The 115,343-nt window shown below is 46.6% G+C and carries 88 protein-coding genes and 1 tRNA gene (2 of these 89 cut by a window edge); 38 read left to right on the top strand and 51 right to left on the bottom strand.

Features of this window, described 5'->3' with window-relative positions; all coding sequences use genetic code 11:
* Positions 1-840: the 5' end (the start) of a hypothetical protein gene (locus BW972_RS01985; RefSeq protein ID WP_234986267.1), read on the bottom strand. It extends 1,284 nt beyond the left edge of the window; only the first 840 of its 2,124 coding nucleotides appear in the window; the start codon lies at positions 838-840; its stop codon lies off the left edge, out of view.
* A 386-nt stretch (positions 841-1,226) separates the two neighbouring features.
* Here BW972_RS01985 and BW972_RS01975 point away from each other — a divergent pair, with 386 nt between their 5' ends.
* Positions 1,227-1,418: a cold-shock protein gene (locus BW972_RS01975; protein ID WP_007654403.1), complete on the top strand. Its 192-nt coding sequence runs from the start codon at positions 1,227-1,229 to the stop codon at positions 1,416-1,418.
* A 72-nt stretch (positions 1,419-1,490) separates the two neighbouring features.
* On the opposite strand, the gene BW972_RS01970 is transcribed toward BW972_RS01975, so the two are convergent.
* The 3 genes from BW972_RS01970 to ricT form a co-directional block, all read right to left on the bottom strand.
* Positions 1,491-2,591 (bottom strand): endonuclease/exonuclease/phosphatase family protein, encoded by a 1,101-nt coding sequence (locus BW972_RS01970; RefSeq protein WP_076420742.1) that lies wholly within the window; start codon positions 2,589-2,591, stop codon positions 1,491-1,493.
* Between the two features lie 196 nt (positions 2,592-2,787).
* Positions 2,788-3,264, bottom strand: a complete 477-nt coding sequence (locus BW972_RS01965; protein WP_007654401.1) for a gliding motility lipoprotein GldH — start codon at positions 3,262-3,264, stop codon at positions 2,788-2,790.
* Positions 3,257-4,768, bottom strand: coding sequence for a regulatory iron-sulfur-containing complex subunit RicT (ricT, locus tag BW972_RS01960; protein ID WP_234986266.1), 1,512 nt, complete (start codon positions 4,766-4,768; stop codon positions 3,257-3,259). The genes BW972_RS01965 and ricT overlap by 8 nt, the downstream gene beginning before the upstream one ends.
* 358 nt (positions 4,769-5,126) lie before the next feature.
* Between ricT and BW972_RS01955 the strand changes: the two genes are divergently transcribed.
* Positions 5,127-6,542, top strand: a complete 1,416-nt coding sequence (locus BW972_RS01955; protein ID WP_076420738.1) for a lipopolysaccharide biosynthesis protein — start codon at positions 5,127-5,129, stop codon at positions 6,540-6,542.
* A 64-nt stretch (positions 6,543-6,606) separates the two neighbouring features.
* On the opposite strand, the gene BW972_RS01950 is transcribed toward BW972_RS01955, so the two are convergent.
* Complete coding sequence (locus tag BW972_RS01950; protein ID WP_076420735.1) at positions 6,607-7,770, bottom strand: zinc-dependent alcohol dehydrogenase; 1,164 nt, start codon at positions 7,768-7,770, stop codon at positions 6,607-6,609.
* 162 nt (positions 7,771-7,932) lie between these two features.
* Between BW972_RS01950 and BW972_RS01945 the strand changes: the two genes are divergently transcribed.
* The gene (locus BW972_RS01945; RefSeq protein WP_234986265.1) at positions 7,933-8,811 is read left to right on the top strand and encodes a GNAT family N-acetyltransferase; all 879 of its coding nucleotides are present in this window, start codon (positions 7,933-7,935) and stop codon (positions 8,809-8,811) included.
* 83 nt (positions 8,812-8,894) lie between these two features.
* Positions 8,895-9,224: a DMT family transporter gene (locus BW972_RS01940; protein WP_007654386.1), complete on the top strand. Its 330-nt coding sequence runs from the start codon at positions 8,895-8,897 to the stop codon at positions 9,222-9,224.
* Here BW972_RS01940 and BW972_RS01935 read toward each other — a convergent pair.
* From BW972_RS01935 to rsfS, 5 genes are all read right to left on the bottom strand, one after another.
* Entirely contained in the window at positions 9,221-10,060 is an 840-nt protein-coding gene (locus BW972_RS01935) for a hypothetical protein (RefSeq protein WP_007654385.1), read from the bottom strand. The genes BW972_RS01940 and BW972_RS01935 overlap by 4 nt on opposite strands.
* A complete protein-coding gene (locus tag BW972_RS01930; protein WP_076420733.1) occupies positions 10,050-10,820 on the bottom strand; it encodes a UDP-2,3-diacylglucosamine diphosphatase in 771 nt (256 codons plus the stop codon). The genes BW972_RS01935 and BW972_RS01930 overlap by 11 nt, the downstream gene beginning before the upstream one ends.
* Entirely contained in the window at positions 10,804-11,454 is a 651-nt protein-coding gene (locus BW972_RS01925) for a LutC/YkgG family protein (RefSeq protein WP_076420731.1), read from the bottom strand. The genes BW972_RS01930 and BW972_RS01925 overlap by 17 nt, the downstream gene beginning before the upstream one ends.
* A gap of 10 nt (positions 11,455-11,464) precedes the next feature.
* Positions 11,465-13,600, bottom strand: a complete 2,136-nt coding sequence (gene ftsH, locus BW972_RS01920; RefSeq protein ID WP_007654379.1) for an ATP-dependent zinc metalloprotease FtsH — start codon at positions 13,598-13,600, stop codon at positions 11,465-11,467.
* A gap of 71 nt (positions 13,601-13,671) precedes the next feature.
* Positions 13,672-14,046: a ribosome silencing factor gene (gene rsfS / locus BW972_RS01915; protein WP_076420729.1), complete on the bottom strand. Its 375-nt coding sequence runs from the start codon at positions 14,044-14,046 to the stop codon at positions 13,672-13,674.
* 49 nt (positions 14,047-14,095) lie between these two features.
* Between rsfS and BW972_RS01910 the strand changes: the two genes are divergently transcribed.
* Entirely contained in the window at positions 14,096-14,845 is a 750-nt protein-coding gene (locus tag BW972_RS01910) for a biotin--[acetyl-CoA-carboxylase] ligase (RefSeq protein WP_076420726.1), read from the top strand.
* Here BW972_RS01910 and BW972_RS01905 read toward each other — a convergent pair.
* On the bottom strand, positions 14,838-15,431 hold the full coding sequence (locus tag BW972_RS01905; protein WP_076420724.1) for a YceI family protein: 594 nt from the start codon (positions 15,429-15,431) through the stop codon (positions 14,838-14,840). The genes BW972_RS01910 and BW972_RS01905 overlap by 8 nt on opposite strands.
* A gap of 815 nt (positions 15,432-16,246) precedes the next feature.
* On the opposite strand from BW972_RS01905, the gene BW972_RS01900 reads away from it, so the two are divergent.
* The 4 genes from BW972_RS01900 (at position 16,247) to rlmB (ending at position 22,056) form a co-directional block, all read left to right on the top strand.
* Complete coding sequence (locus BW972_RS01900; RefSeq protein ID WP_234986264.1) at positions 16,247-16,798, top strand: T9SS type A sorting domain-containing protein; 552 nt, start codon at positions 16,247-16,249, stop codon at positions 16,796-16,798.
* A gap of 129 nt (positions 16,799-16,927) precedes the next feature.
* Positions 16,928-19,885, top strand: coding sequence for a glycosyltransferase family 117 protein (locus BW972_RS01895; protein ID WP_076420720.1), 2,958 nt, complete (start codon positions 16,928-16,930; stop codon positions 19,883-19,885).
* A gap of 90 nt (positions 19,886-19,975) precedes the next feature.
* On the top strand, positions 19,976-21,238 hold the full coding sequence (locus BW972_RS01890; protein WP_234986263.1) for a GWxTD domain-containing protein: 1,263 nt from the start codon (positions 19,976-19,978) through the stop codon (positions 21,236-21,238).
* Positions 21,211-22,056 carry a 23S rRNA (guanosine(2251)-2'-O)-methyltransferase RlmB gene (gene rlmB, locus BW972_RS01885; RefSeq protein ID WP_076420718.1) on the top strand — a complete coding sequence of 282 codons (846 nt, stop codon included), beginning with the start codon at positions 21,211-21,213 and terminating at the stop codon, positions 22,054-22,056. The genes BW972_RS01890 and rlmB overlap by 28 nt, the downstream gene beginning before the upstream one ends.
* A gap of 100 nt (positions 22,057-22,156) precedes the next feature.
* Here the strand turns inward: rlmB and BW972_RS01880 are convergent, their stop codons facing one another.
* Both BW972_RS01880 and BW972_RS01875 read right to left on the bottom strand, forming a co-directional pair.
* Positions 22,157-23,233 carry a mannose-1-phosphate guanylyltransferase gene (locus tag BW972_RS01880; protein ID WP_076420716.1) on the bottom strand — a complete coding sequence of 359 codons (1,077 nt, stop codon included), beginning with the start codon at positions 23,231-23,233 and terminating at the stop codon, positions 22,157-22,159.
* Positions 23,234-23,235: 2 nt separating this feature from the next.
* Positions 23,236-24,207, bottom strand: coding sequence for a KpsF/GutQ family sugar-phosphate isomerase (locus BW972_RS01875; RefSeq protein WP_076420715.1), 972 nt, complete (start codon positions 24,205-24,207; stop codon positions 23,236-23,238).
* Positions 24,208-24,274: 67 nt separating this feature from the next.
* On the opposite strand from BW972_RS01875, the gene recQ reads away from it, so the two are divergent.
* Positions 24,275-26,455 carry a DNA helicase RecQ gene (recQ, locus tag BW972_RS01870; protein ID WP_076420713.1) on the top strand — a complete coding sequence of 727 codons (2,181 nt, stop codon included), beginning with the start codon at positions 24,275-24,277 and terminating at the stop codon, positions 26,453-26,455.
* Positions 26,456-26,690: 235 nt separating this feature from the next.
* The gene (purD, locus tag BW972_RS01865) at positions 26,691-27,983 is read left to right on the top strand and encodes a phosphoribosylamine--glycine ligase (protein WP_076420712.1); all 1,293 of its coding nucleotides are present in this window, start codon (positions 26,691-26,693) and stop codon (positions 27,981-27,983) included.
* Between the two features lie 77 nt (positions 27,984-28,060).
* Here the strand turns inward: purD and BW972_RS01860 are convergent, their stop codons facing one another.
* Positions 28,061-28,477 (bottom strand): BrxA/BrxB family bacilliredoxin, encoded by a 417-nt coding sequence (locus BW972_RS01860; protein ID WP_007654354.1) that lies wholly within the window; start codon positions 28,475-28,477, stop codon positions 28,061-28,063.
* Positions 28,478-28,744: 267 nt separating this feature from the next.
* Between BW972_RS01860 and BW972_RS01855 the strand changes: the two genes are divergently transcribed.
* Both BW972_RS01855 and BW972_RS01850 read left to right on the top strand, forming a co-directional pair.
* Positions 28,745-29,101, top strand: coding sequence for a hypothetical protein (locus BW972_RS01855; protein ID WP_007654352.1), 357 nt, complete (start codon positions 28,745-28,747; stop codon positions 29,099-29,101).
* 314 nt (positions 29,102-29,415) lie between these two features.
* Complete coding sequence (locus BW972_RS01850) at positions 29,416-30,684, top strand: tyrosine-type recombinase/integrase (RefSeq protein ID WP_076420710.1); 1,269 nt, start codon at positions 29,416-29,418, stop codon at positions 30,682-30,684.
* A gap of 319 nt (positions 30,685-31,003) precedes the next feature.
* On the opposite strand, the gene BW972_RS01845 is transcribed toward BW972_RS01850, so the two are convergent.
* From BW972_RS01845 to BW972_RS01835, 3 genes are all read right to left on the bottom strand, one after another.
* The gene (locus BW972_RS01845; protein WP_076420708.1) at positions 31,004-31,822 is read right to left on the bottom strand and encodes a DUF2971 domain-containing protein; all 819 of its coding nucleotides are present in this window, start codon (positions 31,820-31,822) and stop codon (positions 31,004-31,006) included.
* 63 nt (positions 31,823-31,885) lie between these two features.
* Positions 31,886-33,775 (bottom strand): YecA family protein, encoded by a 1,890-nt coding sequence (locus BW972_RS01840; protein ID WP_076420706.1) that lies wholly within the window; start codon positions 33,773-33,775, stop codon positions 31,886-31,888.
* Positions 33,776-33,891: 116 nt separating this feature from the next.
* The gene (locus BW972_RS01835; protein WP_076420704.1) at positions 33,892-34,884 is read right to left on the bottom strand and encodes a phage exclusion protein Lit family protein; all 993 of its coding nucleotides are present in this window, start codon (positions 34,882-34,884) and stop codon (positions 33,892-33,894) included.
* A 1,152-nt stretch (positions 34,885-36,036) separates the two neighbouring features.
* Here BW972_RS01835 and BW972_RS01830 point away from each other — a divergent pair.
* On the top strand, positions 36,037-36,654 hold the full coding sequence (locus BW972_RS01830) for a recombinase family protein (RefSeq protein WP_076420701.1): 618 nt from the start codon (positions 36,037-36,039) through the stop codon (positions 36,652-36,654).
* Between the two features lie 53 nt (positions 36,655-36,707).
* Here the strand turns inward: BW972_RS01830 and BW972_RS19795 are convergent, their stop codons facing one another.
* Positions 36,708-37,331: an antitoxin Xre/MbcA/ParS toxin-binding domain-containing protein gene (locus tag BW972_RS19795; RefSeq protein ID WP_159439836.1), complete on the bottom strand. Its 624-nt coding sequence runs from the start codon at positions 37,329-37,331 to the stop codon at positions 36,708-36,710.
* Positions 37,332-38,181: 850 nt separating this feature from the next.
* Here BW972_RS19795 and ltrA point away from each other — a divergent pair.
* Positions 38,182-39,309 carry a group II intron reverse transcriptase/maturase gene (gene ltrA / locus BW972_RS01820; protein ID WP_076420697.1) on the top strand — a complete coding sequence of 376 codons (1,128 nt, stop codon included), beginning with the start codon at positions 38,182-38,184 and terminating at the stop codon, positions 39,307-39,309.
* Positions 39,310-40,866: 1,557 nt separating this feature from the next.
* Here ltrA and BW972_RS01805 read toward each other — a convergent pair.
* The 5 genes from BW972_RS01805 to BW972_RS01780 form a co-directional block, all read right to left on the bottom strand.
* Positions 40,867-41,070 carry a hypothetical protein gene (locus BW972_RS01805; protein ID WP_076420691.1) on the bottom strand — a complete coding sequence of 68 codons (204 nt, stop codon included), beginning with the start codon at positions 41,068-41,070 and terminating at the stop codon, positions 40,867-40,869.
* Between the two features lie 991 nt (positions 41,071-42,061).
* Positions 42,062-42,952 carry a hypothetical protein gene (locus BW972_RS01800; protein WP_076420689.1) on the bottom strand — a complete coding sequence of 297 codons (891 nt, stop codon included), beginning with the start codon at positions 42,950-42,952 and terminating at the stop codon, positions 42,062-42,064.
* 92 nt (positions 42,953-43,044) lie between these two features.
* On the bottom strand, positions 43,045-44,031 hold the full coding sequence (locus BW972_RS01795; RefSeq protein ID WP_076420687.1) for a DUF4407 domain-containing protein: 987 nt from the start codon (positions 44,029-44,031) through the stop codon (positions 43,045-43,047).
* Positions 44,032-44,042: 11 nt separating this feature from the next.
* Complete coding sequence (locus BW972_RS01790) at positions 44,043-44,612, bottom strand: hypothetical protein (RefSeq protein WP_076420685.1); 570 nt, start codon at positions 44,610-44,612, stop codon at positions 44,043-44,045.
* A 295-nt stretch (positions 44,613-44,907) separates the two neighbouring features.
* Positions 44,908-45,303: a DUF4258 domain-containing protein gene (locus BW972_RS01780; protein ID WP_076420681.1), complete on the bottom strand. Its 396-nt coding sequence runs from the start codon at positions 45,301-45,303 to the stop codon at positions 44,908-44,910.
* A 439-nt stretch (positions 45,304-45,742) separates the two neighbouring features.
* Between BW972_RS01780 and BW972_RS01775 the strand changes: the two genes are divergently transcribed.
* The 10 genes from BW972_RS01775 to BW972_RS01730 all read left to right on the top strand — a co-directional run bounded on the left by BW972_RS01775 (position 45,743) and on the right by BW972_RS01730 (position 65,802).
* Entirely contained in the window at positions 45,743-46,297 is a 555-nt protein-coding gene (locus BW972_RS01775) for an RNA polymerase sigma factor (protein WP_262502633.1), read from the top strand.
* Complete coding sequence (locus BW972_RS01770) at positions 46,297-47,229, top strand: hypothetical protein (protein ID WP_076420677.1); 933 nt, start codon at positions 46,297-46,299, stop codon at positions 47,227-47,229. The genes BW972_RS01775 and BW972_RS01770 overlap by 1 nt, the downstream gene beginning before the upstream one ends.
* A gap of 54 nt (positions 47,230-47,283) precedes the next feature.
* The gene (locus BW972_RS01765) at positions 47,284-50,373 is read left to right on the top strand and encodes a CHAT domain-containing protein (RefSeq protein ID WP_076420675.1); all 3,090 of its coding nucleotides are present in this window, start codon (positions 47,284-47,286) and stop codon (positions 50,371-50,373) included.
* Positions 50,374-50,589: 216 nt separating this feature from the next.
* Positions 50,590-50,979, top strand: a complete 390-nt coding sequence (locus tag BW972_RS01760; RefSeq protein WP_076420672.1) for a hypothetical protein — start codon at positions 50,590-50,592, stop codon at positions 50,977-50,979.
* Positions 50,969-54,628 (top strand): DUF6079 family protein, encoded by a 3,660-nt coding sequence (locus BW972_RS01755; RefSeq protein WP_076420670.1) that lies wholly within the window; start codon positions 50,969-50,971, stop codon positions 54,626-54,628. Before BW972_RS01760 ends, BW972_RS01755 begins: the two co-directional genes overlap by 11 nt.
* Complete coding sequence (locus BW972_RS01750; protein ID WP_143731803.1) at positions 54,598-58,296, top strand: AAA family ATPase; 3,699 nt, start codon at positions 54,598-54,600, stop codon at positions 58,294-58,296. The genes BW972_RS01755 and BW972_RS01750 overlap by 31 nt, the downstream gene beginning before the upstream one ends.
* An 8-nt stretch (positions 58,297-58,304) precedes the next feature.
* Entirely contained in the window at positions 58,305-60,950 is a 2,646-nt protein-coding gene (locus tag BW972_RS01745) for a DNA methyltransferase (protein WP_083674046.1), read from the top strand.
* A 2-nt stretch (positions 60,951-60,952) separates the two neighbouring features.
* Positions 60,953-63,733, top strand: a complete 2,781-nt coding sequence (locus BW972_RS01740) for a helicase-related protein (RefSeq protein ID WP_076420666.1) — start codon at positions 60,953-60,955, stop codon at positions 63,731-63,733.
* On the top strand, positions 63,726-65,189 hold the full coding sequence (locus tag BW972_RS01735; protein WP_076420664.1) for a PglZ domain-containing protein: 1,464 nt from the start codon (positions 63,726-63,728) through the stop codon (positions 65,187-65,189). Before BW972_RS01740 ends, BW972_RS01735 begins: the two co-directional genes overlap by 8 nt.
* A complete protein-coding gene (locus BW972_RS01730; RefSeq protein WP_076420662.1) occupies positions 65,182-65,802 on the top strand; it encodes a hypothetical protein in 621 nt (206 codons plus the stop codon). The genes BW972_RS01735 and BW972_RS01730 overlap by 8 nt, the downstream gene beginning before the upstream one ends.
* Before the next feature lie 78 nt (positions 65,803-65,880).
* Here BW972_RS01730 and BW972_RS01725 read toward each other — a convergent pair whose 3' ends face one another.
* The 3 genes from BW972_RS01725 to BW972_RS01715 form a co-directional block, all read right to left on the bottom strand.
* Entirely contained in the window at positions 65,881-72,822 is a 6,942-nt protein-coding gene (locus BW972_RS01725) for an AAA domain-containing protein (protein WP_076420660.1), read from the bottom strand.
* 138 nt (positions 72,823-72,960) lie between these two features.
* Positions 72,961-73,209, bottom strand: coding sequence for a hypothetical protein (locus BW972_RS01720; protein WP_076420659.1), 249 nt, complete (start codon positions 73,207-73,209; stop codon positions 72,961-72,963).
* Positions 73,210-73,349: 140 nt separating this feature from the next.
* The gene (locus BW972_RS01715) at positions 73,350-73,802 is read right to left on the bottom strand and encodes a DUF3293 domain-containing protein (RefSeq protein ID WP_076420657.1); all 453 of its coding nucleotides are present in this window, start codon (positions 73,800-73,802) and stop codon (positions 73,350-73,352) included.
* 1,166 nt (positions 73,803-74,968) lie between these two features.
* On the opposite strand from BW972_RS01715, the gene BW972_RS19790 reads away from it, so the two are divergent.
* Complete coding sequence (locus BW972_RS19790; protein ID WP_159439835.1) at positions 74,969-75,121, top strand: hypothetical protein; 153 nt, start codon at positions 74,969-74,971, stop codon at positions 75,119-75,121.
* A gap of 299 nt (positions 75,122-75,420) precedes the next feature.
* Here the strand turns inward: BW972_RS19790 and BW972_RS19785 are convergent, their stop codons facing one another.
* The 3 genes from BW972_RS19785 to BW972_RS01690 form a co-directional block, all read right to left on the bottom strand.
* Positions 75,421-76,137: a KilA-N domain-containing protein gene (locus BW972_RS19785; RefSeq protein WP_076420654.1), complete on the bottom strand. Its 717-nt coding sequence runs from the start codon at positions 76,135-76,137 to the stop codon at positions 75,421-75,423.
* A gap of 268 nt (positions 76,138-76,405) precedes the next feature.
* Entirely contained in the window at positions 76,406-76,747 is a 342-nt protein-coding gene (locus BW972_RS01695) for a helix-turn-helix domain-containing protein (protein ID WP_083674045.1), read from the bottom strand.
* Between the two features lie 86 nt (positions 76,748-76,833).
* Positions 76,834-77,673 carry a hypothetical protein gene (locus tag BW972_RS01690; RefSeq protein WP_076420652.1) on the bottom strand — a complete coding sequence of 280 codons (840 nt, stop codon included), beginning with the start codon at positions 77,671-77,673 and terminating at the stop codon, positions 76,834-76,836.
* Between the two features lie 206 nt (positions 77,674-77,879).
* Between BW972_RS01690 and BW972_RS01685 the strand changes: the two genes are divergently transcribed.
* Complete coding sequence (locus BW972_RS01685) at positions 77,880-78,641, top strand: endonuclease NucS domain-containing protein (RefSeq protein ID WP_076420651.1); 762 nt, start codon at positions 77,880-77,882, stop codon at positions 78,639-78,641.
* 86 nt (positions 78,642-78,727) lie between these two features.
* Here the strand turns inward: BW972_RS01685 and BW972_RS01680 are convergent.
* A tRNA-Arg gene (locus BW972_RS01680) sits at positions 78,728-78,801 on the bottom strand.
* 67 nt (positions 78,802-78,868) lie between these two features.
* Positions 78,869-79,588: a TVP38/TMEM64 family protein gene (locus BW972_RS01675; protein WP_007656191.1), complete on the bottom strand. Its 720-nt coding sequence runs from the start codon at positions 79,586-79,588 to the stop codon at positions 78,869-78,871.
* Positions 79,589-79,772: 184 nt separating this feature from the next.
* On the opposite strand from BW972_RS01675, the gene BW972_RS01670 reads away from it, so the two are divergent.
* Positions 79,773-80,912 carry a cystathionine gamma-synthase gene (locus BW972_RS01670; protein WP_007656192.1) on the top strand — a complete coding sequence of 380 codons (1,140 nt, stop codon included), beginning with the start codon at positions 79,773-79,775 and terminating at the stop codon, positions 80,910-80,912.
* A gap of 70 nt (positions 80,913-80,982) precedes the next feature.
* On the top strand, positions 80,983-81,507 hold the full coding sequence (locus BW972_RS01665) for a DUF6141 family protein (protein ID WP_007656194.1): 525 nt from the start codon (positions 80,983-80,985) through the stop codon (positions 81,505-81,507).
* A gap of 71 nt (positions 81,508-81,578) precedes the next feature.
* Here the strand turns inward: BW972_RS01665 and BW972_RS01660 are convergent, their stop codons facing one another.
* The 3 genes from BW972_RS01660 to BW972_RS01650 all read right to left on the bottom strand — a co-directional run bounded on the left by BW972_RS01660 (position 81,579) and on the right by BW972_RS01650 (position 83,489).
* Positions 81,579-82,295: an OmpA family protein gene (locus tag BW972_RS01660; protein ID WP_007656195.1), complete on the bottom strand. Its 717-nt coding sequence runs from the start codon at positions 82,293-82,295 to the stop codon at positions 81,579-81,581.
* 329 nt (positions 82,296-82,624) lie between these two features.
* Positions 82,625-82,993, bottom strand: a complete 369-nt coding sequence (locus tag BW972_RS01655) for a SpoIIAA family protein (protein WP_007656197.1) — start codon at positions 82,991-82,993, stop codon at positions 82,625-82,627.
* A 103-nt stretch (positions 82,994-83,096) separates the two neighbouring features.
* A complete protein-coding gene (locus BW972_RS01650; RefSeq protein WP_234986262.1) occupies positions 83,097-83,489 on the bottom strand; it encodes a DUF5329 family protein in 393 nt (130 codons plus the stop codon).
* 146 nt (positions 83,490-83,635) lie between these two features.
* Here BW972_RS01650 and BW972_RS01645 point away from each other — a divergent pair, with 146 nt between their 5' ends.
* Positions 83,636-85,564, top strand: a complete 1,929-nt coding sequence (locus tag BW972_RS01645; protein WP_076420648.1) for a hypothetical protein — start codon at positions 83,636-83,638, stop codon at positions 85,562-85,564.
* 101 nt (positions 85,565-85,665) lie between these two features.
* Positions 85,666-86,103 (top strand): DUF421 domain-containing protein, encoded by a 438-nt coding sequence (locus BW972_RS01640; protein WP_007656204.1) that lies wholly within the window; start codon positions 85,666-85,668, stop codon positions 86,101-86,103.
* 79 nt (positions 86,104-86,182) lie between these two features.
* On the opposite strand, the gene trxA is transcribed toward BW972_RS01640, so the two are convergent.
* Positions 86,183-86,509: a thioredoxin gene (gene trxA, locus BW972_RS01635; RefSeq protein WP_007656205.1), complete on the bottom strand. Its 327-nt coding sequence runs from the start codon at positions 86,507-86,509 to the stop codon at positions 86,183-86,185.
* A gap of 370 nt (positions 86,510-86,879) precedes the next feature.
* On the opposite strand from trxA, the gene BW972_RS01630 reads away from it, so the two are divergent.
* Complete coding sequence (locus BW972_RS01630) at positions 86,880-87,470, top strand: DUF3575 domain-containing protein (RefSeq protein WP_159439834.1); 591 nt, start codon at positions 86,880-86,882, stop codon at positions 87,468-87,470.
* A gap of 99 nt (positions 87,471-87,569) precedes the next feature.
* Here the strand turns inward: BW972_RS01630 and dnaE are convergent, their stop codons facing one another.
* Together dnaE and BW972_RS01615 are read right to left on the bottom strand one after the other, a co-directional pair.
* Positions 87,570-91,193 carry a DNA polymerase III subunit alpha gene (gene dnaE, locus BW972_RS01625; protein ID WP_076420644.1) on the bottom strand — a complete coding sequence of 1,208 codons (3,624 nt, stop codon included), beginning with the start codon at positions 91,191-91,193 and terminating at the stop codon, positions 87,570-87,572.
* Positions 91,194-91,407: 214 nt separating this feature from the next.
* Positions 91,408-92,493: a mechanosensitive ion channel family protein gene (locus BW972_RS01615; RefSeq protein ID WP_076420640.1), complete on the bottom strand. Its 1,086-nt coding sequence runs from the start codon at positions 92,491-92,493 to the stop codon at positions 91,408-91,410.
* 213 nt (positions 92,494-92,706) lie between these two features.
* Between BW972_RS01615 and BW972_RS01610 the strand changes: the two genes are divergently transcribed.
* Entirely contained in the window at positions 92,707-94,035 is a 1,329-nt protein-coding gene (locus tag BW972_RS01610) for an MFS transporter (protein ID WP_076420639.1), read from the top strand.
* A 73-nt stretch (positions 94,036-94,108) separates the two neighbouring features.
* Here BW972_RS01610 and BW972_RS01605 read toward each other — a convergent pair whose 3' ends face one another.
* The 4 genes from BW972_RS01605 to BW972_RS01590 form a co-directional block, all read right to left on the bottom strand.
* A complete protein-coding gene (locus BW972_RS01605; protein WP_076420637.1) occupies positions 94,109-96,688 on the bottom strand; it encodes a LysM peptidoglycan-binding domain-containing protein in 2,580 nt (859 codons plus the stop codon).
* Between the two features lie 336 nt (positions 96,689-97,024).
* Entirely contained in the window at positions 97,025-97,669 is a 645-nt protein-coding gene (locus BW972_RS01600) for an O-methyltransferase (protein WP_076420635.1), read from the bottom strand.
* 152 nt (positions 97,670-97,821) lie between these two features.
* Complete coding sequence (locus BW972_RS01595) at positions 97,822-99,054, bottom strand: M16 family metallopeptidase (RefSeq protein ID WP_076420634.1); 1,233 nt, start codon at positions 99,052-99,054, stop codon at positions 97,822-97,824.
* Positions 99,055-99,119: 65 nt separating this feature from the next.
* Positions 99,120-99,872: a hypothetical protein gene (locus tag BW972_RS01590; protein WP_007656215.1), complete on the bottom strand. Its 753-nt coding sequence runs from the start codon at positions 99,870-99,872 to the stop codon at positions 99,120-99,122.
* Between the two features lie 162 nt (positions 99,873-100,034).
* Here BW972_RS01590 and BW972_RS01585 point away from each other — a divergent pair, with 162 nt between their 5' ends.
* The 3 genes from BW972_RS01585 to BW972_RS01575 all read left to right on the top strand — a co-directional run bounded on the left by BW972_RS01585 (position 100,035) and on the right by BW972_RS01575 (position 104,356).
* Positions 100,035-101,033: a glycosyltransferase family 9 protein gene (locus BW972_RS01585; protein ID WP_007656217.1), complete on the top strand. Its 999-nt coding sequence runs from the start codon at positions 100,035-100,037 to the stop codon at positions 101,031-101,033.
* Between the two features lie 188 nt (positions 101,034-101,221).
* Positions 101,222-102,514, top strand: coding sequence for an aminopeptidase P N-terminal domain-containing protein (locus BW972_RS01580; RefSeq protein WP_076420632.1), 1,293 nt, complete (start codon positions 101,222-101,224; stop codon positions 102,512-102,514).
* Positions 102,515-102,901: 387 nt separating this feature from the next.
* Complete coding sequence (locus BW972_RS01575; protein WP_076420630.1) at positions 102,902-104,356, top strand: OmpA family protein; 1,455 nt, start codon at positions 102,902-102,904, stop codon at positions 104,354-104,356.
* Positions 104,357-104,559: 203 nt separating this feature from the next.
* On the opposite strand, the gene BW972_RS01570 is transcribed toward BW972_RS01575, so the two are convergent.
* The 7 genes from BW972_RS01570 to BW972_RS01540 form a co-directional block, all read right to left on the bottom strand.
* Positions 104,560-105,483, bottom strand: a complete 924-nt coding sequence (locus BW972_RS01570) for an aspartate carbamoyltransferase catalytic subunit (RefSeq protein WP_007656225.1) — start codon at positions 105,481-105,483, stop codon at positions 104,560-104,562.
* 7 nt (positions 105,484-105,490) lie between these two features.
* Entirely contained in the window at positions 105,491-106,039 is a 549-nt protein-coding gene (pyrR, locus tag BW972_RS01565; protein ID WP_007656227.1) for a bifunctional pyr operon transcriptional regulator/uracil phosphoribosyltransferase PyrR, read from the bottom strand.
* Between the two features lie 77 nt (positions 106,040-106,116).
* Positions 106,117-107,595 (bottom strand): hypothetical protein, encoded by a 1,479-nt coding sequence (locus BW972_RS01560; RefSeq protein WP_076420628.1) that lies wholly within the window; start codon positions 107,593-107,595, stop codon positions 106,117-106,119.
* Positions 107,596-107,700: 105 nt separating this feature from the next.
* Positions 107,701-108,105, bottom strand: coding sequence for an EVE domain-containing protein (locus BW972_RS01555; protein WP_076420626.1), 405 nt, complete (start codon positions 108,103-108,105; stop codon positions 107,701-107,703).
* 47 nt (positions 108,106-108,152) lie between these two features.
* The gene (locus tag BW972_RS01550) at positions 108,153-108,347 is read right to left on the bottom strand and encodes a hypothetical protein (protein WP_076420624.1); all 195 of its coding nucleotides are present in this window, start codon (positions 108,345-108,347) and stop codon (positions 108,153-108,155) included.
* A 9-nt stretch (positions 108,348-108,356) separates the two neighbouring features.
* Positions 108,357-108,581, bottom strand: coding sequence for a hypothetical protein (locus tag BW972_RS01545; RefSeq protein WP_076420622.1), 225 nt, complete (start codon positions 108,579-108,581; stop codon positions 108,357-108,359).
* A 20-nt stretch (positions 108,582-108,601) separates the two neighbouring features.
* Entirely contained in the window at positions 108,602-109,000 is a 399-nt protein-coding gene (locus tag BW972_RS01540) for a hypothetical protein (protein ID WP_040574118.1), read from the bottom strand.
* Positions 109,001-109,117: 117 nt separating this feature from the next.
* Between BW972_RS01540 and polX the strand changes: the two genes are divergently transcribed.
* Positions 109,118-110,863: a DNA polymerase/3'-5' exonuclease PolX gene (polX, locus tag BW972_RS01535; RefSeq protein ID WP_007656240.1), complete on the top strand. Its 1,746-nt coding sequence runs from the start codon at positions 109,118-109,120 to the stop codon at positions 110,861-110,863.
* A 3-nt stretch (positions 110,864-110,866) separates the two neighbouring features.
* Positions 110,867-111,865, top strand: coding sequence for a glycosyltransferase family 9 protein (locus tag BW972_RS01530; protein WP_076420620.1), 999 nt, complete (start codon positions 110,867-110,869; stop codon positions 111,863-111,865).
* A gap of 108 nt (positions 111,866-111,973) precedes the next feature.
* On the opposite strand, the gene BW972_RS01525 is transcribed toward BW972_RS01530, so the two are convergent.
* The 3 genes in view from BW972_RS01525 to BW972_RS01515 are tightly spaced (at most 46 nt apart) and all read right to left on the bottom strand, a layout consistent with a single transcriptional unit that may run on beyond the window.
* A complete protein-coding gene (locus BW972_RS01525; RefSeq protein ID WP_076420618.1) occupies positions 111,974-112,924 on the bottom strand; it encodes a TraB/GumN family protein in 951 nt (316 codons plus the stop codon).
* Positions 112,925-112,970: 46 nt separating this feature from the next.
* Positions 112,971-114,680, bottom strand: coding sequence for an IPT/TIG domain-containing protein (locus BW972_RS01520; RefSeq protein ID WP_076420616.1), 1,710 nt, complete (start codon positions 114,678-114,680; stop codon positions 112,971-112,973).
* A protein-coding gene (locus BW972_RS01515) for a porin family protein (protein WP_143731799.1) crosses the window boundary here: on the bottom strand, positions 114,677-115,343 show its 3' portion. 446 nt of this gene lie beyond the right edge of the window; 667 of the gene's 1,113 nt are visible here — the last part of the coding sequence; the start codon falls outside the window, past its right edge; it ends in the stop codon at positions 114,677-114,679. The genes BW972_RS01520 and BW972_RS01515 overlap by 4 nt, the downstream gene beginning before the upstream one ends.

The following is a 115,343-nucleotide window of genomic DNA, read 5'->3' as shown; positions in this document are numbered from 1 at the left end:
GATGTTATCACCTTCTCTGTCCTGCATGCCACCTTGCATACCTCCTCTCGATGCACCAAAATCCTGGTCCTGGTAGCGGGCGCGATTGCCTTCCATACCACCTTGGTTGCCATAGTTGAAGCCACCTTGTGAACCCCAGTCAGACTGAGAGGAAGAGCCGTAGCCACCGCTCATGCCGCCGCCGCCGGAACCACCACGGTTCATAGAACCATAGCCGCTGCTGTCGCCGTAGCCGCGCTGCATGCCACCGCCTTGCTGTGATGAGCCGTAGTCGCCCTGATAGCCGTAGCCACTCTGGCCGCCATAGCCGCCACTGTGCTGCGAGCCATAGCCATAGCCACCTTGTGAGCCGTAGCCCTGCTGGTCGCCGGAGCTCTGACCTCCCTGCTGCGAACCATAGCCGCCCATGCCGCCTTGCTGACCACCCATGCTGCCTGAGCCCTGGTTGCTTTGCTGCGAACCACTCAGACTGCCATAGTTCTGGTCGCTGCTACCCATAGATGAGCTACTGCCCATTGAGCTGCTGCTACCTGAGTCGCTGCTTTTGCCGCTTTTAGAAGTAGAAGATTTAGCTGATTTAGAATCGGAAGACTTGGCAGAAGTTTTAGAGCCTGACTTGGCTTTGGTGCCTGATGCTGTCTTGCTTTCAGAAGAGGACGACTTGCTGCTGCTGCTCTTGGAAGTAGGATTAGAGCCTGAAGAGGATGATGCGCTTGTGCCGGAACTTCCTTGGTTTGATGATCCCATATTGGAGCCGCTTTGGCTGGAGCTACCCGATGACATGCCACTCGACATGCTTCCAGACTGGCTGGATGATTGATTTTTTTCGTTTTCTTTCATAGTTCTGATCTCCTCAGTTTATAGTTATAGATTAATTTGGAATGGTAAAAACCCATTAGTACATCTCATTGCCACAGCCTGGCACCAGGTGTCAGGGAAGTGGCAATTCGCTTGTTCAGTGTGAAGCAAAAAAATGGTAATTAGACCTTTTTACTTAGTGTAACTGAACGTTTTAGCTATACGAACCTCGTGTAGGAGGGTTATTGGGCATGATAGCAGAGAGTATCCGAAAAGACTCACCGCATGCACATGCGCCGATGGGGCATGTGGGACCAGGAAGATCAGCTATGTTTCTGATTCAGATTGGCTTATTATATTTTTCTGAATTTGGTTATTTATAAGAACTTATTTTTTACCTTTGCTTCCATTATTAACAATTATTTATCATGCAAACAGGTAAAGTAAAATTCTACAACGTATCGAAAGGCTTCGGATTCATCATTGCTGACGATACAAACCAAGACATCTTCGTTCACCAGACTGGTCTTGTTCACGAAATCCGTGAGAACGACCGTGTTTCTTTCGAAGTGAAAGATGGCAAAAAAGGATTGAATGCAATTAACGTAGAGCGTATCTAAGTTAAAGATCATATAGCCCTTTAGGCAGGGCATTCATCTATTTTGACCCGCTCAGTTTACTGAGCGGGTTTTTTATTTTATCCCGTTTTCGGCTTCTTTTTCCTCGCTGCGCTCCTCACCTTTTTCCAGGCCTTCCTGTATCAATTCGTTAGCCTCTTCATGGTCTTCGGCATCTGCTTTGGGAGGCTGCTGTTCCTCTTCATGTTTCGGTTCATAGTTTAGCGTGATCAGAATGGGGAAGTGATCGGAGCCGAACTTTGGCAGGCGCTCCATATGCACGAGCCGGAACGAGGGATCATAAAAGACATGGTCCAGGGGGTAGCGGAATAGTGGTACGTAAGCATTGTACGTGTTATAAAAGCCACGGCCGACCCGGGGGTCCAGCATGCCGCTGATCTGCTTGAACAGCTTGGTGGTGCTTGACCAGGCCACATCATTCAGATCACCGGCTACAATAGAAGGACGCGGTGATTTCTTAACAGCCTTGGCAGCAATCAGGAGTTCTGCTTCCCGGGTATCGGTGTTTTGCATAAGCCGCGGCGGCTGAGGATGCACCGTGTATAAGTCGAACTTCAGACCGCTCGGCAGTTCCACGACTGTATAGAAAGAAGGAATATCGTCTTCCACCATGAAGCGGATCTCACTATCCAGCAGCTTGAACTTGCTGTAGAGCAGCATGCCGTAGGTATTCTCCAGTGGCTTTTTGATCGCATAGGGGAATCGCTTGTCTAACTCAGGCTGAAGGTGTTCATGCCAGGCGTGGTTCGGTTCGTTGATCAGCACAATGTCAGGGTCGGTCCGCAGTACGAGCTGCAAGAACTGCTCATACTTTTTATTGGTCATGCGCACATTCGAAATCATCAGGCTAATAGTGTTGGCGGGCTTTTGCACTTCCGTGCGCAGTGCTTCTCTGGGAGCGAGTGGCGTAAAGTAATAGACAAAGCGCATCTCGTTGATAATAGCCAGGCCCCATAGCACGAGCATAGCAGTCTCACCGGCGCTACCTGTCACACCATACAGTGCGATGTAGCCCACTAGCACACCTGTCAGCAGTATGGCCACGTGAAAGCGCGGAAAATCAAGCACTCTAATCCACCACAAGGGGGACTTAATGAGCGGCAGAAAAGAAAATAGCGTCAGAACGAATCCGGCTATTTGGAGGGTGAGCTTCATATAAGTGCAAGCTAATAGGGGTGGTACAGTAAGATATACTGCATACTTTCAACTGTAATGTTTTGTTGTAAGTACCTTCGGTTTCTTACTAGGATATAAAGTAATCGCTGTAAAGTATAGGGAGCTAACCGGTGCAAAAGAAAAGGGCCGAAGCTATAAATTAGCCTCGGCCCTTTTACAGAAAACATACCTGTTTCTAATTGGCAACTTCTTCTACACGCACGCCCACTGCCAGTATGTTAGGAAGCGGATCACGACGCATGTATTGCGTCAGCTGCAGGCGGTAGGTACCTACCTGTGGGAAGGCAACCTCCTTTAGCACAAGTGACTGCATATCGTAGATGTCGCTCGAACCTTTTCCTTCAGGTTTGCCTGTTTTGGCATCCATCAGATGCAGCTCGTGCAGCGCTGCCGATACCTCACTGCTATCAGGCGCCGTCAGGCGGTGCTGTAGGTATAGGTTATAGTAGTCATAAGCCAGTGAGTAGCGCACATTAAAGTACACGTTATACCTTTTGGTCGTGTCATTAATGGCAAACTCGAAAACCGGCGCATTGTCCACTGTCCAGTTTTTATCAGGCAGTTCTATATTCTGCTCATATACCCGTGAGGGGTCGCAAGCTGTCAGTAGAAAGGTGATTGCTACTGCCAGCATTAGCATGATGTTACGCATCAGACGAAGGTGTTTTTGGTTGGTTTGGTTTTGGACCACGGTTTGGTCTGCGTGATTTCTGACGTCTGGGCTGCTGTGATGCGCCATCGCCCTGAGGCGGCTGGCCATCCGGTCTGCCTTCGCCACGCGGTTGTCTGGGCTCTCCACCATCCCGGGCGGCTTTGGGCTCACGAGGCTGCTTTTCGTCTCCTCTTGGCTGTCTTTCCTCCCTGTTTTCACGTCCTTCGCGATTGCCACGGTTGCGTGGCGGGCGCTGCTTTTTAGGCCGCTGTCCCTGTTCAGATGGCTGTGCTTCGGTGACTCCTGTTTGAGGAGCTGTAGTAGCTTTAGCCTGCTGGTCAGCCACCTTGGCCTCACGTGGACCTCTGTCACGGCCACGGCCTTCACGAGGGCCTTTGCCTTCGCGCTGTCCTTTATCCTCACGTGGGGTACGCTGCTCTTTAGGTTCACGTGCGTCACCCTGATTACGTGGCTGGCCTTGTTTGACCTCTGCACCTTCAGCGGCAGGTTTTTTCTTCTTTTTCTTCTTTTTCTTATTCTTAAACTTATCGTCGAGTCGCTCAAGGCTGCCTTCTACTTGGGCCACAAACTCATTCTGCTTCGGCTCGTTTACAGGCTCCTCTACCAGCATTTCAGGCACTATACCCTGGCTGTTCATCTTCAGTATTTCCTGCACACGCTCCACCGGTACCGGGTACCAATTGTTGTCGCCTCTGTAGCCAAACCACATCATCTTTTTGAAGATATCGGTTTTCTGCAGCATGGCATCGCCTTGCTTGGTCTGCAACGGACGCGATACGGTAGGTATATCCTTAAGCGCCGCCATGTACGTTTCCAGCTCGTAGTTGAGGCAGCACTTCAGGCGCCCGCACTGACCAGAGAGCTTGCTTGGGTTGAGCGAAAGGTTCTGGTAACGGGCCGCTGTGGTGGATACACTTTTGAAATCGGTAAGCCAGGTCGAGCAGCACAATTCGCGTCCGCATGAGCCTATACCTCCCAGGCGGCCTGCCTCGTGACGCAGACTGATCTGGCGCATCTCGATGCGCACCTTAAATTCCTCAGCCAGCTTCTTGATCAGGTCACGGAAGTCAACGCGGTCATCGGCAGAGTAGTAGAACGTCGCTTTAGAGCGGTCGGCCTGATACTCCACATCCGAAAGCTTCATCTTGAGGCCTGTCTGCTGGATGATCTCGCGGGAGCGGTACATAGTGGCTGCCTCCTGCTCCTGCACTTCGCGTAGCTTTTCCAGGTCGCGCTCATTGGCAATGCGGTAGATAGTACGGATTTCCTCGTTGTTATCTACCTTCTTTTTGAGCATCTGCAGGCGCACAAGTTCACCTTTCAGCGACACAGTGCCGATGTGATGCCCGTTGGGCACGTCTACTACTACCGGGTCTCCGGTTGTCAGGTCGAGTCTGTTTATATTGCGGAAGAAATCTTTGCGTCCTCCCTTGAATCTTATTTCTACGATGTCGAACTCCTCAAACGCGGTTGGAATTTCCATATCGCTGAGCCAGTCGAACACATTTAAACGGTTGCAGCCTCCAGTGCTACAGCCGCCGTTGCTTTTGCAGCCACCCGGTTTTTCGCTGGTGCCGCATCCGCCACTAGAACATGAACTACATCCCACTATTTATATCTCCTATATAGCCGTGAGGCTTCTTGTTTTCTTATTGTCTGAATTAACAAATATACTAATTTTTTGAGCTTATGCTCAATTAGCGGTAATTGTACCTGCGCACTGAAACAGTGCAGAGCACAATTTAGTGCTTTTACCGCGAAATTTTGATCTGGAGTTGCCTATTTCTGAAAATGCGAATACCCATTGCGGCTGTGTACAATTTATACCCTAATTTTAGGGAATGCTACGCAAACTCCTGTCACATGCTGCGATCTACGGCCTGTCTGCCCAACTGCCCCGACTGGCAGGCGTGCTGGCCCTGCCACTGATCACGCAGTACCTGACACCAACCGATTATGGTGTGGCGGGGGTGATAACAGCTTACTACAGTGCTCTTCTGGTCATGATGTCACTGGGATTTACCGTGGTCATGGACAGTAGCTTTGCGCGTCACCCCACTCGATTCCAATGGATCTGGCGCCAGCTCTATGGTTTTCTGACATATTGGTCACTCCTGTACGGGCTGCTTTGTATGGGGATAATCTACATGGCGGTACCTGCCGATGCGCAGGACAACCGGTTGCTGATCACCCTGCTTACCGGGGCCCCTCTGCTCTTTTTTGTAGTGACCGATTTGTTTGGGGGCATGTACTGCCTTCACTCGCAGCGTCCATTGCCTATTGCACTGCGCTCTTTCCTGATGGGAGGAGTGAACGTTATCCTGACTATTTACTTTATCGCAGGCCTCAAAATGGGGTACATGGGCTGGTTTTATGCCAGTTTGCTGTCCTCTGTAGTCGGTTTTGTGGTGAGTGTTTATGTTATCGCGAAGCAGGGCCTTTGGCCAATCTTCAACTTTAAGTGGTACCGGATCAAGCACAGTCTCAAGGTGTCACTACCGGCCGTGCCGCATGGCTTTTCCTTTTTTATGCTTGATACATCTGACCGCCTGGTGCTGGATGTGTTAAACGTACCTGTCGGTCGGATTGGTCTTTACAACGTAGCCTCAAATTTCGGCATCTATTTCTCGTCGGCCAGTTTTGCAGTGGTGCAGGCAGCGACACCCCTGTATATGAAACTCTATGCGCAGACGAAAAGTATAGAAGCCGCACTGCAGGCCCGTTACATGACCTATACCTTGCAGCTAATCTTTTTCGCAGCCACATTTGTCGGGAGCCTTTGGATGAAGGAAGTCTTTGGTTTTCTGATCCGCAACGAAGAGCTGCAACAGGCTTATCCCTTGGCAATCGTGATCCTGATGGGGTATAACTTCCGGCCGATGTATATGGCGGCGATTAACCTGCTTACTTTCCACGAAAAAACGGCTAAGCTCTGGCGTATTTCCACCGTGGCAGGTATAGGCAATATTGTGCTCAACCTGATCCTGGTGCCACTTTACGGATTTCAGATGGCAGCTTACACGACCTTTGCAGCGCTGATGTACATGGGCTACTCAGGATATTACCTGAGAGCATACCGGGAACTGGCTTTAGTGAAGTTTTATTCTATCTGGTGGTTGCTGGCTACCATTGTGCTGCTGGTGCTGGCCTATCAGCTCCGTGAAGTAGACGTGATGGTAAAGGTCGCTGTTACGACTGTAATGGCAGTGACAGGTATAGCGGCAGCTTACAGGTACAAAAAACTGGCTCAGGTATAAGCTAAAAAAAACAGGAAGCCAGCATGGCGCTAACTTCCTGTTCCTGCTTTTATATTAGTCCCTGCTACGGCTTCAGCACCACCTTCACGCAATTGTCTTCTTTTTTGTTGAAGATGTCGTACATGCGGGAGGCTTCTGCAAGCGGGACGGTATGTGTGATAATGTCGTCGAGCTTCACTTTGCCATCCTGTACTATTGAAATGAGGTTGTCAATGTAACGGTGTACCCAGGCCTGACCGCCACGTAGAGTGAGACCTTTGTCAAACCATTTGTAAAGCGGGAAGTTGTTATAAGGCGAACCGTATACACCAACCACCGTCACAGTACCGGCACGTCGCACAGAGTCCATGCAGTTTTCGAGCACCTTCATGGTGCCTTTCTCCATTTGGACTACGTTCATGGCTTTTTCCAGTACGGTACGGTCTGCTTCCATACCTACCGCATCTACGCACACATCGGCACCATAGCCACCGGTCATCTCACGGATCACCTGCACCGCATCAACTTCCGAAGCATTGATCACTTCTACATTAGCTGATTTGCGGGCCATTTCCAATCGGTATGGCTGTATGTCGATACCAATCACACGTTTAGCGCCCTGTAGCCAGGCCGATTTCATGGCCATGATACCAACTGGGCCACATCCCCATACGGCTACTGTTTCACCGCCTTTCAACTGTGCCCAGTCAATGGCAGCCCAGCCAGTCGGAAAAATATCAGTCAGGAAAAGCACCTGCTCGTCTGTGAGGTTGTCCGGCACTTTGCGAGGTCCGTAGTCGGCATAAGGGACGCGCACGTATTCTGCCTGTCCGCCATTATAGCCGCCGTAGATATCGGTATAGCCAAACAAAGCTGCACCGGCGCCTTTGGCCATTACAATTTCGCCTTCAGGGCCATAATGATCCGGATTGGAGTTTTCGCAGTGCGTGGGCAGCTGCATGTTGCAGAAGTGGCAGGTGCCGCAGGAGATGGGAAATGGCACGACCACGCGATCACCTTTTTTGAGGTTCTTTACGCCTGTTCCGACTTCTTCTACAATGCCCATAAACTCATGCCCCATAACCATATCGCGGAGTTGAGGCACCATGCCGTTGTATATGTGTAGGTCGGAGCCGCATATGGCTGTGGATGTTACACGAAGGATACAGTCGCGGGCATCTTCAAGTCGCGGATCGTCGATGGTCTCTACCTGTATGTCCTTCATTTTGTGGAATACTGCTGCTTTCATAGTTTATTTAGTAAATGTGTTACAAGTGTTGTGTAGCCGTTTGTACTTTACAGTACTCAAGTTTAACGGTTAGCTGTTGCAGTGGGTTTTTGCAGGTATAAGTCAGCTACCCATCTGATGCGTATGCCGTATAGTCTTGCAAGTTGTATCTTAGGTGAAAAAATGGAGATGTTTGATCGCTATACCTTCTCGTTTCTGCGTGAGCAGGATATTCCGATGCTGTACGACACGTTTGTGGCGGCCTTTGCCGATTATATTGTGCCGATCAAAATAACACGCAAAGAGTTTGTCATGAAGTTTAAACGGGAAGGTATAGAAGCAACCTTCTGCGTAGGGGCTTTCTATGGTGAACAACTGGTGGGCTTTATACTGACGGGACTGGGAGAGTGGCAGGGCAAACCAACCGCCTACAATGCGGGCACGGGCGTTATACCTGCGCACCGGGGGCATCAGCTAACAAAACAGCTTTATGATTTTCTATTTCCCAAGCTGCGCGAAAGTGGCATAGAGCAGTGCCTGCTGGAAGTGATTGACGGGAATACAGCTGCTTTTAAGGTATATCAGTCCATTGGTTTTGGAGTAACCCGTGCGCTGGACTGTTTTCGAAGACCTGTAGGTGAGTTGTTGCTTTCAAGCGAAGAGCCAATGCCTGTTGTTGAGTTAAAACAAGCAGCGAAGCCAAACTGGAGAGCCTATACTGCACTATATGAAAGCAGACCAAGCTGGCAAAATACCATGGAGGCTTTCCGCAGAAGTCCTGATGAAAAACTGGTGATAGAAGCTTATTCAGAAGAACTGCTAATAGGTTATGTGGCTTTCTTCCCCCGCACAGGTGCTATTGCCCAACTGGCAGTGCAGCAGGGCTACCGCGATCAAGGAATAGCGAAGGCTCTTGTGAGAGAAACGGTGAAGCGGACTATAGCGCCAGCGCTTTTGTTTCTAAACGTAGACAAATCCTGCTCCACCCTGGCTGCTTTCTTGGAACGGATTCATCTCAAGCGCTTCCTTACACAGCACGAGATGCTGCTGTCTCTGCAATAGGTATGGCTATCCCCTTTAATCTGGCTAATTTGCATCTGATTTTTCACTGATAGGGGGGCAAAGCCCTTTCAAAACAAAACGATATGAGTACTGCTTGGTTTTACCTGATTCTGGCTGGTATATGCGAAATTGGATGGGCCTTTGGCTTAAAGTATAGTGAAGGCTTCACGAAGCCCATGGTGAGCGTTGTGACGGTCATCGTCATGATCCTGAGCTTTGTGCTACTGGCGCAGGCCATGAAAACGCTGCCGCTCGGTACGGCTTATGCCATCTGGACAGGTATAGGTGCGGCAGGAACGGCCATTTTAGGTATGTTTTTCCTGAACGAGCCCAAAGACCTGATGCGGATTCTGTGCCTGTTGATGATCGTTGCCGGTGTGGTGGGGCTAAAGTACTTTGCTGAGAGCAATTAACGACTTATGCGGTACACATCAGCCTGCTCTTTGGTGAACAGGTATAGCGTGTTGTCACTGATCAAGGCAGAGAGATAATTCTTGCCTTCGGGAAGAGACAGCATCCGCTCCTGCATTTTGTAAAGGTCGAAAAAGTGCAGAGCCTTGTCTTTTACGAAGTATAGCTCGTTGCCTTTGAAGGCAATGTAGGAAACACCCGTAAAAGGCAGTTTCTTTTTGTAATTCCCCAGGTTGTCGAACACATACACACCGCCGTTGTAGTCGAGCAGGTATACCATGTTCTGGTACTCCCGGATGAAGCGCACATCAAAGCGGGCCTTGTCCAGGATCAGGTCAAGCGGGGTTTCGATGATGGGCTTCTGGTAGCGCAGGTCCAGTTTGCTGAGCGTAAAGTCTGACTCGTTGAAGAGCCAGAAACTGTCATCGGAGGTAAGGGTGGCTGCCTGCACATTTCCCATATAGCCTAAGTCTGTCAGGCGGGTGTTAGCAATAGGGCGCATAAAGCGGTCGAGCAGCATCAGCTCCTGGCGATCTTCGTAAAAAAGAAAAACCTTCATCGGGTTCCAGGCTTCCACAGCGGTGATGCGTCCGCGGCTCGGTGGCGAAAAGGTATTGACCGGCTTGCCGGTGGAGTCGAGCATGAACAGGCTGCGGCCGGTGTCCATCAGGTATACGCTGCCATTGCGGTCAACTGACACGGTAGCGGGCGAGGAGATGGCAAGGCTGTGGCTAAAGTTGAGCATAACGGATGAGTCTGGCTGCTGTGCCAGTACAGGTATAGCCAGTACTGCCAAAAGCAGGTATAGCGTTGCGCTCAGGTATAGCCTATTTTTCAAAATACTCGAGTTTAAGGTCTTTGCCGTCATATACGCCGTAAGAGCAAAAATTGACCCATTCTCCCAGGTTTACATACCTGCTGCCGCCGTTGATAGGCATGTCGAGTGGCAGGTGGCGGTGACCGAATACGTAAAAGTCGTGATGCTGCTTATTTTCGACTTCTTTGCAGTATTGCACCAGCCATTCATCTTCTCCAAAAAACTTTTCGTCGTCCTTGGTATTGCTGATGCGACTCCTGCGTGACCACATGTTGGCGATGCCTATACCTGCGTTGGGATGCAGCCGGGCAAACATCCACTGACAGGCCTTGTTATTGAACACTTTCTTGAGCACTTTGTAAGTATGATCGCCCGGACCAAGTCCGTCGCCGTGCCCGATGTAGAATTTATGTCCGCCTAAATTAGTTGAAATAGGCTCCCGGATGATGGGAATGTTGAGCTCTTCCGGAAAGTAGTCGAACATCCACATGTCGTGGTTCCCCGTGAAAAAAAGCACTGGTATACCTGCATCAGTCAGTTCGGCCAGTTTGCCTTGTAGCCTGATAAAACCCTTCGGTATAGCATGGCGGTACTCAAACCAGAAGTCAAATATATCGCCTAGTAGCAGGATAGCCGCGGCGTCGTGCTTTACAGAGTCGAGCCAGCGCACGATCTTTTTCTCGCGGTCGCGACTACGCTTGGCGTCGGGCACACCCAGGTGAAAATCAGAGGCGAAATATACTTTCTGGCCGGGAGCCAGTTCGTCAATGCGGAAGGTCATCTATCAGGAAAAGTACGAGCTGTTTTGGGCCGTGTGCACCCATTACCAATGTTTTTTCGATATCGGCGGTGCGGCTCGGGCCACTCACCAGCGATACCATCGAAGGGAAGTTCTCCTTATACTTGTCGCGTACCCGCTGCAGGCCGTCTTTTATGTCGGGCACCAGCTGGCTGGCCTTGGCCACTACCATGTGCGTTTCCGGGTATATGCTCAGGCGTCTGCCACCGGCATTACCTGAACTCACCAGGATGCTACCTGTGCGGGTAATCAATGCCTCACAGGTGGTCAGGCTGGCCTGGGCTTTTTGTATAAAATCCTCTTCGGTCGAAGTAAAATCTATACCTGCCTGGTAAAGGATGTTCTGTAGATTAGGCTCCCAAACGTGCAGGTACTCGATCTGCTGTTCTCTTTTCAAATTGAAAAGCTGATCGAAAAAGTCCTCCTCGTCCTCGCAGTATACAAAAAGGCCACTGTTTACAATGAAAGCCTGCGCGAAGGCAATGGAGTGGTCTTCTGCCAGTGGCTGGTGCAGCGGTGAGCTGAAGTCTGGGGTAGGAGGCAGAAAAGGCGCCGACTTAGCCAGCGCCTCTCTTACTCTTCTCAATACAATTTCTTTCGATTTTGCTTCGTACATGCCTGTGTTATCAAGCTGTTCTGGAATTGATGTTGTCGTTCGGGTCAGAAGAAGCATCGTTCTGGATCGGGGTTCCGGGTACACTTCCCTGTCCGTTCTGCTCAGGGTGCTCCGTCTGTCCCACTTCGATTGGATGCTGCTCCTGGTTCACTTCGCTCTTCGTCTTGCTACGATCGGTACCGGCCGTGTGTGCCTGGTAGGTAGTCAGCGCATCAAAAGGACGCTTGCCAACCAGTCGCTCCAGATCGCTCTGGAACAGGATCTCTTTCTGCAACAGCTCCTGCGCTACTATCTCCAGTTCTCGTGCCTTGTCCGTCAGCAATTGCTTGGTGCGGATATAAGCCGACTCGATGATATTGCGTACTTCGTTGTCAATGGTTTCGGCAGTAGCTTCAGAGTATGGTTTGTTGAAGGCCATATCTGTCTGCTTCGAATCGTAGAAAGAAACGTTACCGATCTTACTGTTCATGCCATACATCGTCACGATGCTGTAAGCCATCTTGGTGATACGCTCCAGGTCACTTAAAGCCCCTGTCGAGATCTTGCCAAATACCAGCTCTTCCGCGGCACGTCCACCCAGGGCCATGCACATCTCGTCGATGAGCTGCTCAGTCGTGTACAAGAATTGCTCTTTTGGTAAGTACTGCGCATAACCCAGTGCAGCTACACCACGTGGAACAATACTCACTTTTACCAACGGATCGGCGTGCTCCAGGAACCAGCCTGCAATCGCGTGACCCGCTTCGTGATAGGCAACAATCTTCTTCTCCTCAGGAGAGATGATTTTGTTCTTCTTCTCCAAACCACCGATCACACGGTCAATGGCGTCGTTGAAATCTGCCTGGTCAACTGCTTTTTTGTTGCGACGGGCAGCGATCAAGGCAGCCTCATTACACACGTTGGCAATTTCGGCACCGGCAAAACCTGGCGTCTGAGCAGCCAGCTTACGGGCATCTACATCAGCAGACAGGGTAAGCGGCTTCAAGTGCACGTCAAAGATCTCGGTACGGCCGTTGATATCCGGCTTGTCGATGCTGATCTGACGGTCAAAACGTCCGGGACGAAGCAGGGCCGAATCCAGGGTGTCAGGGCGGTTGGTTGCTGCCAGGATGATTACACCTGAGTCAGTCGCGAAGCCATCCATCTCAACCAGCAGGGAGTTCAGTGTATTCTCACGTTCGTCGTTGCCACCCGGTGTAGCGCCACGGCTACGGTGACGACCAATCGCGTCAATCTCGTCAATGAAGATGATACAAGGTGCTTTGGCTTTGGCCTGCTTGAACAGGTCACGCACACGGGCTGCACCCACACCTACGAACATCTCCACAAAGTCAGAACCTGACAGCGAGAAGAAAGGCACGTCGGCTTCACCAGCCACCGCCTTCGCAAGCAATGTTTTACCTGTACCTGGAGGGCCTACAAGTAGAGCACCTTTCGGGATCTTACCACCCAGGATCGTGAACTTGCTTGGATTCTTAAGGAACTCCACGATCTCCTGGATCTCTTCTTTTGCCTCTTCCAGGCCAGCCACGTCCTTGAACGTGATCTTTACCTTGTTCTCCGCGTCAAACAGCGCAGCTTTGGACTTGCCAATGTTGAAGATCTGACCACCTGCGCCACCCGCTGTTACACGGCGCATCAGGAACCAGAAACCAAACAGCAACAGGATCAGGAAGCCCCATTGGAAGAAGAAGTCAGCAAAGCCGGTGCGTGTCTCAATGGTATAAGGCACACGGTTCTCGCGCGGGATGTTAGCCTGCAGCTTCTCGTAATCTTCCTTGAAAGACTCTGCTGTGATGATGGTGAAGTGGTAATGCGGACCCTGGTCCATACTGCCTAAGGTGCCACGACTGGACAGCTCACGGCTGTACTTTTCGTTCTGAAGGGCATCATCCTTCAGGTATACCTCTACTACTTTGCCGTTCACGATGGTCAGTTTCTTCACATCGTTGCTCAGCAGCATCTCCTCAAAGTTCTGCTGCGTAGTTTCTACAGAGGCGTTGCTCTTGTTGAGCCAGGTGAGTCCGAAAATAAGCAGGATTAGTACCGCCAGCATCCACAGCTGCATTGTAGGCCGTGGAGGGGTTGGAGGTATCATCGGCTTCTTCTTCTTATTGTTATTTCCTTTATTATTCTTTTCAGCCATGAATATGTTGTTTCAGGATACATGAAATACAGAGAGCTGCCCGGTTTTGTTTTAGGGAGCCCCTGCTAAGCTTAGGCATCTTCAATACGGCGGATGCCTGCGTCGCCCCACAGCTCTTCTAAAGCGTAAAACTCGCGTTTGTCTTTCAAAAATACATGTACTACCACGTCCACGTAGTCAAGCAGGACCCACTCTTTGTTGGTGCGCCCCTCACTTTGCCACGGGTTCTGGCGTGTTGCTTTGTATATTTCTTCTTCGATAGACGATGCGATCGCGTCCAGCTGTGTGTCTGATGAAGCAGATGCGATTACAAAGTAATCAGATACGGCATTTTTGAGTGACTTCAGGTTAAGAACGACGATATCGCTTGCTTTCTTTTCCTGCATGCCTTTTACTACAAGCTCTGCCAATATGTCTGAATTGGCCTCAGCCTTGGTTTCTTTCATTTGTACTACTTAAATTTGATTTACAAAAGTACTAAATTCTGTTTAATCTATGTTGCCTAATACGCTGTTTATGGGCCAGCAGCTGTTTTTTCTGCCGGTTTGTAAATCCACCAACTCAGAGGCCCAGCAGCTACTCCTCAAAAATGAAGCCACAGAGGGCTGTGTGGTGCTTACTGACGAGCAGACGCATGGTCGCGGTCAGCGGGGCAATACCTGGGAGGCAGCTCCCGGTAAAAATATCACACTTTCTGTAATTCTGTCACCTGTTTTTCTGGCTGTCAGGCACCAGTTTTACCTCAATATGGCTGTATCGCTGGCAGTGCTTGACCTGTTGCGCGAACAGGGACTGGGGCATGCCCGGGTCAAGTGGCCCAACGACCTTTACTTTGAGGACAGGAAGCTTGGCGGGATTCTGATTGAAAATACAGTTACTAGTCAATCCATACAACACAGTATTGTCGGGATTGGTTTAAACGTAAACCAGCTTCATTTCGGAATCAGCACGGCCACTTCGCTGGCAGCCGAGGTAGGTACGCAACTTGATGTGAAAAGATTGGTGAACAGGCTGCTCGAGCTGCTCGAAAAACGGTACCTGGAGCTTCGCAGTGGAAGAACAGACAAGTTGAAGTATGAGTACCTGCAGGCTTTGTACCGCTATCAGGAGGAGCATGGCTACCAAATTGGTGCTGAGCAGGTACAGGGGCGGATCATGGGCGTGGATGAGGATGGTCGTCTGGCCTTGCAGATCGACGGTGAACTTCATTACTTTGGTTTCAAAGAAGTCGCTTACATTATTTGATGCTGAGCTTTTTAGCGGCTGCGATCTGCTGCGGATCAGGGGTAGTGGGCGAGAGGGGCATCTTGAGCGAAACATTCATGGTGCTGGCGCCATAGCCTGAGCTTAGCTTTGGCGCTTGTATGTGGTGGTCAGCTAGTTTGACCGGAAAGTCGGTCAGCAGTTGCCAGGTGTTACCGCTCTGAACGAGTGTGCCGGTGATGGTTCTCTTCTTTGCAACACCGTGGATGGTCAGAGTGCCTGTAGCGGTTACTTTAGCCTCCCCCTTGGCTGAAATGGGGCCTTTATCTATAATTCTACCTACAAATGTAGCTTTCTGGTAGCGACTGCTCTGCATGTACTTGTCATTGAAGCGCTCCTGCATAAGGGAGTTGAGAAACCTGAAAGAAGTGATGGGAACGTCAAATCTGAATTTGCCTGTCTCAAGATCAATCAGGCCATTGGCGGACTCTGATGTGCCCTTGATCAGGCTAAGTGGTGCACCAGCCTCAAACACGATAGTGCCGATGCCTTTATAGGTGCCTGTCTGGGCTTGTGTCTGTGGGACTATCCCATACAGGATGCATACAAGTAGGAGTAGCTTTTTCATACATGTCTTGTCCTCTCTTCGGTTAAGCTTTCCTTATATTTATTTAACTAATCTGAGCAGAGATGGTTGAGCTCATTCACTAAAAATAGTGGTCCATTTCTTAATGTTTTTTTCAGTTTAATCTGCCATATTTCTCACCGACTTTATTTTTTAAATCAGTGCCGTTAGGTATAGTTGTTCAATCAGGTCCAAGGCGCATGTAGCGTCTTCACAAACTATTTTTGTTAAAAATATAGGGCTAGTTAATGCCATGCTGGGCATGGGGATTAGTCCAAAATATTGTTTGTTTTTAATGTAACGGGATGGTGGTTGCTGAGTTGCACATTTTGTAGATATATTCATATTGTTCAATCAGATTCCTTTTATCGTTATAGATTCACTTTGAGTTTGTGAGGTTGGTATTTAGGCGTCAATTATCAAGCAATGCATTACCGAAATGTATTGGTTAATATAGCATAATTGTAATATCGCTATCGGGGTTTATGATGAAGCCAGATATTGTTTATTGTTCAATTCAGCCCATCCTAACACAAGGCGTTTGGAAACTAAGTAGCAGGATGGGATGCAACCCCTGGCCCTGATGTAGGGTCATGGTTGTGCAAATAGTATGGTAAGGCATGGTTCTTGATATTGAATGTGTAGAGCCAAAACAGAGAAAAACGGAGGTATAGCTTTTTCTATAGTATGCTGTATTTTTAATTAGATTTTTTCTATTTACTATATTTTGGTATATCTTTGACATCCTGCCAGCTAGTGGCCAGGACCTTTAGAAAAGCGAGGTGTGATATATGAGAACTTTTACAAAAATGATAATAATGGCTGTTTTTGCGGTAACGCATTTAGCAGCATACAGTGTAATGGCCGACGGTCGCTTGAAGGAGGCGGGCGTGTTGCCCGTGAATACCGGGGGTGCCTCGGCCTGGAAAGCCATACCTGAGAAGAAAGCTGAAGCGAATGTGCGTGCTGAAAATGCCAGGACTGCTTCGTGGGTTAAGAACTATACTGCAAACAAGAACAGGGGATTATTCCTGACTGAAACGGCTTATGCTGGTTCTTCACAGTTTGTGATCAGCTCTTACATGGCTTTTATGCCAGCGCCGGAGCGTCAGACTCCTTCTATCAACGCTTACCCGAACCCCTCACGTGGTATCACCCGTGTGTCGCTGTCGCAGGCAGGTATGGCCGAGAACTATAAGCTGAAGATATCGAATACGATTGGTAAGGTAATGGAAACACATGAGTTGCCGGTGACGCACTCCAATGTGTTCATTCTCGATATGACAGGATACCCGGCCGGTGTTTATTTTTACAGCCTGCTCGTGAACGATAAAACGGTAGAAACGAAGCGTTTGATCCTCCAGAAATAAAAGGGAGCTATACCCGTTATAATAGCAAAAGCCAGTTGAGAGACTGGCTTTTTTTTATTGCTGACTCGCCAAAGGTGCGCAGGCACCAATTTATTTAGTATTTTCGACGCTGAATATTTTAGAATTGCTATGACGGATTATCGCAAGATAAACAACCTCGTTGGCTGGCTCGTGTTTCTGATCGCGACAGCCGTTTATGTATTGACGCTGGAACCTACTGCCAGTTTCTGGGATGCGGGCGAATTCATCGCCTGTTCTTACAAACTCTTAGTACCGCACCCTCCGGGGGCACCTTTCTACCTGCTGGTAGGCCGCATCTTCTCCATGTTTGCCAGTGACCCAACACAGGTGGCCTGGTGGGTAAACCTGCTATCCGCACTGAGTAGCTCATTCACAGTACTGTTCCTGTTCTGGTCCATCACTATCCTGTCACGTCGCTTGCTGGTGAAGCAGGAGGGAGTAACGCCTACCAAAGGCCAGACGGTGCTGATCATGGGTGCTGGTGCCGTTGGCGCACTCGCCTATACTTTCACCGATTCAGCCTGGTTTTCAGCAGTTGAGGCAGAGGTATACGCCATGTCGTCATTCTTCACGGCCATTGTGTTCTGGGCTATGCTGCGTTGGGAATCCAAGGTGGGTGAGTCCCTGTCAGACAAGTGGTTGATCCTGATTGCCTACCTGATAGGACTCTCGATTGGTGCCCACTTGCTGAACCTGGTGGCTATACCTGCGCTGGCTTTTATTTATTACTTCCGCTTGTACAGACCGACCTGGAAGGGTGGCCTGATCGCTTTCCTCATCAGTGCCGTGATCGTGATCGCCATTCTGTGGGGCATTATACCTGGCCTGCCTTCGCTGGCCGGTAATGTAGAGGTGTTCTTCGTAAATTCACTGGGCCTGCCTTTCGGTTCAGGCATCATTTTCTTTGTGATCCTGCTGGTAGCAGCCATCATCTATGGTATACGCTACTCTATTAAGCATAACATTCGGGTGCTGAACACAGCCATTCTGTGCTTCACTTTCATCCTGATCGGTTACTCTTCATACATGATGATTCCGATCCGCTCTTCTTACAACCCAACCATCGACGAAAACGACCCGCAGGATATCCTGAGCTTTGTATCATACCTGAAGCGTGAGCAGTACGGTGACCGTCCGTTGCTTTACGGGCCGCAGTACAATGCGCAGCCGGTTTCACAGGAAGAGGGAGCGCCACGTTACGTGAAGGGCAAAGACAAATATGTGGTAACCGGCCGCAAGTTGGAAACTGTATATGACAGCAAAGACAAGACACTCCTGCCGCGTATCTACAGCGACAATCCGCAGCACCTGCAGGAGTATAAGAAGTGGGTAGACCTTCGGGAGGGGCAGGCGCCGACCTTTGGCCAGAACCTGAGCTTCCTGCTGCGCTACCAGTTGGGCCACATGTACTGGCGCTATTTCCTATGGAACTTCGTAGGGCGTGAAAGTGATGTGCAGCAGGCCGGCGTACTGTGGTTTGGCAAGCCAACAGATGGCGTGCCTGACCGGGTAGCCAACAGCAAGGCGCGTAACACCTTCTATTTGCTGCCACTTGTTTTCGGTATCATCGGTTTGATCTTCCAGATACGCAAGAATGAGCGCGATGCCTTTATCGTAGGCTTGCTCTTCTTCTTTACAGGTATAGCCATTGCCCTATACCTGAACCAGCCGCCAATAGAGCCGCGTGAACGTGACTATACCTTCGCTGGTTCGTTCTATGCCTTCTCAATCTGGATCGGCTTGGGTGTGCTGGGTATAGCCGAGCTGCTTAACCGTGGCCTGCGCAATGTGACGACTAGTGGAGCCATTGCCACCGTCATCGGCCTGGCAGTGCCAGGTATACTGGCCGCCGAAGGCTGGGACGACCATGACCGCTCTAACCGTTACCACTCTGTGGACTCTGCTAAAAACCTGCTGGATTCAGTGGCGCCTAACGGCATCCTGTTTACTAACGGCGACAACGATACCTTCCCGCTGTGGTATGCACAGGAAGTGGAAGGTTACCGTACCGATGTGCGTGTGGCCGTACTCAGCTACCTTAACACCGACTGGTACATCGACCAGATGAAGCGCCAGGCTTACGAGTCGGATCCGTGGCCGCTGACACTTGAGAACGAAAACTACCGCCAGGGAACGAACGACTACCTGCCTTACGTAGAGCGGCAGCAGGTAGCGGCAGGTATAGACCTGAAGCAGTTTGTGAGCCTGATCCGCCAGAACCACCCGGCGCTACAGGTGCAGGCAGGAAGCGGCAGTACGCTGCTGAGCTTCCCTACTAAAAACTTCTTCCTGAATGTTGATACCGATAAGGTTGCACAGGCAGGCTTTGTGGCAGACGATTACCAGGATCAGATCTCGGACCGTATGCAGTGGACCATCAACAAATCACTGCTCGAGAAGAAGCACATGATCATACTGGACCTGCTGGCCACAAACGAGTGGAACCGCCCTGTATACTTCTCCACTACGGTGAACAGCGCTGACTTCATGGGGCTTTCCGAATACTTCCAGCTGGAGGGTCTCGCTTACCGCGTGGTGCCAGTTAAAGTGAGCAGTGAAGACATGCCGGGCTTCCTGAACAAGGAGCTCATGTATGAGAACATGATGAAGAAGTTCCGCTTCCGCAACTTCAACGATCCGAGCATCTTCTACGACGAGAATTACTTCCGCTTCGCAGCCAATGCCCGCGATAAGTTCGGTAAGCTGGCCGCAGAATATCTGATGAGCGGTGACAATGCCCGTGCCAAGGAGATTGTGGACTACTGCTTCGAGCAGCTGCCGCCAAGCACAATCCCTTACGACTACTATACACCGCAGTTTATCTCTATCATGGCCGATCTGGGTGAAGAGGAGCGTGCAAGGAGTCTGTGGGAGGACATGGCCAAAAATTCACGCGAGTCAGTGGATTATTACCTTGAAAAAGGTGCTCTGTTTGACATGGAGATACAGACGAACCTGTTTATCATGCAGCAGCTTATAGGCGAGGCGCAGGCCATCGGCGAAGAGCAGAAGGCAAAAGAACTGCAGGATGTGTTTGTGCAATATTTGCAACGCATGCGCCGTTAAACAAAATAGAGAGTTAAACAGTACAAAAGCCGAACCCGTTTCTGTGTTCGGCTTTTGCTATTTTCGGGTGCCTGCTTTATCTTCAAGCTAATGAAACAGATAAGTCTTCTTACCTGCCTGTCAGTCCTGCTGCTCCTCTCTTCTTGCGGCAGCTCCGACATTGCCTATGCGCCTATGTACCGTGATACCGCACCTGTTGCCCCAAGAGCTGAGCAGCCCGAGGTGGTATTGCAGCACGGCTACTACAGCACTCCTGATAGTCTGCACCTGATCCTTCGGTTTGATGAGCTTCGGCAGCTGCTCGACCTGACACAGGCAGCTGACCGCGTGGACTTCACCATTCGCTCGGGCAGTACCGAACGGGATATGCTTCTGCTACGAGACACCGTGCAGGTGCTGCCGCAGCACAAGGTGTTGTCAAACGGAACACTGGAGGTGCCTATAACCGTGCCTGCCCGTTATGTGGCGGCAGGCAATACGATGCAGGTGCGGCTCTGGATGAAACTAGCCGGGCAGGAGCGCCTCGGTATATCTCACCGACTGGCACTGCGACCCGACATGCTGCGAAAAGATTTTATGCTGCTGCACGTGCGCACAAATGCTCCGGTATTACGAGGTTTTGCCACCACTTCTGACAGCCTATACCTATGGCAGCACAGTGATACCAGCGGCACGGCCACGTTTACGGTACAACAGACAAATTACACGCTACAGCCTGCTCTGCCTCCAATGTCAACACGGGCAGAGAGCTTACCTGAAGTGCCTCAGGTGACGGGAGGTGCGCAGCCATTGGCTGTGTTGGATACCTTTCAATTAGATCAGGAAGGGCTATACCTGTTGCGCACTGCGTCAGGTGCTACACAGGGGCTAGTGGTGCAGGGAGGCACTTACCCGCTGGTCACCCGGGTACAGGACATGATCACCCCGCTTATTTACCTGACCACATCAACTGAGCGGGAAGCGCTTTACAGCACCCAGGATCAGAAAGCCGCTGTGGATGGCTTCTGGTTGAAAATAGCCAAGGACAAGAAGCTGGCCCGTGAGCTGATACGCGCCTACTATACCCGCGTCGAGACAGCCAACAAGCTCTATACCTCATTTAAGCCTGGCTGGGCCACTGATCGTGGTATGATCTACATCATTTATGGTAAGCCCCATAACGTGAGCACCAGCCCCGATGCAGAAACCTGGATCTACCGTGAATCAGAGGCGACACCATATGTCAAGTTCGTATTTACGAAAAAAGAGAATAACTTTACCGAAAATCACTTTGAGCTGGTACGGAATCGTGAATACGAGGAGAACTGGTACAGCACTGTAGCAAGATGGAGAGCAGGAATAATAAATTTGTAGGTGGAAACCGCTATAGCGGCCCCAGAACTCCGAAGGAGGATAAAATGGAAATGATCTTTGGCCTCAGACCAATCATCGAGGCCATGCTGGCCGGAAAGGTGCTGGAGAAGATCTTCGTACAGAAGGGCGCCCGCAATGCCAATGTGGATGAACTGCTTGACCTGGCCAAAAAGCATGACATACCTGTTGCCAGCGTCCCGATTGAGAAACTGAACAACCTGACCCGCAAAAATCACCAGGGAGCAGTTGCCTTGATTTCAGCGATCACGTATATGCCGCTGGATGAGATCGTGACCTCGCTTTTCGAGAAAGGCAAAAGCCCGCTGCTGCTTATACTTGACCGCATCACGGACGTGCGTAACTTCGGTTCAATAGCCCGTAACGCGGAGTGTATGGGTGTGGATGCGATCGTTATACCTAGCAGGGGAGGCGCCCAGATCAATGCCGATGCAATCAAAACCTCGGCCGGAGCCCTGCACCTGGTCCCTGTATGCCGTGAGCAGAATCTGAAAAATACGATTGATTACCTGAAGGACTATGGGGTGCAGATCGTAGCCTGCACAGAAAAGACAGAGCATAACCTGAACGATAATACAGTTGACTTTGTAGGCCCGACTGCCATTATCATGGGCAGTGAGGAAGACGGTATATCGCCTGAGTATCTCAAGCGTGCTGATGCCAAGCTGCGCATTCCATTACTGGGGCAGATCGGCTCGCTGAATGTGTCAGTTGCGACTGGCATTATTCTATACGAAGCCATGAGCCACCGACTGCGTGAAAGCGGTTACTCTAGTCTGAATACATTTGAGCCGAGATAAGCTATCATTTAGCAGAAGTCAATAAAGAAGGGGAACGCTATAGCAGCGTTCCCCTTCTTGTTGTTATACCTATACCACAGCAGGTATAGAAGTAGGTCTATTAGATATATTCGGCGCCTTTCTTGGATTTGGCATCCGACATAAACTCCTTTACTTTTTGCTCTTCGTCCAGGCGGCAGATCATCAACACATTGTCGTGCTCAGCCACAATGTAGCCTTCCAGCCCCTGTAGCACCACCAGGCGTTCCTTAGGAGTTTTGATGATGCAGTTTTGGGTATCGTACAGCATCACATCACCATCCACTACGTTACCGTCCTCGTCTTTCTCGTTAATGGTGTAGAGCGAGTTCCAGGTGCCCAGGTCCGACCAGCCGATGTCGGCCAGTACCACATACACATTGTCCACCTTCTCCATGATGCCGTAGTCGATCGAGATGTTGCGGCAGTGAGAGTAAGCTTTCACAATGAAATTAGCTTCTTCCGGGGTATGCATACAAGAAGCGCCTTCTTCAAATATTTCGCTTATCTCAGGCAAATATTGTTTGAAGGCCTTCATAATACTCTGCACATTCCAGATAAAAATACCGGAATTCCATACGAAGTCGCCGCTGTTGAGGAACATCTGTGCCAGCTCCAGGTTTGGCTTTTCTGTGAAGGTTTTTACCTTTTTGATAGCCTGTGATTCACCGTCGATGTACTGAATATAGCCGTAGCCTGTGTCAGGGCGGCTTGGCGTGATGCCGAGCGTGATGAGTACGTCTTTGCTGTCGGCGGCTTCCACGGCCTCTTTGATGACCTTGGTAAAGGCGTCCTGCTTCAGCACCACGTGGTCCGAAGGCGTCACGATGAGGTTGGCATTCGGGTTGATCTGTGCTATTTTGTACGAAGCGTAAGCGATACAGGGAGCCGTGTTACGCCCGATCGGCTCGAGCAGGATCTGGTTGTCGCTCAGCTGTGGTAGCTGCTCTTTTACCAGGTTTTCGTAGTCGCGGTTGGTCACCACGTATACATTTTCGGGTGGGCAGATGTCCTTGAAACGGTTCATGGTCATCTGGAGCATGCTTTCGCCTACGCCAAGTACATCATGAAACTGCTTTGGGAAATCGGTACGGCTGAATGGCCAGAAGCGGCTTCCGATGCCGCCTGCCATGATAACCACGTAAGTGTTTTCGTTCATGTCTATATGAGTCCTTCTTTCAGCAAATCGTGGAGGTGCACAAAGCCCTCGAACTTGCCTGATTTAGTGACAATAAGTTGCGTGATGTTTTTTTGCTGCATGATAGCCAGCGCTTCAGCAGCATAGGTTTCGGGCTCTATGGAGAGGGGAGATGCCGTCATGATATCTGAAGCGCGTATACCGTCTATTGAATCATATTTGTTCAGCATACGGCGTAAATCGCCATCAGTTATAATTCCCACTAATTCTTCTGTTCCTTCTTTCACCACGGCAGTGGCACCCAGCCTTTTAGAGGAAATTTCGATGATGATTTCCGTCAGTGCGGCGTGCTCTGAAACGTGTGGCGCCATGTTCTGGCGGAAGATATCATCTACCTTCAGGTATAGGCGCTTGCCCAGCGAGCCGCCCGGATGAAGGGTGGCAAAGTCGGCACTGCTGAAGCCACGTGCCTCCAGCAGGCTCACCGCCAGGGCATCGCCAAGTGCCAGCGCAGCCGTGGTGCTGGTCGTAGGAGCCAGGTTGTGCGGGCAGGCTTCGCGCTCTATAGAGGCGTTCAGCACGAAGTCAGCGCTCTGGGCCAGGTATGAGTCGGTGCTCGAAACAAGAGCCGCCAGTTGGGCACCTTTGCGTTTGAGCAACGGAACAAGTACCTTTATCTCAGGTGTGTTGCCGCTCTTGGAGATACAGATCACAAAATCATCGGGCTGGATCATGCCAAGGTCGCCATGGATGGCATCGGCCGCGTGCATAAAAAGCGCAGGGGTTCCGGTCGAGTTGAGGGTGGCCACAATTTTGGTGGCGATGTTGGCACTCTTGCCTATACCTGTCACCACGACACGCCCTTTGATGTTCAGGATAGCTTTGACGCAATTTTCAAAGCCTTCGTCGATAAAATCCGCCAGTCTGGCGATAGCTTCAGCCTCATCGGCCAATACTTTTTTTGCTGTAAGGGCTATATTATTAAGAAGATTCAATTTAAATTTGTGTTAAAGGTATCCTAAGGGGATACGTTGCTTTACAGTTAAATTTCTGATTTATTACATGTCTACCAAACAGGAGATCAATCTCAAAAACAAATTAAAGGAAGTTTTTGGGTATAATCAATTTAGGGGGAATCAGGAGTTGATAATAAACAATATTATCAACGGAAAGAACACCTTTGTGATTATGCCGACCGGTGCTGGCAAGTCGTTGTGCTACCAACTGCCTGCCCTATCATTGCCGGGAACTGCCATCGTTATTTCGCCGCTGATCGCCCTGATGAAAAATCAGGTGGATCAACTGAATGCTTTTGGGGTGAATGCCCATTTCCTGAACTCCACACTATCAAAGTCGGAGATCAACAGAGTGAAGAAGGAAACCCTGGCCGGTGAAGTAAAGCTGCTCTATGTAGCGCCGGAATCACTGACCAAAGAAGAAACGGTTGAGTTTCTGCGTGCTTCCAATATCTCCTTTGTAGCCATCGACGAGGCACACTGTATTTCGGAGTGGGGACACGACTTCCGTCCGGAGTACCGTCGCATCCGGGGCATCATCGACCAGATCGGTAACCTGCCGATCATCGCCCTGACGGCTACGGCTACGCCTAAGGTACAGCTCGATATCCAGCGCAACCTGCAGATGGACGAGGCCTCGGTGTTCAAATCGTCATTTAACCGTACAAACCTGTACTACGAGGTGCGCCCGAAGCACAACACTAAGAAGCAGGTAATCCAGTATGTAAAGAAGCACAAAGGCAAAAGCGGTGTAATTTACTGCCTGAGCCGCAAGAAAGTAGAAGAGATCGCGGAACTGCTCCGCGTGAACGATATCAAAGCACTGCCTTATCACGCCGGTCTGGACTCCAACATACGCATGGCCAACCAGGATGCTTTCCTGAACGAGGAGGCCGACGTGATCGTGGCGACCATCGCCTTTGGTATGGGCATCGACAAACCGGATGTGCGTTTTGTGATCCACTACGACACGCCGAAATCCATTGAAGGCTACTACCAGGAGACAGGCCGTGCGGGTCGTGACGGTCTGGAAGGTAACTGCATCATGTTCTATAGCTACGATGACATCATCAAGCTGGAGAAATTCAACAAAGACAAGCCGGTAACGGAGCGCGACAACTCCAAGCTTTTACTTCAGGAGATGGCCGCTTACGCCGATTCAGCCGTGTGCCGCCGTAAGCAATTGCTGCATTACTTTGGAGAGGCTTACGAAAAAGACTGTGGCTTCTGCGACAACTGTCTGCATCCGAAGGAACGCTTTGAGGCACAGAATGAAGTGCTTCTGGCCCTGAAGACGATACAGCAGACGGGAGAGCGCTTTAGCATCGATCATAACACAGCAGTGCTCACAGGCCTGCGCAACCAGCACGTGACGAGCTACGAGCACGATCAACTGGAAGTGTTTGGCGCGGGCAAAGAGCACGACGCACAATTCTGGAGCTCTGTGCTGCGCCAGGTGTTGCTGTCAGAGTACCTGGAGAAGGACATCGAGCAGTTTGGTATTGTAAAGCTCACGCAAAAGGGCCTGAACTTTATCTCAAATCCGCACCCGATCCAGCTGACCAAAGATCATGATTATGAGCAGGAGGTAAAGGCCGACGAAGAGAAAGAGGAGACACAAGCCTCAGCCGGGCACGACGAAGTGCTGTTCGACATGCTGAAGAACCTGCGCAAGAAGCTGGCAAAAGAGAAAGGTCTGCCGCCGTACGTGCTGTTCCAGGACCCATCCATTAAAGAGATGGCAACCGTGTACCCAACCACCAAAGAGGACCTGGCGCACATTGCGGGCGTAGGTATGGGCAAGGTACAGAAGTTCGGTAAGCCGTTCCTGGACATGATCACCAAGTATGTAGAGGATAACGATATTGTGACGGCTGCTGACGTAGTAGTGAAGACCACCGTGAACAAGTCGAAGATCAAGATCTATATCATCCAGCAGATAGACAAGAAAGTGGATCTGGAGGAGATCGCCTCTTCCAAAGACCTGACCATGCAGGAGCTAATCGAGGAGATAGAGCACATTTGCTATTCAGGCACAAAGCTGAACCTGAACTACTACATCGACAATATTCTGGATGATGAGCGCCAGGACGAGATCTATGACTACTTTATGAACGCCAGCACCGATAATATTGCGGTGGCGCTCAAGGAGCTTGGCACAGACGATTACAGCGAAGAGGATGTACGCCTGATGCGCATCAAGTTCCTGTCGGAATATGCTAACTAAATTGTTGATTGTTACTTGCTGATTGTTTGATCCGGATTAGCAATAAGAATATTAATGTGGAGAGACCGTTGTATTTTACAGCGGTCTTTTCGTTTTTAGAAAGGTATACGCACAGTCGGTAAAAGTAAAAACGTTGAATTGTGCTGCACTGCGCATTATAAATTTATAACTTCGCAACAATGCTTTTGGTAATGCTGAGAGCAGCAATTAATAACCAGCAACTAGCAATTAGACTATGAACGTATTGATTATAGGATCTGGCGCAAGAGAACATGCACTTGCCTGGAAACTGAGCCAGAGCCCATACGCCGAGCAGATATTTGTTGCACCCGGAAACGCGGGCACGGACGAGTTTCACACCAGCTGCGCTATCGATATTCACAACTTCGATGAAGTGGCCAAGTTTGTGACGGACTTCAACATCATGATGGTAGTAGTTGGACCGGAAAATACCCTGGTAGAAGGCATACATGACTACTTTCAGGAGAAGGATTTCCTGCGCGATGTGCTGGTGGTGGGCCCTAAGAAACTGGGTGCCATGCTGGAGGGCAGCAAAGATTTCTGCAAGGCCTTTCTGCAGAAGAACAATATCCCGACAGCACGCTACGAGACCTTTACAGAGGCAAATTACCGCGATGCCGTGGAGTACCTGCGTACGCACAGCTATCCTGTGGTGCTTAAAGCCGACGGTCTGGCGGCTGGAAAAGGTGTGATTATCGCACAAACCTTTGAAGAAGCGATTGACAGCCTGGAAGCTATGCTGCGTAACCATAAGTTCGGCAAGGCAGGCAGTAAAGTGGTGATCGAGGAGTACCTACAAGGTATAGAGGTGTCGGTGTTTATTTTGACGGACGGCAAGGAGTATGTGCTACTTCCGGAGGCAAAAGACTACAAGCGCATAGGCGAAGGCGATGCCGGGCTGAATACAGGAGGTATGGGCGCAATTTCACCTGTACCGTTTGCCGATGAAACTTTCATGCAGAAAGTACGCGACCGTGTGATCGAACCAACTATCCGCGGTATGCAAGCCGATAACCTGGATTATACCGGCTTCCTGTTCATCGGCCTGATGAACGTGAACGGCGACCCTTACGTGATCGAGTACAACGTGCGACTGGGCGACCCGGAAACAGAGGCTATTCTGCCGCGCATCAAGTCAGATCTCTTTGAGCTGTTCCTGGCTTTGCACGATCACAAACTAGGTAATTTTAAACTGGAAATAGATCCGCGTACTGCCGCTACTGTATTCCTGGTATCGGGTGGTTATCCGGAAGGCTTTGACAAAGGCAAGGAGATCTCAGGCTTGGGGCAGGTAGATTCCGACACTTTGGTGTTCCACGCCGGCACGAAGCGTGTAGATGATAAGATCGTGAACAACGGCGGCCGTGTGATTGCGGTAACTGGCCTGGGCAACACCATGGAAGAAGCGCTCGCAAAAGCCAACAAGGCAGCTGAAGCGATTAACTGGACTGACCGCTATTATCGCCGTGATATAGGATTTGATTTAGCAAAGCAGCCTATGCACTAGGCTGGCTATACCTGATAAAAACAAAGGCCGGTGTTTCGATAAACACCGGCCTTTTTGTTGAGGTAATCTTGGAGAGCTTAGCAGTAAGCCTCGAAAGCGCCCTGCAGGTTGTCTACAATGCGGTTAAGCTCGTTACCTTCAATGTGGTAGCGCTCGATCATGTGCACCAGTTCGCCGTCTTTGAACAGGGCGATAGAAGGAGAAGAGGGTGGGTACGGCAGCATAAACTCACGTGCTTTGGCCACAGCGTCCTGCTCCATACCTGCAAATACAGTGATCATTTTAGTTGGGCGCTTCTCAGAGGAGGCAACAGCCATTTTAAGGGCAGGGCGCGCTTTAGAAGCGGCACAGCCACACACTGAGTTCACAGCAACCAGCACAGTACCTTCTTTTGACGAAAGCACCTGCTCTACTTCTTCTGCGGTCATCAGCTGTTCGAAGCCTGCAGAGGTCAGGTCTTCGCGGATCGGGGCGACCATATATTCAGGATACATTCCCATGATTATCGGCTTTAAAATTAAAAGATAATTGATACTGCAAAATTAATCATAATTCTGCAGAAAGGCTACAGATCAGAAGTATAGCCTGAATAGGGAACTTAAAATATATCTTATTGTATAGTTTTGAGAATATGCGTTTTAGCTAAACAGAAGGTAAAGAAGTAGTGTATACACTGATATTCCGGTGTGCTTTGTGTAAAGTTATATTCGTCGTGCATGGCTGTCCGGGATATTGCGAGATCATTGGCTTAAGACCAGAATATGTATCCACACCCTTACCCACATCCCTCCGGCTTTAAAAAGCTCCATCAGGTAGCCTACTTTTACATGCCTGCCAGCGATGAGCGACCTGCCGAACTCATCCAAATTCTGAACTGTGATCGCACCTATATTCACGTGCCCATGCGTGAAGAGGACGTTACGCTGGATGCATTTTTTGTGCGTGATATGACGGAGGCTGAGATTCAGAATTTTAGCGGTAGTCAGACCTGGCAGATATTCGTGCATTGGGATGAGCTCTATGAAGACCATGTACGTTTTAAAGTAAGCGGAAAAGTCATGAGCGAGCTAGAGCAGTTAAAGCAGAAGTTTCCGTTGCCTGAGGGTATGGCTGCTTAGAAAATTTGCTGGCAGAAAGACTTGCAAACAGAAAAGAATCAACCTGTATCTGCTACGGTACAGCATAAAAGAAAAAGGCCTCTCAGATTTCTCTGAGAGGCCTTTTCGGTGGTCGCGAAGGGAGTCGAACCCCTAACCTTCTGATTCGTAGTTTTATCTAAGTGCTATATTGGTATTTCTAGATATTTATTAATGTTCGATTCTGAGCTGTAGAAGCGTTTTTTTGCTCTTGTTAGTAGCTGTCGTTTCTTGACATTCTAGCGAAATGTATGCAAATTGTATGTACATCGTATGTACAACAACTAGTGAAAAGTATGAAGCAAAAAGTCTCTACTGCCATCATTCTTGACACACGCAGATCGCATAGTGATGGCCTCTATCCCGTAAAGCTAAGGATCACCTACCAGCGTAAACAAAAGTACTACCCGGTTATCAACGAGAGGGGAGAGCCTTATCGATACACCTTAGCTGAGTTCGAGAAAATACGAAACCCAAAGGCTCGCGGCGGCTACAAAGAAGTTAGCCTTAACCTGGACAAAGCAGAACACTCAGCACTAGAGGTGATCGAGAAGCTGCCGGTCTTCAGCTTCGAGGCTTTCGAGAGCAGGTACGTAACCGATTATAAGAAGGGAGATGTATTTGCCGCATACCGATACAAGATTGCGGAAATCAAAAAAGAGGGGCGGGCTGGAACTGCAAGTAATTACGAATGCTCCTACAAATCTCTGCTCGATTTTTGTAAAAATAAACCCCTGCCGTTCACTTCAGTTACAAAAACCTTCCTGCAGGCATACGAGAAATGGATGGTAGGATCTGGTAAATCTTTGACTACCGTCGGCATATATCTACGCCCCTTGCGTGCCGTTTTCAATGATTCCATAGCATCTGGAGAGGTTAATCCTGAAATGTATCCTTTTGGCAAAAGAAAGTACACTATCCCGGCTAGCCGCAATGTTAAAAAGGCGCTTACCATAAGCGACATTGAGAAGATCGTTACCTATGAGCCCAAGCATGATGGAGAGGCCAAAGCAAGGGACTTGTGGTTTTTCTCCTACCTGTGCAACGGTATCAATGTGAAGGACATGGCTCGCTTAAAGTATGAGAATATTACAGGCGACGAGATTACCTTTGTTAGAGCAAAGACAGAACGAACGAACAGGCAGAATATAAAACCTATCGTTGCTGTCCTTACCCCTGAGATGAAGCAAATCATTAAGCGTTGGGGCAATAAACCGGCTAAGAGCGATAGTTACATTTTCCCGATTCTAAAGAAAGGACTTTCCCCGGAGGAAGAGCTGGCTCAGGTGCGATACGCAACGAAGGCCATAAACAAGTACATTAAAAGGATAGCTGCAGAAGTAGGTATAGAAAAGAACGTGTCTACCTATACCGCGCGCCATTCCTTCTCAACTGTTCTCAAACGCTCTGGCGCCTCAATGGAGCTTATATCAGAGTCTCTCGGGCACAGCGATATGAAAACAACCGAGAACTATCTGGACAGCTTTGAAAGCGACCTTAAGAAGCATTTTGCCGCCCAGCTAACAGCTTTTAGAAAGGACAGGGAAGAGGCTGAGGTAGAATAGGTAGGAATATTTTACCTGTCATGAGCCTGGATACTACTAAAGAGCAAAAAAGCAACGTGTTTTTTTGAATACTTAAGAATTCAGGGCGAATAATCCTACAAAGGGGACGAGTTCGCCCTAATCTTTTAACAATCAGAACCTCTCATGCAGAAGTATTCTCCGGTGTAGTATATCAAGTCATTCTGAGGATTAAACTTTTCAACCGGGGAGTATCTGCTTAAAACTGTAAACCATTAGTGTATTATATTCGGAGCTAACCTTCTACAAAGTCTGAGAACTTAGATATTTTCCAAATCCGCATTTAACATCTTTTGCAAGACTATACTAAAACAATCTCACCTTCATTAATTGTGGATTGTCTAGTTTTAATATTTATTAATTCAGGTGGAAGAGCCTTAGTTATTTGCTCCTTCCATTCTTCAGGCATATAAGCGCCTAGTATAATCTCGGTATAGGCTTCTGGTGGTACTATAACGATTCTATCCTCTGTAGATAGAGGTTGTGCCATTTTTGATAAAAACGTTCTATATTCATCCTCAAATGCCCACTTTTTATGCTTACTAAAAATTTGAAATGCTAATTGTTCGTCATAAGAATGCTTAGGTGTAGGGTATATAATTGGTATTTCATCATGGTAAAGAACAGCGCCTCCACCTCCTAAGTAATCGAATAATATTTTAGGGTCAAATCCTACACAAAAGCCTGTATGGTTTTTACTGTAATAATTCCACATCTCAGAACTATCTGGATGTTCAGTTAAACACAGAATGCCTATCCGTTTATCAAAGTCTTCAGCCTCTATCTTTTGAATTTCTTCAATTCGTTTGGGGCTTGCGAACGCAGAATTAGGGTATTGCTGTATTGCCTTTTGTCGATAATAATGATGTGGTTTCCCTGGTTCTTTTGCTTTTAATACCCTAACTCCAAATTCGATTCTTTCATTATATGTTAAAAGATCATACCTGATTGGAATTTTACAGTCATAGGGATCTTCAAAACCACTTGGTGGAGGAAAAAACACCTCCCTCTTTGTAATAAGAGTTTGGTGGTAAGGATTGTCCCATTCTCTGTATTTGTAAAGCGTATTTGGGTATGGAGTTTCTTCTTTTGTAACTATTTTTTTGTTTTCTAATTTCATTCAATGTGTTATGCTAGACTGGGTATATAGATACATTTAAGCTGGTGAAAATAAAGTGTTCAGTTAAAAGCCATGGCACTTTTTGAATTTTCTACCTGACCCGCAGAAACAAGGAGCATTGCGACCAGTTTTAGCTTTATCACCTACAGGTTTTCCCGCCTCATTTCTTTGTACGAATGTAGGATCGTTATTTTCTAATGATTTCCTCAGGTCCATCATAACTGGCTTGACAATATTGATTTTTGGAGCTGATGCTTTATGGTGCAGATGGTAGTATAAATCATCAAAAAATTTTGAGTAACTAGGATCTAGAAAAACTACATCTTGAGCAGATATTAAAAATTCATTGAGACTCCCGTGATGTAAACGTGCACCTAAAAATTCTAGCTCATCGCTTCCATACACTTTGCCATGACACCTTACTCTTTCAGATAAATAAGCAAAGAAATCATTAGCATTTAGGTTGCAATATTGCCAAGCGTCAACAATAAAACCAAGTTCAAGTATGCTTACAACCCAAGGGTAAGAATCCGACTCTTTCTTCTCTAGCAACAAACTTAAATTAGTCGCTAAGTAGCCAAAATCATCTCTTGTTACACATGCACAATGTCTAGTTGTCAACTTATTAGGCTCAAGTGTAGTCAGTAAATTTCCTTTGCGATCATACAATTGAACTGTTTCACCATTTTCGAGCCTTCTTATAATTTTTACTCCCTGATCAAATGCACTTTGTATACCAGAGTCACTTTTGAATGCTCTCTTAATTCGAGTAAAAGCTTTATCAGGATCTCTAAAGGGCTCGACTGGAGGACTAGCTTTGACTTCTACTATAAGTAATTTATCATTGTAGACTATTACAATGTCATGCTCATAGTGAGAATTAGCAGTCTCAAAAGCTGAAGTATAAATTTGTGTATCCTCACCTAATATTTTTCTAAATAATAATAGGGCTTCGTTTTCTAAAGTCTTGTCTCTATGAAGTAAGAATGCACTCTTATACTGCTCGGCTTTTAGTGTATTCTCACAATTAATGAGAATAGCTTCAAAAAGTTTATTAGGGTAAGCGCAAAAGGCAACTTCAGGCTTAATCAGTATCAAAGGCTTTGATTCGAAAATGAAATTTTCAGTTGGATACTTTAGTAATGGTGCATCTCCTCTTTTGATGGTGAAAATATTCCAATATGCATCAGCATCATTAGGAAACTTTTCTTTAATCGTTGCATACTCGACTAAACCAATTTTTTTTATAGCTTCAAAGTAGGCAAACCATTTCTCAAAATAGCTTGGGGACTTTATTTTGTTTTGGAGGATCTCTTCAAAATTCGAAGCACCCTTTGATTCTTTTCTAGCTTCTTCAAGAATTTTAAACCTCTCTTTTTGTTCCTGTATAGCTAGAGTGGACGACGTGTTTATATGCTGTTGAAGGTGAGATTGAATATATCGTGATATTTCTAATGCACGAGTTGCTGATATGCCTAACTCCTTCTCCAACTCCTCGTCAAATGCTGTGCAATACTTTTCAATACGATCTGAAATCTGCTCAATACTTGCTAGAAGTGCAGTATTGAAATAATGTAGAAATGTGGGCATTGCAACACTTCGTACTCGCAGCCATTCTTCATCTACTTGTTCAATGCCTTCATTACTAGGCCAAAATAAATTAGCATAACAGCTAAAGATTCTGTTAAGTAACGCATTGGATTTTAACCACTCATCTTTTCCGAATTCTTTGCCATCTGTTTTTTCTGGGGTTGATAACAACAAACTTAGCAAGAAAGAATACTGCTTTGCAGCGGATAATAGTTTTTCTCCTTCTTTATCTTTATCAGATTCATTTATGTCTCGCATCAATTGAGAACCCACAGATCCAGCTACGGTTTCAGTAGAACATTGAGCAAGCAAAGCCCTTAGTTCTTCTACATCAGCATTTAATTGTTCAATGAAGTTAGACATAATGAAAACATAGTTATATCAGCTGGGAATTCCTTTTTTTGAGTCCGACTAGTAGCGGCAGTATCATTTTCGAGCCACTATAGGCTATATCTTCAACAGTGGCGGATCATTGTAGGTTAAAATTGTTCTGACTTTAATTCATCAAATTTATTCAAGTATCTAAAAAATAGCTCCTTTGTAGTAGCTGAGTCAGATAAATCTGTAGGAATACCATGATTATCAAAAAAGAATTTACACGCTAGCGCTCCGAAGCTCCATACATAATCTGAATCAGCATCTTCATTTAAATTTAATCTTTCAATTGAATTTAAAATTCGGTTATCAATATCTGGATGTACTATTTGCTTTACAGATCTAGGGTTTTTAATAATAAATAAACTCGCAACGTGAGCAATTATAATAGCTAGTCCCTTATGTAGTTTATATTTTTCACTGTCGAATTCTTGAATGATACTATCAAAAGCGTTGTTATCTGCTTCTGTTTCAATTTGTTTGTATAGAGCTCTTTCTTCTACAGTTAATTTTTTTGCTTCTTTTTTTAAAAGATTTCCTAACCCTTCACAATGATTATTTACCAAATGACTGAATTCATGGAAAAGATCATAGGTTATAGCATCTGAAAAAATGCCATTAACTTTCTCTGCATACCACTTTTCAGTATCGTTTAAAAAGGACTCTGGATTTGGTAATTTGGGATCCCAATCTGAAAATTCGTCTTTTAAAGTAATTGCCCAATCAAAGAGAGCCTTTGCTCTTTTTAATAAATCAGAATCAAAGTTTATTTGACCTCTAAATTGATTGGCTAATAATTTCTTTTGGACCCCTTCCTCATGTATGACAAACATAGAATAACTTAAAGCCCACATAAAGCCAATGAAACTTTCTTGAAGGTGGATAATCTTTGTTTCACAATCGGCAAATGGAGTCCTAATAGGGGCTCTATCAATATCAACTTCAATCCCAGCATTAACTTTACCTGAGCTAACACCTTCTAAAACATATTCATAAGTAGTATCTCTAACATTAGCAAAGTGATCTGTTATATTATATCTTAAAACCCTAGTTGGGAAATTACCAGGGTGACTCTCTTGTGTAAATTGGTTTGTCATATTTTATAATATTATTAATTTTTAATCTCAAACCCGATCCCTTCCAGATTCTCCCGAATCCGCTTCTCCAGAAGGGCACTTTCCTCAAACTGAGCGGCCAGTTCAGTGGTCAGCAGTTTCATTTTCTTATATAAGGAAAAGCCGTAATCTTATTCGGCTTCGGAGCCTAAATAGCGGTCAGGCGAGAGCACATAGTCTTTGTGCTGATTCTCTGCAATAGCGCCACGCAGTTCGTTGCGGTGCTACAGAGTTCGTTTTCAAAATCGATAACCACTTTTGTGTAAGCGGCAGGGGGGGAATTCCTTGGTCATGTAATCGTATATTAAACAGAGTTCAAGATACAGAAAACTGTAAAATGTTTAGTTAGGTGTATAGATATTTTTAGATGCTATAGATGTTGAGAAAGGTATTTCAGGCGCTAAGGAGCGGGAATGTACGTTTGTTCAACTGTAAGGGATCCTTTATAAAGTGAGGGTTACCATATTATAAAAACTACTACACATATATTCTTTCCAGTCGGGTTTACCACGTCAACTGGTTGCTCGTTCCTGTGCAACCTTCTACCTTCTATCGAATATTACAGATTAACAATATTTAATTAAACTTAATATTCGAGGTATCATTGATACCACATGTGAACAAATGTCTAAAAATAGTTTTCTGATAGTAATGCAACTAAACTAGGGTGGGAAGTAGAGGCGTGCGTCCACCAAAAGCGACAGGAAGGGAAAGCGGGATTGAAGGCAACAAGCGCCTCTAGAGGCGCTAGAAAGAAGCTGTGATCAGTGCACTTGCAGAGCATTCCCGAACGGGATAGCATAACGATACATTCGACTTTCCGAGTGAACAAAAGAATTATTTCCTGAGAAGATTAATGAGCCTCTAATCCCCGCTTTAATAAGACTCTTGTGAGGGGCTAATAGCTACATAAATATTATTATAGGAAAGCCCTTTAGCAGCCCTCAACTTATTGTACAGGCGGCACAGGTGTATTCAAAAAAAGGTATTCTAAGTTATACCTTAATTACGTACTCCTGCGGCCGCTCTTGGTACCAGGAAAAATGTATTCAAATAACCACTAGTTTATTTGAATACTTTTACTATATTAGTCCCATCTTCGGAACTTCTCACGTCAATACCAAGATGACAACTATGAACAAAGTTGCTATACTGGTCAGGGTGTCCAAGTCAGACCAGAGCTACGACAGACAAGTGACAGAGCTTACAGAGTATGCCGCCTCACAGGGCTACAAAGTCATAGAGCTGATCACCGAAACCGTCTCAGGGGCTAAAAAGAATTCAGAGCGCAAGGGCATACAGCGCCTGCTCAGGCTGGCGCAGGGCAGGAAGATCAACAAGGTGCTGGTGCACGAGGTGACCAGGCTGGGTCGGGACACGGCGCAGGTGCTGGCCACGCTGGAAGCCCTGCACGCGCTCCAGGTGAGCGTGGTGGTGAAGAACTACAATATTGAGACGCTCAACCCTGACGGCACGGTGAACGCCATGGCCCAGTTCCTGCTCACCATCCTGGCCGACATCGGACGCATGGAGCGCATTACCCTAATCGAGCGGGTGAAGTCGGGGCTAGAGGAGGCCAGGCGCAAGGGAAAGGTGTTGGGCAGGCCGCAGGGAAGCACCAAAGATCTTGTCAGGTCGCACCCGAAGGTAGTCCGCTACCTCCGGGCGGGGCAGTCCATCCGGGAGACGGCCAAACTCTGCGGGGTGGGGATAAGCACCGTGCAGCGGGTAAAGAAGGCGCTGGCATGCTAAAGGAACTCTTCCTTTTCAGTTAAGGCAACATTAGTACTGGAAGGTAGAGGCTGTCAGGAGTACATCCCGTGCTCCAGGCACACCAGCACGTTTAACACCTGCTTTCTTCTTTCCGGGGTGTCTAGCCAGTCAACAGGTTTCACATTCCCTAAGGCCGTGTTCCTGGTGTTGAGCCACCTCTGAAAATCATCCTCATCCTCGAATACCTCGATTCCTTTTATTGCTATAGGGTCATCCAGCTTTAGAGGTTGGGGCTGTGATTCAGTCTTAAAGCCAGGTCCCGAAGGCTCTGCAATGAGCGCCTCCAGGGAAAAGCCCAGCCCGCGGTGCAGGTTGCGGATCATCTCCAGAGAGAGTGAGCGTTTACCATCAAGCACCTCCGTGACGCTTTCCTTGCTGCCTATATAGGGCACCAGGTCCTCGTGCCGGAGCCCCAGCTCCTCCATGCGGATCTTCATGTACTCAATCGGGTCAGGTTCATTGATGGGGTAATGCTCCTCCTCGTACCTGCTGACCAGCATGGAAAGGATCTCCAGCCTGTCTCCGTCAGGAGTGCCAGGCGCAGCGTTCCACAGCGCCTTTATCTGCCTAAGTGCAATTTGATAATCGTCTTTGTTGCGGATCAGTTTTATTTCCATAGCTAAATATCCTAAATCACCTGTTATACGACAAATCATCAAAGGTTCTTTATATCAAAGTATCCAAAACAAGTTAGCCGCAGGAAGCATTCACGCGTTCCAATCAACTGTAGGCGGACCTAGACGAGTAATAACCCATTAAGGCCCCCTTCTCTTGAAAAAAGCGACCGGGGTACCCGTTTAAAGCCGTAAGGGCATGTACAATACTGGCCCTTTTTAAGCTTTTTGAGCCTAACATGTTGTATAAAAAGCGAACGCGGCGTAGCCACAGTATGGCTTTTATGCCTTGTGTGTGACCAGCATGGCGAAAGGAATATACTCAGATTACCCAGAGGGTGCAAATCCCTTATCGGTAAGTTGGTCTACCAAGGTCTCACAGGTCGATGAAGGACCAAACGCCTGAGTTGCCCAAATCCGATAAAGAGGTTCAAACGCGAGAGTTTGCTAGCCTTATCCCAAACTAGGGCGAGGGCAGGGCTGGTGTAGAGAGCGGCTGTGCTATCCTTGACGAACCGCCGTATACGCGACCCGTACATACGGTGGTGGTGTGTCACGAACGAAGGACGCCTTGGCGAAATTCGGTGCTGTGCAAATGATGAGGGCAGGCCCCTCGGAGCCGGTATTCAGGTGCAGGCTCCAAACCGCCTTGTGCGGCTGTGCTTAAAAGGCATGGTCGTGAGCGACAAGGAAAAGTTACCGGAAAGGTAGCAGGTAGGTGTTAAGGAGACGAACGCAAGTGAACTGCTGAGGAAGTGTCGTTACCGAATAGGAGATGTCAAAACCGGGAGTCACCACTGTCCCGGGACAAGCATGAAGGCAACCTGGCTACTGCTCATGCGGCATCCGGCATTAAGGCAGCGTGACCTTAACACAGGCGTTTGCACGGAACGTGAGAACGTGTCGCCCTGATGACAAGGGAGAAGCTCAAGACCGGATGAGTTCGGGTAGCTACATGCCCTCTCCCGTGCTGTTGGTAGAAATACCAAAGAGCGGAGGAGGCACACGCCCTTTGGGTATCCCAACTGTCACAGACCGCATCGCCCAGATGGTCGCCACCATGACACTGGCACCCATGCTGGAACCGGTATTCCATGATGATTCCTATGGGTACAGGCCGGGGAAAAGCGCACTGGATGCGGTGGGCAAAGCCAGGCAGCGGTGCTGGCGGCAGGACTGGGTGCTGGACCTGGACATCAAAGGCTTCTTCGACAGCATTCCGCACGAACTGCTCATGAAGGCAGTGCGCAAACACACAGACTGCAAATGGGTACTGCTCTACATCGAGCGGTGGCTCAAAACACCTGTGCAGCAAAGAAACGGAATAACCACAGCCAAGACAAAGGGCACTCCGCAGGGAGCAGTCATTTCTCCGCTGCTGGCCAACCTGTTTCTGCATTACTGCATGGACGAGTGGCTGCGGATGCATTACCCCGGCTGCCCGTTCGAGCGTTACGCAGACGACTGTGTGATACACTGCAGCACCGAGCAGCAAGCGACAGGGCTAAAAGAAGCGTTGGCGAAAAGGTTAAAGGCGTGCGGACTGGAAATGCATCCGGCGAAAACAAAGATTGTTTACTGCAGGGACGAAGATCGGAAGAGGGGCTACCCGGCAATGGCCTTCGACTTTCTTGGCTACACATTCAGAAGCAGGAAGTCAAGGAACAGGAAGGGTAAGTTCTTTACCGGTTTCTTACCGGCAGTGGGCGACAAGGCCAAGAAGGCCATCCGGCAGAAGATAAGGGGGTGGAAGCTGACAAGTAGAAGTGGCAGCAGCCTGACAAGGCTGGCCGAGGAAATAAACCCAGTCATAAAAGGGTGGATAAACTACTACGGACACTTCTACAAATCAGAACTGCAGGAGGTATTGGGATATTTGAATCTTGTTCTCAAGCGTTGGGCCCGTCAGAAATTCAAGAAACTACGGGGCCGTAAAGTCAGGGCAAGCAACTGGCTAGGGAGGGTGGCTAAAGCCGTTCCGAACCTGTTTGCGCACTGGCAGCTGGGAGTAAGGCCGTAAAGGTTGGATAATAGGAGCCGTGTAAGGCGAGAGCCTTACGCACGGTTCTGTGAGGGCGTGAGGGGGAGGTTCCCTCGCGCTACTCGACGGAGAGGCGCGCACCGTCAGCTAACACTGGTGGGGCCGTCTACTTAATTAGCAGTTAGAGTTCTTTATTTAATCTTGGTGGAATTATAAAAGCTAATATGCCAGAATAAAATAGTTTTGATTGCTAAAACCATAGTATTGAATCAAAACACGTCTTTAAGAACAAACATTTGTAAGAAGATAGAAGTCAAAATAACACTACCTAAAACGTAAATACTTTTTATTATACCTCTTTTATATGAGTATATTGTAAAAGCTAGGTGTATCAAAAAGAATAGTAAACTAAATGTGACCCAAGCTCCCCCTCCAAGAAATATAGTCTGTAAAATACCACCTATTATTTGCCATATAAAATATGCAATTATATAGACCAATAAAATCAAAAGTGAGTAGAAGAAAATTTTCATGTATTAAAATATGTTATTTGGAATTTTTATTGAGTCAATTTATTAGCTATGGTTCTCACTAAACTAACTAAAATACATATCAAAGAGTAGTTTATAATTTAGTATTCATCTATTTTATTGTGATTGTTTTACGATGTAATCATATAAGAATGACTTGCCAAACGAAAAGTGAAAACTCCGAATCCAAGTTGTACATTCGTCTATTTTCTTTTTGTCTTTATGATTTACCTTGAAGTATACTGTTCTGTCAAGTTTACTTTGAGCTTTATCCTCAAAGATTTTCAATTTTAAAAGGCAATCAAATTCATCTCCCTCTTGGATTTGTTCAAACTCATTAAGAGTTAGGAATTCATAGTCTTTGTTTTCTATATAATTTTCCATTATTAATTTATTTTACTGCTAACTGTCTCGAAGGCATGAACATACGGTTGTTGGCACTATGTGTGAAGGTTCGAAGCTTAATTTCTTCCTTCCTCAAAGTGCATTTTGACCATACTCTTCTGTCCTTATCCTTTATATTAACATTGGCTAATGTACGATTATTCTGCAGACTAACCAGCGTATTTCTCGTCACATGGGTGTAGGTCTAGGTCGGCCTACAGGATCGGTGCCGAGCAGGCTTTGAATGTACCTCTAATCATTTCTGATGGCTGTGAGTAGATATATAAACCCAGTCTTTATCACTATCTTAAGACCGGACTTGCCTACTTCGGAACCGAGATAATCGACTGCTACCTGACAAATAGGGAAGGCCAAAAAGGTGTTTAAGAGAGCTAATAGCCAAGTGATAGTACGCCAATAAACTCCCACGACGGTAGTTGCAATTTTCAAGCAGCCTTTTAGCCCCCTCTGTGATGCCTTTAACGACCATGCTAACGGTGGAGATATTCATGGAGCTGCTGCCCCTCGTGCTGTAATGGGTCCTTGTTTCTCTCTGGTAGGAGAGTACACCCTTCAGCATTCAGCAACTGCCCCTCCCTTGAGGAAATAATGCCCGGGGTGCCCTCTTGGGGCCGTGAGGGCATTTATAATACCGACCCATTTTTAAGGTTTTAGGGCCATCTCACGCAGCCTGCTGTGCCGAAGGGGCCACCCTGTTCAACTCAGACGAGGGGATGAGCCAGCGGCTCGGTCGGAGCACGTCCTTCTGCGCCTTCAACGTACCCCTTTCGATGTAGTGGCGGATCGCTTTCTCCGTCACGTTTACTCCTCTGCTCTTTAGCTCTGATCTAAACTCTCTTACCGAATAAAACGCTCTCATTTCCATCAATACCTAAGGTTATAACAAAGTTTTACTGTTCTTTCGTTACACGCTCTCGCTTCTTCCTTCTCAAGTCATAAGCCTACATACTGCACCACATCTACCCACAACTTCACATCACATTCCTGATCACGCCATCTCGCGTTACTTATTCTCGCACTCTATTTCTTTATCGTACAAGTCCCTCTAATCAACCACAACAACTACATCCACGCTCAGCTCCACACCATCAAGCAACCTCTATACACTCACAGCTATACCTTATACAAGTCACTTTCGCACAATCACATAATAACTCACCACTACAATCACATCACGTCCTTCTTCGTCCTTCAGCGTACCTTTCGTTCCTATAACAGGGGGACATTTCTAGGAATACACACACAGTTCTCCCTTAGTGGTGGGGGAACTGCTAAGGGAAACATTTCTGAGGTTTCCACACGCACCCAGGGACAAACAACCAAAAATCCCAGGGCTTGCGAATCGTTGCGCCGTCCATCGGTTGTTGCGCACCTTGCTCGCCGCTTTCGCTTTGTTCTCGGCTGTGGCTCTGAGCGCTTCTAGCCACGGGTAATGTTCATGCGGAACAGAGACTACGGACAGATACACATGAACATGCTGGATGTTTAGCCTAAAGCTGAGCGAATCCAGCCAAACTCCTCTTGTCTTTCGGTACAGTATAGGAAAAAAGGGTGCGGGAGGTTAGTGCAGGGAGTTAACTTTTTTGCGGTGATTGTAGATGTCTTTTGTAAATCAGTTGCTTACGGCCAAAATCGCTAAGTGACATTTTCTAGATTTAAAAAATCAATAGGCAAATTGATCGTCCTTAGGCTATATTTCAGTTAAAAATGGTAGCAGAGAAATCATTGGTGCTACTAGGATGGTTGGCAGGACTGTCGAGAATGATCCTATTATGGCCTCTTTCATTTTGAAGAAGATTATTCTTCAATGATTGGTGAGAGCAGTGGGGTTGCTACTTTTAGGTTTACCCTCTGTGTCAATTGCGTGTGTAAAAGAATGTTTTTAGTTCTTCATCTGATAGTTTATCAAAAAGAGCTAGTGTATAATCATTCATTTTGGAATTAAAATTGTTGATTTGGTCAGTCCTAAGCTTTTTTAGGGTATAAAATGCTTCTTTGAAAGAAAGAACCTGTAGGAAAATTTTTTCGAAGCTGCTAAAGTTGTGATCTATCTCAGAGTTACTTCCTGTAATGCCTTTGGCATGCATTACTGTATTTCTTAAATTAGAGACCTGCACTTCATTAATTTTAAAAAGACCAATCTTTTGTCTGATTTCTTTTGAATGGTAAGAAGATTTAGAAAATATAAGGGCCTCTTTCAAGTCTAACTTCTGAAAATTGCTTAACTCCTTAGCTTCGACTTTAAATTTTTCGCTTCTTAACTGTTCTAGCCTAGATTTATAAAAAGCCTTTGGACTTTTAGCAAAGCTATATTCATAATATAGCTCAATATCATTATAAGTAAATCCCAATAATGTCAAATACTCTCTTAGGTTAGTCTCGAATTCATAGAAATTTTGATACAGAGACTGATAAATGAGTTGATTAGCGTAGTTAGTGAAATGTAATATGCCCGCTAAGTGATTAGCTAAATATGCAAATAGGATGTTGCTTGGAGTGGCTGCGATTTTCGTAATGATTTCTTCGCTAAAAGCCTTGGTCGTGATTTCGATTTTTTGGTTTTCAGCAACAACTTTTTCCTCCCACTCATGATAATCTGTCTGCCAATATGTACTATGATTTGTGCTAGGGAAAAGGTCAATCTGTAATACTTCGCATATTCTTGAGCAAGTATCATTATACTTTTCTGAGTAGTAGATTATACCTGATGTAGCTATATCCTCAATAGCTGGTTCAATCCATGTCATCTTTAATACCTGTTATTTCAAAATTAAATAAATCCTTGATAGTGCTTTGCTATCTACTAGAGGCTATCTTTTGGCTATTTGTAATTACTAAATTAATTGAAAATATTAGTTTTACTACTTGACAAAGCAAGACGAGCATTCTGAACCCTATAATCGGCTGCCTGAGGCTCAAAATACTGAATAGCATTTTGTAAAGTCTTCTGTGTCTTCGATTTTAGTAGGCTAATTCTAGCGTCCTCCAGTTCTTCATCTATGGATTTGCTGCTGCATAGCTTGATAATCACAACAAGAAATTCAATCAGGAATAAGAAAGAAGTGAAGAGAATATAGATAAGCATCATATAGATGTCTTCTCCAATTAACTCGAACATCGCTTTGATTCTCAAAAGTAATGCATCACTTTTAAAGCTAGCATTAGCTTTTATGTCAGCTTCCTGCTTCTTTAATGCAATAGTAGCTTGTAGGGTGTCAAGCTTAGTACTCTCAACTAGATAATCTTTCTCATGCCTGCTGGCCACACTAAGCTTCAACTTGGTAATTTGACCAACTTTCGCTGCCCCGCTTCCCGAAGTGCCGTCTGCTTCTCCAGTTGCTTCTTTCAAGGCTTTCTGCCACTCATCATTCTTCAGCCTAACTTTAGATTGTTGCTCATCTTTCAAAGTCTTATAACTGGAATCTATCTGAGCTACTGCTTTGGCGATATGCTCCTGCTTGTATTCTGACACCTTATTATCTATGTCATTTTTGAATACTACCTCATCCATACTGATTGATCCTAATAGAGCTATCACAAAGCCAAGAGAGACTCTGAATGCGGCTATAGAATTGTTCCCTTTTGACATGATCACTGATCTCTCGATCAAAAAAATGATCAAAGCGGCTAGAGTTGCCGTTAATAGTGCGGAGACTGTTCCTCCGCTTAACACATGACTGACAAGCAGGTAGCCGTTGATAAACCAAAGTATAATTGGCAGTAGCATGCATGATCCCAACAAGACAACTTTTCTTTTGCTAGATGGGTGGAATGAGGCTGTGTATTTTGGATCCTCCCCAATTAATAGACTATAGAACTTTAGCATGTATATGTTTATTATATATTTCTGATGGATGTGATTAAGATTTCTCCTTCCAGATAGTCGTTAAGACCCTGGGCGTAACCATGATAATAATCATGGATAGCGCCCATAATCCACCCCTCATCTTCGACGGCTAATTCCTTTTGCTTATCAAGCTGAGCTATTGAGGTATTCAGCTCCTCCATCATATTGCTCAGCTGTATGGAGGTAGTTTCATGCATCGCCCCAACGCTTGCAAGGTGATTTAAATAGGTTAGGCGTTGTTCTTTTTTCTCTTGAATCATTTGATCCATGATGATGTGAAATTCAGCACGAGTTTTTCTCTTCCAGTTTTCTAGCGTCTCTTTAGAATGGTAGAGATAGCCATCGCGCTTTCCCATATTATGAAAGTCTCTCCCCAAAAAAACAGAGAGCTTGGTAGGACTGGTGGCTGTTTGAAATTTATCCGATTCTGGCTTAGGGGGTGTGGGATCTACAAACAAATCGACTGGAGGTGTATTGGTGTCCTCATTAGCATAATTATTTATAGGTTCTGCTGCGTTTTTGCCCGATGACCTTTTGCTGAAGATGTTTAATTTGAACATGTTAGTTGTTATGTTTTTTTGATGTTTAGATTATGAAAACAGGTACTTTGTAAACCGAGTGGCCTTTCTCATGACAGGTATTGCAGAGGGTTACCAATAAATGGTTCTGGTACTGCCAGGGGAAAACAAACTCTCCAGTGTATCCCACTTTGTGGTATTGCCTGTGATGCACCTGTAAGGAATTGGCCGCTCCACAATTTTTGCATCTGTGCCTATCTCTTTCCAGTACTTGCCTTCGTTTTTGGTGCCATTGCGGTGTTTCGAGTAACTCAGCGTATGTCGTATTCATAGCATCTTATGCCTCAGCGTAGCCTACACCTAGACGTTTAGACTTGAGCTTCACATGCTTGAAGGGCTTTTTTGAACGGTAGCAGGTTATTACCTGATTGGAGTCCCCTGCCACGATCACAACTAGGTTTTGTAATTCCTTCTTGTCTTTAGTTAGGTGATCTGGAAGATTCTTCTCTCCGAGGATGTAATAAATCAAACCTTGTTTGAAGAAGCTTTCGCCATATTCTAAGGCATGAGAAACTTTCTTTAGATTGATGCCTCTTTGTGCGGCTCTCTTGGAAGAGTGTTTGGTATGCCTAAACTCTAGTACTTCTTTTTGACGTGTTTGCGGGTCCTCTACCACAAATTGAAAATCCAGTAGGCAATTTACTTCAGGGTGAATGTTGGTTGTTGTTGTCATGGTTCTTCTTTCTTGTTATCTGTTACATCTATTGATATCCAAGTCAGAAAAACCTAAACCCCTTAAATCTAATTTTTTTAAATAATTTTTTATGTTATTTATAAGTAGTTGATTTCCAATGAGTATTAATTTACTGTAGGTAAGCTTTCGCCTGTAAATTTGCTTTATATGAGGCTAAGGCTAAAAGATAATTATCTATTAGTTGATCTATAGGGCAATCATACTCATTTAAAGGTTTTAGAAATTGGTATCCATCAAATCGCTGCAGAGGGTATCGGTGAATGCTGGCTACTAGCATTTTTATTTAATTAGATATGTTATGTTGATACTTATATGTATTATAACTAAGTTGCTCTAAATTAGTCTCTGTTAGTCTTATAACATAAGTTGTATTTAGCCTAGGAAGAGTCTTAATCTTAATTGTCAATCAAGCCTTTAAGTGTACACATCGGATCAAGAAGTAATCGAAGCTATCAGACTAGGGTGTCAAAAGGATAGTGCATTGAAATGGGTATACCATGAGTGTACCCCAATGGTAAGGCAACTTGGTTGGAATTACAGCCTTTCAATGGAGGATTGTATGGATGTATTGCAGGAAGCAATTATAACCTTCTGGCAAAAGGTGATAAGCACTGAGTTCGTACTGACGGCTAAAATCTCAACCTACATATACCAGATTTGCCAAAACAAATTCAATTCTAAAAACAGAGACGGAAAGAAGGCTGTCTTGATTGATATTAATTCAATAGAAGACACATTCGGGGAGGACTCAACTAATAGTGAAGAATCTTACACATCGAACTCTGTCAAGCTGGCAATTTTTCTTAACGAACTGGGCGAGCGCTGTAGAAATCTCATAAAGGATTATTATGCTGGAACAAGTATGAAAGTACTTGCTACCAAATATGACTACAGTAACCCAGAATCGGCAACTGCACAAAAACATAAGTGTCTAAAGCAGCTACGCAAAAAATTTGAAAATACCCCACACTAATGCATACCGATAAAGACTTAGATTTTATAGATGGTTACCTAGAAGGTACTCTTAGTGAGGAGCAGCGGGCCGCGTTTGAAGCGAGGATAAGTGAAGACACAGAGTTCAATGAAACCTATGAGTTCATTTTGTCTGTCAGAGAAGCAAGCAAGATCGCTGATGAAGTCCGAAGGATCAAAGACATGCTCAGGGCGGAGCCCTTAGGTGAATTTAATGCCAATACCACATCCGAAGGTAAAACCATTAGCATAGCGAACGAAAGTGAAAAAGCTACATTAGAGTACAGGGAAAGTATAGAAAAGACTAAATCATTCAGTCTCTGGCCATATGTAAAGTATGCAAGTATAGCGGCTACTATTGCAGTAATCTTATTTATCTGGCAGCCTACACGCAGTACCAATGAAGAGATTTTCGCTAGTTACACTTCCGGTGATTTGGGTGGACACAAATTGGCTATGCGTGAATCTGTTAACTATTCTAAAGATTATAGTTACAGAGAAAATGACTACGATGGATTAAACCCCATTAAAGATAATTTAAGAGGAGGTGAATCCAAGCCTGAAGACTATACTCATGATGAATGGCAAGAAGTAATGAGAGCCATTGAAATGATACACACGCATGAGTATAGTAAGGCGAAAAAGATATTCAGTTCAATCCTAAAGCCGAATGAGAGCAATACACAATTACTCCTCTATTACGCCATAGCACGGTTACACACCAATGAAGTGGAGAAGGCAGTTTTGACTCTTGAGCATTTGAAGGGTGGCACTGGCTCTTCCTCGGAGTCTATAGACTTCCATTTAGCCATGGGCTATATTAAAATAGGCAGAGTTAGAGATGCCAGAGCACTATTGAAGAAAGTACGAGATAATGAAGGCGAACTTTCGGAAGAAGCCTCCACTATCCTCAAAAGCATGAGATGGTTTTAGCATCTATCATAAATTGGTAATCTAAATTACAAATAATAAAAATAGTACCATAAAATGGTAGGGCGTCTCATTAGTGTTGGTGTTGTATCTGCTATACTGCTAGCAGTTTATCTATTAGTTAGTGTCATCCACTTAGTTTGGACTTATGTAAACCCAGAAGGTTTTTGGAGCTTCCAATACTTTGTAGATCTCTTTAGGACTGCATTATTTTTAATCATCTTAACCCTGGTTACACTAGGGTTCCTATATATCCTGGCTCATAGTATATATATAACTGTTCTTTCCCTTTTTAAAGAAGGGATAGAAAGGCCAAATATTCTTTCGATTGTAGGATTTGGGGTAGGCTATCTATTGATCATGATAGTCAATTGGATATGGGTAATGGGCTTTTCCTTGGACTTGAACAAGAATATGGCGGACAAATACAGCTATATTCAACAGTCTGATAAGCTTATTGATGAAGGGAAGTTTGCCGAAGCTACTGATTATGCTAAGAATGCCTATCAAAAAGCCCAAGCGAATAAAATAAAGAGGAGCAGAATCTTTGTCTTAACCAATCTATACCTTGATTCTGAATGGGCAAAAGAACAGGCGTTGTCAGCAGAATTTGCTGCTACAATCAATTATGCATACTGTTTGCAAAAAAGTTTGCAATCCCTAGAATTAGCGGAGAGTTTAAACAACCAAGCATTGAAACTTTCTGATTTAGGGGCATTAAAAAATGACGTGAGCAATAAGATACCGCCTACTCTTTCCTTGGCCCAAATTTATTTAGCCAGAGGCCAGTATGCAGAGGCTGAAGAATACTTTAACTCATTGCTATCTATAAGTAACCAGTCTGCTGGTGATGTGATGTCCACTATCTCAGCCTATATGCAATTTGCTATCTACAATCATAAAATTGGAAATTCACAAAAGGCAGCTCAACTTAAAATAAGTGCGTTGGAACTGTGGGAGAATAACGAAATGAGCTTAAAATCGACAGCTTATTTGCTCCTCTTAGTTAATGCCATCTCTAGTGAAATAGAGTTAGGCCATATGGATAGAGCTGGAGAGCTTATTCTGAAAGCAAATGACTTGGCAGATGACAGGAAGAACAAAGCAATTTATCTTGATTTTCTTACAGCAAAGGGTGTTTATTGTCTTATTGCAGCGAATCAAGAAGAGGGAGTTGAGGAGGTGATTGACTACAGTTTGTTTTATAAGATTGTTAGTTGGTTCTCGCCTGACAAAAGAAGCCTTCGAGATAAGTTCGCTGAAGAGTCAGAAAGTTGTTTCATCAAGGTAGTAGAAGAAACAGAAAGTAGGTTTGGCAAAGAATCTCCGGCTTATGCAAAAAGTTTAACTTGGTTAGGGACTGCCTATACACAGCATAGCAAGTTCGAAAAAGCTGGACAAGTCTATAACACAGCTCTTAATCTTCTACACAAGACAAAAGCAGTTGATCAGGAACGATATTATACAGCTTTACTTTACTCCTTGACCAGTGACTTTTATAGTAATAATAGAAAGCACTTAGATAAACCTATACGCGAAGTAGAAGAACACTATTTTAGGAAATTGAGTATCAACTACCTGTTCTTAACTGAAGAAGAAAAAGAGTATTACATAGCAAATGCTGAGTCTGGTATTAATATGATCAATTCAATATATATAAATGTTAGGCACGAGGACTTTATTCAACGATTATATGATAATATTCTAGCTACCAAGAATATAGCTTTGTTTTCGAATCAGAACATAAGAGGCTTTGTATCAAATAGCCAAAATCAAAAGCTATACAACGCCTATCATGAGTTGATTAAAGAAAAAGAAATTTTAGATACTTCGAGACAAAGTATAAATCCCGATTTATTCGCTGAAAGAGAAACCAAACTGAAGCTAGAAGAGAAAGATATACTAAAGCAGATTTCAACAAACCCATCCTTTGTATCATTTAATCCAAGGGAGATAAAGTGGACTGATATACGTGCAGCTCTAAAGGACAGTGAAACCTCAATTGAAATTATTAACGTTCCTTCAAAACCTTACTCAAAAGATTCAATCGAATACTTTGCCCTGATTACAAAAAACACCTACACTCAGCCAAAACTAGTGCCGCTTTTTATGGAAAGCGATTTACTGCAGCTCTTAAACCAGCCTGGAAATACCCAGACAAGAATAAATAGTATCTACCAAAAGCATAGGGAAAACCTCTATAATAAAATCTGGAGTCCGCTTGACCAATACCTTAAAGGCTCTTCCAAAGTATATGTGTCTGTAAGTGGAGCTTTGCATAAAGTTTCTCTTCCGTCAATCTTGCTAGATTATCCTGCCGAAATAGTCTATCTAAGCAGTACGAGACAAATTGCAACTATTGGGGAGGCTAAACTTGATAAGCGGGTAGCTGCTTTATTTGGAGATGTAGACTATGACCATTCATTTGATCCAGTGGATGCATCCTCTAAAAGCTTGGTTTCGAATGCGGTAGCTCAGGGTAGGGATGGGAGTAATTTTGCCACATTGGCCTATACTGCAGATGAAATCAAATCAATTGGGAGTATACTAAAGCAAAACACTAGTAATAGAGTCGATTTATATAATAAGGACGGAGCCTCTGAAGAAGCACTTCGGAAGTTGAGTAACAGCAATGTAAATCTACTGCATATAGCGTCGCATGGGTTTTACTTTCATAACACTACATCTATGGCTGTCAGCAATCTAATACTGCCAACTGATGTAATTACACAATATGAAGGCAATCCATTGAAGCGAAGTGGAATAGTGCTGGCAGGAGCCAATCTCAGATCTACTCAAAAACCTGAAAATGACGGTATTATTACTGCACAGGAAATATCCCAACTTGACCTCTCGAATATTGATTTGGTTGTACTATCGGCTTGTGAAACAGGTTTAGGAGATATTAAGGGAAGTGAAGGTGTTTATGGTTTGCAAAGAGCATTTAAACTAGCCGGAGCAAAGAGTACATTGGTAAGTTTGTGGAAAGTGCCAGACCTGCAGACTTCCGAACTGATGACATACTTTTACCAATATCTGGAAGCTGGTATCTCCAAATCTGAGGCGCTACGGAAGGCACAAATCCAAATTAAGAGCCAATATGACCTTCCTTTTTACTGGGCGGGCTTTATCCTGATTGAGGCATAAGCGACCTTTTGCCACCTGTAGCTGAGCCTATACCCCGCACCTCGGTTATTCCTTAAAATTACTGTATCAGATTAGCAAATTAATATATATATTAGGGTATCTTTAAAGGTTAAACAGCGATTCCTGCATTTAGGCCGCATATGCTGGGGAAGATGCAAGTGTGCTATTTATAATGCACCAGAGGCTGTTTAACTAGGAAAAGAGAGCATAAGAGTATTGGAAAAAGCTATATATAAGCCGATTGTTACAGGTAACCTTATTGATAATCAAGGCTGTGCTATTGATTTGGGAAAAACAATAGCTGCCTATATTGAAGGACTTCCCAGTCGTTCCAGACTGGCCTTAAAAGTGAAGGACTTTGTGGATAAACTACTACAAAGTGCTGGCCACCTCATTGTCCTCCGTAACCCCGGTGTTCTGCTTGAAGAAGAGCTAAAGCTTGATGTTGCTCGCCTATTGACAGATCATGCCAGAAACAACACATTAATTTTGGAATGGAAAGGATACATAGATAATAATACCCTTTACTTTCTTACACATCATCACGGAAAGAAGATAGACCTGTCTGCGATAGGTTTTGAATACAAACAGACTTATGAAGTATAAAGATTTAATACAGTTCGAGCCTATAAATGAAGTAGTTAAATTTAGCAGAACTACTGAAGCCGCTTACCAACAGTCACTCATCAGGTCTTATGTTTTCTCGAAGGCGCTGAGAGATGCTTTGCTGCCGCTAATTGTCAAAAACCTAGACTATAATCGTGAAGGTGAGTCGTTTGGCATTCAGGTAGTAGGAAACTATGGTACCGGTAAATCGCACTTGATGTCACTGGTGTCTTTAATTGCTGAGAATGAGCAGCTGCTGGATCTTGTAAATGAAGAAAAGTCCCGACAAAATTTAAAAGCCATCGCAGGCAAGTATAAGGTGCTGCGTTTTGAACTAGGCCACCAAGAAAGCCTTTGGGATGTTGTTACCTACAAATTAGAGACCTTCTTGGAAGAACTGGGTGTGGTCTTTAGCTTCGACGGTCACGGTCCTAAATCGTACTTTGAGAAAATTCAGCTGATGATGGCTGAGTTTGAAGAGAAGTACCCAGACAAGGGACTGCTTATCGTAATTGATGAGATGCTGTCTTACCTGAAGGGAAGAAGTGAACCTGCAAAACTTAACAGCGACCTGCAGGTTTTGCAGGCACTGGGGCAAGCAGCGGACAAGTCTAAATTCAAGATTATGTTCGGTGTACAGGAAATGATCTACCATTCGCCAGAGTTTCAGTTTGCTGCCGATATGCTGTCGAGGGTAAAGGACCGCTATAAAGACATTACCATAACAAAGGATGATGTGTCGTATGTGGTGAAAAATAGGCTGCTGCAAAAAACGGAACACCAGAAGCAGCAGATCAAAGATCACCTAGACCCTTTCCTGAAGTTTTTCAGCGATATGCATGGGCGCACACAAGACTATATCGAACTGTTCCCCGTTCATCCAACCTACTTCGAGAACTTCGAGAGGATCCGAATCGGTAAGAGCCAACGAGAAATTCTGAAAACCCTTTCGAATCAATTTTCAGAGTTGTTGGAGCAAGATGTGCCAAAGGATAACCCCGGACTATTGACTTATGACCACTACTGGAAAGACTTAAACTCGAGTCAGGACTTGATGGCAATTCCAGATGTGCGGAAAGTGAAGGAAGTAACTGATACTGTTCATGATAAAATTGAAACGCACTTTACTGGAGTAAGAGCAAGTAAGAAAGGTATCGCTTCCCGCATTGCAAATGCATGTGCTATAAAAATACTGCAGCACGATCTGAATAAGCAGAATGGCACAACCCCTGAGCATTTAGTTGATGATCTGTGTTTGACAGATAAATTAGCTGATGACCGTGATTTCCTAATGGATATAATGGGGGCTGCAGCACAGCAGCTAATCACTGCAACTTCCGGGCAATACTTTGACAAAAACCCAGAAAATGGTGAGTACCATCTAAGAATTGAAGGCGGTGTAAACTTTGATCAAAAGATCCGGGACTATGCTGCCACGATGTCTGATGCTCAGAAAGACGAATATTTCTTTAAGTTCCTGGAAGTAAACCTACCGCTGCACCACGATACATACCGCAATGGGTTCAAAATATGGGAGCACTCACTGGACTGGAAATCGCACAAAACTTTCAGAGAAGGCTATATCTTCTTTGGCAATCCAAACGAGAAGTCTACTACCCAACCGAGGCAGCACTTCTATATGTACTTCATGCCTATTTTCGATGATACGAAAAAGCAGCGCAACCATGAGCAGGATGAAGTTTACTTTGTCATGGACGGCTTGTCCAGCGAGTTTAGGGAAGCAGTAACACAGTACGGCGCTGCACTTGCACTCGAAGTAAGAGCAGATACTTCACAAAAGCCTATTTATAAGCAAAAGATACAGGAGCTTAATAAAAAAGCCCGTGATCTTTTTGAGCAGGAATACCTGCAGGTTACCAAGGTAGATTACCGAGGCAAAGAACTACCCCTTAATGGGTATACGCTACCAGGTGCCGGTGCAACGAAAGAACGTATTTTCTCGGAAGTAGCTTCTGTTGTGCTAGAGCAATGGTTTTCTGAAGAAAGCCCATATTATCCAAAGTTTAGTCAACTGATCAGCCCAGTAGCAAAAGAGAATTATCTACGCCTAATAAAGCAGGCGCTGTTTAAAATTAGCAATCCGGAGCAAGCAAACCGAGACGGAGAGGGAATTTTGAACGGTCTAGGGCTATATGTGCCGGGTGGACTAGATTACAGCCATTCCCCTTACGCCAAGAGCGTGTTGAAAATGTTGAAAGACAAAGGGGAAGGCAAGGTGCTAAACCGCGACGAAATACTGGAATGTATTTGGTTAGAAACTAACCTTTGGGTGTCCCGCGACTTCCGAGTAGAAGCAGAACTAGAATTCCTGGTGCTGGCTACACTAGCTGCCTTAGGTGAGATAGAGATCAATATCTCATCAAGCAAAACCATTAATTCAGGTAACCTGCACGAACTTAAGAACCTGGTTCAAGAGGATTTCTTTGCCTTTACTCATATTAAGGAGCCTAAGGGACTGAATGAAGCCGCACTTAAGGAAATGTTTGTTGGGCTGTTGGGTAAAGACCTAAGCAAGCAGCTGAAAGACCCTAATACCTATGTGCAGCTGGTACATGCCGCCAAGGAATGGGCGGAGCGGGCCGTAAAAGCCGAGAATAAGATCAAAGGAGGGCTGCACCTGAAAGGAGTGGAAATCATCTCTGACGACGAGGCGGCTAAGATGAGTAGAGATTTTAAAGCCTTCTCTGGTTTCTGCGACAAGGTAGCCAACTACTCTACAGAGGCTAAAATGAAGAACTTCCAGTTCTCTGTTGATGACATCAAAAGAATACTGGAAGCAAAGCCGCTAATTGAAAAAGTAGAAAAGCAGCTGGAAGAGTTAAAGCAGTTTGAAACTGACATACACTATTTGCAGCAATGCAAGCAGTACGTTGTGGATGATGCCTTAAAATCTCAAATATCAACTGCTATTGCTGCGCTTGGCGAAAAACTGGCAAGCGGTAATCCGGCTACTATAGCTGCTTATAAGAATGAGCTAGAGCAACTGAAAACACAATATGCGGAAGAGTATCTAAAGCTGTATCTGAAATACAGAATCAGTGATGCGGAGCATACAAAGAAGCAGGCTCTGTTTGATTCTGATGAAAAAGCGATCTGTGACATATTGCAGGAGGCGGACTTTTTGTCTACAGCACAATACCAGGGCCTGATCCAGCGCATAAGCAAGTTAAAAGTTGCTGACCCGACAGTAAACAAAGCAACTATTCTCGAAGTGCCTTTCCATGATTTTAACCCACATGAGTATGTAGGGCAGCCAGTAGCTACAGTAAAAGAGCTACGCGCAGAATTAGAATTGTTGCTCGAAGAGTGGGAAACCAATTTAAAAGATATTCTGGAGGATCCGATTGTAAAGAAGCAGCACGATTTGCTGGATGCGCCTACTGCTAAGATGCTCAATGACTTTAAAACTGGTAACCTCAAGATAGACAAGCAGAATGCACTAAAGATCAGGAACACGATCAGCAGCTTGCAGAAAGGCCTTCAGAAAGTAGAGCTAAGTACCGAGTCCTTGAAAAATACTTTCAACAAGCCTTTAACTCCTGATGAAGCTATTGCGGCATTTAAAGCCTACATTGATGAGGTAAGCAAGGGTAAAGAGTGGGAAAAAATCAGAATCGTACTGAAATGAGAAATAACCGAAAGCATATTTCAGCCCGTTTGACGTGGCACAACGATGGTTGGAACGGGAAGGTTTGTCAAGACCCGGAGGCCAACGTTCATTGTACAGGGCAGTTTTCGTACCCGGGTGGGATGTACGAAAAGAAGCACTTACAAGCTACCCAATGCGTGAAGTATGCCGGAGGAGGGTGCAGCTCTATTCATAACAATTATATACCCCCATGTTCTTTCAGTATAAATGCTTTTGGTAAGGAGACGATCAAAGCAGAAACTACCTCACCAGAATGGTATAAAAATGCTGAAGTAAGGCAGTGGGATATGCCTCCTTCTACCATCAGTATTTGGCCTTATGAGGAGATGTACAATGAAGGTGACAAGAATGATGACGGCACTTTTAACTACGATAAAAGAATAAGCAATGTAAAGGCCTTTATCAATCAGGTAAAGGAAGAGTCATCGCTTATTTTCTACTATAGTAACTATAGCAATCCTCTTAGCCAGGATGATGCGAAGAACTACGTAATTGTTGGCCTTAGCCGGGTTAAGAAGGTCGGTGAGTTTATGGAGTACGAGAAAGCTACTGCTGAAGAGCGTAAAAGATATGCAGGAGCTTTCGTGTGGCAAATTCCCATTACTTCTAACTACCCCGAAGAAGGATTCCGGATACCATACCACAGGTATAAGGATAATGAGGAAGCCCTTCGGAAAATTGCTTTCTTTCCAGAGAATGATCGGAACTTCAAGTATGCCATGCGTCATATAACCGATGACGATGCCTTAGAGATTGTAGAGCGTGCGCTTGAGATTGTTGATGTACTGGAGAATGAGCTGAAAGATGACTCCGAAGATTGGTCTTTGAGACGTATCTGGTTGCAAAGCTTACTGGCAGAGCTTTGGCATAACAGAGGCCGCTATCCTGGATTACCCCATGTGCTCAACTATCTAAAGCTCCCTGAACTAATCAAATACTTTAAGGAGCAGACAGCCATAGACAAAGAAGAAGAAGCTTACCAGCAAATAAAATCTTTGCTTCTGGATTATGAGGATATTGAGGGGGTAACGCTAGATCAGATCCAGCTGGGCAATGCTTCTGACTTACTGGCTAGCAAAGAAGAAGCTGAGATAGAATTACTATTCGATATTCTTCCTCGTTTCGAATTAACAGAAGATCAGATAGGAAAGATTTTATCTGAGAACAGAGCGCAGAATGGACTTTATTGCTCTTTAGAGGAGCTTGTTAAAAATCCATACCTGTTGAGTGAGAGTTACGTGGGCGATGATCCGGATGATAAAATCTCTTTCTCAAAAATTGACCATGGTATGCTGCCACCACCCGACATGGGATTAAAGCAGCTTACTACAGCGGGTAGCCCAATTCGCTTCCGAGCACTTTGTGTCAATCAGTTGAAAGGGATTGGTTCACACACTTTTTCAGCAGCCGAGATTATTCTGGACAAGGTTAACAAGCACGTTACTTTCCTGAGTGACTGGCGAAAGTTTGAATTCACGCTCAGAAACTTTAAATCATATGCGGCTGAGCTTGATCAGGCTATTTATAGGAGAGAGGATGCTAACGGAAATCTATACCTATATCTGAACCAGGTATTTGCAGATGAACGGTTCATAGAAGCCAGAATACGGGAAATGGCGCAGCAGGAAATTGGTAACATTAAGAGCCCGGTTACTGAAAAAAACTGGTTCGACTATTTATATGATGCGAAGTCGGAGCTTGCCAAACAGAACCCTGCAGTTTACCAGGAGGCCGTGAAAGGCCAGGCTGAGGTGTGTGAAAAAATCTTTAACAAGGGGCTAAGTATCATATCCGGTGGCGCTGGTACTGGTAAGACAACCATCATTAAATCCATTATCAAAGGTATAGAGAAGGCCCATGGACAGGGAACATCATTCCTATTGCTTGCTCCTACGGGTAAAGCGGCGGATCGATTGCGTGAGCGAACGCAAAAGCCTGCGAAAACCATTCACTCCTTCTTGTCTGGGTTGAATTGGCTGAATAACAACTTTACCCTGAAACCAGAAGGAGGTAGGCAGGAAGAGAATACGCGCATATTTATCATAGACGAGTGCTCTATGATAGATCAGACGCTTATGGCTACATTGTTCAGAGCCATTAACTGGAACACCGTGCAGCGCATTATCTTGGTTGGTGACCCGAACCAGCTTCCGCCAATAGGTATAGGAAAAGTTTTTTCTGATGTGCTTAATTGGCTGGATGATGCGAATAAAGGTGAATTGAAAGTGAACTTGCGCCAGATGGAAAACAAGTTGCTAGGAAGAGGAACAGGTATACTGGATCTGGCTTCATCTTTCATTCAATCGCAACAAATATCCGCTGTTGATGGGGAGGTTGATGAAAATGAGCTAAGCGATTTGGCTGAGCAAAAGGCAGTAACTGTTGATCTATTAAAGCACATACAGGAACTAGACTTCACCGGTGACTTGAAAGACTTGAATGTTAAGTTCTGGGAAAATGAAAAGGAGCTGAAAAACATCATGTTCCAAACATTGGTGGAAGACTTGGAAGCAGAGTATGACTTGACCTACGACGAAGTACATTACTGGGAGTTACTGAACAAAGCTTTTGAACATCCTGATAATGCAGATGATAGAAAAGCTGACAAGTTCCAGGTGATTTCGCCCTATCGGTCTGAGGTGTTTGGCACAGAATCGCTAAATGTTTTTCTGCAAAGCAAGTTCAATAAAATTAAAGTAGAGAATCGTCAGTTTCTGGATGGTATAAGCCTTTTCGATAAGGTAATTCAATACCGTAACAGAACCAAATCAGATCCGATTTTCGCCTACTTACCTAAGACCAAAACAACCGAGAAGATCCAAATATTTAATGGAGAATTAGGTTTTACCAGACCCCATGGATTTGATAAGGGTAAAACAGGCTGGTCAAATTTTAGGGTGCAGCGCTTTGTGGTTAACCTAGAAAGCAGAGACGCCCACATACCAATGGGCAAAGAAATTGGTAATTATGTTACTGAGAAAGGATATAAGCGGAATCTACCGGAAGAAAAACCAGTGAATAACCTAGAGCTGGCTTATGCTATCTCGGTACACAAGTCACAGGGTAGTGAATTTAACTGGGTATACCTGGTTTTGCCGAAGAACAAGAAAGCACTGCTTTCAAAGGAGCTAATTTATACCGCCATTACCCGGGCAAAGACAAAGCTTACTATTTTTGCAGAGCAGGATATAGGGGCCTTTTTGCAGCTGACACGGCCAGAAGCCAACAGTCTTTCGAGAATTAACTCTTCTTTATTTGAGTTTAAGCCGCTTCCAAAAGAGTGGCTGGTGATGAACGATTGGTATGAAGAAGGTAAGATTCATGCCACGCTCTCTCAGTACATGGTACGGTCTAAATCTGAGGTGATCATTGCGAATATGCTGACAGAGAGGAATATCCCATTTAGGTATGAGAAACCACTGTTTGCGCCAGATGGCTCTTTCTACTTGCCTGACTTTACTGTGATGGTAAGAGGAGAAGAGTATTACCTGGAGCATGTGGGACGGCTTGACCTGCCGAAATACAAAGCGCATTGGGAAGAAAAAGAGCGATGGTACAACAAACACTTCCCGGGCAAGTTGCTGACCACCTACGAAGGAGGCACTCTCAGCAACGATATTAACAAAATTATCAAAGCACTTAGCTAAGTAGCACAATGGATCAATTAGGTATAGAAATAGAAACAAACAAAACAGTAACAGTTCTTGGTAAAACCTTCAACTCTGAAGGAGAGCGTAGGGAGTATTTCCGTAATGAGCTGCGGAAGAAACTGCCCGATTTGAAGCAGCTAGAAGGTTTTCCTATTGGGGAGGATGAAGATATTATTAACCTTTCTGATCCACCATATTATACTGCCTGTCCAAACCCTTGGCTAAATGACTTCATTGCAGTATGGGAAGAGGAGAAGAAGGACTTGGAAATACAAGGCAAGCGAAGTGTCGAATTTGAAGTTGATGTGCCTTACGCTAAAGATGTAAGTGAAAGTAAAAAGAACCCTATATATGATGCGCATAGCTATCACACAAAAGTACCGCACCCTGCTATAATGAAATTTATTTTGCACTATACTCAACCTGGGGATATAGTGTTCGATGGATTTGCGGGAACTGGAATGACCGGAATTGCATCTACTCTTTGTGGGACTAAAGGACAAACAATAAGAACTAGACTCGCAAAAGTAGCTGAAAGAGATATTATTTGGGGCAAACGTAGGTTCATTAGTAATGATCTTTCACCTATTGCTACATTCATTAATTATTGCTATAACTCTAAAGTTGATTTAGTTGAATTATATAATGAATGCCAAATTGTTGAAAAAGAGTTAGAAGAAAAGATAGGATGGATGTACCACACTATTTTTGAGGGTAAGAAGATACAATTTGACTACGCAATATGGAGTGATATTCTAATTTGTAATAACTGTAGTGCAGAAATGAATTACTGGGATGTTGCAATAGATTATGATAATAAAGTTCTTAAAGATATACTTGAATGTCCGTCTTGTAGTAATGAAAGTCCTAAAAAGGATCTCAATTACAAACTAATTACAACATTTGACAATGATGTTAAGCACCCTGTTACAAAGCGAGAATCATATCCTGTACTGATTAAAACTAAGCAAGGAAAAACAATTCTAAAAAGGGTAGCACAGGATGATTTAGATTTATTGGAAGAAATAAGTAATAAGCCATTTACTGAGTGGATACCAACAAACAAAATCCTGCCTGGCGATAAGACTTCTGAACCTAAAAGAGCAGGAATTGAATACGTACATCAGTATTTTACGTCAAGAAACTTGAGAGCCTTATCAATCCTGAATGGATTGATTGAAAAGTCAAAATATCCGCTTCATCTAAAATTTTTATTAACAGGTATGATTCAGCGATCATCTCTCATGAATCGTATTCACATTAAAAACTTTTTTTATGGTGGCGGTGGCTGGAATGCTGGGATAATGAAGGGTACAATTCATATACCTTCCATACCCATTGAAACCTCGATTCTAGAGCAGTTCAAAAGTAGAGTAAAGAGCTTAATAAATGCAAAGAAAGAAATAAATGAAGCCAATGGTGCTATACAAGTTTGTTCATCTACGAATATAGGCTTGAAAGACAACTCTGTGGATTACATATTCACAGATCCCCCTTTTGGTGCGAACATTATGTACTCTGAGTTAAATTTCATTTGGGAATCATGGCTCAAGGTTCACACAAACAATGAGAAAGAAGCAATTGAGAATAGATCTCAGAAGAAAACTCTAATAGATTATGGCAATTTAATGTTATCCTCATTTCGTGAGTTTTATAGGATTTTAAAACACGATAAATGGATGACTGTTGAATTCTCGAATACGAGTGCTGCTGTTTGGAATACGATTCAGAATGCTTTGATGCAGTCTGGGTTTGTAATTGCAAGTGTTACTGCACTAGACAAAAAACAAGGAGGTATGCGTTCGATTTCCTCTCTCACAGGGGTGAGACAAGACCTTATAATTTCTTGCTATAAACCATCATTAGAATTTAACGAAAGCTTTCAGAAACATCAATATTCTGATGTAGGTGTATGGGATTTTGTAGAAGAGCATTTACTTCATTTGCCAGTGCACTTGGTAAAAGAAAATTCAACTTCTGTTATAATTGAACGAAATCCTAAAATACTCTTTGATAGATTAATTGCATTTTATGTCCAGAGAGGTTTACCTGTGCCTATTGATGCAGGTGCTTTTCAGAAAGCGTTGAAAGATCGTTTTATTGAGCGGGATGGTATGTTCTTCACAAATGAGCAAGTGCAAGAGTACGATCGAAAGAAAGCTGAAGTTCCAAACTTCGTGCAGCTTTCTATCTTGGTGTCGTCGGAGCAGGATGGTGTATTTTGGTTAAAGAATCAATTACAGGAAAGACCGCAAACTTACCAAGAAATTCAACCTAAATGGATGCAAGCTCTGGCCGGTGTACGCAAAGGCGATATTATACCTGAGTTGTTAGCTATACTCCAAGAAAATTTTCTAATAGACGATGCTGGCAACTGGTACGTAGCTGACCCAGAAAACGAAGTAGACTTGGAAAAACTACGCACTAAGCGTTTGCTCAAGCAGTTCGAAGCCTATAAAGAGCAAGCATATAAACCAAAAGGAAAGATCAAAGAATCCAGAGTAGAAGCCTTGCGTGCCGGTTTCAAACAATGTTACCAAAATAAAGACTTCCAAACCATTGTGAAAGTAGGGGATAGTATTCCTAGCAACCTGCTGATGGAAGACGAAGTGCTGTTGCAGTTCTACGACATTGCTAGTTCCCGTGTATAGATATGCTTTATAAAGGAAAAGCTGTTGAAGTACTCGGCACCAAAGAGGTTTTTGGCGAACAGGTTGCCTGGATACGAATACTGGAAAATAACGATTTTAAACAAGTAGCATTGGAAGAGCTGGAACACAGCTCTTCCAATTTTTCTTTAGCACACCTTCGTTTCATAGCCATTGCAGCTAAGATAAAAGACGAGGTAGCCAAGAAGAACATACTGGCCCCCTACGAAAGCAGTCTTATCCCATTGCCACACCAGATACTGGTGCTGGAGAAGGTAATGCAGTCTACCCAAAACCGCTTTTTGTTAGCCGATGAGGTAGGTATGGGCAAGACCATTGAGGCAGGTCTTATCCTAAAAGAGCTTAAGCTGCGAGGCGATATTAAGCGCATTCTGGTCATCGTGCCTAAGTCGGCCATGCTGCAGTGGCAAAGTGAGCTAAAAGAGCACTTCAATGAAGTGTTCCACATCTACGATTCGGAGCTGATTACATCCCTTGCCCGCACCTTTTCCAACATCAACGCCGATCAGGAATTTAACTTCTGGGAGCAACACAACCAGATCATCGTGTCTACCGATGCCCTAAAGCCGCTTGAACGAAGACAAGGCTGGCCACAAGAGCGGATAGACGAGTACAATAAGTACCGCATGGAAGCGGTGCTGAATGCTAATTTCGACCTGGTGGTAATAGACGAGGTACACAAGATGGGAGGAGCCAATCAGCTTGTTTCCCGCTATTTGCTGGCCCAGGCGCTTTGCAATACCGTACCTAATGCGCTTCTACTTTCCGCAACACCACACCGGGGCAAGTCAGACCACTTCAGACGAATACTACAGCTGCTCGACTCAGATGCTTTTGCAAGCGAAGAGCTGCCTGAAATAGCAGAACTGGAGCCATACGTGATTAGAACAGAGAAGAGGTTGGCAGTAGACTACGAAGGCAACAAGCTCTTTAACGAAAGGGAAACCGAACGCTTTGATGTATACCTGGACGATGAACGGCACAGAAGGCAGAAAGCTCTTTACAATGCCGTTACCGATTATGTGATCAAAGGCTTTAACACAGCCAGACGCACCAATAACCAGGCAACAGGTCTTATCATGATCCTGTTTCAGCGGCTGGTTAGTAGCTCTACGGCAGCCATTTTATCGGCTATGCAAGGAAGGCTGGAAAGGCTGCGAAATGCTGAAGACGATGAGCTGGAAGATTACCAATCCGAATCAGATGCAACAGCTGATGAGCCGTTAGATACCTTTGATCTGGAAGGAGTGTATGCGAACAGCGCTGGGGCATTAGTAGATGAGGATAGTTTATTACAGCAACTGATAGCGCAAGCGCAAGAGTGCCTGAGGGTGGAAACAGATGCTAAAGCGGAAGCCTTCATCAGCAAGTATAAAGTGCTCCAGCAAGAGTATAGCAATCCTGATCTGAAGACAATCATCTTTACTGAATTCCGCACCACCCAAAAGATGCTAAAAGAGTTGCTGGAGGAAAGAGGGTATAGGTGTGCTATCATTAATGGTAGTCAGGAGCTGGATGAGCGAAAAGCAGCTTTAGGCAAGTTCCGCAACCAGGCCCAGATACTGATTGCCACTGATGCTGCCGGCGAATCACTCAATATGCAGTTCTGCCACATCATCTTCAACTACGACCTGCCCTGGAACCCTATGATGATAGAGCAGCGAATAGGCAGGGTAGACCGTATCGGACAAAAGCATAAGGTGAAAGCCTACAATATGCTCACCGATAATAGCGTAGACCAGCGGGTGTACGAAGTCATAGAGGAGAAGCTTACTAACATCATAGAGCAGTTAGGTATAGACAAAACATCCGACGTGCTGGATTCTGCCATAGACCTGAAAAAGGTAAACAAGCTATATTTACAAAGCCTGCTTGACCCAACCAAGTTTGAGTTTGCTGGTGATAAGTGGCTTAATGAAATTAAGGGCAAGCTAAGAGACTACCAAAGCACAGAAGGTATACTGCCCAAAGTACAGGAAAGCGAAATAGAGTATAAGAAAGCCGCAGATGTAAAGCACAGCCCACTACCTGTTTGGCTGGAAGACTTGTTGGTACAGTATTGCGCCATCCACAACGGTAAAGTCGAGCGAAACCTGGCAGGTATCTATGATATACAGCTTAATGGGCTTAAGCAGCGTGTGACTTTTGAGCAGGAACTAGCCCTGAGCGAACCAGGCGTAGAGCACCTTACCTTACAGCACGATACCATCAGACGTATTCTCAGCGACATAAATGAGTATAACTATACCCATGGTATACCTGTGCTGAGGTCGCGCAATAACGATGAAACACCTGGTATCTGGAGTATATGGCAGATTTCTGCTCAAAATAGTGCCGAACGTAAAGTGATTTATCATAGCTATTTTGTAGCCGATAATGGCAAGATGTATGCTGCATACGCCAACGACATTTGGAATAGAATACTTTCTGGAAACCATCAGCTGGATCTGGTCGATGTTTGCAGCGCTGAAGGTATAGAATCGCTGATAACCCAGGAAAAAGAGGTTCTGAGGAGCTACCATTTCAATGCCTTCCAAAACCTGGAAGCTGACATGAGTGCCATGATGGAAGCCCGTAGAACCAAACGTGTAAAGTCTTTCGAATTTCAGGCCTCCCGGATCAACAAAATAGGTATAGAGAACATCCGTTTCTCTAAGCTGAAAAGATTGCAGGCTGAGCACGATAAGTGGCTTGCAGAATTTAAAGCGAGCAAGAAGGTTATACCTGGCGTGAAGCACCTTTTAAGTGTCCGGATAGATGGCTAATGCTTTTGTAAACCATATTGCGGAAGAGTTTCTCGCCTCACCTAAGCGACTAATATTAGTTCGTAACCCTGATGGCTTTCTACGAATGCCTGAAGTACAAAAGGCGCTGAAAGCCTATAGCATTAGGCTGTGTGATAAGCAAGGGATTGACCTGCGCATAGATTTCGAACTACGCTACAAAGCTACAGACCAGCAAGCAGATAAGACTGTATACCTTATCAGCAGCCTGGAAGCCATACTTGAAGACATTGCTTCTGAAGGCGAGTACAGGGTGTTTCATTTAGCAGATTATTTCCCGGAATATAACTTTAACTTCATTTCTGGTTGTAGCCTTTCAGACCTGAATCTACTCTTTGCTAACAAGCCATTAACAAACTTAAGCAAGCAGGAAACAGAAAACCATTTGGCTACCCTTAGGGCTACGGCTAATTCATTTGACCTAGGTGCTTTTAAGCAAAAAGCCGAAGTTTTGCTGGGCACTATACCTATAGATTGGTATCAGGTAATTGAGCTGTTGTCTGATGCGCTAGTACAGACAGTAGGTACAGCCCAAGCTGAGCAAGTATGGCTAGTTGTGAACCAAGCAAACACATCATTTCAGGAAGAGCTTTCAGTTTCTTTTAAGTCATCGCTCAATTCCAGCCCAATTAAACGGCCCCAGGTAGTTTCCAGAATCCTGCCGCACTTATCATTCAAACACACTAAAGACAAAATTGCGCTCATTGTGGTCGATGGTATGGCCTATTGGCAATACCAGTTGCTACGCGACAGCCTTGAAGATGGTCTGAAGTTGGAGGAGGGAGTTACTTACTCCTGGATACCCTCCATAACCCAATTGTCAAGACAAGCTATCTTTCGAGGCGATGCTCCAACTTCTAGCTACGAGCAGAAACCAAAGAATGAAGAAAATCTGTGGCATAGCTTCTGGAAGAGAAAAGGAATTAGCCCGACTTCTATCAGGTATAGTCATGATACAGTAGAGCCAATTGACTTGGATAAGGTAACAAAGTATGCACTTGTGTTTAAGGAGCTGGATGACAAAATGCACAGCTCTTCCGACTATGTTGATCTGAAAAGCCTGACAGAGAACTGGCTTGCAAAAGAGAAAATCAGTAATGCTATCAATACGTTGCTAGAGCTTGGGTTCATCCTCTTCCTGACCACTGACCACGGCAACATACAGGCACAAGGCTGGCGCTCTCTAAAAGACAGAGAAAAATTAGGCACTACTAAAACCGGTAGCCGCAGCGCCCGTCATTTAGGGTACTCTGACCAATGGCTGGCAGAAGATTTTATTAAACTAAATGCCGATATTGCACCTTCCGTTGCCTACGATGGTAAGGGCATTTATTTTAAAGACACATTAAGCTTTTCGAACGAAGAAAGCCTTGTTACGCACGGGGGCAGCCATATCCTGGAAGTGCTGATCCCCTTCGTAAAGATTACCCATGGATAAGAAGACGATAGATATAAACCAACGGATTCCTTTACACATACTTGAAGTTGCCTTAAAAACTTATTTAAGCGGCAACTACACAAGTAACTATATCATTGAGCAACTAAGATTAGAGTTCACTGGTGAGAACAGGCTTAGGAAGGCTGCCAGAATTGTAGATAAAATTATAACGCGTAATCCATTAAACAATTGGTTGCTTGCTAACCGGGATGAACTGCAGGTTGCTCTGAGTAAGAAGAGCGACCGGAATCTTATTATAATTGCACTTCTCAATACTGCTTTCCCTTTCTCATATGATGTGCTGCGCACTTTTGGGAAATACTTCCTGGCGCAAGACGTCATAAGCACGGAGTCCATCAGGAAAAGTATAGCGAGTATCTACGGCAGTAACAGAGCTACCGATAACGCTATATACAGTATAGTGCCTATGTACCTAGATGCAGGTCTTTTCAAGCGTAAAAAGTTAGGGGTATATGAGTTCTTAGATCCCGTGCCTTATACTTTCCCAGTATCCAAGCAGCTATACATTGAGTCTTTTAAAGAGAGTTTATCAATAGATGAACTTCAAGATTATCAGTTGATGGATCCTTATTTTAGGTTTGTTGAGGTATAAGCCTTCCTATGAACAATAAAAAAAACGCCTTTAACATATAGCTAAAGGCGTTTTCCTATTTAAGCGGTAATAGGTGCTTTAGTTCTTATAATGAACATCAATCGCGTTGCCGCTTAGCCTCACCATGTAGTCCATTACAGGGCTCCCATAGATATTAACAGATTCGTGTACATTGGTAAAGCTGTTCTTAATGAAGTAATCTTGCTCGTTCATCAGTTTTGCTTCTAAATCACCAGCATTTAGGGTTGCAATGCTTTCACTTGGCAGAGACTTGATAATGTTCAGAATACTGCCAGAATAGTTTTGGTGAATAAGGCTTAAACGCTCAATTCCTTCCGTTTTTTCATCAGGTAGTAATAATATTAAGTAGTCTTTTGCACGGCTCACAGCCACATTCAAGATATAGTCTTTCTTTAGGAAATAGCTATACTGGCTTCTCGAAGAGCTTGGATTGAATACAGCAAACACTAAATCACTCTGATCGCCTTGGAAACCATGTACTGTATCAGTTATGATAGAAACGTTGTTATTAGGTACTGTATGGTTTTCTACCATCTTATTAATAAGAGAAGCTTGTGATCTGTAAGGACAGATAACCCCAAGGTCCCACTGTTCCGAATCCCTAGCTTCCGCCTTAAATCTCTTAATTAGTTCGTTAACAAGGAAGGCAGAATATAGCTGTAGCGGACTATTGTTAAGCTTTTGCGGGTTATAAAGCGAATCGAAGGTATTAACAGGATACCTAATAATTGTTATAGGTTTAAAACCAAGGTCCTGAAAGTATTTAGGAAGTGGTCTCGGAATTGGGCTGCCTCCCAACCCTTCGGCTCGGCCATGGGATAGTAGACCTCCGTACTTGAATTTGCTGAAGAGTGTACCGATAGGCTCAATACTTCTGTATTGTGTAGACAAGTTCTTTATCTGATTGTTCTCTCCATATAAAGGAATCAACTTCTGATCATCTTCAGAGAAAGATTTTAAGCCAACCATGGTATAGATGTTCTCTTCTTTGACATCTTTCTGCTCTTCCGGTAGTTCCTCATCTGCAATATCAAAAATTGGAGGAAGCTGAAGAGGGTCACCACCTACTATAAACTCAGTCAGGGCTTCTTGATTATCATACTTATACTTCCGTTTAAACATAGGATAGACAATAGCAGGAAGCATGATCATAGATGCTTCATCGAAAATTATGGTGTCCCACGGAAGATCGCTCAATTTTGTCCATTCATCTCCCAACTCATTAGTACCTGTGATTACTTTCTCGTAGGGGAATCTCTGAATGGTGGTAACTACTACACATCGAGTAAATGAGCCATAGTTGAATGTGTTGCCATCGTATACGAAGCCGCTTTCGAGCAATTCAGTATTTGTGGTAAATCCAAATCGGGCTAGCCAACTATAAACATAATCATCCTCAGCAGATTGTTCTCTTAAGCGGTTTACAATAACGTCTGCAGCCTTATTGGTAGGTGTTAAAACAAGAATTCGTTTTGGCTCATCACCCCGAATTTTATTAAGTATAAGATTTGAAATAGTTGTGGTTTTACCCGTTCCAGGAGGGCCAAAAATGAAATTGATATTTTCTGATAACTCCTTCTTTAGGCTGTAGTTATTCTCAAATCCTAATTCTCTAAATGCTCTTGTAAGTCTGTTCAGTAAATCGATGACCTTCTGAAAGGACATTTCTACCTTGATTACCTTTGCTGGCTGAATACCATCAAGCTCATGTTCGCTAGTAGGTAAAGCCAACACACTTTGACCCTTGCGACTAACACCCTTGATAGAAATTTTTTTACTTCTCTGGATATGGGATTCATCTAGGTAGGTAATTGTTGCTTTGAAGTCCGTAAAGAGTTCAATATTAGGAGATATAGCTGTTGATGGACTTTTTAGGCTTATTACTTTCAACCCAGCAGAAGTCGGCTCCAGTTTACTGAATACAATTCTACCTTCATGATCATTTGAGTTTCCTGATCCCCCTGCCATAACCATTAAGTCAAGCAGGTTCATAAACCAGGCCATGGAGTACTTTTCAGCTTTGCCAAACTCCTCAGCAAGCTGTTTCTTTTTCGCTTCCTCTTTGGCTTTCTCCTGCAGTTTTTTCCATTCTTCCTTAAGATTAGGATCTGATTGAATTTGCGTGATGTAGCTGTGTATATTATGCTCATATTGCTCAAAAAGCAGCTTCAAAGCTGTGAGAGCATCGGGTGCAAAATACTGTTGTTGTTCGATCAGCCTAATAACAGCTTTGTCATTCAATTCGCTATTAATTAAAATAATGCCGCTATCAACGATGGTCGCCACATCACCAGACACATAATGATGACAGGTTCGCCCATTTACTTGCATGATCCTCGGAATACCGCCTATACATACCCTAATTTCGTGACCAGGGTAATTTTCTTTCCACTGCGTATAGAAAGTTCTTTCCCACTCAGCAGTACTCGCTGCCACAGTCTGTTCATCAATTTTATCGAAATCGATAGCTAATGCATGGTGCTTTTGAGCAACCTTTAGTGCAAAAGAAGCATCTAGTAAGGTAAGAGGCACTATGGGAGCATCAGCGACAATAGGCAACTGCTGTAATGGATATTGAATGTCGCTTATCTTATGAAGCTTTGCTTCCTCTAAAGCAAACGCACTATTCACCGTTTTGATAGAAAAAGTGTTGGCTGTTTGGGGTGAAATAACCGGTAGCGGAAGAGGTTGCGCCATGTCAATGGTTTGTAGTTTCCCAAACAAGCTTTTTAGAAAGGTAGCTCTTCGATCGCCAAAGGCTAATTCAGTCCCACTGCTCTCTAGGAGCTGAAGCGAATTAAGAATAAGTTGGCCGTGGGAGATATGAGGGTTAGCTGGCTCCTCAGGTGTATCCCCTGTTAGGTACTTACGTATTTTGAAAATGTCAGCACCCGCAAAAGACACGCCTAAGGCCTTCAAGAAGTCTCTTCCTCCAGAGGTCTCCTGTACTTCTAACCAAGCAAGTACATGAGCAGGCAAGGTTTCAGAAGGGTGCACATGAGCTTTGGCGAAAACAGAAAGAAGAGGGTTGAAGCCTATCAATTCTTCCCATACCTTGTTTTGTGTTAGGTAGATGTTATGTGCGGACTCGTCTTGTTGTCTCCAGAGCTTATACAGGTACAAGAAGAGCTGTTCTTGCGCATGCAGCGAATCAAGAGTGGCAATGCCAGTGATATGAAAATCAGAACCAGACAGGTAGGGTGAAGCCAATACTTGTACGCTGCCGAGGCGGAAAGGCTTGTCCACCTCCAGCTTTAACAGAGAACTCACCCCAGCATACGCATCCAGTAAAGCTACCGAACTAGGTAGGAAGGGGAGAGGCTTGTCGGGAGCGTATAATGCAATGTTGTCCAAGGAAACTATCCCCGCCTTTGTCTCCACCTTGTAGAAGCTCAACGCTAGTTTTGCTGGATAGCACTTGGCGTATAGCAGCAGGAAGCTTAGTTGTGAGGCATTTTTTAGGAGGCCGTTTTCAAGGGAGACGTGCAGGGTAGTGAAAATATAATCTTTATCAACTGGCCCCATTAAACCGAAGTAGCGATCCAAGGCAGTCTTCTCAGCCACCTCCAAAGCAGCCAACTCTTCCGAAAGCAAGCTAATGGCGCGTGTAGATTTGGCGTCTTCGTTGATTAAAATAGAAGAAAGGGATAGCTTGAACGCTTTGCTCTCCAGCTCGAAGAGCACCTCGTCATTTCCTGTCAAGTGGAGGGAAGCTAAGTCATAGGCCTGTCCTTCATGTTCTACCACAAGGATCTTCTTCAACCATTCTTTTTTCTGCTCCTCCTCTGTTAATGTAAGGACAAGCTTTACAAGCAGAAACGCTGCGGAAGTAACATCAATCCTTTTATCTAGGGAAATAGACAGTTTGGGGAGATGTTGAAGCAGGTATGTCTTAATATCACTATTGCCGTTAATACAGAGGTTAAGCAAAGCAGCCAGCTGAACTGTGTCCTCATAGTCACACAGGTCAACGAGTTTTCGCATCAGGTGGTCTTCCTTAACGTGCGTGATGGGCGTTGCTACTGAAAGCAACTGAACAGGTAAAGGAAATAGGTTCTCTTTATGGTATTCTTGCACATAGGAAACTAGGGACCCATCATGCGTAGCGATTTGAAAGCAGGATTCTGGTCTATCTCTTAAAAGAAGTTCTTGACCTGTTGGTACTGTCGTTAGCAGGTTTTTATTTAAAAGAAGGATATCTTCTGCCGCACAAAGTTTTATCAGGGCCTTAGCTTCATCTGCAGTGACGAAAACACCTTCCGCTGGCGTTGTGACATCCAAGTTCTTTTCCTCTAGTTTAAAGGGACTCTCTTGGTAATAGGGGAGTAGCTCAAAGGATGGAATAGGCCCAAAGCCTAGTTTATCAGCCACTGTTTCTAACGACTTGTATTCTCCTTCCAGAAAGCTAAGTAGCGTCTTGCTGTAGTAAAAGGTTGTCTCCTCAGCCTTCAAAAACTGGTGCCCGAGGCGCAGGATGCTTCTGCTACTTAATGTCGCAGCCTTTGGCGTGTCTTGGAATAAATCCTTGACGTCACTAAATATGATAGTGTAGTTACCTTTAGCAGCTACTGCTTGGGTCATAATTGCTTCCCAGTGGCAGAGGATAATATCCTCGTACAACTTATCGCGGGAGACAGTGATGTACTCATCTAACTCAGAGGCATACTCCTCTTCGCGTACACACCATCCGCTTAACCATTCCCATCCCGCTTCCTTTAAAAGGTTTTTCAGGGCAACCACCTCTCCGAGGCGGTTGGCGTAGAGCTTTAATTCCCGCAGCTTTTCAATTCTATCTTCTTTACTGTCTCGTAAATTGCTAGCTAGTAATTTGAGGATTTCGTGTTTCTCGGCAGGAGTAAAGGTACTGTGGACAAAACGTGCGCTTAAAACCTCAACCAGGATAGCATAGTTGCGAATGTACTTGATTTTTGCCTGTAGTTTTAGCTGAATGAAGTTAAACATCAACTTGTAGTGTGACAAGGATTTAGTAGGCAACTTAAATCCTGCTTTCTCAAGGAAAGGCTTTAGGGCATCCGTTTTATCGGAAAGGAAAATTCGCTCCCTGTAGACTCCGCTTTCAGCTAATTGGTTAATGGTGAAGTAGCCATCTTCAAACTGCCACACCTGTAAGGCGCTGAAGTTCTCTAGAAAAGTATCATCCGTCTGTGGGTTCAAGAGCAGGCATGTTTCTACCTCTTGCAGGAGAAGTTCACAATTTGCGGCGTTTCCATCGAGCCAGCGGTTTATTCGCTCATAAATCCCTGGAACATGAAGCAGATCAATGATGGTGTACTCCTCAATCCCTAACTTTAGAATCGCTTCAGTCTTCAACTCATCGTTCCCCTTCCTATCCCAGTGGAACCAGTCAATAGTCTGTATGAGCCAATCCTCTTGCTCAATAGAAAGTGCTGTCGCTTTGATTTTTACGGACTGAGCCATGTGGCTGAGCCGTACACCATTGCCCCATGTTGATTTTAGAGGTATGTGTCCTTGAAGGAAAGCTAAGATTGGCTCCCACAGTGGCTTGTTAATCCAAACTCTCTCTGGGTTATCACTCTCATTGGATAGCAGCAAATTAGCATATACCTCTAAGAATTTGCTGTTAGACTCTATATCCTTGGCGGATGCCCACTCGAGCATCTTTTCTTTGAGGCACTTGGCAAAGACTTGGAATAGCCTTTCGTTTATGCCTTCCTCTCCTAAGTTGCCTTTCTGCAAATAGGTTCTAGAGCTGGACTTATAAAAGGCATTTGAGTGCAGGATAAACCGTAGGCGGTGTTTCTCCTCGCTAAGGGGAAAGAAGAGGTACAGATTTGGGGCATTTGTGAAGACCCTCCTGGAGAGGGTGTGGTCGGTATAGCCGAATAGTATCTCAATATTACTGTCGGCATTTTCCTTGTCTACTTCACTCTCAGTAAGATCGTGAGTTTTACCAAACCGGACTTTACGGAAATCTTCCGAGCCCTTCTCCAGTACAAAGGATTCAAACTGGAGGTCCACAGGTTTGATGGGGCTGGTGTTCAGATTCACCTCTTCTAGGCCTGGGTGACCTAACGACAGCTGCGCAATTCGGTTCAATATCGCGAGGGAAAAGCGAACACCCTCCTCAAGGTTTTCCTCCTCCAAAGAGGACTGTTTGCCTTTCCCTAGTCGGATGAAGAACAAGGAACCTTCCTGAAAATCATCCTGTAGGAATGCTTTGTATTTTTCAACCCATCGTCCCATAGTTTGTAGCTCGGATTTACTGAATACGTTCTGGTGTTCGATGTATTTGGTGTCTCTGATGATCTCCGGCTGCACAGCATTTTCGGGCTGGCAAGGGAAGTTGGTCACTAATATTTTAAATAGCCAAGGTTCATCTGTTTCAACAACGGCCTTTTTGTTCCCATTCTCAGAGTATATTTTGTATGCTTGCGTTACAGGGGTGATTTCGGGAGTCACCGCCAAGCTGGGTAGGGACATGACCTCTCCGTTTTTCCAACTAAATAGAATAGGTCCATAATTGTGGTCAATTAACTCATCAAGCCCATTTTCTTTCCCTACTAATCGGTGGGCCAGTTTAAAGCCTATACCAAACTTGCCTATAGTGTAGTTGTCTTCAGATTTAGTAGAAACTCCTACATTAAGAATTGAAAGCACAGCTTCCATCGTAAAAGCTTCTCCATTATTAGCAACAAGTAGATAGTCCTGGCCATCTACCTCATCTTTTCCCCAAAAAAGACTGAACTTGGAGCTGCCTGCATCTACGGCGTTCTGCATGAACTCATAAACAGCTTGACCGTCTTTTGCCATATCCAAAAAGCCCTCCAAAAAGCCTCTAATACCTTTACCGTTGGCACCCTCTTTATAGCCATGGTAAAAGTCAAAGAAACCGTACTGGCTTCTCCCATCCACTTCAGTTCTAACTCCTGCAAAATGCTCATCTCGATTATCAAGTGTAAGCTCCCTAATGTCTGTTTTCAAAAAGCTTCGGAATTGGCGTATATTCTTAATATTCATAGGTGTGTTTTATGGAGTTTTTAAGCCAGTGTAGCATTTATATCTACCAATACATATGAAGTGTAACCGTTACAATTTTAGTTAAGGCCTCTTGGGATACTTTTTGCACTACATCGTTCTTGTAAAAGATAAATTGTTTTATTTTTCCGCTGTTATAAACCATCCCTCTGTTGTTGCCAACTTTATGAGTTGGAATAAGTCCTCAGCTGCAGGAATTCTGGCCTGACCTCTAGCAGCTTGTAGCTTTCCATCCGGCCGCCGCCAGATAAATCGATAACCAGTTTGTGTAGTGTTATCATCATATATATAGGTTCCCCATTGAAAACATAATTGCCAATCTCCTGGATCACCTATGGAGACCTCATGTTGTTTATTGTATTTTGCCATAGCATTATTGGATAATGATATAGTTGAACAATGATCTGGAGTATCTGGATGACTTTGTGCTAACAAAGTCATCCAGATACTCCTTAGAGTAAGGGGGTTATTTTACATGTCGAACATGCTTTGATTTTATGTTGTGGTGTTCAGAAATTGTTGTTCTCAACGCTAGGGGGATGAAGAATAACCAACTCCGGCTCTAAGCTTTCGCTACTAACTAATATAGCAGTTTGACCAAAATCCAGCCCAATTTCGCAAGCTTTGTCTCTGCTGATTCCAGCTATAAAGTAACTTGCTTCTGCTGGCCACTTTCCATCCCTGCCTTTGCCTTCCCCTTCGAATACTTTATAGTCCTTCAATTGCTCCCGCAAAATTTGCTGTTGTGAATGGTTATACTCTTCGGTTTGAGGAAAGGACAGAGGATTCCAGGCAGTTATATAGGCCCATGAAGTGATGCTCTCTTGCTGCAGATAAGCTAGTAGGTCTGGGTTGTTCTGATCTAAGCGGATGGTGATTGCTTGGGAATCGTTGGTGAAGCTATAGTCTGTTTGCATATAAGCTGCTAAGAGGCTAATAGGTAATTGGTTATTTTGGCTCATTTGTATAGAAGGAAAAATCGATGGCGCTGGTTAAGTAAAATATGTATCAATATATTATGTTGGTAATATACTAGAAATAAAATTAAAGATAATCATGATAATTGAATAAAAGCGATGAGCTCTATGAAGAGTCACACCATACTTAAGCCACTTCAAAATGCGTCCTATCCTTCCGGCTAAAATGTTTGCTCAGGTATAAACCATTTTGGTAAGTGATCTGAACGAATTCTCGTGCTGACCCTTTTTGCCCAAATAGTGCTAGTTGGATAGGAAGTTAGTTCGATTTGTAATTGATGTCGAAGATGGTACCCAAAACATAGTTGGCAATCAGGGTACGGTTGCAATGGATAAGGAACTTAAGGGTTTTAACGTCATAGCGAATAGTGTGAACGCCTATACGCCTCTGCCTATCCGAGCTCATGAAACAGAGGAGGCAGAGAGATCGCTGAGCTGGAGGAAAAGTAAGGGGAACCGAGGAACTGATGGAGCAAGTAATGCTTTGGTCTCTCAACAAGACTCTCAAGAGCAACCTGAGCGGTAGCAATTAGCACTTGATCCTGTGCCTTGTGACAGTCTTCCCCACCATATTTGAGTAAGTTGAGCGGCTTAACTGGGAGGATTACGCTGTTGTCTGCCACACTACTACTAGGTTAGAGTCTTCCATGATGGTTGAGTGCCTGATACCTAGGGCGATGGACCAGCAGCTGAACTTTATCACTAGGCATGATGCCGAGAAGATTCGCCAGCTGATACTGCAGGGTTTTCTAGAGAAACTAGGCAGGAGTTAAGTGTCAAGGTTAAGCCTTTTAGGTAATAGTTAGATGTCTTGGTAGCTTTAGCTAAGTGTCTTCCCATAGATTGGTTTTGTGGTGCGACTCCGATGTATTAGTTTCATCAGCTTAGCTTCAACACGCATCATCTTTGATCTAGCTTGGTACCACTGCTGAAGCATAATTTTGACAGCACAAGAATATGGTTTGGTTTCTTATGTATTTGTGAGTTAGTGTTTTATGTGTGTTTTAGCCTTTTGCATTCATAATTTACCATTTATATTCGCAGATGACTGCTTAACTGAGAAAAAGGTATTTTGTTTAATCTAGGCAAGAGTAGCTGGTTCTACCTAGTCGCTAATCAAGCTTTAAGAAGTATCGCCATAACTATTAAGCATGAAGAAAAAGAAGAAGGGACTTATTTCCTTATCTGGCACATATGAGGGAAGTTTAGCTAGTAAAACGGAGGAGATTTATAAAGTAGGCAAGGCATCAGAGGTTGGGCCAGCAATCAGAGCTGTTTGTAAAGCTCGTAAGCTCACACAGTAGCAGCTCGGCGAAGCCATAGGTAAGAGTAGGGAGTACATCTCTAAGGCTGAGCGAGACGGAGGTCGGCTAACTTTAGGAGCCTTGCTTGAGATAGTTGAGAAAGGATTAGGGTGTAAGTTACAAATTTTACTTAAATCGTCTTGATTGGGCAGTTCAAAATTATATATTCCTAGACTGAAGTTTTCTCTGTTAGATTCCCTATCATTTTCAAGAGCCAATTTAATGTGGTTATCGTTTAAAGAAAAGGCTTTCTGCTTTTATACAGAAAGCCTCATAGGACCTAACCTTTAAGAAAGTTACTATGCCACCATAGTATATTCTCCAGCCTCTTGCTCAGGAGTAGATAGGCTCCTGAGCGTGGCCTCGGAGTTTGCTTTAGTGTATAAGCCCATAATGAACCTACATCCTTTCTCTGTCCATTTAAGGTGGAAGTTGACAATTCTTTCTTCTCCATCCCTATCAGGTCTAATTACTGGGGCCAGTTCAGCAAATCCCATGTTTTGAAATTTCTCCGTCAGCTGCCAAACACCCTGATCGGTTCTATATTGGATTCCTTGTTCTTTTAGGAACTGATTTAGCTTCTCTCCGCTTAGGCTAGGAAAAAGCATTTTGCCAATCGTAGTCACGTTATAAATTGGCCCCTTCTTTGTAAGGGCAGGAGATAAGTTGGATAGGTCCCAGCTAGTCGAGTGAGAATTATCTATAATAATTTCCTCTATCCTTTTATAAACCCAAACTTCGAATTTGGGCGATAACCAAGCGGCAAATTTAAGTGCTAGCAATTTATGCATCCAGGTGCCAGAATTGGAGCCGCCGCGGTTTACAACCAAAACGGGAATTCCCGTTTCGCTTTGAAGCTCATTTATGTAGGCAGCAGTTTGTTTGCTCCTAATGAAGTCATGCACTCTTTTCTTGGGGAATGGCTTTGCCATTTCTGTGGCATTCACCATCAACTCACCATCTAGCCTAAAGGTGATGGAACTGCTACCGTACTGAAAAATTTTAGACTTCTTCATTCTAACCTCCTTTTCTTAAATTCAAATAGTTAGTTGAGAAGCGTGCGAAGAGTTGTAGTCCATTAGGGTTAATGAAACCTTATCTGGGTTAGTCAAATTCCCTCCGCCTCTCAAATTTGTTCTATTAATCAATCCTAATTGAAGTTGTTATAATGTGCAGGATGATCGTTTTGTGTCGTTCGACTGCCAGAGTTAATTTGTACTGGTTGAGGGATGGGTTAAGTACGGCCTCTCGGTGGAATACTCAGCTGTACTTGACCCGCTAAACTCATGATGCCCTTCTGCTTTTGCTGACAACCATAATGGATGCTGGTTCAGCCTCTATTTCAGCAATGGTCCTCTGGCGTGAAGTTTTGACCCAATCCGCCAGTTCCTGTTTGACAAAGTATAGCCGCTTGCCTTTTTTAAGGTGAGGTATTGATCTGGAGCTGGTTTTTTCATAGATGGCTGACTTTGATATGTTGAGGTATGCGGCAGCCTCATCTACTGTTAAGAAATCTCCAGTTGACTGAGTACTATCGGTTTTGTCCAGTCGTTCCTGAATGTTGAGCAGGATTGACTCGATGCGGTCTATGCGCTTCTCAATAATAGCAAAAGGGTTCTCCATCATACGCCTCTATCATTTGTTCCAGTGCAAATGTATAAAGGAGCTTCTCCGTAGTATTTGCGATTTACTTGCGTATTATTTGCAGATGATTATGGAGACGTCTTATTTATAGCATCGAGTAGTCTTTGTTTGTGGCGTTTAAGTTCTTCACGTTCATCCGGTCCGGGAGCTTCGCCATATATCCCTATATAATTAAATAAGTTTTGCCTGCTACCGATATTTCCAAAGGTAGTCTTTAGGGCACTAGTTAGCTGCTCCTTATTGGTAAAATGCTTGTTCATTAAATACCCTAGCTCCTTCAACACAACAAGCATGATAGCATACTCCTTTTTGAATCTTACCTTCGAGTAAAGCTCTTTTATAATGGGGTATATCTGTTTGCCTTCCTCTGTTAGATGGTAATAGAAATCAAACTCTGCGATTGAGGAGGGAGCTAACCCTTGTAATGCAGATGTCTGTTGAAGTGCGGCAGCCTGTGGGGTTTGCTCTTGTTGAGGAGCATTATGCTGCTTGATTAGCCTCATTATTGTATTGATCGTGTGTTTAAACCGAATAGACTCGATTTCTCGTTTGAGCTGATACAAAGGGTAGAGAGCTATTGAAATAGCTCCATTTAAAAGCTTGTCCTTATCGAGTACCTTCTTCGGTTCATCACCGGGAAGGGTAATTATCTTGTGCGGAGGTACCTTACCCTGCAGGCTGCATTGGTCTAACGCTGCAATGATTCTATCATGATATTCGCACTCTAGCTCATCCCTGCGGATAGAGATGTGAATATCTATCTCATCCAGTAGTATTTGAAGCCTATGGGGCTGATGGTTGTTAGTGACTTCTTCAATGTAATCGAGAATTTCCAATCTATCAAGCAGTCCTACCTCTACTAACGTTAAGAAATCTCTTAAACTAATTCTATCTTTCATTGCTTCCATTGCTGCTTTCTAATTATTAGAATTGCTTGCCTTAGTCATGAACTAAGTTTGGGAATAGACAATGTAAAGTGATGCGATATTGCTGTTAATCAATCAAACATAATTAGCTTACTATATACCTAGACTTTAATAAATTTGTTTTTTCTATTCTTTCCTTAAATATTACTTATCTTGATAATAGGGAATGGAAGAAAACAAGCTTTAGGATGGACAGACCTACAGTATGGCAAATGGTGGCCGAAGCGATTGATGCTTTGAGTGGCAAGGCTACCTACGCAGAAATCAAGAGTTACATTCATAACAAGTGGGACAACGTGAATGACAACACGATCAATGCCCAAATGATCGTGTTAGCAGTTAATCAGCCCTCACGCATACACTACCCAGAAAATAAGAAGCCAAGGCTCTCTGATAGTAACTACGATGTCCTTTACTCTACAGGTAGAGGGCAAGTAGTGAAGTATGATCCAGAGGAGCATGGCCTGTGGGAGATTTATGAGAATGAATTCGGAGGCCTTGCTATAAGGCAGGTTATAGCTGAAGAAACGGATGACACAAGTGAGGATACTTCAGACACTTTCCTTTTCCCACTTGAGGCCAACCTTCGCGATTTCCTGATCAAGAACCTACACACCGTTAAACAGCACAAGCTCGACTTGTATGTAGATGACAATGGCAGGGACGGCAGGGAGTACCCAACCGCTGTAGGGCCAATTGATATACTTACCGTTGACAGTAGGGGTAACTTCGTGGTGTTTGAGCTAAAGCTTTCAAGAGGGGTGGACAGAGCCTTAGGTCAACTGCTTCGTTACATGGGGTGGGTGAAGGCTAACCTTGCGTATGGTAAGGAGGTGAAAGGGGTAATCGTGGCGCACAAGATGGATGATAAGATCAAGTACGCAGTCACAATGGCTCCTAATGTCGATCTTTACGAGTATGAGATGAAATTCGAGCTAACGAAGGTTTGAAAGCTAGAGAGGCAAAATGTATGCAAATTGTATGCAAATAAAAAAAGCCACTTAGCAGTTTTACCTGTAAGTGGCTGATTTTCAAGTGGTCGCGAAGGGAGTCGAACCCCTAACCTTCTGATTCGTAGTCAGATGCTCTATCCAGTTGAGCTACGTGACCATTCCGTTATTGTGATGCAAAGTAAAGGCCTTTTTTCTTGCAATGCAAGCCCCAAAGCGAATTTTTCTCAATTTTTTGCCGTCGCTTTCCGCAGCGCCCGCTTCAGGGCATGGTCAAAAATGAAGTACAGCCCGCCTATCGAAATGATAATCAGGGATATCATAAGCAACTGGCTGCCTTTGTTGCTGCCAGGATCCTGCAATAATTTTATGACGTCGCTGGCCTGTGTGCCCACCCAAAAGAAGAAAAGCGTACGCGGGAGCATGCCAACCATACTGGCCAGGAAAAATTTCACCTTGTCCACCTGCAACAGCGAGAGTACGAAATTCATAAGCGCAAAGGGTAGCACGGGCGATATACGGGTCAGAAAGATCAGGCTCCAACTCTGGTCGCGCAATTCCTGCATCAGGTACATCGTTTTCTCAAATCGATTTAGAAAAGACATCATTTTGCCGTGGTCGATGAGCCGGGCCAGGGTATAGCCGATGAGTGAAGCAATGCCATACGAAACCACCACACCTGCAAAGCCAGGCCAACCGAGGTAGAAGCCGCTCACCAGTGCTACAAAAGTAGTCGGGGTCAGGGCGAGCGACATGGTAATGGAGATCACGACAAAGTAGAGGAGCATCTGCGGCCAGCTCAGGTCTTGTAGCAGGGTTTCATTCTGGTACAGGTATACGGCAGCTGATGAACTCACCACTAGCGGAACTACGACCAGCAACAGCATGGAAATAAACGAAGGCGCGTTTTCCCGTATAAAAGTCCGCAGCATGGACAGTTTAGGCATAACAGGTGTTTTGGTCAAAGATAAAGCCTTTCAGGCAAGGATTTGCTGAAGGTATACGTAGATAGCGGTACGGGCAACAAAATTTAAAGATATGTGCCAGGCAGCGTGAAGCTTCCTGGCGCCATCCAACTCCCGAAAGGTAAAATTACTAACTTGCAACAAGCCATTATCAAAAAATAAACCTATGAAATTTGGAACAAAAGCTATACATGCCGGTGTGGAGCCGGACCCAAGCACGGGCGCTATCATGACACCCATTTACCAGACCTCTACCTACGTGCAGAAGTCGCCGGGTGACCATAAAGGCTACGAGTACTCCCGCACCCACAACCCGACACGGACGGCTCTGCAAAATGCCCTGGCTGAGCTCGAGAACGGCAAGCATGGCCTTTGCTTCGCTTCAGGTATGGCTGCCATCGATGCCATTATCAAAATGCTGAAGCCGGGTGACGAGGTGATCTCCACCAACGACCTGTATGGCGGCAGCTACCGCATCTTCACAAAAATATTTCAGAACTACGGCATCAAATTCCACTTCACTGACATGAGCGACCTGAGCAAGGTAGAGGCGCTGGTGAACGAGAATACCCGCATGATCTGGGTAGAGACGCCCACCAACCCGCTGCTCAACATCATCGATATCAAAGGCTGCGCTGCCATCTCCAAAAAGCACAACCTGCTGCTGGTGGCCGACAACACCTTCGCGACTCCATACCTGCAGAACCCACTCGACCTGGGGGCTGACATTGTGATGCACTCGCTAACCAAGTACATGGCGGGCCACTCCGACGTAGTGATGGGTGCCGTGATCGTGAAGGACGACGAGCTGCACGAGAAGCTGGCCTTCATCCAGAATGCCTGCGGCGGCACGCCTGGCCCTCAGGACTGCTTTCTGGTACTGCGCGGCATCAAGACGCTGCACATCCGCATGGAGCGCCACTGCGAAAATGGCCGTGCTGTAGCGCAGTATCTCATAAATCACCCGAAGGTGGAGAAAGTGCTGTGGCCTGGCTTGCCGGATCATCCGAGCCACCAGATAGCCAAAGAGCAGATGCGATCCTATGGCGGTATGGTTTCGTTTGCGCTGAAGGGTGACAGGATGGAAGATGCAATCGCTACACTGGAGCGCTTCAGGTACTTCTCGCTGGCAGAGTCTCTGGGCGGCGTGGAGTCGCTCTGTGGCCACCCGGCCTCTATGACCCATGCCAGCATACCCAGTGCTGAGCGGCTGAAAGCGGGCCTGAGTGACTCGCTGATTCGCCTGAGCGTAGGTATAGAGGACATTGAAGATCTGCTGGCGGATCTGGAGCAGGCCATTGGTTAATTAGTATTCAGAAACAGACAGGTATAGCCGTTCCGCTCACCCGTGGGGCGGCTATTTGCATCAGGTATAGATGGAAGAGCAACGCATCTTGTTCCGGGAAAAACAGCGTTTTAAGCAGTTCTGGCTGTGGGCACTTATACTAGGTATAGCAGCTGTCTTTTGGGCAGGCTTTGTTTACCAGGTAGTGCTGGGTGGCGCCTTCGGCAACAGGCCTGTCACGGATATACAGCTGAGTCTGATGCTGGCGCTGATCAGCTTCGGGCTCCCTTTCTTTTTCTATTACATGACCCTGACGACAGAAGTGTTGCCAGGTATGCTACAAGTGCGTTTCCGCCCTTTTCATCTGAAGCCTGTCCGTATACCTTTGCACACCGTGCGCGACTTTGAGAGAGTAACCTATAACCCGATTGGGGAATACGGCGGCTGGGGAATCCGATGGGGAGCAAAGGGTAAGGCCTACAGCACGTCGGGCAGGGAAGGGATATTGTTACGCTTTTACAATACACAGCCGCTCCTGATCGGCTCTCAGCGGTCAAAGGAGCTATTCCAGGCCATAGAGCAGGGCAAGGCCTCAGGCAAAGGTATAGCCGGGTAGATAAGTAGAGGTATAAAAAAGGCCGATAATCAAATTGAGTAGCGGCCTTTTCTGATTATAAGGTATAGGGATTACTTCATCGACTGGATGCCCAGTATCTTGTAAATCTCAGTAAAGTCAGGTGTCAGGATGATCTCTGTACGGCGGTTCTTGGCTTTTGCAGTAGCGGAACGGCCTGTGTCAACCGGCTGGAAATAAGCACGGCCGGCTGGCGTGATGCGGTCAGGTGACAGGCCACGCTGCGCCATCAGGCGGGTGATCTCTGTGGCACGCAGTACGCTCAGGTCCCAGTTGTCGGCGATGTCCTTTGTGCCCGGTCTTACCTCCACGTCATCGGTGTGGCCTTCTACCATCACGCCTACGCTCTGATTTTTCTTCAGCACGTCTACCAGCTGATCCAGGGCCTGTTTGCCGGTGTTGTTCACTTTGGTGCTGCCTGTAGCAAAAAGCAGTTTGTCAGACATCGAAACGTATACCTTGCCATCTTTGATGTTCACGCTCAGGTCACCCTGGTTGAAACCAGAAAGCGCACCGTTCACTTCATTGCGCAGGTTGTCCAGCACTTTTTTCTGGTCATTCATGGCACGCTCTAATTCGGCCAGTTTCTGCTCACGCTCTCGCAGCGTGCTGCTCAGTTCTTTTTCCTTGTCACGGCTGGCTGCCTGCTCGCGCTCCAAAGCCTCTTTGCTGGCTTTCAGCTCGTCGTACTTTTTGGAGGAAACGCAGGAAGACATCAGGGCGCCGCATAGTAGCAGTGATAGAGATGCTTTTGTGAAATTAGATTTCATGTGTGTTTGATTGTTGTTTGTGTTGTTTGTAATTGATTTTTACTGGCAACTATGGGACAAAACGAAAAATGCCGCTTCTAAAGTATAGCTGATCTTAAATTTCCCCCTTCGACAGCTTCAGTTTAAAAGCAAATATTGTGCTAAATCTATATATTCTGAGCAGCTTGCTCATAAATATTTTTTCGGGGAGGTTTTTGTGCGCAGAAGAGAGTGATGAAGGGCTTTGGATACAGAATAGGACAAGATATGAGCCTCAGCACAAGGCAGGGACAGGTATAAAAAGAGAGGCAGCCAGCGTTCTGGCTGCCTCTCTTTTTATTTAATTTTGCTTATTGCGCTTCGTCCGCCTTCACCCACTCCAATGCCTTGTCGCGGTCGGGTACTTCAAAGTGCTTTACCTTTGCCGTAGTAAAAGGGCTTGCCATGACGGTGAGCCAGTCCAGCCACTTGCGGTTGCCCACCAGCGCGACTTTCTTAAAATCAGCAGCGTGGCGGAAATCAAACTTCAGGTCCTCCCAAAGTGCCTGAAGGGAAATTTCCTCGGCATCCTGCAATTCAGCATATACCCGTATCTTACCATACTGCTTGATTTTTTCCTCCAGTATCGGAAGCATCACATCATAGTCATGGCGGTCTATACTTCCTGCCAGACGAAAAGCAACCAACTCGTCTCGCGACTCTTCAAGTAACTGTAGCATTGGGATCAGGTTTGTCGTCATAAATACGTAACGGCGATGACTGCGTTCCAGTATAGTATTATGCTTTTACTATACTTATACCTGTTTTTGTACAGTTCTGGTCTTACTCAACACGCAGGTCGCGCAGTTGACGAAGCAGTACGTCGCGGGTTGTACTGGTGCTGCCGTCAGCGAACCGTATGCTGTAAGGCGTACCTGAAGAAGATTGTGAGGCCAGTTCCGTGACGAATCCCTCAGCTGTTTTTACTCTTGAAGCATGCTTCTTCCATTTTGAAGACAAATGCCCGGCAGCCTTTTCAGGTGAAAATTCACTGTTGTCGCGTATAAAAGTGGCACCTTCGAGGTTGCGGATATACGCAAGCAGCTTCTGCACTTTTTGATCCTCTGACATGGTTTCGTAAGTCCCATTGCGTTCATAAGCATCTTGCGCAGCAGCCGGCTGCAGTGCACTTTGGGATAAGGTGATGGCAACTGCCATTAATAGTATTCTGAGCATGGTTTTTGTACTCCTTTATTTTAAAAAAAAACTGACCGGATATGTATTTTTGCAATCCGATAAGGCACTTAATCTCAAGTCTTAACGTTAGGTTCAGAAGCAAAAGCTATACCTGAATTCGCCCCTGTAACGGCTTTACGTATTTTATGAAGAAAATTTTCTCACTCTTTGTGATGGCGCTGGTACTTAGCCACCAGGCCTTCGCCCAGCAGAACATCGAAACCAGACTGGGTTATAGTTACAACGATAAATTTGAATTTTCGGACGAGTGGCAGTACCTCTCTACTGACATTTACCTCTATAATGGTGGGCAATTCAACCGTGTGCTCAATGAGTTAGAGTCGGGGGTGAAGAAAAAAAGCAAGAAAAACTATGCCTACGAACTGGAGTATCTCTTCATTACGGCACAGCTCAAGAACCTGAAGCTCTTCGGTAACGACCAGATCGTGTATCCGCTCTTCAACTTTCATATCAATACAGATAAAAACGACTACCATACGCAAGTGAGCGATCATTTGGAAGTGGTGCGCATCATCGACAAGATGCCGCTCACCTCTGCCCAGAACAGTATCGACGCAGCCATTAATGCCAAAGCGGTTACCAATCAGGATGGAGACCAGGTATTTAATCTGGTGGCCAGTCAGCTGGTGAGCTTGTCTAATCTGACCAACCCGTCAGTAGCGGTTATGTCGCTGGTGGGCGAATTTGGTAACCTGCTGGGTTCCCGTGCCAAAAAGAAGGAGTACAAGTTCAGCTCTACTATCCGCCTATATGAAGGGCAGGATTTCGACACACGACTTCATTCCGTGAAGGTATACGTGCTGGTACCGGGCAGTGTGAAGACTGTAACGCTAAAGCCTGCCAAGCTCGCCGACTATCTGAGTAAAAATTCTAACAAGTTGGATCGGAAGCAGTTAGAGGATGCTATTGGCTATAAGGAATATCCGTACATCGTTGTCGCCAATTACAAGTCGCTCTACAAAGTGGATGTACTGACAGGAGATGAAGTGACCATGGACCTGATCGAGAAGCGCAAGCAGAAGATCCAGACGGCCTACGACACCAAGCTGATGAACGATGAAACGTACCGTCAGGAGAAACTGTATGTAGAGTACCTGCGCATCTTTGCCGAGATGAAGCAGAACCTGAACGCCTACCGCCTCAACTACCGTAATAACTCTCCGGAAATCAATGCCAAGAACCTGTTTGGTATTATGCAGGAGTACAAGCGCATGAAGACTGCATTTGAGGCGCGTGAGAAGGAATTTGACAAGAACAGTACATATAAGAACATCTTCCGCTCGGAGTATGAGTCTATAATGGCCAATGCGGATCTATACCTGGATGCTGATCATAACTTAAAGAACGCGAAGCTGCTGGTGAATACACTTCAGGAGCTGGAGAACAATCCAAAGGCTTGGGATACACCGGCCAAACGGGAAGCTGCGCTGGCCAGGCTGTCTTCGGTGGAGTTGCCGCGTGCCGATTACCTATCGGCTTCAGTTGAGGGGGAGGCCATCGTGCGCCTGACCAAGAGGCTGGAGGACATGCAGTACCGTGAAGTGTTTGAGAAAGAGGTGAAGAAACTGGCCGATGCCCAAGCCTCTGACGAGACCCTGTCGATACGCAATGCCCTGCAAGACAAGGCCAATACGAGCAACTGTCTGAGCTGCCGTGAAAAGGTGCGTGATGCGGTGAGCGACTACAACAAACGCTACGAAAGCTTCAGGTTGAAAGAGGAAACCAAAGAGATGGGCAAGCTACAGAGTGCGGCCGAACAGCAGGTCCTGCGCCACCTGCGCTGGCAGCTGTGCTTCGACAATAACCTGCAGGCAGTGGCGGTGGCCAGTTCCGACAATGGCATGGACCAGTACTATACCAAGTTGGGTGAGAAAAGCAGTGCCTTTGCAGCTACTATCAAAGAACTGGAGACCCTTGCCAAGAACGAACCCGAGAACCCACGTCTGCAGCAGGTGCAAGCCTACAACAAGCAACTGACGAACCTGATGAAGGAGGTGGAGCAGCATTATGCCATGCTCTGCCAGCTCGACAAAAAGCTCTGTGAGTGCCAATAGGCGGCTAATAACAATCCCGCTGCTTCTGCCGTTGGGAGAGTATGGAGAATTTTTTCGAAATTATTCTCGGAACAGGAGAAGACAGACTAACCTGGTGGCAAATGTCCATACGGGCGGTGGTCGTTTTCATTGCCGCTCTGGTCATCATGCGGATTGGCAGCAAACGTATCTTTGGTAAGCATACAGCCTTTGACATCGTGTTGGGCATCATCTATGGCTCTGTTCTGAGCCGTGCCATCACAGGTAATTCACCATTCTTTCCCACACTTTGTGCGGCACTGGTTTTAGTGCTGCTACACCGGTTTCTGGCTTTTCTCGCCTTTAGTACTTCCGGGCCTTTAGGTAACTTCATCAAAGGCCGGCCTGTAATGCTCGTTAAGCATGGGGAGGTGCTGGGAGATAAACTGAAAGAAAATAACCTGACGGAAAATGATCTGGAGGAGGCCATGCGACAGGGGGGAGTGACAAGCAGAGACGAAATTGAATACGCCTGCCTGGAACGCAGTGGTGACATTACTATTATCAAGAAAGATTCCTGAAGCATATACGCAGCATAAAAAAGGCAGAAGCCTCTCCTGAATGGAAGAGGCTTCTGCCTTTTTATAATTAGATGGATGATTAGGCCATCTGAGCGTCTAGCTTCTGAGCCAGAACGTTCTTTGGCACAGCGCCCACCTGCTTGTCCACCACTTGTCCGTTCTTGAAAACGAGCAGTGTCGGGATGCTGCGGATGCCAAACTTGGCAGATGTCTGTGGGTTGGCGTCTACGTCTACCTTACCGATCACGGCTTTGCCTTCGTACTCGCCAGCCAGCTCTTCTACGATCGGGCCTACCATGCGGCACGGACCGCACCACTCTGCCCAAAAGTCTACCAATACTGGTTTATCTGAATTGATGATCTCATCAAAATTAGCGTCAGTGATTTCTAATGCTTTGTTAGCCATAACTTTAACGTTTTGTTGGTTAAATTCTGTGTTTTAAATATAGTAACATTTACTAGCTTCTCAAATTTGAGCCCAAACTGTGTTTGTCTGACAAGCTGTCCTGTTATCGGGTTATTCCCCCTGCAAATTTAGAATTTATACATACGGATTTGCAAGGCGAGGGTATATTTATTTGTATAAACAAATGTTGCTGATAAAAGTTGCATGCGCAAGACAGCGAGAAAAATGAAGCATAAAAAGGACTTTGCAACAACTCAATATATTATCTTTAGTTAATATAAGTTATAATGACAATTATTGAATTATAGGTATTTTGATTTTATAAAGCTTACAACCCGATGACTCGATGAAGACTAGGTGCACTTTAGCTTTGTTTCTGTTCCTACTTATAACCCGGGGAGTCTGCGCGCAAGATATCGAGGGAGAAGATAGTAAACTACAAAGGCCCAATGCATTTAAGCTTAATATAATACCTCTGTTTATTGGGTCATTCAATGTGTCTTATGAGCGGCATATCACCCCACATTTTGCAGGGGCATTAACAGCTACCGCTTATCCGAGGCGACTCACTTTGATGAAAGACGATTTTTCTTCGACGTATGCGATCACATCCGATTTTAAATTCTATTCGAAGGGCAAATCTCTCAATGGGTTTTATGCAGGGCCATACCTGAAGTACCGCTTGCGCATACACAATGAAAGAGAAGGAGGAAATGGTTTTTGGCTTTTCAGCGAACCCGACCGGGAGTACGAGCAATGGGCAGGGTATGGCGCTGGAGCAATAATGGGATACCAGCAAGTGAAGCCTAAAGGTTTTACTATTGATCTGTTCTGGGGAATAGGTTGTCATTTTCACCAAAAGCTGATCAGCAAATCAAATTATACGAAGGAAGAGATAGAGTACCACAAACCCTCACCTTATGACCTTCGGTTGGGTATGTCGCTCGGCTATGCCTTTTAAAGCAGAAAGGTATGCCACTTGCGCAGCATACCTTTCTATACCTGAAGACACAGGTCTACTTAACTCTGAATCTCCCTTGTCTCCAAGTTCTCAAATCCATTACAGCAGTTTACACTCCCCCAGTCCCAAGTCCTTTACCTGACCTAGGAATACCTTCGGGTCAATGCGGTACTTGCGCGAGTAAGTCGGCAGCACCAGTTTTTCGTCCGGCACGTGTAGCGTGATTTCCAGTCGCTTCTGGCCCGGACTGGTCGCGATGGCTTCTTCCAGGGCTTCGGCTATGTTCGGCGTAAGGAGCTGCAGATTCACGTTCAACTGCACACCTTGCGCCATCTTGTCCATCACGTCGCCCAGAAGCTGGATGTTGGTTGGCTTAAGCTCCCACTGGTCCTCGGTGCGGTAACGCAGCTGCACCTTGCCCCGGATGAACAGGTACAGCCCCGTCTTCAGGTATGGAGAGAACTTCACGTAGTCTTCTCCGAACAGTGCCATTTGCAGCGTAGTGTCGTAGTCTTCGATGGAGAACAGCGCAAAGGGATTACCGTTCTTCGCCGTCCTGATTACCACTTCAGATACCATACCCGCTACATTGATATCCTTATTTTTGTGGTTGGCGATGTCGGCCAAAGCGGAAGTGCAATAGGAGTCGATCTCCATTTTGAACTGGTCGAGCGGATGGCCCGAAATGTAGAAACCCACTACCTCCTTCTCGCGACGCAGCATTTCGGCCTGTGTCCATACCTGTACCTCTGGGATCTTCGGTAGTGGAGAGGCCACAGCGGCGCTTCCCCCGAACAGCGACTGTTGCGCCGCCTGTTGCTCTGCCTGGTAATTGTTACCATACCTCACCGCCTTCTCCAGCAAGCTGATGTTCTCACCTTCCGGTACTTCCATCAGCTGCGCACGGTGGTAGAGCCCCCACGAGTCGAATGCACCAGCCAGGGCCATACTTTCAAAGGTCTTCTTGTTCACGGCACGCAGGTTCACGCGCTTCGCGAAGTCGAAGATGTCCTGATAAGGACCGTTCTTCTCTCTTTCCGAGATGATAGCGTCTACGGCGGCTTCGCCGGTGCCTTTGATAGCGGCCAGACCGAAACGGATCTGCCCCTGTTCGTTCACGTTGAACTTGAGCAAGGACTCGTTCACGTCCGGACCCAACACGGCCACCCCTTGTTTGCGGGCCTCCTCAATAAAGAACGTCACCTTTTTGATGTCGTTCATGTTGTTGGTGAGCACCGCCGCCATGTACTCGGCAGGGTAGTGGGCCTTAAGGTAGCCGGTCTGGTAAGCCACTACGGAGTAAGCGGCGGAGTGAGAGCGGTTGAAGCCGTACTGGGCGAACTTCTCCATCACGTCGAACACCTCCGAAGCCTTTTTCGCAGGTATGTTGTTAATCTCGGCAGCTCCTTTGATGAACTTCTCACGCTCCTCGGCCATCTTCTTCATGTCCTTCTTACCCATCGCGCGGCGCAGCAAGTCGGCGCCACCCAGTGAGTAACCGGCCAGAATCTGGGCCGTCTGCATGATTTGCTCCTGGTATACCATGATCCCGTACGAGTAATTCAGGATCGGCTCGAGCAGTTCGTGCGGGTATTCTACTTCCTCTTTGCCGTGCTTTCGGTTAATGAAGTTCGGGATGAACTGCATTGGGCCCGGACGGTAAAGGGCGTTCATGGCGATCAAATCTTCAATATTGGTCGGCTGCAAGTCCTTGAGGTACATGCGCATACCTTCCGACTCGAACTGGAACGTACCGATCGTGTCGCCGCGCTGGTAGAGCTCGTAGGTCTTCTCGTCGTCAATCGGAATGTTGTCGATGTCGATCTCCACGCCATGGTTCTTCTTGATCAGCTCCATGGCGTCTTTGATGATGGTCAGGGTTTTCAGGCCCAAGAAGTCCATCTTCAGCATACCCGCACTCTCGATCACCTTACCGTCGAACTGCGTCACGAGCAGGTCAGAATCTTTGGAGGTAGAGACCGGTATGTAATTGGTAATGTCGTCCGGGGCGATGATCACACCGGCCGCGTGTATACCTGTGTTGCGTACCGAGCCCTCCAGTTTTTCAGCTAGCTTCAGTACGGCAGCGCGTGCGTCGTCGCCTTCACGTATGGCAGCCAGCTCGAGGTTCTCCATAAAGGCCTTGGCCAGCGTGGTGCCCGGCGTCTCAGGTACCATTTTGGCCAGTTCGTTGGCCTCAGCTAGTGGCAAAGAGGTAGAACGGGCCACGTCTTTGATTGACGATTTGGCGGCCATCGTACCGAAGGTGATGATCTGGGCTACCTGCGTCTTGCCGTACTTGTCCACCACGTAGTCGATCACGCGCTGGCGGTTCACGTCGTCGAAGTCGATATCAATATCGGGCATGGACACACGCTCCGGGTTCAGGAATCGCTCGAAAAGGAGGTTGTACTTGATCGGGTCGATGTTGGTGATACCAATACAGTAGGCTACCGCCGAACCAGCGGCAGAACCACGACCCGGACCAACAAATACACCCATGTCGCGGCCGCGGTTGATGAAGTCCTGCACGATCAAAAAGTAACCGGCAAAGCCCATGGTCTTGATCACGTGCAGCTCAAAGTCGAGGCGCTCGGTTACTTCCGGCGTTATCTCAGAATAGCGCTTGGCAGCACCCTCGTAAGTGAGGTGGCGCAGGAAATCGTCGGCGTCGGCGTGCTGCGGTGGTATCGGAAAGTTCGGCAACAGGATATCGCGCTTTAGTTTCGGCGGCGTGATCTTGTCCACGATCTCGTTCGTATTGTCTACAGCCTCTGGCACATCGCTGAACAGCTGGTTCATTTCGGCCTGCGTCTTGAAGTAGAACTGGTCGTTCGGGAAACCAAAACGGGTTTTCGGACCAGCCTCGTCAATGCGCTGCAGCATCTGACGCACGTTCATGTGGTTGCTATACTTGCTGCGCACGTTTTCCACGGTGTCGTAGATCACCTTCTGATCGTCGCTCAGGAAGCGGTAGTATTTGGTGGCAAAGTCACCTACAGGCGTGCTTTGGTCTTCACCCGTGTTCACGCAAAGCAAAATGTCGTGCGCGTTCCAGTCCTCCTGATCCACGTAGTGGGAGTCGTTGGTGCAGATTACTTTGCAGTTATACTTCTTCGCCCACTTCAGCAGCACCTGGTTGATGTCCTCCTGGCTCTTGCCCGTGCCGTCGATGTTCATCAGGCCGTGGCGCTGGATCTCGATGTAGTAATCCTCACCGAACACATCCAGCCACCACTTGAAAATCTCCTCGGCCTCTTCCTCACTTTTCCACAAAATAGCCTGCGGTACCTCAGCGCCAATGCAGCAGCTGGTCGCGATCAGTCCTTTGCTATACTTGAGCAGCAGTTCCTTATCAATGCGCGGCCACTTGCTGTATACCCCCTCAATGTAGGAAAGCGAGCAGAGCTTGGCCAGGTTCTGGTAACCCTCCTGGTCTTTAGCGAGCAGCAGCTGGTGGTGACGCACGTCTTTCTGTTCCTTTGTAAAGGTTTTCAGGTGACGGTCATTTACAAGGTAAAACTCGCAGCCCACGATCGGCTTCACGTTATACTTGTTGGCCTCGTTGACGAAGTTGAAGGCGGCGAACATGTTACCGTGGTCGGTCATGGCAACGGCGGGCATGCCATCGGCCTGCGCCTTTTTCATGAGGGCGCTGATGCTGGCCTGACCGTCGAGCAGGGAGTACTGGGTATGGGTGTGTAAATGCGAAAAAACAGGCAAGACTATAGAGAATTAGTAATGACGAATGATGAATTAACAATGACACGCATGTATACTTCACTATATACAAGCGGGCATTTTCGGGATGTTAAAATTACGGAAAATTGGTCGGCTGCCCAAACCAAAAACAGCCTGTGGCTAAAACAAAAGTGCGGCGGAAATAGTCCCGCCGCACTCCTTTATTTTGACTTTGTCTGGATGTCAAAATGTTAGCTTAGAACATCCGCTGCGCTTCGTTTTCCGCCATTTGTTTCTCGTTCACGACATACAGTTTCTGTGTAGGGTAAGCGAATTCAATGCCGCGCTTCTCAAATTCCCGGAACAGCTGCATGTTGATGGCCTGTTGCGTATCCATGTACTTATTGAAATCGGAAGAAAGCACGTGGTACACGATCACAAAATCGAGGGAGGAGTCGCCGTAGGAGGAAAAGTGCGCCCGGTCAAACTCAGCCAGTTCCTGCGACGTGATGATCTCTTTAATGATCTCAGGTATAGCCTCCACCTTATCGGCAGGTGTTTCGTAGGTTACGCCAATACCGAACTGGATGCGGCGACGTTCCATGCGCTTGTAATTGTGGATGCGGGAGCTGGTCAGGTCGGAGTTGGCGATGATCAGCTGTTCCCCGGTCAGACTTTTGATGCGTGTGGTCTTTACGCCGATATGCTCAATGGTGCCGCTCTTATCGCCGAGCGCAACAAAATCACCCACTTCAAAGGGACGGTCCAGAAAGATGACGAAGTAGTTGAAGAGGTCACCCAGGATGTTCTGCGCTGCTAATGCCACCGCGATACCGCCTATACCCAGACCGGCAATAATGGCCGTCAGGTCATAGCCCATGTTATCAAACAGGAAGCCAATGCCGATAAACCAGATCACCATGTTGATGATCAGGCTGATGGCGCCGATCTCGTTCGCGTTGCTGCGGTCATGGTGCTTTCTCTTGAAGTAGGATCGGACCAACATCACCAGCGTGGTCGTGATAAACCGGATGACCATGAACGTAATGGCTACTGTAATGGCAATCTGGAAAATACCGGCAATTCTCGGGGTCAGGTTAAGGGAGGTGATGCCAAGGTATATGACAATAAAGTGCACGATCGGAACGCCAAAGCGGGCAAAACTCTGCACCGCATAGTCGTCGAAGTGATTATTGGTGTTCTCGGTCCACTTTCGGATGCGGATCAGAACGGAGCGTCTGAAAATGGTGATGAGCAGCGAGCCCAGCAGGATGATGGCAAAGGCAATCAGGTAATCTTGGACAGTATTGTGGAAATAGACTCTCTCTAAAAGGTCATTCATGTACTCGGGTGATTTGATGAAGCTTAAAGTTACAAAATATAAATAAAACCTGCTGACGGCATTGGGTTTACAGTGGCTTATTAATAAATAGCTGAAGGGAGTGACAAATTTATATGATTGCTTAATCAGTCATTATCAGAATAAGTTAAACTTTGGAGACGGGGCTAGCCGTAAGTTAGTTTAATGCACAAACAGGTAAATGCGTAAAAAGGTATGGCGGAAGCGGTAGATTCAGGAAAGCTAGGAGGGATGTTCCGGGCATTGCGATCACGCAATTACCGGCTGTTCTTTATGGGGCAGGGCATCTCCCTGATCGGTACTTGGATGCAGCAGATTGCCATCAGTTGGCTGGTATACCGCCTCACCGACTCCGTGTTCCTCTTAGGAGCTGTGACTTTTGCGAACCAGATTCCGTCTTTTTTGCTTGGGCCTTTTGCCGGTGTGCTGGCTGACAAATTCAACCGCCACCATGTATTGCTGGTCACCCAGTTTCTGTCGATGCTGCAGGCGGGTACTCTGGCTATACTCGTGCTCACTGGTACGGTGCAGGTATGGCACGTGCTGACGCTGATGGTCGTGCTCGGTACGATCAATGCCTTTGATGTGGCTACCCGGCAGGCTTTTGTGGTGCAGTTGGTGGGGAAACGTGAAGACATCAGCAACGCCATCGCCCTCAATTCTTCTATGTTCAACATGGCTCGTCTGGTTGGCCCGTCGATCGCAGGTTTGCTGATTGCTTGGGTGGGAGAGGGGGTTTGTATCCTGATCAATGCGGTAAGTTACATTGCCGTGCTGGCGTCGTTGCTATCATTGCGACTGGAGCCTTTTGTAAAAGAAGTGCGACAGGACAATGTATGGAACTCGCTGCGAAACGGCTTTTCCTACGCTTTCGGATTTCCACCCATCCGCACGCTTATCCTGATTGTGGGTTTGATCAGCCTGTTCGGGATGCCTTTCAGTGTGATGCTGCCGGTGTTTGCCCGGGATATATTACAGGGTGGTGCCAACACGCTGGGGTACCTGATGGGCGCATCCGGTTTAGGAGCTTTGTCAGGTGCGCTGTTCCTGGCGCAACGCAAGTCTGTCATCGGGCTGGGCAAGGTGATCGTGTTCACCATGTCCTTGTTCGGTACGGCACTGATGGCTTTTTCTTTCTCTACGATACTCTGGCTATCGCTGGTGCTGATGCTGTTTACAGGTTTTGGTATGATCGTGACCATGGCCTCCTGCAACACCCTGCTGCAAACACTGGTGGATGATGACAAACGGGGGCGTGTGATGAGCCTTTACGCCACGGCCTTTATGGGAATGGCCCCATTGGGAAGTATGCTGGCCGGGGCTGTGGCAGAGCAGGTAGGGGTGGCCTATACCTTGCTGGGCTGCGGTTTGCTGTGTGCTGTGAGTGTCATCCCCTTCGCCTGGAACCTGAAGCGCCTGCGCTTGATGGTGCAGCCCATCTACGAGCGCCTAGGCATCGTACCGGAAATTGCCTCAGGACTTCGTGCAGCTTCCAAGCTGACGGCCCCTCCGGGAAAGCGCTAGGCATAGCTATACCTTATAACCACAAGAGCCAGCTGCAACAGCTGGCTCTTGTGGTTTGATACTTTTTAGAATGCTACTTCTTTTTGATGGTCAGCTTGTCGTCTGGCTTCACGTTGAAGTCTGATTTGCCGTTCCACTCCATGATGTCCTTGATGGTGACGCCATACTTGCGGGAAATCTGGTAAAGGCTCTCGCCGGATACCACCGTGTGTTGGGTGCTGGCACCTGAAAAAGTTTCCGCGGGAGACTCTACCAGGTCTTCATTCGACCCTGCTGCGTCGGCTGGAGCTGTAACGCGCAATTGCTGCCCGATAGAGAGCGCTGAGCTGGAAAGGTTGTTCCATGCCTTCAGCTCGTTTACCGTCACATTATACTTGCGGGAAAGCACGTAAAGCGACTCACCGGATGCTACCGTATGGATCTCAGTTTTTTCTTCAGCAGTTGGCGCTTCTGCCTTCGCCGCAGCATTAGAGGCAGATTCCTCAGGTACTGTGAGGGGCTCTGCGATGATGAGTTCCTGACCGATCTTGATTGGAGCGTCACCCAGGTTGTTCCAGGTCGTGATATCGGTTACAGTCACAGCGTACAGCCTTGATATGGCCCACAAGGACTCACCTTGCTTCACGACATGGCGGGTAGGCTTGTTTGCTGGAGTCGCCTTTTCTTTCACTGTTGTACTGGCCTGTGTATTTTTAACTGGCTCCGGCTTGGCAGCTGCTGTTTTAACCGGCTCAGCTTTAGCAGGCGTAGGTTTTTGAGTTTCACGTGCTGTGTTGGCAGCTTCAACCGTTTTTACTGCTTCCTCTTCTGTTTCTATCTCCTCATTTCCAGAGAAGCCAACAAACACATCTTCGCTCAGACCCGCTGCCCATTCCGCATTTTCCTCTTCTGTCTCTTCCGACTGTGCTTCTTGAACTACTGTTTTCTGTTCCTCACTTTCCTGGGCCTTCTTGCCAGGGTAAAGCGCGGCAGTTTTTGGCTTTTCAGCAGCAGGTGTTGTCGCCTTCTCAGGTTTAGGTTCCGCAGCTTTTACCTCCTGCTCAGGCGCCTTCATAACAGGCACAGGCACCGACTCAGGCTTGGTGGTAGTTGCCACTTCTACAGTCGCTTCTTCCTTGGCTATACCTTGATTTGCTTCCTTAGCAGGTATAGCAGCAGTTGTAGTTTCTTCTGCCTCTTTTGTTGCAGCAGCCGTTTGTGTTTCCTGTTGCTCAGGCTCCGTTGCCTGGCCTTTCAGTTTGTTCCAGCTTCTTTTGAAGCGGGTCAGGAAATCATCTTGCTTTCCAGCGGGTTCTTTTGATGCAGGTTCTGCTTTTGTTTGTCTGGCAGAAGCGGTGGTGGTTTGAGGAGTATTTTCAGCTGCAGCCATCACCGGATTGCTAGTGGCAGGTACAGACTTCAACTCACGCACTTCAATGGCTACTTTGGCCGGACGGCGCTTCTGCAGCCAGAGCACACGGCCCGGTACCGGCACCTCAGCGCGCTTCATACGATTTTTAAACTGCAGGTAATCCATGCGGATGCCGTAGAGCTGGGCGATTTCCTGCATGGTTTCCCCGTGCTGTACGACATGGTACTCTTTGTCTGCATTCAATCGTTTGGCCTCAATGTAGTAAGCTTCGCCTTCCTCGAACTTGTCGAAGTCACGCATGTCGTTAAAGCGCAGTAGCTTGCGGGTTGTAATACCGGCCTTCAAAGCCAACTTGTCTTTGGTGTCGCCTTTGCCGGCTATGATGGCTTTCAGGTTGTTGCGCTTGATAATGCTGCCTGCTGCCGGTGCGGCAGCCGTCTGGCGGGCAGGTGCTGTGCGAACCGGCTCAGTTGACGCCACTATACCTGGCTCGGTCGTATGGCGAACAGGGAGCATCACATAATAGTCTTTGTCGGCAGGTATAGTGCCGCCCAATAGCCACTTGTTATACTTCTCCAGCTCAGAGGGATCAGTTTCATGCGCCAGTGCAATGTCGGCCAGACTCTGTCCGGGAGTGGCACGCAGTTCACGCAATGAAACCACTGGCGGAGCGCTCTTTCCGATAAAGCTGTCATAGGCTACCTTGTGTGCCAGGAAAGTCAGCAGGTATGGGTCTGATTTTTCGGTTATGTCCATTTTCTTGCTCCCCTTATCCGACTCTTTGGTATAAGCTTTGGCGCCAGAGTAACCATGGTAGTAGGAGAGCAGCGTGTTGAACCAGTTGTTGTAGTAGTTGTTGCTGCGCTTGAAATAACGTGCAGCACCACGGCTGGCCTCTACAATATGCCGACGCTCATCCACGATGTGGTCCATGCGCAGATTAAAGTCCAAAGCAGCTTCTTTCTTGAACTGCCAGTAACCTACTGCATTGGATGTAGAAACGGCATCGCCGCGCAAGCCGCTTTCCTGCAGGGCGAGGTATTTGAAATCATCCGGAACGCCTTCTTCCTGGAAAGTACGCTCGATCAGTGGGAAGTAGGCATCAGCCAGCTCCACCTTCATCTGGAAGTACTTTGGGCTGCGGTGCAGGGCATCAACTTTTTTCTGGATCTCCTCCTGTGCTTTGGGCGAGATGCGCAGGTGAATGTCACCGAAATAAAGGTTGTGAGGCACGGTGACAGTTTGTGCCATAGCAAACAGTGGCAGAAGCAGGAGCAGTAATATTGGTAATGGTCTCTTCATAAAGGTAAAGGAGTAAAATAAGCGAAGCTATCCACAAAAAGGCTACAGTATATGTTGAAACAGATGTTGATAACTCATTAAGGTATAGTATGTTCTCTATATAGAGATACGCTTGCAAAATTAACGCAATTTGTCGCTCATTCTAAAGCTTAGAACGAAGTAATTTAGGAGAAATTTTTCGCTGTGGATAAGTTGGGAGCCTGTGCAGGCGGAAGCTGACAGAGGGATGCAGCCCAAAAGCAGGCGGAGGCTATTTATACCTGTTGCGCTATACCTGAAATGCGAGGGCTATGCCCGGGGTAAATAAAAAAGGTGGTATCGCTACCACCTTCTCTGTTATTTTCTGCGGGCGATCATCAGCCCGTCCCGCACGGGCAGCAGCATGTTCTCTACCCGCGGATCATCCTGCACTTTTTTGTTAAAGTCGAGCAGGGCGGCCGTATCTTCATCAAGCTTTTTACGGTATTTCTCCAGCACCTTGCCGCTCCAGAGCACGTTGTCGGCTATGATGTAGCCACCTGCGCGTACCCGGTCAATCACCAGGTCATAATAAGTGGCATAGTTATACTTGTCGGCATCGATAAACACCAGATCAAAGGTAGCGTCAATGGTCGGGATGATCTCCAGCGCATTGCCGATGTAGTATTTCACGCTTTCGCTCAAGCCTGCCTCTTTGATGTAGCCACGGACCACGTCTTCAAGCTCCTCGTTGATGTCGATGGTGTGCAGCGTGCCGTCTTCCTGCAAACCCTCGGCCAGGCAGAGAGCAGAGTAGCCGGTATAGGTGCCCACTTCCAGAATCTGATTCGGGCGGATCATGTGGGAGAACATGGACAATAAGCGCCCCTGCAGGTGACCCGACAACATGCGCGGCTTCATCACGTTCAGGTGTGTCTGGCGGTTTATCTTGTGCAGCAGCTCCGACTCCGGTGAGGTATGCTCCTCTGCGTATTGCTGTAGCTCTTCGTCTAGGAATTCCATTTTAATTGCTGATTGTTAATTGTTAATTGTTAATGCATAGAAAGGTTCTTTATGTCTCTTTCAACACCTCTTCAGTGGCAACCTTGATAGTTGTTGAAAGTTAAATTGCTGAATTGCTGAACGAGATCAAAACAACAATTAACAATCAGCAATCAACCAGGTACATAATTCAAAAAGCTCAACTTCTCTTCTTGCAGCACATCGTTGGCTATGTCGATCAGGTCCTGGGCTGTCGTGTTCTTGATCTGGTCAAAGATTTCGTTCAGGGTGTCAATGTGGCCCTGGTCGAGTATGCTTTTACCCATCATCATCATCAGGCCCATGTTGCTTTCTTCGGCCATAGCCAACTGGCCCATCAGTTGCTCTTTGGCGGTGTGCAGCTGCAGCGAACCCAGCTGTTTTTCGCGCAGCTTCTTCAGCTCTTTCAGTACGAGAGATGTCGTGCGTTTCAGCTGCTTTTTCTCTGTTCCGAAGTAAATCGACAGCAAACCCGTGTCGATGTAAGTTGCGTAGTTGGCGTCGATGGTATACACCAGGCCGTGCTTTTCGCGTACGGCCAGGTTCAGGCGCGAGTTCATGCCCGGACCGCCCAACAGGTTCACCAGCATAAAGAAAGGTATACGGCGCTCATCGTTGAGGGCATAAGCCGGAGATCCGATCACGCAGTGTGCCTGGGAGATCGGTTTCTCGAATGTTACCGTCTTAGGGATATACTGTTCGAAAACAATGCGTTGGCGTGGCCTGCTGATGTGCGGAATGTCAGCCAGGTACTTCTCGGCCAGTTTTACCACTTTCTCAAACGGCAGGTTGCTCACGGAGCAAAACACGAGCGCCTCAGTGCTCAGGTTGTCTTTGATAAAACGTTGGAAGTCGTCTTTCTTAAAGCCCGATACGCTCTCTTTTGTGCCCAGTATGTTGTTGCCAAGCGGATGGCCGTCGAACACCACATTGTCAAACTCGTCCACGATGGCCTCTTCCGGAGTGTCCAGGTACATGGCCATCTCCTCGAGTATCACACCGCGTTCTTTTTCTATTTCCTTCTCGGGGAAAACAGAGTGGAACGTGATATCAGTGAGTAGTTCGAAAGACTTCTCGAAATGTTTATCGAGTACAGAACTGTAGAAGCAGAGCTTTTCTTTGGTCGTGTAGGCGTTCAGTTCGCCGCCTACCGACTCCAGTCTGTTCAGGATGTGGAATGACTTGCGCTTGGCGGTTCCCTTAAAAGCCATGTGCTCCCAAAAATGGGCCAGACCCAGCTGTTCAGGTTGCTCGTCGCGGCTACCTATGTCCAGGATAAAGCCGCTGTGCGCAATTTTGGTGTGTAGTACTTGTTTGTGAACGATACGAATACCGTTCGGCAATGTATGAATATGATAATCAAGCATTCAGTTCGCAATTAGCCTGCAAAGATACGCAAAATTACCAAAATAGGCCGCCTGCTTCTTGAATGTTAGCGGTCGAGGTTGCGCCCACCGACGTTGATCACAAAGCCCAGTGAAAACACGGAATAGCCTGCCGTAAGCGCCTTGCGGTTGCGCAATCCGAAGTTGCTGCCACTTGTATACTGCAATTGTACTGAAGGGCTGAGCACCATGCGGGTATAGAAAATGGGCTCCAGGAAAATGTTGTCCTCGTTAGGCTGCTCCACCCCGTTGAGCAGGTGTTTGTTCATGTTGACATAGCTCACGCGCAGGGCAGTGCCGTAGTTGAGAGGGTATTCGTTGCCCAGAATCCTTAGTGATTTTTTCTTCTTGGAAGTGAAGTTAACCTGCGTGAAATATTTGCTGAAGCCGGCTTCGCGACGGGTATAGGTCATCACGCCTTCTTTTTCCTCCTTTTCGGTGCGGTCGCTGCTGCCACCGCCAAAGCCGCCGTATACCTCCAGTACACGATTCTGATTCGGCCCGAAAGTAGTAAAATAGCCGGCACCTGCCTCGACCAGGTTGTGACGGAAGTCCCGCTTCTTACGTTCCTGGTTCAGCATAGAGCCGTTCAGCATCACCCCGATGTTGTCGGTAACAGCGTAAGCCGTGTTGAAAGTAATATTGCCCTTCGGTGTAATGTGGCCAGCAGCACTCAGTTCACCCTTCTCGGTAAACATGGGCACATTAGGAACATTGGGCATGTAAGTTGACACACAGCCTGTGGTCAGGAAAAGGAGGGTGAATGCGAGAAGTTTAGCAGAATGTAACAGTGCTTTCATACGGGTAAGCGTGGCTAAAAGAACTGCTAAACTAACGCTCCTGCGGCTAAGAAGAAAAATATTTTTGTTCTTTTCCGTGAAAGGAAGTGCCCGTCTATACCTGCAGCATTCTGACTTTCAAGTCTAGCCGCATTGCCGTAGCTTTGCAGCAGCTTATACCTGATGAAAAAAATTCTGATCATACAGACTGCCTTTCTGGGCGATGTGGTGCTGGCAACCGGCCTGGTAGAAAAAATGCATGCCCACTACCCGGATGCGCAGCTCGATTTTCTGCTTCGCAAAGGCAACGAATCGCTGCTGAAAGGGCATCCACTGCTGCGGCAGGTACTGGTCTGGAACAAGCAGGAAGGCAAGTATAAGAGCCTGCTCCAATTGCTGAAGCAGGTCCGGCAGGAGCGTTACGACCTGGTGGTAAACCTGCAGCGCTTCGGTGCCACAGGTATACTCACCGCCCTCTCCGGTGCGCGGGAAACTGTTGGCTTCGACAAAAATCCTTTCTCACGCTTTTTTACGCGTCGCTATACCCATGACGTGAACTCCGGTACGCACGAGGTGGAGCGAAACCACCTGCTCATCGCCAGCCTTACCGACGAACAGCCGGCCAAGCCCAGGCTATATCCTTCTCCTGAAGATTTTGCCAGGGTGCAGCCATTGAAGCAAGAGCCCTTTATCTGCATGGCACCAACCTCGGTGTGGTTTACAAAGCAGTACCCGCCAGAGCAGTGGGTGGAGCTACTCGATCAGCTAGGCGACAGGTATAAGGTATACCTGCTCGGGGCGCCAGCCGATAAAGCACATTGCGACGAGATCATAAGCAAGACCAAAAACCAGCAGGTAGAAAACCTCTGTGGGCAGCTCAATCTGCTGCAGTCAGCGGCCCTTATGCGCGACGCTGTGCTCAACTACGTAAACGACTCCGGGCCGATGCACCTGGCTTCTGCGCTGGATGCGCCTACCTGTGCCATCTTCTGCTCTACGGTGCCAAGCTTCGGCTTCGGGCCACTGGCAAGCTTCTCAGCTGTGGTGGAGAGGGAGGAGCCACTTTACTGTCGCCCCTGTGGTTTGCATGGGTATAAATCCTGTCCGGAAGGACATTTTAAATGTGCAAAAGATATCCGCACCGGGCAGTTGCTGGAAGTGCTCGCATCATGCACGGCTTAAGGGTGTTGGAACAGTGATTACAATGCGATAGGCGAAGCATTGGGCCTGAACCTACAGCACCTGTTATATTAGGTTTTTTCTATAAAGGTGTTTGGACTTGCGATAAAAGTGCTACATTTGCAGTGCAAGTTCAGTCGGGCCTATAAACCTGACGAACCACAGTGCCAAGCTACTATACCTACAAAACTATGAAATACCAGCCCATCGACAAGGAGCTGTTCTGCCATAACAGACGCAATTTTGTGCGGCAGCTCAAGCCTTCTTCTCTTGCTGTTTTTCATGCTAATGATGTGATGCCGACCAATGCGGATGGCACCATGGCGTTCCGCCAAAACAGCGACCTCTTCTATCTTTCGGGAGTAGACCAGGAGGAAAGCATCCTTTTGCTTTTTCCGGACTCCCGTGACGAGCGCATGAAAGAAGTGCTGTTTGTACGCGAGTCGAACGAGCACATCATGGTTTGGGAGGGATATAAGCTTACAAAAGAGCAGGCCCGCGACACCTCAGGTATAGCCACTGTTCTGTGGCTGAAGGATTTTAAACAGGTATTCAACAGCCTGATGGCCGAAGCCGAGCACGTATACCTGAACACCAACGAGCACCTGCGTGCCGTGGTGGAGGTGGAGACGCGCGACGCCCGCTTTGTTAAGTGGTGCCAGCAGGTATACCCGTTGCACCGCTACGAACGCAGCGCGCCTATCATGCACCAACTGCGTGCGATCAAATCTGAAACAGAAGTAGCCCTTCTCCGCAAATCATGCGATATCACAGAACTAGGCTTCCGTAGACTGCTGCAGTTTATCAAGCCCGGGGTGATGGAGTTTGAAGTGGAGGCGGAGATATACCATGAATTCCTGCGCAACCGTTCACGCGGTCCGGCTTACAGCCCGATCATCGCATCGGGCGAGAATGCCTGCATCCTGCATTACACCGACAACAGCCGCGAGTGCAAAGACGGCGACCTTCTGCTGATGGACTTTGGTGCGGAGTACGCGAACTACGCTGCTGACATGACACGCACTGTGCCTGTGAATGGCAAGTTCAGCAAGCGCCAACGTGAAGTATACGATGCCGTGCTGCGTGTGATGAAAGCCGCTATACAGATGCTGGTGCCCGGCAACTCACTTGATCAGTACCATGCCTTTGTGGGTACCGTCATGGAGAATGAACTGATCGGGCTTGGTTTGCTTAACGAGAGCGATGTGCGTAACCAGGATCCGTCTAATCCGCTATACAAGAAATATTTCATGCACGGCACTTCCCATTATTTAGGACTTGACGTGCATGATGTGGGAAGCAAATACCGGCCTTTCGAGGAAGGAATGGTGTTCACCTGCGAACCAGGGATCTACATAAGAGAAGAAGGAATAGGGGTAAGGTTGGAGAATGATATCCTGATCACCCGTAGCGGGCCAGTGGACCTTATGAAAAACATTCCGCTGGAGGCTGATGACATTGAAAGGCTGATGCAAAAACGCTAATAGCGTACGTAGTAAGGGTTTACATATAACTACTCGCAGCCTTTTTTATTGTATTTACGTTAAAAAACAGATGCTTTGCATTAATTAATGTTGAGCATACAACCTACAGCTCGTAAAGAGGGTTGAAAATATAGAGGTGCGCAATTGTAACTGACAGAAAAAGCAGTGCAAACAGTGCACCGGAGTAGATTTAGAATTTAAGCTGCTAAGGCCATTTTTTTATACTTTAACAAAATGCTTTTGCTTATGGATATAAACTACATCAATGCAACGACTACCCGCCTGACGTATCGAAATATACGTTCCGTCTGTTTTTTTATAGAAATATAAAAAAACTTACCTGAAAATATGTACGTATTGTCATATCAAAATATACTTTTTAAAATTATGCGAAAAACTCTAACGAAACTATTAACAACTGCTTTTGCACTTGTATTCCTGCTGTCTGCCAATACAGAGGTACTTGCGCAAAATGCTGACCAACGGACAAACCTCCAGATTTATGGAAGTGCGCTCCAATATAAAGGTGATTTAGGAAACAACTGGTGGAAAGACAAAATGGGCTGGGGAGGCGGCGTATCGCTGAACCAATACCTGAGCCCTTCTTTTGATGCCGGTTTGCACCTGAGCTACGGTAATACCGAATTCAGCAGATTCGGATCCACCATGGATACCAAAATCGGTATGGCGATGCTCGGCCTTAGACTGAAAATGTATGGCAACATCCTGAAAGAGGATGCCTTTATCGGTCCATACCTGTCAGTTGGTGGTGGTGCTCACTTCGTAAGACCAGAAGGTACTTCGCCAACTGGTGCCTATGAAGACAACTTCATTGCAGGAGCTGCCTTTGGTGGCGCCGGTCTTCGTTTCAGATTCTCTGAAAACATCAGCCTGTTCCTGGAAACAAGAGCTCACTTCACTAGCAACGACCGCTACGACAATATCGAGTCGAACATCAACGACCGATTCCTGCAGCACAACATCGGCCTTGGCATCAACCTGGGCAAAGCTAAGGATACTGACGGTGACGGTGTGCCTGACAGAAGAGACAAGTGCCCGGATACTCCGACTGGCGTACAAGTTGACAAAGATGGTTGCCCTATCGACACGGACGGCGACGGTGTTCCGGATTACCAGGATGAGTGCCCTACTGAAGCTGGTGTAGCTAACCTGGGTGGTTGCCCTGACCGTGACGGTGATGGTGTAGCTGACAAAGATGACCAGTGCCCAGATGAGCCAGGTACTGCTGCCACACAAGGTTGCCCAGACAGCGACGGTGACGGTGTTCCGGATAAAGATGACAAGTGCCCAGACACTCCACGTGGTGTTCAGGTAGGTGCCGATGGTTGCCCGGTTGACTCTGACGGTGACGGTGTTCCGGATAACGAAGACCTTTGCCCTAACTCTCCAGGTACTGCCGAAACGAAAGGTTGCCCTGAGCTGGACGAGCGTACTAAGAAACTGATCGAAGAGAAAGTTCGCTTCGAGTTTGACCAGGCTCGCGTACAGGACGGCTACCGTCAGCTGCTTGACAGCATCGTAGTAGCACTTGAGAAATACCCTGACCACGTACTGTTGATCAAAGGTCACGCTGACCACATTGGTTCAGAAGAGTACAACCAGGCACTGTCTGAGCAAAGAGCACAAGCTGTGAAGGACTACCTGATCCAGCGCGGTGTACAGAACCCAGACCGTTTGGTAACAAGAGGTTATGGTGAGACTCAGCCAATCGTGAAAGTTAATACAAGACTTTCTAAAGCCAGAACTGCAGCAGCCCGTGCTCAGAACCGACGTGTCGGTTTCGAGATGAACACGCCGGATATGCAACTGAATCTGGAGTAACATAATTAGCCGTTAAGGTTAAACGAAAAAGGCCCCGCAGAGCAATCTGCGGGGCCTTTTTGTGTTTGGTGGCTACTTATTGGTTCTTTATTGATGCCTTATCCCAGGGTAAACAGCATTTTGTGGACGCAGAGCCGCACTGTTTTCATAACAGCAATGCCACTTTATTTCATGAACTGTGATTATAAATGAAGCGAGCTATCTTACTTCCTGGAAGCCAGTAGGTATAGTACCGCCATACGGATGGCAACACCGTTTTCTACCTGGTTCAGGATGATGGAGTGATGCGAATCGGCGGCATCGGAGCTTAGCTCTACACCGCGGTTGATCGGGCCGGGATGCATGAGCACGATCTGCTTGTCGAGGCTGTCGAGCATCTTCTTGTCGATGCCATAGTAAAGCGTATACTCGCGCAGGGATGGGAAGTACTTCATTTGCTGGCGCTCCAGCTGAATGCGCAATACGTTAGCTACATCGCACCAGTCAAGGGCTTTGCGGACATCAAACTCCACTTTTACGCCAAGCTCTTTGATATACTTGGGCAGCAGTGTTACAGGGCCGCAAACCATAACTTCAGCACCGAGCTTTTGCAGGGCAAAGATGTTGGAGAGAGCCACACGTGAGTGCAATATGTCTCCAATGATCACCACTTTTTTGCCTGCTACATCACCCAGCTTTTCACGGATAGAAAAGGAATCGAGTAGGGCCTGTGTAGGGTGCTCGTGGGTGCCGTCGCCAGCGTTTACGATGTTTGCGTCTATATGGCGGCTCAGGAAGTGCGGTGCACCCGGGCTGGAGTGACGCATTACGATCATGTCCACCTTCATGGCCAGGATGTTGTTCACTGTGTCGAGCAGGGTTTCACCTTTCTTAACAGAACTACTGCTGGAAGAGAAGTTGATCACATCGGCAGAAAGCCTTTTCTCGGCTAGCTCAAAAGAGAGACGGGTGCGGGTAGAATTCTCGAAAAATACGTTGGCGATGGTAATATCACGCAGCGAGGGCACTTTCTTGATAGGCCGGTTCAAAACATCTTTAAAATTGTCAGCGGTCTCGAAAATGAGTTGAATGTCTTCTGCTGTGATGTCTTTGATGCCGAGTAGATGCCGGACGCTGAGCTCTTGCATGGGTGCTTTATTCTTCGTTTTTGGTCACTAACCAGATATTGTCTTCTTGCGTGTCGGACCCTTGCCACTCTACCAGTACCCGCTGCGATTGCAGGGAGTTGACGCGCCGGCCCACATAAGTTGGCTCAATGGGCAGGTGGCGACTGTAAAGGCGATCGATCAGCACCAGCAGCTCCACATTGGCTGGGCGACCGAATGAAATCATGGCATCCATGGCGGCTCTCACGGAGCGACCGGTGTAGAGTACGTCATCTACCAGGATCACCTTTTTGCCTTCAATCAGGAAGTCAATGTGCGTGGCGTTGGCGGCCAGGGGCGTTTCTCTTCTTCTGAAATCGTCGCGGTGGAAAGTAGTGTCGAGGTAGCCGGTTGGAACAGTGGTACCAAGTATAGCCTTCAGCGTACTTTGAATGCGTTGCGCTACCTGGCGTCCGCGGGGCTGTAAACCGATGATCACGGAATCAGAAAAGTCACCATGGTTCTCGATGAGCTGGTGGCAAAGGCGCATCACCATAATCTCGAGCAACTGGTGGTTAACGATGAGTCTTTTCTGCATGGCCTGGGGGTCTTGGTTGCAAATATAGGATGTTCGGTTGAATTGTTAAATTGTTAGATAGCTAAATGGCTAAATTGTCAGAAACTGATCTTGTTGATGTAGAAGACTGTGCGGTTGGGGCCATTGGGCACACGTATGCGCTGGAAACCGAAGGCGGCAAAATGAGAGCCATACCAGCGGATCAATCCCGGCATATCTGTGGTGAGGATTTTTTCTTCTTTTTCGTAGGGCAGGAGCTCCACAGAAGTTTCCTTATCCGTGAACTTGTTCTGCTCCATCTGGCGGTAGATGACCTTGCCGCGATTAGGGTAGGCCATCACGACGCGTCCATCCGGCAGCCCGGCAACCTCCACGGCATGGGTCAGATCAGGGGTTAGTACATCACGGAGCGGGAAGGTGTTGTCCCACAGCAGGACGCCATCCCGATCAAAGCCCAGGGCAATGGCGTGCGTGCGCTTGTAAGCCTGTGCAACCCGCTCCAGTCCCCTCACCCGACTATCAAAATAGCCACTGCTGCTACGGTACTGTGGGAAGTAAACCTCAGCGGCCAGTACGTATCCGTTAGGTGTCTGGATCAAATCGTGCAGAAGCATTCGGAAGCGCTGTGTTGGCTCCTTGCCGGCAGCAATGCGGGCAAACTCACGTTTGCGGGTGCGCTCTTCACGACGGGGCTTCATGTACTTAAAAAAGTTCTGAAGATCCAGCAGCGAGTAAAACTCACCTTCCACGATTTTGGAGATGACAGGTGCCGTGAAAAAGCCCTGTACAAAGCGAAGATCACGTACCCCATACGTGCCGATGAGCATACGGGAGAGTGTGTCGCCGGGAGTGATTTCAGCGTTGAGCAAACTCTTGTCCTGAGGCTGCAGGATAAAGTAGTTCTGCTGCAGCTTGCCGTCGGAGTCAAAGCTTTTCACCTGCAGGCGCGATATCCGTCGGTTGGTTTCGGCCAGCACCACATCTACACGCCCGTGCACGTGGTCGGTGTGCAGGTCTGAGAAAGAGGACTCGTCGCCGTAGAGTGCGGGCAGCATTACGGGCTGTGGTTTCTCAGGGTCCAGGAATAGCAGGCTTGGCTTTGTGTCGTAGCTGTTGCCGGTGATCAGGAAATGATTGCCGCGCAGTACATTGAGTTCATAGATATACTCTGCCTTTTCGAGCACGACCTCGCTCTTGGTCAGAGCGCCACTGCCCAGGTGGAGCCGCACAAAGGTATAGAGTGTAGGTTTGGCTGCCTGAAAGACGAGATAGGTATAGGGAGCCTCGGTATAGTGGCGTATAAACTCAAACTCAGGCTTCAGGTCGAGCTTGCTTGTCCATACCCGTTCCAGCTGCTCGTCGTATTTTTCCAGCGTGAAATCAGGTTCTTTTGCCCAGTTGTCGGATTTGCGGCTGTAGACAAGCAGGCTGCTGTCTGGCAGGGCCAGCACCTCTACGTGGCTGTTTTCGAGCTCGTAGGGTAGCTCCAGGCGCACAGGCTGGCTAGGCTCCTGGGCCCATAGCAGGGTAGGTGCCAGCACAGCAAAGCAGAACAGCAAAGGGCGCAGGTATAGCATGTTACAATCTCGGGCTGCCGGCTGGCAGAAGGTATAAGGCAGTTAAATGCTTTGTACTCTTTTTTGTAAAGTAACGTTGTGCCTGCGTGCGGCAAGCCGCCCGGATCAGTTGCCCAGGGCGAGCAGCACGTCAAACTCCTCGGCTTTGAGCGGCATCACCGACAGGCGCGACTGGCGCAACAGGGCAATGTTCTCAAGGCGCGAATCATTCTTGATCTGGTCCAGTGTTACGGGATCCTTGAAGTCACGCACGGGCACCAGGTCCACGGCCATCCACTTCGGATCGTCGGCGGTAGGGTCAGGGTAAGCAGGTTTGTCCACTTTGGCCATTCCCACGATGGCTTTTTCAGACACACTATGGTAAAACAGCACCAGGTCGCCGGGCTGCATTTGCTGCAGATTGTTGCGGGCCTGGTAATTACGAACGCCATCCCAGCAGGCACGGCCTTCTTGTACAAATCTGGCCCAGGAATAGGCCTCAGGTTCTGATTTTACTAACCAGTATTGCATGTGTAAGGTATAGGTAAACGAAAATAATTTTCAATTCAAACGGCGTATTATTCCGGCTGGCCGGTTCGCCTCAGGTAAATAGCCATTTCGCCAATGAGTAGTCCGATCAGAAAGCCTCCTGTGAAACTGGCAAAGATACGCGGCACGTAATCAGTGTAGACAATGAAAGATGTAGCGATCAGCAGGGACAGCATGATCATCAGTCTTGTTTTGCGGGACAGGTTGGCGAAGGTATATCTCATTGTTGAAAATTAAGCTTGGTTTTTACGATGGCTGCGTCTTCGCAGGTATAGAGCGGCTTCTCCTAACACGACGGCTAATAAAAGCCCTCCTGCAAAGCCTCTGGAAAAATTTGCCAGACCTTTTGAGTACCCTGCAAAATTATCCGAGTAAGCCATCGCAGCCGCTACGAGTAGCAGCACCGCATAGGTGATCAGGCGTGCTTTAAAGGAGAGTTTCTCTATGGGCTTTTCCATGATGCTCCGTCTTTAGAATGCTAGTCCTGCACATCAGGTGTTATTCTCACTTTCAGCACACTGTCCTTCAGCGACACCACTTCCATGGTATAGCGCTGCTCCGGGTGGCCATTGCCTTGGATGTGTACCAGGATGGTATTCTTGTCTTTGTATTCCCAGATGCCGATATGTTCTTCCAGTCCATCAGCAGGGGCAATTACATACTGTTTGGCCACGCCTTCGGGCTCCAATGCAAAGCCGGTACGACCTCTTGAGGGCGGAAAATCATAGGTGTTGGGGCGGTACACAAGCACCTCATCCTCATCCTCTTCATAAGAGTGTAGCCAGGTTTGGCCCAGGAGTTCGGCCTCTGCCTTTTTACGGCAGGTGTTGGCCAGCAGCATGAGGCACAAAACGCATAACAGCGAAGCGTATTTCATATTTCTTGTTTGTATGCTTCTTTTAGAAAAAGCTAAATATATAGCTAAGATAGGGATTTCCTGCTTTATATAGAAGCCCCATTATATAAAAGGCCGCCGGGAAGTGGTGGCAAAGGTATGGCGGCTTTTTCTATCTTTGTACTTATACACAACACTGCCTTGGAAAATAAGAAAATCATAAAGCTGTTTAAGCTGGCTTCCGAGCTCATGGAGCTGCACGATGAGAATCCGTTTAAGGTACGCTCGTACGTGAACGGTGCCGCTGCGCTGGAACTGGTAGAAGATCCGCTTGAAACTAAAAGTCAGGCCGAACTGGAAGGTATAACAGGGGTGGGCAAGAGCATTGCCGCCCGCGTGATCGAGATAAAAGAAACCGGTTCTTTCACCGAACTGGACCAGTTGCTGTCTGTAACACCACCGGGTGTGGTAGAGATGCTGCGCATCAAGGGCATCGGTCCGAAAAAGGTCCGAAACCTTTGGAAAGAGCTGGGTGCGGAAACCGTGGAGGAACTGCTCGACGCCTGCGAGCAGGACAAAGTAAGCAAGCTCAAAGGCTTTGGCGCCAAGACCCAGGAAAATATCAAACAGGCGCTGCTCTTTACACAGCAGAACCGGGGCAAACTGCTTTTTGCAGAGGCCGAGCCAACTGCCCAGGCTTTGCTGGAGCAGGTGCAGCAAGCCTTGCCGGATGCTGAAGTAGCGCTGGTCGGTGATGTACGCCGTTGCCTGGAGATTATAGAAAAGCTAGAGCTCGTTATCGGCACTGATAAGCCGACAGAAGCAGAAGTTGCTCTGAACAAACTGGACGAGCTGCAGCAGGACGAGCTAAACTCTGGCCCTATGGTATGGCGCGGCAAGCACAGCGTAAGTGGGCTGGCCACCGAAATCCGCTTCGCCAGCCCGGCGAACTTCCAGAACGAACGCTTCATACGCTCTGCTTCCCAGGAGCACCTGACGCAAGTATTTGCAGCTAACAAAAATATGCTGACTGTTGCCCGCGAAAGCAGCCACAGTTCTGAAGAGGATATCTACTCCTCGGCAGGTATGGCCTACATCGTGCCGGAGCTGCGGGAAGGCACCAACGAGCTGCAGCTGGCTATGGAAAACAAGCTGCCGAAGCTGCTGGAACTGGGTGACCTGAAAGGCATCCTGCACAACCACAGCACCTACTCCGACGGTGCCCATACCCTGGAGCAAATGGCGACCTACTGCCGCGACATGGGCTACCAGTACCTCGGCATTTCTGACCATAGTAAGACAGCTGCCTACGCCGGTGGCTTGCGCGAAGGCGATGTGCTGCGTCAGCAGAAGGAAATAGACGAACTAAACCAAAAACTGGCTCCTTTCAAGATATTCAAAGGTATAGAGTCGGACATACTGGGCGACGGTTCCCTGGACTACGAAGAAGACATTCTGAAATCTTTTGATTTCATCGTGGCCAGCATCCACAGCAACCTCAACATGGACGAGCAGAAGGCAACAACCCGCCTGATCACCGCCATCGAAAATCCTTATACTACCATGCTCGGCCACCCGACCGGTCGCCTGCTGCTGCGCCGCGAAGGTTACCCGATCAATCACAAAATGGTAATCGATGCCTGTGCTGCCAACAATGTGATCATCGAAATTAACTCCAACCCCTGGCGCCTTGACATCGACTGGCGTTGGGTAGCTTATGCGCTGGAGAAGGGCGTGATGCTGAGCATTAACCCGGATGCCCACCACACCAGCGGCTATGACGATATGCGCTACGGTGTGCTGGTAGGTCGCAAAGGCGGACTGACGAAAGAAATGACCTTCAATGCGAAGTCAGCGGAGGAAGTGGGAGCTTATTTTAAGGCGCGGAAGGAGAAGATAAAGTAGCGAATGCCGAAAATACTCATTCTCCGTTTTTCCTCTATCGGCGACATTGTGCTGACAACCCCGGTGGTGCGCTGCATTAAGCAGCAGGTGCCGGGGGCAGAGGTACATTACTGCACCAAGCAGGCTTTTAGAGGTATACTGGAGCCTAATCCCTATATCGACAAAGTACATACGCTGAGCGGCAGCCTGGGCGAACTGGTGCAGCAACTCCAGGCCGAGAACTTCGACTTTGTGGTGGACCTGCACAACAACCTGCGCACGCGCATCATTAAAACCAGACTTGGCAAACCATCCAAAAGCTTCGATAAACTCAACTACGCGAAGTGGCTGATAGTGAACCTGAAAGTAAACCGCCTGCCCGACGTGCACATCGTAGACCGCTACCTGGCCGCTGCTGCGCCGCTAGGTATACAGGACGACGGCAAAGGACTGGACTACTTCATACCTGCCGATTCCGAAGTAGACATTAACACGCTTCCGGAAGCTTTCCGGCTAGGGTATACGGCCTTTGCCATCGGGGCACAGCACTATACCAAGCGACTTCCCACGGAGCGCATCATCGAGCTGTGTGCGGAGCTAAAACAGCCAATCGTCCTGCTAGGTGGCAAAGAAGATGCAGTCGTAGGAGAGGAGATCGCTGCTCATTTTAATCAATCAACAATAAGCAATCAACAATCAACAACCATCTACAACGCCTGTGGCAGGTATAGCCTGGCTGGTTCGGCTTCACTCGTCAGACAGGCAAGGCAGGTGGTGAGTCACGACACGGGACTGATGCACATTGCGGCTGCTTTTCAAAAAGACATCATCAGTGTGTGGGGCAATACCATACCTGAGTTTGGCATGTATCCTTTCCGGACTAGGTATAAGGTGCTGGAAGTAAACGGGCTGCCTTGCCGGCCCTGCTCCAAAATAGGGTATAGCAAGTGCCCCAAAGGCCACTTCAAGTGCATGCGCGATATCGATTTCAGTGCCATCGAGCGACAGCCTTTTAAGGTATAAGCCAGGCAAAATATAAACCGGACAGGTACAAACGCAGCATCGCCCGCACAGGTGTAAACTTGTGCGGGCGATGCCGTTTTCAGGTATAGCTATACCTGGAGGTTTGGTTTACTGCAGTGGTTTTACGGTGTAGCCGGCTCTTTGGAGCAACTGCAGCAGGCCGTTTTCACCAGGCAGGTGCATGGCACCAACTGCTATAAAAGTAGACTGCTCTTTCATGATAGCAGGGAGCTTGGTCATCCAATCTTTGTTGCGGTCGTCGGCTATGTAGGTCATGTCGCCACCGCCGGTCAGTTCGTTGTATTCATGCGAAAGCGCCCACATACCTGCCAGGTCTTTGTCAAAGTATAGCTGCACGAGTTTGTCAGACATTTGCATAGCCGTTTCCTTGTTCTTCACATAAGACACCAGTTGCTCAGCCTGCTTATCCAGTGGGTGGTGATTGTAAAGAATGTCAAACTGCTGCTCCATGGTTTCGAGCGTGCTCACTTTCTTTTTGCTTCTTCTGTTGTAGCTGGCAAAGTACATGTCGAGTGGCTGGCCGGTGTATTCTTTCAGAACTTCCATACGCTGGTAGTCTTTCAGGGAAAGCATCAGCAGCAGTGTCATCGGCTTCATTTGGTCGGCCATGCTTAGCTCAAACCCGAACTGGGTCTTTATTTCCTCGTCCACCAATGCGTAATCCTCTTTGCTCAGCAGGTTAGAGAGCTTGTTGTCCGGCATCACCATTTTGGCTCCCAACTGCATCATTTTAGCGGAATCCACCTCTGTTTCCACCACAACACCGCGGCTTTCCATAAAGCGCTCCATTACTTCGGGCACTGTGTTCAAGAAACTTGAGTTAAGCAGGTGATATGTACCGTACAGGTATGATGGCTGCTTCAATCCATTGCCGCTGATCTCCCAGAGCAGTGATTTGGCGGAGGTAACAGGCTGTGCCTGAGCAGTAGTTGCTTTGGCCGGTTTTGATTTAACTTTTTGGGCCTCGCTTAGGGTAGGGGATAGCAGCAGCGCAACTAACAGGATGCAAAGGCTGGTAATTTTGTTTTTGTAATTCATGCTTAATGGTTTAAAATAGAAGTAATATCAATCACAGGGGTATAATCTACCTATTCTGGTAGTAATATAAAGTGGCGGAGCAGCTACCAAATGACCCTAAATATAACTTGTCGCCGTAGGAGAAGCCGGAGTATTGCTCGCTACTCACGCAACCAGGGTAGACGGCTACTTTTTCCCACTTTTTCTGTTCCTCACTAAAACGCAGCAAGGCTCTGTCGCCCTTCGCGCTGATTGCAAAGCCGGTTCCCTGGTGGGTGAAAACTCTGAAAGGACCGTTTAAGGTACTTTCCTCAGGCATAACCGCTACCTGCGACCAACTATCTTGCTGTGCATTGTATAGCCAGGTGGCATTACCCACTACTGTGTAGGCTTTCCCGTTGATCACAAAGCCGGAGCCGTTGTAGTTGTTCCGGAAAGGGTTGAGCGCCTCTACCTCTTCTGTTGCCGGATCATAGCGCCAGAGTGTTGTGTTGCTGCTAGTGTTGCGGCCTCCGAAGAAGTAGATATAGCCATCGTGTGTAAAGCTGCTGGCGTCGGAAACGCCGAAGGTCAGACCTTTCTTTTGCAACCAGCTTTTGCTGCTGATATCGTACTCCCAAACCGACATAAAAATGGTATAATACTGATAGTTTCCCCCGATAAGGTATACCTTGTCCCCAACCTTATGCAGCGCAGAGCCATTGCGAGCCTGTCCGGGAAAAGCGCCTTCATTTCGCCAGATACCGGTTTCCACTTCGTAACTTATCATGCGATCGTAGGAAAAGAAGTAGGCTTGTCCGCCCGAAATGAAGGAAGGTATGTGCGCTGTGTTGGCTGGAACAGAAGTGGGCTTGACAGAAGCAGCCATGAAACCTGACACTAAGGTATAAGAATAAGGTAAAGCTGCCGTCTTGTTTCCCCGGTTGACAGATACAGTCAGTGCTTTGTCATACAGATCCGGTGTGATTACTGGTACTTTCACCTTGATCTCTGTGTCTGTTACTGAGACTATGGTTGCTGATTTCCCTCCAATATTCACATATGGTCCCCAACCGGAGTAGCTTAAGTTTTTGCCATAAATACTCAACTCGTCACCGGGCATTCCCTTGTCAGGCGAGATATGGGTAATCTGTGGGCCTATAATCTCAAACTCCTCTTCAGCTGTCGTTTGCTCACCATGTGCAGTCACGGTTATTGGGAAAGTCCCCGAATAAGTCACTCTAGGTGTTATTATCGTAATACTGTCGGGGTGCGCTGAGACGACATATGCCTGTATTTCCCCGATGCTCACTTTTACTAAGCTTCTGTTGTTGCTAAAGTTTTGACCATAGATAGTAACAGTACTATTGTCTTCAGCTGCTTTTGGGCTGAAGCTATGGATAACAGGTGCAGCGGTATTCAGGCTTTTGAATGCTAAGGCCGTTCCATACGTGGTGTTCTGGCCATGCCTGGCATAGGCCTGTATCCTGTAATTATACCCCTTCACGAGACCATGCGTCAACCTGGCCTCAAACTCACCGGTGACAGCAGAAATGCCTACTACCTTCTTTATAATACTCTTGTCATTGTTTATAGCGGTGTACTCAAACCCATACTCGGTCACTGGTTCACTACCGAGGCTAACGATTTCACCCTTCACGGATGCCCCGGTACTATCAGGTGTAACCTCAAGTGTTCTCAAAATAGGATAACGCTGTGCCTCTGGAAAGTCCTTTTCTTTGGCGCAACCATGCAGCACCAGCAGGAAAATAAAAGACAATAATTTCAGCTGCCTCATAGGTTGAATCGGATTGTAGTAGAAAGGTTGTTGATGGAATAGTTCTCGGCGAATACATGACCGGTGCTGAGCCCAAGACTGACATAGTTTTTTGGGAGGTAGAAGTACTGTAATCCCACGCCAGCCATTACGCCAAAGTTTGCTTTTTGCAACCGGAATATATCCTCATATTCATGCAGACTGGTCGAATTGCTTTTGTGCTTAGCCTCTAGGAGTTTGTTAGACTGCTTTACCGCATACAATAGTTCCGCTCCACCCTCAGCATAGAAAGAGACTTTGTTGCCGTTGAAGTAATAGCGGGGTATAACGGATAACCTTAGGAAGTCAAGGGTCAGTTTCATGTGTTGGTCCAGAGAAGTACTGATCAGTGCTGTTGCAAAGTCCATTTTGCCATAGCTCAGTTGACTGATAATACTCAGATTGTTAAAGTCCCAAACGGGCGCCTCAACAAATGCTCCTGCCTCTACATTTTCTGATGTCATGCTGTAATCCCCAAATCCGTTTTCAGGAAAGGCTTCAGTTTTGATCTGTATGGTGGAGCGGTTGAAACTGGCTATACCACCAAAGCTGAACATGGACATTCTCGCATTTCGGCCTTTGTTGATGTTGCGGGTATAGTAACGAAGGGACTGTTCAGACAGCCTGACACGTGGTAGCTGCCGC

Source organism: Pontibacter lucknowensis (assembly GCF_900156415.1).
In the GTDB taxonomy this organism is placed as follows: domain Bacteria; phylum Bacteroidota; class Bacteroidia; order Cytophagales; family Hymenobacteraceae; genus Pontibacter; species Pontibacter lucknowensis.
The sequence above is the reverse complement of the archived record's forward strand: the minus strand, read 5'-3'. Positions and strand labels throughout refer to the sequence as shown.

What these genes read in the sequence shown, in the direction of transcription:
- BW972_RS01725 (WP_076420660.1), bottom strand. Translation starts at nt 72,822, where the DNA reads ATGAATATTAAGAATATACGCCAATTCCGAAGCTTTTTGAAAACAGAC.
- ricT (WP_234986266.1), bottom strand. Translation starts at nt 4,768, where the DNA reads ATGGAAATTCCAACCGCGTTTGAGGAGTTCGACATCGTAGAAATAAGA.
- BW972_RS01795 (WP_076420687.1), bottom strand. Translation starts at nt 44,031, where the DNA reads ATGCTAAAGTTCTATAGTCTATTAATTGGGGAGGATCCAAAATACACA.
- BW972_RS01850 (WP_076420710.1), top strand. Translation starts at nt 29,416, where the DNA reads ATGAAGCAAAAAGTCTCTACTGCCATCATTCTTGACACACGCAGATCG.
- BW972_RS01685 (WP_076420651.1), top strand. Translation starts at nt 77,880, where the DNA reads ATGGACAGACCTACAGTATGGCAAATGGTGGCCGAAGCGATTGATGCT.
- BW972_RS01970 (WP_076420742.1), bottom strand. Translation starts at nt 2,591, where the DNA reads ATGAAGCTCACCCTCCAAATAGCCGGATTCGTTCTGACGCTATTTTCT.
- polX (WP_007656240.1), top strand. Translation starts at nt 109,118, where the DNA reads ATGGCGGCTTTTTCTATCTTTGTACTTATACACAACACTGCCTTGGAA.
- BW972_RS01730 (WP_076420662.1), top strand. Translation starts at nt 65,182, where the DNA reads ATGGATAAGAAGACGATAGATATAAACCAACGGATTCCTTTACACATA.
- recQ (WP_076420713.1), top strand. Translation starts at nt 24,275, where the DNA reads ATGTCTACCAAACAGGAGATCAATCTCAAAAACAAATTAAAGGAAGTT.
- BW972_RS01840 (WP_076420706.1), bottom strand. Translation starts at nt 33,775, where the DNA reads ATGTCTAACTTCATTGAACAATTAAATGCTGATGTAGAAGAACTAAGG.
- BW972_RS01550 (WP_076420624.1), bottom strand. Translation starts at nt 108,347, where the DNA reads ATGAGATATACCTTCGCCAACCTGTCCCGCAAAACAAGACTGATGATC.
- BW972_RS01845 (WP_076420708.1), bottom strand. Translation starts at nt 31,822, where the DNA reads ATGAAATTAGAAAACAAAAAAATAGTTACAAAAGAAGAAACTCCATAC.
- trxA (WP_007656205.1), bottom strand. Translation starts at nt 86,509, where the DNA reads ATGGCTAACAAAGCATTAGAAATCACTGACGCTAATTTTGATGAGATC.
- BW972_RS01740 (WP_076420666.1), top strand. Translation starts at nt 60,953, where the DNA reads ATGCTTTATAAAGGAAAAGCTGTTGAAGTACTCGGCACCAAAGAGGTT.
- BW972_RS01745 (WP_083674046.1), top strand. Translation starts at nt 58,305, where the DNA reads ATGGATCAATTAGGTATAGAAATAGAAACAAACAAAACAGTAACAGTT.
- BW972_RS01720 (WP_076420659.1), bottom strand. Translation starts at nt 73,209, where the DNA reads ATGGCAAAATACAATAAACAACATGAGGTCTCCATAGGTGATCCAGGA.
- BW972_RS01860 (WP_007654354.1), bottom strand. Translation starts at nt 28,477, where the DNA reads ATGTATCCTGAATATATGGTCGCCCCGATCCGCGAAGACCTGACCTCT.
- BW972_RS01545 (WP_076420622.1), bottom strand. Translation starts at nt 108,581, where the DNA reads ATGGAAAAGCCCATAGAGAAACTCTCCTTTAAAGCACGCCTGATCACC.
- BW972_RS01650 (WP_234986262.1), bottom strand. Translation starts at nt 83,489, where the DNA reads ATGCTCAGAATACTATTAATGGCAGTTGCCATCACCTTATCCCAAAGT.
- rsfS (WP_076420729.1), bottom strand. Translation starts at nt 14,046, where the DNA reads ATGAAAGAAACCAAGGCTGAGGCCAATTCAGACATATTGGCAGAGCTT.
- BW972_RS01945 (WP_234986265.1), top strand. Translation starts at nt 7,933, where the DNA reads ATGGAGATGTTTGATCGCTATACCTTCTCGTTTCTGCGTGAGCAGGAT.
- BW972_RS01715 (WP_076420657.1), bottom strand. Translation starts at nt 73,802, where the DNA reads ATGAGCCAAAATAACCAATTACCTATTAGCCTCTTAGCAGCTTATATG.
- rlmB (WP_076420718.1), top strand. Translation starts at nt 21,211, where the DNA reads ATGGAGAGCAGGAATAATAAATTTGTAGGTGGAAACCGCTATAGCGGC.
- BW972_RS19785 (WP_076420654.1), bottom strand. Translation starts at nt 76,137, where the DNA reads ATGAAGAAGTCTAAAATTTTTCAGTACGGTAGCAGTTCCATCACCTTT.
- BW972_RS01800 (WP_076420689.1), bottom strand. Translation starts at nt 42,952, where the DNA reads ATGACATGGATTGAACCAGCTATTGAGGATATAGCTACATCAGGTATA.
- BW972_RS01655 (WP_007656197.1), bottom strand. Translation starts at nt 82,993, where the DNA reads ATGCTACAGTTACTTGAAGAGTCGCGAGACGAGTTGGTTGCTTTTCGT.
- BW972_RS01525 (WP_076420618.1), bottom strand. Translation starts at nt 112,924, where the DNA reads ATGAATTACAAAAACAAAATTACCAGCCTTTGCATCCTGTTAGTTGCG.
- BW972_RS01570 (WP_007656225.1), bottom strand. Translation starts at nt 105,483, where the DNA reads ATGCAAGAGCTCAGCGTCCGGCATCTACTCGGCATCAAAGACATCACA.
- BW972_RS01555 (WP_076420626.1), bottom strand. Translation starts at nt 108,105, where the DNA reads ATGCAATACTGGTTAGTAAAATCAGAACCTGAGGCCTATTCCTGGGCC.
- BW972_RS01830 (WP_076420701.1), top strand. Translation starts at nt 36,037, where the DNA reads ATGAACAAAGTTGCTATACTGGTCAGGGTGTCCAAGTCAGACCAGAGC.
- BW972_RS01695 (WP_083674045.1), bottom strand. Translation starts at nt 76,747, where the DNA reads ATGATGGAGAACCCTTTTGCTATTATTGAGAAGCGCATAGACCGCATC.
- BW972_RS01765 (WP_076420675.1), top strand. Translation starts at nt 47,284, where the DNA reads ATGGTAGGGCGTCTCATTAGTGTTGGTGTTGTATCTGCTATACTGCTA.
- BW972_RS01895 (WP_076420720.1), top strand. Translation starts at nt 16,928, where the DNA reads ATGACGGATTATCGCAAGATAAACAACCTCGTTGGCTGGCTCGTGTTT.
- BW972_RS01780 (WP_076420681.1), bottom strand. Translation starts at nt 45,303, where the DNA reads ATGACAACAACAACCAACATTCACCCTGAAGTAAATTGCCTACTGGAT.
- BW972_RS01670 (WP_007656192.1), top strand. Translation starts at nt 79,773, where the DNA reads ATGAAATTTGGAACAAAAGCTATACATGCCGGTGTGGAGCCGGACCCA.
- ftsH (WP_007654379.1), bottom strand. Translation starts at nt 13,600, where the DNA reads ATGGCTGAAAAGAATAATAAAGGAAATAACAATAAGAAGAAGAAGCCG.
- BW972_RS01950 (WP_076420735.1), bottom strand. Translation starts at nt 7,770, where the DNA reads ATGAAAGCAGCAGTATTCCACAAAATGAAGGACATACAGGTAGAGACC.
- BW972_RS01755 (WP_076420670.1), top strand. Translation starts at nt 50,969, where the DNA reads ATGAAGTATAAAGATTTAATACAGTTCGAGCCTATAAATGAAGTAGTT.
- BW972_RS01575 (WP_076420630.1), top strand. Translation starts at nt 102,902, where the DNA reads ATGCGAAAAACTCTAACGAAACTATTAACAACTGCTTTTGCACTTGTA.
- BW972_RS01880 (WP_076420716.1), bottom strand. Translation starts at nt 23,233, where the DNA reads ATGAACGAAAACACTTACGTGGTTATCATGGCAGGCGGCATCGGAAGC.
- purD (WP_076420712.1), top strand. Translation starts at nt 26,691, where the DNA reads ATGAACGTATTGATTATAGGATCTGGCGCAAGAGAACATGCACTTGCC.
- BW972_RS01930 (WP_076420733.1), bottom strand. Translation starts at nt 10,820, where the DNA reads ATGACCTTCCGCATTGACGAACTGGCTCCCGGCCAGAAAGTATATTTC.
- BW972_RS01905 (WP_076420724.1), bottom strand. Translation starts at nt 15,431, where the DNA reads ATGAAAAAGCTACTCCTACTTGTATGCATCCTGTATGGGATAGTCCCA.
- BW972_RS01640 (WP_007656204.1), top strand. Translation starts at nt 85,666, where the DNA reads ATGTCCATACGGGCGGTGGTCGTTTTCATTGCCGCTCTGGTCATCATG.
- BW972_RS01530 (WP_076420620.1), top strand. Translation starts at nt 110,867, where the DNA reads ATGCCGAAAATACTCATTCTCCGTTTTTCCTCTATCGGCGACATTGTG.
- BW972_RS01660 (WP_007656195.1), bottom strand. Translation starts at nt 82,295, where the DNA reads ATGAAATCTAATTTCACAAAAGCATCTCTATCACTGCTACTATGCGGC.
- BW972_RS01835 (WP_076420704.1), bottom strand. Translation starts at nt 34,884, where the DNA reads ATGACAAACCAATTTACACAAGAGAGTCACCCTGGTAATTTCCCAACT.
- BW972_RS01665 (WP_007656194.1), top strand. Translation starts at nt 80,983, where the DNA reads ATGGAAGAGCAACGCATCTTGTTCCGGGAAAAACAGCGTTTTAAGCAG.
- BW972_RS01955 (WP_076420738.1), top strand. Translation starts at nt 5,127, where the DNA reads ATGCTACGCAAACTCCTGTCACATGCTGCGATCTACGGCCTGTCTGCC.
- BW972_RS01600 (WP_076420635.1), bottom strand. Translation starts at nt 97,669, where the DNA reads ATGGAATTCCTAGACGAAGAGCTACAGCAATACGCAGAGGAGCATACC.
- BW972_RS01855 (WP_007654352.1), top strand. Translation starts at nt 28,745, where the DNA reads ATGTATCCACACCCTTACCCACATCCCTCCGGCTTTAAAAAGCTCCAT.
- BW972_RS01610 (WP_076420639.1), top strand. Translation starts at nt 92,707, where the DNA reads ATGGCGGAAGCGGTAGATTCAGGAAAGCTAGGAGGGATGTTCCGGGCA.
- BW972_RS19795 (WP_159439836.1), bottom strand. Translation starts at nt 37,331, where the DNA reads ATGATTTGTCGTATAACAGGTGATTTAGGATATTTAGCTATGGAAATA.
- BW972_RS01540 (WP_040574118.1), bottom strand. Translation starts at nt 109,000, where the DNA reads ATGAAATACGCTTCGCTGTTATGCGTTTTGTGCCTCATGCTGCTGGCC.
- BW972_RS01580 (WP_076420632.1), top strand. Translation starts at nt 101,222, where the DNA reads ATGAAATACCAGCCCATCGACAAGGAGCTGTTCTGCCATAACAGACGC.
- BW972_RS01590 (WP_007656215.1), bottom strand. Translation starts at nt 99,872, where the DNA reads ATGAAAGCACTGTTACATTCTGCTAAACTTCTCGCATTCACCCTCCTT.
- BW972_RS01615 (WP_076420640.1), bottom strand. Translation starts at nt 92,493, where the DNA reads ATGAATGACCTTTTAGAGAGAGTCTATTTCCACAATACTGTCCAAGAT.
- BW972_RS01690 (WP_076420652.1), bottom strand. Translation starts at nt 77,673, where the DNA reads ATGGAAGCAATGAAAGATAGAATTAGTTTAAGAGATTTCTTAACGTTA.
- BW972_RS01595 (WP_076420634.1), bottom strand. Translation starts at nt 99,054, where the DNA reads ATGCTTGATTATCATATTCATACATTGCCGAACGGTATTCGTATCGTT.
- BW972_RS01925 (WP_076420731.1), bottom strand. Translation starts at nt 11,454, where the DNA reads ATGTACGAAGCAAAATCGAAAGAAATTGTATTGAGAAGAGTAAGAGAG.
- BW972_RS01735 (WP_076420664.1), top strand. Translation starts at nt 63,726, where the DNA reads ATGGCTAATGCTTTTGTAAACCATATTGCGGAAGAGTTTCTCGCCTCA.
- BW972_RS01605 (WP_076420637.1), bottom strand. Translation starts at nt 96,688, where the DNA reads ATGAAGAGACCATTACCAATATTACTGCTCCTGCTTCTGCCACTGTTT.
- BW972_RS19790 (WP_159439835.1), top strand. Translation starts at nt 74,969, where the DNA reads ATGAAGAAAAAGAAGAAGGGACTTATTTCCTTATCTGGCACATATGAG.
- BW972_RS01965 (WP_007654401.1), bottom strand. Translation starts at nt 3,264, where the DNA reads ATGCGTAACATCATGCTAATGCTGGCAGTAGCAATCACCTTTCTACTG.
- BW972_RS01910 (WP_076420726.1), top strand. Translation starts at nt 14,096, where the DNA reads ATGTTGCCTAATACGCTGTTTATGGGCCAGCAGCTGTTTTTTCTGCCG.
- pyrR (WP_007656227.1), bottom strand. Translation starts at nt 106,039, where the DNA reads ATGCAGAAAAGACTCATCGTTAACCACCAGTTGCTCGAGATTATGGTG.
- BW972_RS01975 (WP_007654403.1), top strand. Translation starts at nt 1,227, where the DNA reads ATGCAAACAGGTAAAGTAAAATTCTACAACGTATCGAAAGGCTTCGGA.
- BW972_RS01645 (WP_076420648.1), top strand. Translation starts at nt 83,636, where the DNA reads ATGAAGAAAATTTTCTCACTCTTTGTGATGGCGCTGGTACTTAGCCAC.
- BW972_RS01520 (WP_076420616.1), bottom strand. Translation starts at nt 114,680, where the DNA reads ATGAGGCAGCTGAAATTATTGTCTTTTATTTTCCTGCTGGTGCTGCAT.
- BW972_RS01770 (WP_076420677.1), top strand. Translation starts at nt 46,297, where the DNA reads ATGCATACCGATAAAGACTTAGATTTTATAGATGGTTACCTAGAAGGT.
- BW972_RS01805 (WP_076420691.1), bottom strand. Translation starts at nt 41,070, where the DNA reads ATGGAAATGAGAGCGTTTTATTCGGTAAGAGAGTTTAGATCAGAGCTA.
- BW972_RS01900 (WP_234986264.1), top strand. Translation starts at nt 16,247, where the DNA reads ATGGCTGTTTTTGCGGTAACGCATTTAGCAGCATACAGTGTAATGGCC.
- BW972_RS01675 (WP_007656191.1), bottom strand. Translation starts at nt 79,588, where the DNA reads ATGCCTAAACTGTCCATGCTGCGGACTTTTATACGGGAAAACGCGCCT.
- BW972_RS01890 (WP_234986263.1), top strand. Translation starts at nt 19,976, where the DNA reads ATGAAACAGATAAGTCTTCTTACCTGCCTGTCAGTCCTGCTGCTCCTC.
- BW972_RS01940 (WP_007654386.1), top strand. Translation starts at nt 8,895, where the DNA reads ATGAGTACTGCTTGGTTTTACCTGATTCTGGCTGGTATATGCGAAATT.
- BW972_RS01560 (WP_076420628.1), bottom strand. Translation starts at nt 107,595, where the DNA reads ATGCTATACCTGCGCCCTTTGCTGTTCTGCTTTGCTGTGCTGGCACCT.
- BW972_RS01585 (WP_007656217.1), top strand. Translation starts at nt 100,035, where the DNA reads ATGAAAAAAATTCTGATCATACAGACTGCCTTTCTGGGCGATGTGGTG.
- BW972_RS01790 (WP_076420685.1), bottom strand. Translation starts at nt 44,612, where the DNA reads ATGTTCAAATTAAACATCTTCAGCAAAAGGTCATCGGGCAAAAACGCA.